This window comes from Mesorhizobium sp. M0340 (genome assembly GCF_040321535.1).
GTDB lineage: Bacteria > Pseudomonadota > Alphaproteobacteria > Rhizobiales > Rhizobiaceae > Mesorhizobium.
On sequence record NZ_JAMYRR010000007.1, the window covers coordinates 111,726 to 227,068 of the forward strand.

Genomic DNA, 115,343 nt, shown 5'->3' on the forward strand with positions numbered 1-115,343 from the left:
CACTTTTGTTCAAGAATCTCGCCACGCTGCGTACGGACGCTCGGCTTTTTGAGAATGTCGAAGAGCTGCGCTGGCGCGGCCCGACCAATGCGTTCGAGACGTGCGTAATCCAGCTAAATGATGCCCGGCTCCTCGCACGTGCGCTTAAAGCTCCCCGTAACTGACTTCGGACGCGAGGTCTGGAAGCGGCCTTTGGAAGGCCAGCGCCGATTCCCCAATCGCACAGGGGCACGGTAGGCGCGGCAACAGTCTTGAAGAACTCAGCCCAACGTTCCGGCGGGTGACAGGCGCTCACGTAGCATCTGAGTTGTCGATTCACGTTCAATGGCAAAGCGTGTCACACCTACGCACCTACGACCTAGATACAAGGCGGTCGCGTCCGGGTCGTGCCCCGCTGAGTGGTATAGCTCGGCGGTGACGAAGCCGCTCGGTCGCTCCGTGGGCGCGCCCTCAGTAGGAGGGAGCAGCATCTGAACCCTGCTTTGCCTTTCCCGTGATGGGAAGATACAAGACAACCTCATATATGCTCGATAGGCCTGTAAGGTGACGGCCATCTAAGACCGTCATTGGCGCCAAGCGAAGTTGCAGCAGATGCACAGTAAGGCGCTAGGTTTTGCGCTCGTCCAAACGTGACTGTTTGTTGGCGGCATCGGCCGATCCGCCCAGCGTGTCCGCGACCGTGGCACCTCGCGCCCCCATCGGTTGCTGCGCACCTGTGGTGGTGTCCTTGACTGTCTGATGCTCCATCTCAGCATTCAGCTCCGCACCTACAATCAGGATGATCACGGAAATCCAGGTCCACATCATCAAGCCGATGACCGCCCCCAGGGCTCCGTAGGTCGCGTTGTAGTTAGCGAAGTTCTCAAGATAAAAAGAGAAACCCACCGAGACTGCGATCCAAACCACAGCCGAGAGGAATGCCCCCCATGTGGCCCATCGCCACTTTGCCTTTTCGCGGCTAGGGCCGTAGCGGTAGATCAGCGTAATTCCGATTCCGACCATGATCAGCAAAACCGGCCACCGCAAGATCCGCACAAGGGTTTCCGTCCAGCCGCCGAGGTTCACCAGCGCAAGCATTGCGGGTACGATCCCGACCGAGATGATAAGGCCGATGCCAATGAGGATGGCGCCAAGGGTGAATCCCAAGGCCAGGAGATTCAGATGGATAAAGCCGCGCTTTTCAGTCTCCTCGTAAGCGATGTTCATTGCTTCAAACAGCGTCTTGATGCCGCTGTTGGCGCTCCACAGTGCGACCGCGAGACCGAAGATAAACCCAAAGCTGAGCGTGCTAGTGTTCTGAGCGGCCAATGAGTTAAGTTGCGATCTGATAAGATCCAAACCGCCCGAAGGCAGTATGCCGCCAAGGAATGAAATGTGCTCGGCGACCGTCTGAGGATCGGCGACGAAGCCGTAAATGGACACGAAGGCGGCAAGCGCTGGAAACAGAGCAAGAAGCAGGTAGAACGTGGCTCCGGCCGCGATCAACATGACGCGGTCCTCCATTACCTCAGCGAACACCCGCCACAGTACATCCCTCCAGCCGCGGCCGGAAATTTGCGATGGCCGTTCGGCATTGCGTCCGCGGCCCTCTTTGTCTGCTTGTCCAGCCCGTCGCTCCAGTTGTATTTGGTTTTCGTTGGAATCTTCGGCTTTGTTGTTCGACATCACTGCAGTCCGTCACATCTTCCTCGACGGCAACGTTTAGGCGCGCCAATAGATGCAGGTGCAGACCTGCGCTCGCAAATAATCATCCGCCAGCTGCAGAAATACCGGCCATCTAACAACGACACTGCCCCGACTCTGACTCACGACCGCTTCCGAGGGCCGGAGTAGGGCTGTCCGGTCTCGCCTCGAGGGGCTATCTGACCACATCGTTCCGGCCGGTATCAGCACCGGCTGGCGTCATGTCCGGCGGCCTGTTCCACAGCAGCGACTTTGAAATCGTGGTCGCGTTTCCAGAACGTCATGACGCATGACGCACGAAGTCACGATCGCCATGCTGCAGGACCCTGGTTCGGCTGGCAAAGCAGACGAAAGTGAAACACGCGCCGGCCATGGCGTGAAGGTCCTTCCGGTCTCAGGCGACAAGGACACGGGCAAACCTGACCCGCCCAGGTGAAGCTCTTGCGCGGCCGCTGGAACGAAACATCCCTCGATGAGGTCTGTTCGTTTCCGAATGGAAAATTTGACGATCAGGTCGATGCTTTCGCCGACGCTGCAAGCGAGCTCGCACTCGGATCGACCTTCACCCATGACAATATCTGACGGTCGAGATCACCGAAGCTGACTTTAATCAAAATGCTCTGGCAGGGCCTTCAACTGCTCGGTCGTCATTTGTGTGATAGCATGCACGGTGCCGTCTTCGTCCCGCATAAAATCGAGCTGAGTTGCATATAAGGCCACGCGCTTTGAGCCTATGCCGAGGAACCCACCAACATCGAAGACGACCTGCGCATGCTCGCCCGTTCCATGGATGTGGTCGACTGAACTGATTTCCTCATCGTCGCGACCGTAGATGGTGGCTCCCTCAACAACGTCTGCGCGCAGTTCAGAACTCGAAAGCCGTACGTGATTGGTGTGGTCCATTTTTGGAGGCTCCTCTCCGGTTGGACTGAGGTAACCCCCGACAGGGCCAACCGTTCCGAACCGTCGTTCACGAGTGTCGTTCGCGGATGGGCACCGAGCGGGGATATGGCAGGCGCCTTGGCTGTCGCCGATCCCCTAAACGAGCTGGCGTTGAGTTCGAGCATCCGGTTTGGGGTCGTCTGTCGTGGCGGTTCGACTTGCAAACACCGAAGTAGGTCGGCCTGCCTGCTTAACCGCCTGAAAAACGCGCCCGAGCCGCGGCGGCAACTGTGCGCTATTTTGACATTTCGACCTTGCGGTGTCGGATTATTTGCATGCGAACGAGTTTTGCGACACTATCCTCCCCCTTCTCCAACGTACCATTCTGGGAGGAATGCATGGCTCCCCATGAGCAACATGCCGTTGAAATCGTGAGGACGAAAGAGTGGTCGGTTCGCGTGACGGTCAACGGCGCTACGATCACGGTCCCTTTCACAGCTGAGAGCTACGCGCGCTCGTTTGCAGATGGTCAGGCGTTCCGCCTGGGCGTTCAGGTGGAGCTCAGGAAGCCGGCGTAGTCGCGCCGTTTTGTCGGTAACGTGTGGCTCCGACCAGCCCACTACATCCTACCGCGCGAGGTCAGATGAAAGACCCAGGCGGCGGCGGCCTGGCGGCCGCAATGGGGACCCCCAACTCGCAACCTGCATCGTGGCCCCGAACCGCTGAAGAAAGTCGCGGAGCCGGCCTTTTGATTACAGTGGCTTCGACTGCGGCCACAGCTGCGTGCTGTTTCGTCGCGTTCGTCAGGTACTCAGGAGTACGCTGGGACGAGCCTCGTTTCGCGTAATGGCAACGCCATAGTGAAACGCAGGCCGCCGGGATTGTAATGCATTTCGATTTTCGCATTGCATTGCACCGTAACGACCCTTTCCAGCAATGTCGTTCCAAAGCCTCGTCGACTCGGCGGCTGCACTATGGGACCATTCCGCTCCTGCCAATGGAGATGCAGGATCTGCTCACCTGCGGAATCCGCTATCCACCATTGCACATCAAGGCGGCCTTCCGGGCGCGACAAGGCGCCGAATTTTGCTGAGTTGGAGGCAAGTTCATGAAACGCCATGCCCACAGGTATCGCAAGGTCGGCGACGAGGGCCACATTGGGACCACGTAGTGATATTCGCGGCTCGCCATAGATCTCGTAGTGGCTCAGTTCCGTCTCAAGCAATCTCTGTAATGAGGCCGTCTGCCAATAGTCGTCTGTAAGCATTGAGTGCGTGTCGGCAAGGGACACGATTCTTGCGGAGAAATCACGCACGAAGCTGTCGACGCTATCGCTGGACCGGGCCGTCGCTCCCATCATCGCTCGCACATTGGCCAGGGTGTTTTTGACCCGGTGATGAAGCTCGAGGATCAACAGCTTTTGACGGTCAGCGACCTCCTGTTTTTGTTCTAGGTGGGACTTGACCTCGAGCTGGCGTGCACGCGCACGCAACGCCGACCTCACCGAATTGGCCAGACTTGAGGCCAGGAAAGGCCTTTCGAGAACGATGAGATACCGATCTAGAAACGCAAGACGCTTGTCGAATTCTGTTCCCCGCATGACCAGAAGAACCACTGGAAAATCGGACCACGCAGGTTGGTTGCGCAGCCAGGCGGCGAACTGGCTCCGGTCGGAATTGATGAGCGCCTCTTCGGCGACGACAAGGCAGTGTGCGCTGTCGAGAAACCCCAAAACCTCTTGCAGATTGGCACAGAGGCGTGTGCCGATCCCGTGTTTTGCTAAGATCGAGGCCGCTAGCTGAGCGTCTCGACCAACCGGGGCGAGCACGAGTACGACGGGTTCTTTCGGCGTCATGGCTTCTTGTCAGCGAGCAGGTCGCTTTGTTTGCCCTCAAAAAAGGGCACGCCTGTAAGTATTCCCCTGAATTGGTCGAGCGGCTCGCCGACAGCTATGCCCTGGCTGCTGACCATGAATTCACGGATCGTGTCCTCGTGAGGACCAACCCGCCTCTTCACCACCGAAATCGCTCGCCGGATGCGACCGCCACTTTCGAAAAACCTCAGCAACATCACTGCATCAGACAGATAGGTCATGTCGATTGGGGCCGCCGTCTGGCCGATCAGCCCGTGATTGGCGAGCAGCAGGATCGTCACGATGCCCTTCTGGTTGAGGTAGGTGAGAATTTCATGCATCTGCAGCACAAGATGCTGCTCTTGGGACATCGAATTCAGATATCCCGTGAGGCTGTCGATCACTACGATCCGGGCATCAAACCGCTCGACTGCGAACTGGATCTTTGATGACAATTCGCCGGGTGAAAGATCCGCCGGGTCGATTTGTTCGAGCAGGAGCATTGCGTCTTGCAGGAAGGGCTTGAGATCCATACCGAGACCAGTTGCACGCCCCAGGAAAATGCGGTCAGTTTCATCGAACAGCAGAACCAGGGCGCGCTCACCGCGCCCGAGCGCTGCATGACAGTAGGAGCAGGCTATGGTCGACTTCCCCACACCCGAAGGGCCGATCAAGAGCGTGCTTGTGCCCCGATCGAGGCCGCCGCCGAGCAGAGCGTCCACGCCATTTCCGCTTAAGGCCGGCGACCCGTGCTCGGCTTCAGGGTGCTCGGCGGCGACCAGTCGCGGAAAGACCGTGATCCCGCCCGGTCGGATAACGAAGTCGTGGTAACCGCCACGTATTTGCACCCCACGCATCTTTATCACCCGCAAGCGCCGCCGCTCGCCACCGTATATCGGAGTCAATTGCTCCATGCGGATGACGCCATGGCTGATCGAATGCAGGTTGAGGTCATCCTGCTCGGCCGTGAGGTCGTCGAGTAACAAGACCGTCGCATGGTTGAGCAGAAAGAAGCTTTTCAGCGCCAGGACCTGCCTACGGTAGCGTAGTGAGCCCTGCGAGAGCAGCCGGATTTCGGAAAGCGAATCGAATACGACGCGCTGTGGCTTAATACGGTCGATCTCAGCCAAGGCCGCCTGCACGGTCTCTCCGAGTTCCAGGTCAGAAGAATGCACGAGTGTCTGCAACTGGGAGGGATCAAGGCTGAGTTCTGGAGGAACGAGTTCCAGAATTTCTATCCCGTCCAGAGTCCAGCCGTGCCTGCTTGCCACGGATATGAGTTCGCGCTTGCTTTCAGATAGCGTAATATAGAGGCAGTTTTCGCCTTGCGAGGCCCCCTTGATAAGGAACTGAAGCCCGAGCGTGGTCTTGCCCGAACCCGGCCTTCCCTCAACGAGGTGTGACCGAAATTTGGCATAACCCCCGCGCAAAACATAGTCGAGGCCTTCTACCCCGGTCGCTAATGGTGAGGCGTCATCTTCGTTCACATTGCCCCTCATGTACGTCGCTGAACAGCGTAACGATTGTCAGTTTTGATGGTTCCAGAGGGCCGCAAGACGCTGGATAAGGGGACAAGAGCCTCACCTACAAACCGCTCACGACGTCATGTCAGCGAGAACAATTCTGCCGGAGCGCGCAAGGCGGCACAGGCGCTGCCGGCGATTGCTGGCGAGCGCGGGCTCGATATTCTGGCGGCGATCAATCTCGATGCGATCGCCGACGACCGTGACGGCAGCAAGGGTTGCGTCATCGCGCTTGGAACGCTCGGCAAGCTGCTTCCGACGGCCCACGAAGAGGCATGGCCATTGAGCCGCTTGCCGGGGCCGGCAATCGTCACCGGCTTCGGCCCTATCTGCCGACGAACCTTTCCGACAGGCCGGCAGCGGCGAGGTTGCGCACGATTGCCTTTGCACATCGCAGCCGGCGCAACCGCACGCTATGGCTCGGCGATCGGCTGTGCGGATTGTTTCGCCGGCATCTCGGATATGAGCTTCTTTGGCGAGGCTACCGCATCCGGTCTCGCGTGTCGCCCGCAATGAGCCGATGTGGCGCGACGGCATTCGCTGGCCGAAATCAGGCGGGCTGGCCAACATTCTTCCATCAGTATCGGCCCGTGGGGACGAGAGTACCATACCCGCTCGAGCGGCTTCACATCGGCTATGCTTTCGATGTCTTGCAGCAAGTCGTGAGCGATGTTTGTGCGGCGCTTCTTGCAAGGCAGGCCTAGCGCGCGGAAGCAGCAACTCGATACCTCGCCAAGACCAAATCTGGAAACCGAGCTTGCATGCCAGATCAGTCCCGAGGCATGCCGTCGCCGTGAAGAGAGTCTCAAGAACAGCTTCGCCAGCCCACCTCGAAAACCGGCTACCGCTATGACGAAGTGTTGGGAGGCTCGTCCGACTCCGGCAAACGATCGCGAATAGCTTGCTCCGTTTTGCTTGCCGTCTTTTTCACAACTTTTTCGACGCGGTCGACCAACGTCTCGGCGTCGCCGCTGGAACCCTGTCGGTCAGCCTCTTCCTTTACAGTCTCATATGCCTCGGCGGCGACCTGCTTGGCTTGCTCGACGCCTTCTTCAAAGACTTCCTCGGCACTGTCACGAAGCTTGTCGCGGTATGGGCCGAGTTGCGCGTCTTCCGCGGCTGTGTGAGGCAGCATCACGCCAATGGCGGTGCCCACGGCAAGGCCTACCGCGGCCATTGCCAGAGGTTCGCGCTGGAACAGGTCCTGCGCCGACTGCCGTACCCGCCCCGATATATCGGTGGCCGCCGAGCCGAACTGCCCGACCGTGCTTCCTAACCTTTCTTTCGCGCCGCTCGCAACGTCTGCCACAGCCTCAGTCGCACCGCCTGCCACGGACGCAACCGAACGGGCGGCATCGGAGAGCATGGAGCCGGCGGAACCTTCGCCCTCGGCACCGTACTCATCGCCGCGTGAGTCCTGCCAGGCCCCGCCCAAGCCCCTCTGGTCAGAGAAGTTTCGGGTGCCGTCAGGTTCCCTGCCGGTCGAATAGGCACCAAGTGCTGAACTGTCTCCCGACGTGCCCTTGCCTAGCATCAGCCAGGCCAGGCCCGCGCCGATCAATGTAAGCGGCAACGGATTGTCCCTGACCTGAGTCCTAAGATTGCTGAGCATTGCGGATCCCTCGCCGCTGAACATCCCGGTGAATTCGTCGATCAGCTGACCTGGTGTCATCTTGCTCCGGATCGAGTCTGCCGTGTCCGTTATCTTGGCACGGGCAATGTCGGCATCGCGTTCGAGTTCGGCTGCGGATTTGTCGGTCATCTTATCTGGTCCTTGATCACGCGTGCGTCGCGTTTAAGTTGGTCTTGTGTCCGGTCGGGGGTCAACTCTGAGGGAGCCATGCTTGCCTTGCCGGAGCGCAGGAGTATGACGCCCAGTACTGCCACCACGACGCCGACGAGCAGCGAGGACCATCCGGCTCCCAGGCCGGCGCTCGCCAAGGCAATCACCAGCGCTTGCAAAAGCACCATCAGGGCGGCAAGCAGACAAATGACGCCTCCCATTACCTCCACGGCGCCGGCGCCGGCCTTGCTTAACTTTTCTGACATTTCAGCCCGCAACAGCCTGCTTTCGGTTTGAAGCAGTGTCGTGACCTGCTGTGCCAGATCGCTGACAAGGGTTGTCAGGCTGCGAGCGTCCTGGTTGTCAGTCATGGGTTTCGCTCCAGGCTTGCATTGGCCCAGTCATCGCCCGACTGATCGGATCCTAACGGGGCTGGTTCAACTGGCTCTGCCGATCGCCATCCCGACTCATTCGAGCTAGGACCCGTCTCAGGCGCCCGGCCTGTTCCCGACTGGCCCGGTGCTCCGGTTTGGGCAGAGGGTGGCGAGCTCTTGATGAACCGCCCCAAAGCCAGGCCTGCCAATACCGAGCCGGCGATCAGCGCCCCCGAGTTTTCGCGGCCGAACGACTGAATTTCGCCAAGCACCTCGTCGAACGGTTTATCCTTCAGGGACGAGGAAAGCCGCTCGAGCCCGCCTGCGGCGTCAAGGGCGAATTTCGAAGCGGTCCGTTGATCATTGTTGGCAAGATGCTCGCTTGCCGCGCGCAATGCGCCGCTGAAGGCCTTGAGACTGGCGCTCATGTCGCGCTGCGTTCCCTCCGCCTTGTTGAACAATGCTTGCTTTGCTTCCGATGCGTAATCTCCGGCTTTCCTGGTGATCTCGTCACGCGCATCGTGGAGCGCTTCCGTCGCGGTCTGCTTTTCCCGTTGTAGTCTTTCCGAAAGCTCGCTTTTGGCTGTCTCGAAATCGGCCGTCTGACGGCCTTGATCGTCTTTGTCCTGCATGGTGTCTCCTAGTGGAATCCGAGGAAGGAGAGGATCGCAAGCACGACGACGACAAGGCCGATGAGATAAATAACACTGTTCATGGCGCAATCTCCTCCACTGCGCACCGAACTTGCATGTGCTTCCCGTGTTCCCCTCAGGCGTCATCTTTTTGTAAGCGAAGCCTAACCAGCCTCAAGACGGGATCTTGTCCTGTGCCGATGGGGGTGAGCGCGCGGTTGGAAATGATACGAGACCGGACTCCGGTGCGACTTACAGGTCGAGACGCACGTCCGCTCCGGCAGATATTCGCGCTGCAGGGGGCCGGAATTTTCCGCAGTGCTTTGACAGGGCATTATCGCAGTGGGACCTGCCTGCGACCTACCACTCGATTGCAGGCCGCGCGACCATCAGCCAGAAAATCCCGAGCACGGCAGCGAAGGCGGGGAAGCCGAAGCGAACCACAACCAGAAGAGCCGATGGTAGCGCGGCGGCAACGGCGCGCCTGCAGCGGCGGCTTGCGATGCCAGCTTGCGCATCTTATGGCACCGCTGGCGACAGCGGAAGCAGGTGCCTAAGTAAGCCAACCTCGCGTCCTATCCGGAGAGGATGATGGGACGCCACATTCCCGCATGAGGGGAAAAGTAAGGAGAACTGCGCAGCAACCTTTCATGCACAGCCCGGGATCCTTATTCCGCTGGCTCATAGGCGAGAGCCGTCCGCATTTCGGACCGCATTGACGAGCACCCAAAAACGAGCCCGAATCGGATTACAACATTTGGTTGGGCATTCACATGAACCGATTTCTCTTTGTAATTGCTGATGTTCTGTCCCGGCCGCCAGGCTTTTATCTGATCATCGTGGCCATGATAGCCTGCACTGCGATGGTCCCTTTCGGCCTAACAAGCGTAATCACCTATGCGCTTTCAGTAGCTGCGATTGTGATTACCGGCGTTGTTCTGATCCAGGGTTATCGCGACACTGCCGCCATCCATGCCAAGCTCGATGAAATTATCGTTGCATTGAAGGAAACGAGGAACAATGTCGTCGGGCTGGAGCACGCCGAGCCTGAGGAAATCAAGGCCCATTTGGCGCGGCTCGAAATGGAAGCGGCGGCGGCTGATCGAGAAACCAAGCACGGGGGAGTCTCTGACGCCTGAGAGCTATTCAAAAGCCATCATGGCAAGCTGAGTCCTGCACGAGGCGGTCGCTCAAGGTCCCGCCAGCGGCTGCCAAGCGCGACGAGATGCGCAGCAGCGGTAAGCTTATAAGCGGAGAATGGCTAATCTAACGTATGCGCACTGTGGTAGTCGGCAAGAAGTCTGGCCGTTGCAAACCGGGATGGACGCGAGCGGGCTCGCCGGACTTGCAGCTAGGGGGCAGCTCGAGGAATGTTTGTGCCCCGGTCGGAATCATTGCGGCCCATCGTATTCCGTGGGAGTGCATCTTTTCGCAGAGCTGGCGGAAGCACTTCCGAGCTATGGGCAGGTCTCCCGGCTTTGACCGCGTTATTTGGAAGAACACCGCCCTCGAGCGCTGCCGCATTCTCCAGGGAACGTCGACGCCGCGGAAGGCGTCGGCATAGCGATGCCGGCGAAGCCTGCCTGCGGTCCAGGTGCCGAGAGCGGTATGAGCTCACACCACGTCTCTAACAACCGCATCTAATTTCGTTAGGCCTACGCTCGAAGGCCTTTGCGTAAAAAGTCCCTGTTCGATTGCGGCCGCCTTGAAGGCATCGATCGCAGCTTGTTGGTTGCAATGACCGGCCAAGCATTCCCTGATCATTCGGACGGCTTCGAGCCGCCGCGGCTTGGCCACGTATGGCCATGGCTGTTCAAGCGCTTTCGCAGCGTCGGATATTGATGCAACCACCATTGGCTTGCAATTCAGGTAAATTGTAATCGGAATGAACGCCGGCATTTTCTCGCTCGCCAGGATTGAACGGGGCTAAACGCGAAGAGAAGGCGGAGGTTGCATGCCGCGATTTTAAGTCCCGCTACACGATGCAATTGAGACTGAACAGGCCTTCTCGGGGCAATGCTAAACTCAAAATAACGCCCGTTGGCGGGTCGCCGAATTCTGAAGCGAACAAATCGCCGACAGGCTCCATGGCGCGGTTTACGAACCATCGGCACGATGATCTCCGTGGGCAGGCCATAAATCGGAATCACGGCGGCTCTGAAACGTTCCACCGTGGTGCTGCCGGGCTGTCCGTTTCGGGCCTAGCTTCGAGGAGCTCGCCCTCGTGCTTTTGCCCCTCAAAATGCGAGATGCGAGACGTCGCCATCCAAGGGCGAGTGGGTCGACGTGTCGTCGGTGCAGAGCCGTTGAAGTACGCGTTGGCACAAAACCTAGGTCGGCGGGGTCAAGGCTGGTTTGAACGGCGCAACGTCCCTGACCCCCGCATCAGCGCCACCCTTAGCGCGGCTGAGTCGATTTAATGTTTCCTGCGAAATCTGAGTCAACGAGGCGTACGACTTGATTGATAAGCCTGCGTGCCGGCCACATCCGAAGCATTTTCCGTACGGGTGGTTTGACGGCGATACGACCCGCGATGACCTTCGTCCCTTGTCTCCAACCTCGATTGGTAGATGGACCTCAGATGATGAGCCTAAGTCTAGGCAATGGTCCGTACGCACCTCGCAAGCCCGACCCCAAGCCCCAGCTTGGTGAAACAGCCTTCGATCGGTCCCGCCGTGCTTCATGTGCGGTGGGCTTTTCATTCCACTAGACTAGCGGGAACAACCGAGCCCCCCGAAGGTTCGGTGCAGGCAGCAAGTTCACTCCTTATGGCTGCAGGATCGGTGAAGCCGGTCGAGGCCCGCGTCTTTCGTCCCTCCGAAGACGCGGGCCTTGCTACAGAGATTCCGCCACAGACCCGAACTTAAAAAGAGTTGCTGATCGCCGCGAGCTGATGTGCATCGTGTGACGGACTTCGAGCGCCGCACCTTTGCCACTCTGGTCAACCTGCGTCGAACCTGCCCGCCGCTGGAACCGAACCTCTACGCATCTTACATGACGCCCATCGATGAGTAACGGATGATCACCTCGTCCTGACGAAAGCGTCGCTCAAGGTCAGCACAGCGTGTTCGCCAGGGTTGCAGATCAATCTCCTCCGTCATCACCTCGAAGATGACGATTTCATCATTGCTGCACTCGCCGCCTTGCCGCCACAACCCTTCGCCAGGTGCCTGCAAAAAGGCTGTGACGCCGGCGAACGGCAGGGCCAGTTCTTCTTTGAGCCGGTCGAATTCCTGTTTGGGGAACGGTCTGCCGGAATGTCCGCGCGAGATAGCAGGATTTGAAAAAGATACATGATGAAACTCAATGATCACGAACGGTCGCCGTGCCTCTTCGTTCCTCATGCCTTGTTTTCGGCGTCGGCGCCGTGCGCTTGGTGTCACCGTGGGCCGTGTTCGGCCTGGGACCAATGTTCGCCGTCGCCATTTGCAAGATAGTTGTGCATGTCGGTTGCAGCGACCGCTGCGTGGCCGAATGCTACGGCAAGCTGATTGATCTCATTGACCACATCTCCGGCTGCATAAAGTCCGGTGACTGCGGTGCGCTGGCGCGAGTCTACGACGAGGTTGCCCGCTTTGTCACAGCATGCACCAAGGTCGACCGCAAGCCTCGAGCGGATGGTCGAGCCCATCGCAGGGTAGATGGTGTCAAACGACAGCGTTCCGCCGTCGATGAGTTCCACGACCGCCTCCCGGCCCGTGGCGCTAACGGTATTGGGTCTGCATACGCCGATCTCGATACCGGCCCTCTTGAGCTTGGTACGCTTGTCGGGGGAGGGCTCGGATGGATCGGTAATCAGCAAAGTGAGATCCTGAGTGAAGGTGCGCATGAACAAGGCCTTTTCCATTGCGTGTTCGGCCGGTCCGATGACGGCCACCCGTTTGTCGATGGCTTCATAGCCATCGCAGATAGGGCACAATCGCAAGACGCCAGCTTGGATCATGTCGGTAGCGCCAGGAAGATCCGGGAGGGTGTCAACAACGCCGGTTGCAATGAGCACCGAGCGGGCACGAATGGGAGATGAATCGCCCGCCAAAAACCCAGCCTTCGTTCTGCGAATGGATACGATCCTGTCGTGGACCAAGCTTGCGCCGTATCGAGTGGCCTGCAGTTCGAGGCGGTCAAGTAGGTCAGGGCCGGTGATGCCGTCTGGGAAGCCTGGGCAGTTGCGCGTTAAGGGAATCCATTTTGCACGGCTTTCATCTGCGTCGACAACAATTACCCGCCTTCGAAATCTTCCAAGGTAAGTCGCAGCCGCTAGGCCCGCTGGCCCGCCACCTACGATCAAGCAGTCGAAGCTTCCTTCATGCCGGCTCGTGTCCCAGTTGACCATTCAGAAATCCTGAAATCCCACGGCTGCATCGCGAGCGAACAGTCGAACGCCGTTGAAGAGAACGCGGAGCACGCCATTTGGTTACAAATGTGGAGCTCCCAATTCGCGGGACAGTTCAGCCATTGGGATAGTGCTTTGATGACCTGCCAAGGGAAGCCATCTTCAGCGCGGAATGGAGATGGAGACTGACAGAATAGCGTCGACGACGGGCTGGGGAGTAGGCGTCCGCGGCAGAAGCAGGATGGAGCAGGCGGGCTTTTTCCTCACTTGGGCTGGTCCACCTTGACCGGCCTTCAAAGACGGGCAGGTGCTGTAGCGGGTTCTTCAGTCAGCTCCAATATCCGCCAACAAGACTGCTGGGTAGCCAGTGTTCGTCCATCACCATTTTGCCGGACTTCCGCAGCCCGGGACCTGAGCGGAATTTACACCTTGCGGTCGATTCGCCGATGCTCGCCAAGCCTCGACAATTGTTCTATGCTCCTTGGCACGGCATAGTTCGTGGTTGCAACGCGGAAGGCTGTTGTCCTGTGGGGGGTCCAATGTTCGAAGTCGTCGGAGACTGGTGGAAAACGGGCTCGAGAAGCTGCTTCGCCCTAAACACCCTTGGCCTGATCGTTGCCGTATCGGTGCTGTTGTTACCTGGGCTGGAAAGCGCCAATGCACAGACGAACTGGACACTCGACCCGACCGCCTCCGTGCTCACCTACCAGTCGGTCAAGAAGAATACGATCGTCGAAACCAACAAGATCAGGAACATAGCCGGCACTCTTTCTTCGACGGGTGAGGCCAAGATCACTTTTGACCTTAACTCCGTCGACACTGGCGTCGACCTTCGCAATGTCCGCATGCGGTTCCTTTTCTTTGAGACATTCAAATATCCGTCCGCCGAACTGACAGCAAAAGTGGACCCTGCCGCATTTGCAGACCTGGCGACCAAGCGAAGGGTGAAGGCAGTGCTGCCATTTCGCCTCAACCTGCACGGCGTCGACAAGGACCTTGAGGCCAATGTCGTCGTAACCATGATCAGCGACAGCATGGTCTCCGTCGCTTCGGAGGCGCCTGTTGCCGTGCATGTCGAGGACTTCGGACTGCTGCCGAATGTCGACAAGCTGCAGCAAGCCGCCAATGTGACCAACATTGTTCCGACCGCTTCGGTATCGTTCGATTTCGTGTTCAACGCTGGCGACAGTAAGCTCGCGGCCGTGCAGACAGTCGCGGCAAGTACTGCCGACGTCGGGCCCGTCGCCACCGACGCCGCGAAAGCGAATTTCAGCGAAGAAGAGTGCCTTAACCGGTTCGCGGTGCTCTCCCGCACTGGGGCCATCTACTTTCGGTCGGCGAGCGCGCGGCTCGACAACCAAAGCCGCCCGCTGTTGGCGGAGGTGGTTGGCGTGGTCAGCAAGTGCCCAGGCCTGAAGGTAGAAGTTTCTGGCTATACCGATTCCGATGGTTCGCCTGCCTCCAACAAGCTGCTGTCGGAGCGCAGAGCCCAGGCCGTTGCCGATGCCATCGTCGCCGCGGGTATTGCACGAACGCAGATCACGGCAACCGGGTATGGCGAGGAGCGGCCTGTCGCGGCTAACGATACGCCGAAGAACAAGGCGCTCAATCGGCGGATCGAGTTTTCCGCCACCAAACTCGTCAACTGAGGAAGGACCTCTTGTTCCGGTGGGGCTTTCATCTGATTGCCTGTTTTGGCAGTGCCCCGCGCGCGATCGGGCTGGCGACGCTCTCGCTATTATTGACATTGACGGCGGCCAATGCGGAACGCCGTGTTGCTCTGGTCCTTGGCAACTCCCAGTACCAGCATGCGCCGGCGCTGACCAACCCGGTCCGGGACGCGCAGGCTGTTGCCAACCGCCTTTCGAAGTTGGATTTTGAAGTCGTCTCCGGTTTCGATCTGACCAAATTGCAGACCCAGACGACGATTGCGCAGTTCGCAAAGCAGGTTCGCGGCGCCGACATTGCGCTTTTCTTTTACGCTGGCCATGGTTTGCAGGTTTCGGGCAGCAACTATCTCCTTCCGGTTGATGCAGCATTGGAAGACGAGACTTCGCTGGATTTCGAGGCGGTGCCTGTCGAGTTCGTTTTGCGGCAAATGTCGCGCGAGACCAGCATAAGACTGATTTTCCTCGACGCCTGTCGCGACAATCCCCTGGCTGAAGTCTTGGCAAAGGCCGCAGGCGTCAAGGGAGCGAGAAGCGGGCTTGCCGAAATCCCGATCGAGAATGGCGGTGCGGGTACACTGGTCGCCTTTTCCACCAGTCCCAATCAGGTTGCCTATGACGGATCAAGCGAGCATTCGCCGTTCACGTCCGCGTTGCTTGCCCATATCGGGGCTTCGAACGTCTCCATCACCGACGCGATGAACATGGTCACCGCCGATGTCTTCAAAGCAACGGCCGGCAAGCAGCGCCCGTGGATCAATGTCTCGCTGACCACCGAGGTCGTTTTGCACAGGGTCGATCTCAACGCGCCGCTGATCGTCGGCGAAGCGACCGCTCCGCAACATGCGGAAGACGGTTCGGATGGGCGCAACGCCACCGCAAATTCGTCAGGCGACGATGAGGCACAGCTTGCGCTTAATGTCCTGCGGCAGAAAATTCCGAAACTGGCTTCGGACGATCCGATCTTTTTCGACCGACCTGTCGATTTTGGAGATCCAAAGATCGACGGCAAGAGTATCGCCGAGCTGATCATGGGCAAGCCTCTCTTTGCTCCCGTGGAAGGGCTCGATAAAGCGGTGTGGCAGGGCAAGCACTGCAATGGCTGCCACGAGTGGGATGAGGTTCGGCTGTGCGAACAGGCGAAGAATTTCGCCGCCAACGATGTGTCCGTGCTGCGTCTGCAACATCCGCTCGGGACGCGCTTCAAGGTGGCGCTAGCCAAGTGGGCGCAAGGCGGCTGCAAGTAAGATCTGGGCCTTCGGTTTGAAAATTCGTGGTCAAACGGGCGATGGGACCAATCTGCGCTTCCCGTTCTCACGGACCCAAATGTCCGCTGCTCCGGTTCTCGAAACCACCACCATATGACTCGCCAGAGCGAATTTCGAACAGCCTCTAAGGAGGCTTATTTCTATGTGGCGGATGTTGAACCGCGGGCTACGCTCGAGCGTCTGCGACCGAAAATGGCCGCGCGACACCCGCTCGCGGAACTGGAACGTCTCGCCATTGTTGGCCCCTCGAAGGCTGGTGCTCGAGCCATGCGGGAGAGCTACCGACTGTGGTTCGAAGCTGGGGAGCCTGCCGGCAGCGGCGCTCTGTAAATCGACGGATCGGCCTGAGAAGGCGCCTAGAAGAACCTTTACCGTCAACATTAAGGTGAGCGGGGCGGTCTCCATGTCTTCGCTGGGGATGGTGACCAAAGATGTGGGAAACATAGGGGATAGGTCCGACTTACGGGTCCGCACCTTAACCGAACTGATCGAGGACGTCGCCAGGGTACATAACAACGCTGTGCCCACAGGCCTTTGTGGAGCCTAGGGGGCACAAGGTCGTCATCGCGCGAGCCAGTTATCCGATCACCCGCTTAAAGAATTTCCACGGAATATTTCCGACCTCCCATTCCACAGGAAATCGTTTGTTGATCTCTCCTAAGTTCCGGGCAAGATGACCTTAGGGCACTGAGGGGTCGGCCATCTGTAGACCCATTTCGACAAAGGCAGATAGAATGGCAAAACGGTCCGCGAGTGCAACACGCGCCAGCCCTGCCAGAACTCCGGCATTGACGGCATGGGCGGCAGGAAACGGCGGTGAGGCGGGTGGTACTGCTGTGCGGCCGACGGATCGGCAAGCACCAACGCCATTGTCACGCCATCCGGCAGCCAAGGCAATCCAGGCGCCCGGGGTTGTAGGGGGCACTGCCGCTGCCTGGCCCAGCGCGGCACGATGGCGGGCGCTGCCCGGTTCGCTGACCCAGTTGCTGACGAGTGCGAGCAGTTGTTGATCGGTTTCATCGAGCAGCTCGCTCAAATGCCCAAGGCATTCATGAGCCCACCAGACCGCAGCCCGATCCGGCAGCAGGTAGGCACAAAAGGTGATTGCCTCTTCGGGAACGCGCCCTGCAAGGAGATCGCGGCAAAACTCGATCGAATGCTGTTCGGTTGGAAGGGTTCGCATGTCTCGGGCAGCGGCGGGACAAGCTAGGAAAAGATCTCGTGCCGTTTTGAATCGGAGCCCGTTGGCCATGACGCCACGCTTTCATCGAGAGCCTGTCAGCACTCAAGCCCGCAGCGCGGCGCTGGTCAAGTCTCTACTCGCAGCGGAGTGATAACGGCGATACAGTCGCGGCTCGGTGTTTCCCGCAGACAATTGCTTCGGAATTTGGTATGTTCACGCTTGATAATATCGGATGCTCAACAGGAGTAACCGCTATGCGGTGGGCCAGTTCACCTTTGGTGTTGGCGGTCATGGTTTTCTCAACGCATGTTTGCGCCGACCCTGTCCAGAAATCAGAAGACATCGTCAAGTTTTTTGCCGGCGCGGCCGATCTTGGCAGGTCGCGCGGAATTTGTGTCGGCACCGAGGAGCAGTGCAAGAGCAAGAGTAAGCCAAACGAGGGACCCGCCGGCAAATCCAGTCTCGACATGCTGATCAATTTCGGACTCGATTCGGCCGAACTTGACGCAACCGCGCGCGCCGAGCTCGCGGAGTTTGCCAAGGCCCTGAAGGACAACCGGCTTAGCAGTTTCCATTTCGTCGTCGAAGGCTACACTGACGCTTCCGGTCCGGCGAACTACAATGAGCGGCTCTCACAGCGACGAGCGCAATCTGTGACGTCCTTCCTGACATCAAGCGGCATTGAGGCGGCTCGGATTAATCCGATCGGCCTGGGCGAAGCGCATCCGCGCAGCCCCAACCCATACGATGCTGTCAATCGCCGTGTGGAAATGCGCATAAAGACCGAGTAGCGCATGCCGCCGAAAACTGTGCGGCAGTTTCGAGCCACAACGGCTTTGCCGCGAGCAGGGCAGTCGTTTGAACCCTTTCTTACGAACGGCTGCGATGGCTCAAAGCGCGTTCTGCACGGAGCTCAGCATCGCCATGATCACGTGTTTGTACTTTGCGAACTCGGGCGATGTCTGCCGGATTTCAGTGGTGGTCGTCGTCTGCTGGCTCGCGGTCGTTGCTGGGCTGAGCTTTCGACCCATCTTCCTTTCGGCCCAGTCCACGACATAGCTGGCGGTCTTGCCGGTGAGAAAGGGATTGGCCTGAATGACGGCTGATCCGAGCACGGCGCTCAGTTGCGCCGAACCCGACGCCGACAGCACCTGATGCGCCCCCTCCATGCCGAGGAAATGGCACAGATAGAGCCGGCCGGCTGTGATTTGGTGGCCGCGCGCCCGAAGATAGGCTTCGCCCTCTCGCGCCAGATTGCGAACCATCTCGCGCGAGATCGTGGCGTCGTAACGCAGGGCAAGCAGGTCGGCGGTCGACAGTGTGCGTGCAAGTTCGGGGCGGTATGTATTCATCATCCGGATCCAGGTCTTGGTGATGAACTGGCCGGCGCCGGTCGCTGAAGAATTCGGGTTCTTGGCACGGGCACTGCCGCCACTTTCGACATGGACGATGCGGTCGGTGAGCGTTTCCACGGCGGAAAGATCCGAAGCGACCGCAGTAACCGTACCCAGCGGGTCGATCGCCGCGCCATTCTGGTACAGTTCGAAATGCAGGTGCGGCCCGGTCGACAGTCCGGTGGTGCCGATATAGCCAATGATATCGCCTGCCTTCACCTTGGTGCCGACACCGCCCATGATTGCGAATTTCTGCATATGCGCATAGCGCGTCTCGCGCCCGCTTCCGTGCGAAATCTTGACCAGATTGCCATAGCCGCCCCCATCACCCTGGAAGCTGATTTCGCCATCGAAGGCGGCTGCGATCGGCGTGCCTACAGGCGCCGCCCAGTCGACGCCCTTATGGATGCGAACGGTGCCCAGAATTGGATGCTTGCGCGGCCCGAAGGTCGAGGTCAAGACCCCGTTGACCGGTGTGACCATGCCGTTGGTGACCGTCAGCGAGCGGACCTGATCGTCGCCTGTGACGCATGCAAACTGGCCATCGCCCTGCTGGAAGACGAAACAGTCGAGACTTTTTGTCGTGCCCTGAACACCAACATACAGCACGCGCCCGGCGCCTTCGTCCTTGCCGCGCGGCGTTTGAGAATAGATCAGCACAAGACGCTGGTCCTCGCTTGCAAAGGCGTCCAGATCCTGTCCTCTCGACAGATACATGATCGCTTCGCCGATCACGCCGGTTGGAACGCTGTTGCGTGCCGCAGTCGAGTAGATCGCGTCGAGCAGACGATACTGCCTTTTGTGGCCGCCTTCCGCCGGCGCGCCCGAGTAGTTGAAGAGATCTTCGCGTACCCAAGGGTCGACGCCGGAGACGAACACGCCCGCGGCATTGCGCGTCAGCGTGCCGACAAAGACGTTCTTGGCGTAGATCGACACCTGCATGAGGGACATCGTTGTCGTCTCGCGGTTGGGCCGGTATCCACGCATGGCCACGACATAGCCCGGTTCAAGGCCGTCCCGGCCGAAGAGGGCCTTCAGCGCCTCGCCTGCCTGCTTTGCGTCGTCGGCGGAGAAATGTGCATCGAGCGCAACGCTATCCAGACTGCGATCGTTGAGGATCTTCACGAACGTGTCTTCCGTCGCCTCGAACCGCTGATATTCGTTCGTGACAGTTGCGACGCTGGTGTTGTTTTCGATCTGGGTCTTGTGGAACGCGGGAAGAGCTGCATCGCCTGCGTCGATTGTTTCACCCCAGCCGGCCTCCGGGTCATCGGCTTCGGTCAGTTGATCGGCAGCAGGCGCGGGTTCATCGGCGCCAGGAGCTGGCTGAAGATCGTTCTGCAGATCGCTGGAGGCTGCGGGGGCGGTTTTTCGTTGTGCCTGGAAGAACGCAAAATCCTCCTGCGTCGACGGTATGGTCGTCATGAATTTCTCGCTGGCGCTAAGCATGACGTCGGACAAAATCTCGATCTGTGACGAAACCCCGGCCTGGTCGAGTTCGGCCGGACGCGGAACGACGCGGCCTTTCGTTGCGGCGCCGGAATCGGGTGCGAGCGTGATCCACATCGGGTCTCCCGCCAGGCCGATAATGGCAGGCACATAAACAGAGGCATCGGCCGGCACATCGTCGGCTCCTTCGACCGCATGCAGCTCCTCGTCTTCGTCGCCAAATGACCAGTAGTCCGCGGTGAGATAGAAGCCGGCTGCAATCGAACACAGGAAAACCGTGGCGAGGCCGGCAAGAAGCTTGCGCCAAAACGTGCGCCGGCGAAGGGCAGCGCGTGCTTGCTTCTTTTCCTTGAAGCTGGTGTCGATAGCGTGCGTCACGGACTGCTTCCGGTCAGGAAAAACGTCCACCGCACCTGTTCAAGCGTATCGACTTCGACAAATCGCGCGGCAATATGGCCGCGCTGCCAGCATTCGTCGATGCCGCGTATCGAGAAACGTCGCCGCTCAATGCACATTTCGGTCGATCCGGTCAGGATCGCGTGGCCGAAAACGTCGGTGGCGTAGAGGTAGATGTAGCGGTTCGTCAGTTCTTCGCGGATGACATTGACGCACTGATTTGCGCCGATGGTCCACCAGCCGTCGGTCTGGTCGGCATTGTCCACCTCCTGGCCGACAGCGAGGTTGACGACGTCGAGCGTCTGATTGCACACCGTGAATTCGGCGCGCGCTTCGTTGCACGAGAGCACGGCTAGCAACGCGGCGGCCGAAACGACCGCAAGCCTCATCCGGCTCATCGAGGCAAGCAAGGTTCGAAGCCGACCACGCTGCTTTACGGGCAGGTCGGAAGACGAGCGGGGCAAACGCGAGCTAAGCAGTTCCATCGGACGCCCATGCTAGCCGCCGAGTCGGAAATACTTGGCACTGGCCGAAAACTTGGAACCGTTGGCCTCAATTTCCTCGAGAATTTTGGGCAACAGCCGTGAGGCTGGCACTGGCGTGGAGATCGCAGCCGCCTGGATGTCCTGGGGCCCGGTGATCACCATGATGATCTGCGGCACGGCCTTGCCTGCAGCCCTGTCGGCGGCGCCGAGACCGATCGGGATGCTGAAGGTAGCCTTGTCCGAGTGAACGACCATGCGGTCATCGAGGTTGAACATCATGCCTTTGTGGTCGATCAGCAGCACGCTGGAAATGAGCCCGCCACGCGTTACCAGCGTACCGCTGATCGGCGTACCGTTCGGCACCGATGTTCGATCGAGAACAAGCTGCGGCTTCTCGCCAGCAGTCTGCCCCAGAAAACGCAGAAAGTTGGTGACTTCGCACTGGCTCGGCTCAATAAGGCGCACGTTGATGTCCGGCTCAACGTGGAACTTTGCCTGGAAATCAGCCAGCATCTGCTCGAATGGCTGGACCGCGGTTCCAAATCCTTCGATGGCAGCGGTCTTATCGGTGATCGAGGTCACGGCGGCGTAGAAACAGTCGCCGCCGCTGAAGTCCCGAACCCAAGACACACGTTGCGCTATCTCGTCGATTACTGGGGCAACTTCCGGCTTGGGCAGGTTCAGGGCGACCATGGCCTGATCTGGTTCTCTGGCCGCTGGCAGGTCGGCCTGCTGCTCCTTTGCCCTCGTCGTATCCGCCTGGCGTGCAGCCGGCTCGGGAACGGGCGCTGCTGGTGTCGTCTTCGCCGGCCGGCTCGCCTGGTGTTTGGGCGGTGGCAGGACGGCCTGCTGCTCCTTTGCGCTCGTCGCACCTGCCTGGCCTGCAGCCGGTTCTGGAGCCGGCACGGCCGGTTTCGCCCCCGCCTGTTGGCTTGCCTGCTGTTCAGGCTTTTGGCTCGGTGCGGCGTCTGGCTGCGCGGCGCGCGGCGCCGGAGCCTTTTCGACCAGCGGGAGGGCCGGAGCAATCTTGGCAGGCGGCGGGGGCGTATCGGGCTGAATTGATGGCGTTGCGGTTTCGGCCGGCACTTGCGCCGCGCTTGCCGACGGCCTCGACGTTTCCTGCGTTTGCGGGAGCATCTTAGGCGACGCTGCCGGCGGCTGCGTTCTGGCCGCGGCGGCCTCCGTCTGATTTTCAGTTGGCGCTAATGTAGCCTCCGTTTCCGGCTTTGGGGCTGGAACTGCCTGTGGCGGCTCAGGCGCGTGCGCATCATTGTCCGTCGCCAGCGGCTTTGACGCCTCTGCGTCAGGAATTGATGCATCCGGGAAAGGCGTTGTTGCTTGTGGTGCAAGTTGCGGTGGCTCTGGCGCGGAAAGCGAGGTTTTGACAGCGCTCGGTGCGGTGGGCGTTATAAAGCCGCTAAAATAGAGGCCGGCAACTGAGGCGAGAGCCAATGTCGCGAAGGCAGAGATGGCGATGCCTCGGCCTTTTGTAGATGTCCCGCGAACAGCACCAACGAGGGCTCGTGGCGGCGCAGCGACCGGTGAGGCCCGAGGTTCGGACAGCAGCGCTGGTCGGACATGCGGGACAAAGCGCTGCCCACCCGAGCCTGCCAAAGGCCCGCTATGGCCCAAGACATCGGATGGCGGGGACGAGGCCTTCGGGTCGGGCGCAAGGGTTTGCCCCGCTCGTGGCAAACCCGGCCTGTCGCGGTTTGGGATGAACGTCGGCGGCGTTGTCCCTTCGTCCTCGTCACGCGTCATCCTGGCAATTTCCGCCATGCTCACCGGGCGGTCTCGCGGATCCGGCTGCAGCATGGCTTCGACAATGTCACGAAAATCGTCATCGATGTCGGACAGGTCAGGCACGGTCCGACGCTTTTCGATGATCTCGAATTGGGATCCGCTCATGTCGATCGGCTTCCCGCGCAGGGCGGCAACCAACACCAGCCCCAGGCTGTAGATGTCGGACTGCTCGCTGACATCGCCGCTGTACAGCCCAAGCTGTTCGGGGGAAACGTAGTTGTACTTTCCCGCGAATTTTCCGCCGATCAGGGTCTCCCCGCCGACGGTCGCCGATCGCGCGATTCCGAAATCGATGATCTTGGCGCGATCGACCTGACCTCCGGGCAAGATGATGTTGTCCGGAGAGAGGTCGCGGTGTATTGCTCCTGCCTGATGCACGGCGCTCAGACCCGACGTGAGGCGATGGCAGAGCTTGCGCACCTGCTCAGTCGGCATAGGGCCACGTCGCATGATGTCGTATAGGGACTCGCCGTCGACGAATTCCATCGCAAGGTAGGGACGACCGATCCCTGGATCGATCGTGAAGACGTGATAACGCACGACCGCATCGTGCGAGAGGTGATTGAGGATCGACGCTTCCTTGCGGAACAAGGACAAGATCGTCGGGTCGCGGGCAAATTCGGGCAGGACGATCTTGATCGCGACATGGTCGCCAGTCTGAATGTTGTGGCCGCGGTAGACCTCGCCCATGCCGCCGAATGCGATCCGCTCGTCAAGTTCGTAGATGCCGCTGAGCTGCGTGCCGACGGCGGTGTTGGCCAGCTGCGGCGATATTCGCGTCTTGTCGTCGGCGCTCATCAGCCTCAACCCTCCGCTCTGGACAGATCTGGGTAGGGGGGGTGTCCGTTGCTTCTGCTTGCGAATTTTACCAGCACAATCGTGACATTGTCTGTCCCGCCTCGCTCCAGCACCGTTTTCAGCAGAGCCTCACAGGCCGCCTGAGGTGTTGCAGTCACAACCGCGGCGCCGATCTCGGCGTCGGTCAGATGCGCCGTCAGCCCATCGGTGCACAACACAAAGATGTCTCCCGGCATGATTTCCCCTTGCTGGAAATCGATGACGATTTCGTCGCTGACGCCTACCGCATGCGTGATGACATTGCGGCGCGGCCAGGTGAGCGCCTCGGCCGCGCTGATCATGCCACGGTCGAGAAGTTCCTGAACTTCGGTGTGGTCCTTCGAGATCTGCGAGATGGAGCCGTTGCGGATCAGATAGACCCGGCTGTCGCCCGCCCATAGGCAAGCAAATCGCCCATCCATCGCCAGCAGGGCGGCAACGGTGGAGCCGATCGTTATGCCGCGGGACTCGGAGATCCTGCGGATCTCGGCGTTGGCGCGGCTCAGCCTGTCCTCGAAGCGCGCACGAAGATCCGGGGCGGAACTGGCAATGCCGATCGTGGCCAGATGATCGACAATGCTGGCTGAAGCGACCTCTCCGGCTTCATGCCCACCCATACCGTCGGCCACCACCCACAGGCCGGTTCGTGGCTCGAGCAGATAGTTGTCTTCATTGTGCTCACGGACACAGCCATTGTGGCTTACGCCGAAGCTTTCAAAGGAAAGGGCGACATCGCTCAACTTGCCACCAAGCGCTTCTCGAAGCGCCCTCTGCAGCGCACTCTAAGGCGCTCGCTGGCGCCACTTTGCCACAGGCTCGAATATTAAAATATCGAAATCTAGCTTTGATCGCGTGGCCTTTGTGGCGGGTCACCCCGAAAAAGAGCTGAAGAGATGATTTGAGGGCGCGACAGCGCTCCGTTGCCTGGTCAACTGCGCATCCTGCGATCTCCCCGCCTGTCACAACGTGCCGGTGCCGAAGTGTTCCAGCTCTTATCCCACAACCAACCGGGCAGCCCGTCAGGTACGCCGGAATGACGCCGTGTGATCTCGCCGTGATCGGTGCTCGAGACGACCACCTGGATGCCGCTGCCAGGACCCGGCATCTTTCAGGATCCGAGCGAGCGACGTGCCACCCAGCGCAAATTGCCGACCCCGTCGTTAAAACAGGAGCGTCGGTATATTCAAAATATCGATCCTCACCCTAGCTTGGTTTCGCGATCTTACTTGCCTTCGGCGAGGTCAAATTCAAAACGCCTTCGGACAGCTGAAAGCAGAAAGTGCGGGAAGGAAGAAGGGGCTGGGTCCGGAGCCGGTCTGGATCGTATAGCTGACGTCGCGTCCGCCGATTACGAAGCGCGCCTCAACAGTGCCGTCTTTTCTGGTGATCGTCGCCTTGTCCAGCAACCGCTTCAGCGACCACGGCCCTTCGAAGCTGATAACGGATTCGCGGCCCGGCATTTCCGGCGTCAGCCTCAGACTGGCGGATGTCGAGGCCGCACCGGTCGGCCAGGACACAGTGCTTGGCGTGTTAGCCGCCTGGTTGCTCTGGACGATCTGGCCATCGACGTCGAGCACCGCAGCATCTGCATCTCCATTCAGCGAGAACGGAGTAAAGGTCAGGTTGACTGACGGCATTGACCCGCCCGACGGGAAAAATGCGCCGCGGATTTCCGCAGCCAGCTGAAAGTTTTTCAGCGTCGACTTCGACAGGTCGCGGCCAAAGCGTGCATCCTGTTTCCAGCTCCAGTCCTGGCCGCTCATGTCGATCAAGGAAGCAAGGTTTTGTGCGAAGAACCGGTCCATCAGGCCGCCCGGAGAGAACAATTTGGCGAAGTCCGCCATCGCAATATCCTCGGTACCATCGCCGGCGAAGGGGTAGCGGCCGTTGACCGCCTTCTCGCAGGGCTGCGTGACGGCCTGGTCGAGCATCTCATTCAGATTCGTCAAAGAAATTTCAGCCGTGTTGCCCTCAAATTCGTCTGCAGTTGCGTTGACCATTCTGCCGAGTTGCTTGGGCAGACGCGATGCATTGGCGCGAAGGGTGGCTATCTGCAGCTGCAGGTTGGCGTTGACACGTTCCGTCTGCGAAGGGACCTCGGTTGCCAGTCGCAGGCTCTGGTGGATGTCGCGAAAATTCTGGGTCAGCGCATCGATCGGTCGGTGTCCAAAAGGACCGCTTACCAGAGCCTGGAAGGACCTGAACTGCGCTTCGATGTTTGCCCCAGGGTTCTGGCTATGAAATTTCTCGGACCCCGTACCGGCACGGCTTTGCGATTTTGCGGAGCCAATTTGGATGCCGATGCGAGCCAGGCCCTTGGCCATGTCTGCGGCGTCCTGGGACTGGCGCAGGACGGTGCCGACCTGCACCCCAGTGCCCGAGTCGGCGCCGGAGACAGAGTCGCGCGCCAGGGTTGTTTCCTCGGCCATCGCGGTAAAAAGCTGTTCGATCGGCGAGCTTGGTGAGGCTACGGCGGAAAGCGCGACATAGTGCGGCTTGTCGTTCAGCATGGCCTTGAAGTTCAATCCATCGAGTACGCTGTTCCACGCGGCTGCGAACTCCTTGCCGTAGCCATCGAGAAGTTCGGGGCCGAGTTTGAGCAACGCCTGATCGATGCCGCCTTGCTCGCCGCCACCGCCCAGAACCCACTGGTCGTCGACGAGTGTCTGGGCAACGCGCGAAAGCTGTCCGAGAAAAAAGTTGTTGAATCCGGCTTGGGTGTAGAGACCGGGTATACGAAGCTTCGACAGATCGCCGCCATCGACGCGCTCGAACACAAGCTGCGCTTCCGGTCCAGCTTTTTGAGAGACGGCAAAATCGTCCAGCGCAGCCGCATACACCGCCGACTTGATCAATGCTGACGCGCGATCCGCAAGGCTCATGCGCCCGAGCGAACGCTGGGCGGCTTCCACAAGCGGCTGGTTGAGTTCGAAAACTGGATCATAGGCATCGTCCAACGCGAGCATGGCGCGTAGGTGCTTTTCGAGCTGCGCGCGTCCTTCCCGGTTGCTCTCGCCGGGATAACGGTTCTTTTCCCAATCCTGCTTCATCCAAGAGATGATCAGTGCGTCATCGACCTTGGGTGCCTTGCCGCCGAGCATCAGGTAGATCTTGAGCGGTTCGTAAAGCGTGGCAGGCTCAGCCATCGTCGCCTGGACCGTCCGCTCAGCCTGAACGAGCAGACGCGACCGCAACATTCGTTCCAGTGCTTGCCGATAGGCCGTTGTCGATGCAGAACTAAGCCTTTCCCGCTGGCTCAGGCCGAACGTTTCGTCGATCGGGATCGGTGAGTCACTGCTTTCGAAACCGGCCGGCATGTTGCGCAATTGGTCGAGTGGCCCGATGACGTTTTCAAGGTCGACATCCGCGACCGTCGTGCTTTTGAGCAGGGCGTCCGCTGTCTCGCGATATTGGCTCGTCGCCTGCGTCGTAGAGGCGATCAGCGAGCGGTTGGCCATGAAGCTCATCCCGAGCGCGCCAAGGGCCGCTGCAGTGATCAAGGCTATGATGCCAAAGCCGCCATACCTGAGGGCCGCTGCCCGCCTCTCGGTCGCTCGGTCATAGGAAACCCATCCGGATTCAGCGAAAATGACATCGGTCAGGAGATCGTGCAAAAAGAAGCTCTTGCCGGTCCCGGACAGGTGGGGGCGGGAATTGTTGCCGAAACTGCGGCCGATTGCGCCCAAGACCTGATCGATGGGCGTTCCCTCCTGCGTCCCCGACGAGAAGTAGATCCCACGCAAACTGACGTTCACCTGGCCGCGCACCGGATCGAACAGGCTGGTCACGAAATTGGCAATTCGCCCCTTGAGCGCGTAAAACTGGGCCGGAAAGCCAAAGATCGATATGCGCGAGACCGGATCAAGCTCTTCCTGCAGGCGGTCAGCCATCTCGTCCGCCAAGCGGTTCGCCAGCGCATCGAATTCGGCCGGAGCCTCACCGGCCATGTTCTTGTTGCGGTCTGTGGTCTGGAATGTCGCGCCCCAGACCTTGCGCCTGCGCGGCTCCTCGAAACTGCTGAAGTATTCCATGAAGCCGGAAACAAGATCGGCCTTGGTGAACAGCAGGTACACCGGAAACTGGATTTTAAGCGTCTGGTGGATCTCCCTCAGGCGACTGCGTATTTCAACGACTTGGGCATCTAGCTGCTGGTCATCGAGGCTGATGAGGTCGGCAAGGCTGATGGCCAGGATGACCCCGTTGATCGGTTGCCTTGTGCGGAATTTCTTGAGCAATGACAAAAACGCAAGCCAGCTCTTGCTGTCGCTTCCAGCACTGGAATCCTGCGTGGTGTAACGTCCTGCCGTGTCGATCAGCACAGCCCCTTCAGTGAACCACCAATCGCAGGAGCGGGTGCCGCCAACACCGGCCACCGGCTGGGCGTCTCCTGAACCGGCAAGCGGAAAATTCAGACCCGAATTGACCAGTGCCGTCGTCTTGCCGGCGCCCGGCGGGCCAATGACGATGTACCATGGAATATCGTAGAGGAAATTGCGCTTGCCGCTCGAGCGTTTGAGTGTTCCGATGGCTTCACTCATGCGCGCCTCGAGCACCGGTGAATCGTCATTGCCCTCGTCGCCGCGAGCAATGACGATCTCGAGCGCTTTTTGCGCCTTTCTCACCTGCCAGACGCGCACTCCGTAAACGAGGGCCGCGGTCGCTACGATCGTGCCGATGATTGTCGCGCGCAACCAAACAGGTCCCAGCGGCCGGATATCGGCGAAGCGGATCAAAGGTCCAGCAAACCAGATCGCTGCCGCGAAACCGGCCAACGCGGCCGTGCTGAATATCCGCGGCAGCCAACGCATCATTGGCGTTTCCCACCGGCGGTCTTCACAGCGTTTCCTCCTTGGGGATCATCACGTCGACACGGCGGTTCTTGGCGCGGCCCTCGGACGTCGCATTGTCGGCAATTGGCTCATCTGCGCCCTTGCCATCAGCGGTCACTCGCGCGGGATCGCTAAGTTTCGCGGCGATCATTGTTCCAACAGCCTTCGCGCGGGCGACCGAAAGGTCAAAGTTGGATTTGAACGCGCTCGATTTCCGTGGCTTCACGTTGTCCGTGTGGCCAACGATCCTGATTGGCCCCGGCTCGTGCTCAAGGGCTGCGGCAATCTGTTCGGCCAGTGACTGAGACTCAGGCTTCACTTCGGTCTTGCCCGGCTGAAACAACAATTGATTGTTGATCTCCACTACGATGAAGTCGCCTTTTGTGCCGATGGTCATCCCGCCGCGCTCGACTTGCGTGGACAGTGCCGAGCGGATGCGGTCGATCTGCTCGGTTACGGCAGGCGAGGCAACTGTCGCCGGTTCGGCAAGTGGGGGTACCACACTGGCGCGCTCGATCGTCACGGGTGTCGAGGGATTGAGCGCCAGCAACTGTCTGGCTGCAGCATCGCCTTCATCGGTCACGAACGCCCGCAACGTGAAGAACGCGGCCGTCAGCAGGGCTGATGCCGCGGCGGCAACGCCCCAGAGCGGCAGGCGGGTAGAAGACGGCACCATCGTCGCCGCCATGCTTTGCCAGCGGGGGGAGATGTCCTCTCCGGCGCGGGCCCTGAAGTAGCGAAGCGTCTCGTAGACGTCGCGCCGCACACGTTCGAGACTGATATCGTCGCGCGCCAGGCCCCGATACTGGCCCTCAAATCCCAGGGACAGGCAGACATGCATCAGCTCCAGCAGGTCTAAGTGTGGCTCCGGATTGGCCAGCACCTTGTTTAGCGCTTCGAAAAAGCCGGCGCCCGTGGCTTCGAGGTGAAAAAACCGCGACAACATACTGTGCTGTGCCCAGGTGTCCTTGCCGGTCCAGGGCAGGTTGCCAACAAGATCGTCGGCAGTTTCGCAAAGGGCGAACTTCGCGATCCGCGCATCCTCTTCGGCAACGCCCGACTTCTCCAGCGTCCGGTCGAACCTCTCGATCGCTTCGGCGATATGCTCGGCCAGTGGCGCCGCCTGTCTTTCAACCGGCACAAGCCTGAGATGCCCGAACAGGACAAGCAATGGTGCTGACGCCGCGAGGATCGGATTTGCCGTCGAATATTTGACCGTGTCGGCGGCTTCGAGCAGCACCTCCTGCTGAATGATCGGCCTTGACTCGGCTGCCCCGGCTTTGGCCGCTGCACCGGACGGCGCTCCCTGATAAAAAATGGTTCCGGATGTCCAGTCCGGCGGCATATGCCGACCTATGTCAGGATCGAAAACTGTCGATTCCTTGACGTCCAAGGGCCTGACCGGCTTGGCAATCGGTTCATTTGCGGCTGGTTTGGCATTCTGCCCGCGCCCTGGATTGGTGCGGATGACGGTCTTGCCGACCGGGCCGAAAGGATCGTCCTTCGAGCTCATTGCCGATGTGCCGCCGCGATGCAATGTCCGCGCTCGCGTTCGAGAGGCGCCAGATCTTTCCTGGCCGGATAGGGCAAGCAAGGGGCCGGCCAGCGAGCCCTTGGTCCGCAGCAGTCTTTGCTACAAGAAACGATGTCGCCGCAATATGACATCTGCCGCAGACCCCCAGGTCAATCAGGCTTACCCGCCTGGCGAACGGTCGTATGTGATCGTAATCTCAGATGTTGTCGATTGGAACATGATGCGGTGCGCCGATGCGCTTTTCTTCGTCAGCTAGAGCGGCGCAGTCTATTGGGCCGGTCTATTTGTGCTTGTCAGCTTTGGCATACGCCTCGCCGAAATAGGCCAAGAATATATCCAGCATGCCGTTTTCATGGGCTTCCTCCATGTTCCGCCATGTCGCGACAAAAGCGTCCCATGCTTGGGCCTTCTTGGAGGTGAACGATGTCGGTGGAAGCTTTTTGCCGATCGCTTCCGGCGACAGGTCGTCAAGCAGTCGCGACAGCGCAGCTTGCATGGCGGCATAAGTCGCAAATTCGTGCGTCTTGAGATCGCGGAACGCATCTTCGACGCTGTGCCTTGCATCGAGATAGCCGGATCTGCGCCGTGCAAACATGATTTCGAGGATGTCGTCGATCCCCGGCACGAACTTAAGCGGGTTGTTGTCGGCGGAGCTTATCATTGTCCGGTGCGTGCTCTTGGCCAGCGTTTTGGCGGCCGCACGTGCCTTCAGCAGCATGGCCAGTTGCTCGACCACCACCCGCAGGACCGAGCCAATTTCGGCCGCAACTTCATGCGGGTCCCGCGACTGCAGCAGTTCCGGGGAAATACCCGCTCCAATCGCGATTTCCCGCAGCACCTCGTCTCTCGTCGACGGGACCGACGCGGGCGGCGACGGTGCTCGTTGCCCAAGCCATCGCTGTGCCGAATTCAAGAAGGGCTCGCCTCCAGAGTCAAGCGGCCGATCGGCCGCGATAGGCATGTGTCGTTGTGTCGAACCTTCGTCGCCTTGCGGATGGGTCGGCGAGGCGCGCTCGTCAATCGATACCAAGATGACGTAGCGGCCGACCAGGAGCCTGTCGCCGTGCGCCAGCCGGTGTGGACCGGTGATGCGTTGGCTCGATCCGTTGATGAAAGTGCCATTGCGCGAGATGTCATGCAGCCAAAACGCGCCTGCCTCGTATCGAATTTGGCAATGCCGGCCGGAAATGAACTTGTCCGGGTCGGGTAAGATCCAGTCGCAATTTTCGCGTCCGATTTTGAAGGTGCGATCACGCGATCTGTAGCCGGGGGATACGCCAGCGGGCAGGACATCGACATTGCTGATCTGCAGACTGATTAACATGCACAATCGCCTGTGTGATCGCTGGCGGCCTTGTCGGCACGATACTCCATGTTTTTAACGTGGCTAATCCAATTTCGCATCACATTGGCGCAAGGCAGCGGGCGAACCCTCGATCTTGCTGCTTCGCCCAGCTATGCATGCCGCTTTGGCCCGCGCAACAACATGTGGTACGCTCAACACGGACCAGCAACCCAGTGAGAATTGTTTGGCTTTGAGTTCCTGAACCTGCCGTCGTTAGTATAGCAGGACAGTATAGCAGGACCTTCAAATCCAGTGGCGGCAGGGTCCAGGAGGGGCACGACCAATGCCGAATGAACGTGCCACGGTTGTGGAGACGCCGATTGGCGCCGAGCTGTTGACCTTCACGCACCTTGTCGGGCGCGATGAGATAAGCCGTTGTTTTGGCTACACCGTTGGGTTCGTAAGTACCGATCACGACATCAATCCGCTGAAGATGCTGGGTGGGGCCGTCTCGATCGAAGGTGAATCCGATCCAAAACGTTGGTTCAGCGGCCTAGTGTCCGAGTTTAGACTTACCCGGATCGAGGACCAACTGGCCTATTACGAAACGGTCGTCAGACCATGGCTCTGGTTTCTCGGAACTACGACCGACTGCCGCATTTTCCAAAACATGAGCGTCGTCGAAATCGTCGAAGAAGTATTTTCAAAATACAGCACCGCAAAATACGAGAAGCGCCTGCAAGGCTCTTATCCGCCGCGCGAATACTGCGTGCAGTATGACGAGACCGATCTCGATTTCGTGCAGCGACTCCTCGAGCACGAGGGCATCCTGTATTTCTTCGAGCATGGCGAGGGCAAGCACACGCTTGTGCTTGCCGATTCGATGAGCAAGCTGAAGCCGGCGCCGGGCTATGAAAAAGTGCCTTATCACTTTGAAGGGCAGGGCTCCCGGCGGGATGTCGAATATATCACGGAATGGATCCCGGGCAGTTCGGTGCGGCCGGGCGCCTATGTCCATACCGACTATGATTTCAAAAAGCCGGGCGCCGACCTGATGGCCAAATCGGCCCAGCCGTTCAGTCACAAGCTGGCTGCGGGTGAAAATTACCGTCAGCCCGGCGCGCATCTCGAAGTGGGCCGAGGCGACAGCCTGGCGGCAATCCGGCGCGAGGAAATCCAGGCGGTGCACCAGCGCATCGCCGCGGTTGGAACCGTGCGCGGCCTGTATTCAGGCTGCATTTTCAAACTGGACGGCTTTCCGCGCGAGGACCAGAACCAAGAGTATCTGGTGGTGAGCGCCGAATACAGACTGTTCGACCCCGGCTACAGAGCCCATGCGGATGTCGAGAGCGAGAACTTCAAGGTGATCCTTGGCGTGGCACCCACGGCATTGCCCTATCGTCCGCCACGGGTCACGACACGGCCGATCATGCGCGGCCCTCAGACGGCGACTGTGGTCGGTCCGTCCGGCGAGGAGATATTCACCGACAAATATGCGCGCGTGAAGGTCCAGTTCCATTGGGACCGGCTGGGCAAGAAGGACCAGAACAGTTCGTGCTTCGTGCGGGTTTCGCAGACCTGGGCCGGCAGCGGCTGGGGTTTTATCCAGATTCCGCGTATCGGCCAGGAGGTCATCGTCGACTTCATCGAAGGCGATCCTGATCTGCCGATCATAACCGGCAGGGTCTACAACGCCGCGCAGATGCCGCCTTATGGACTGCCCGGCAACGCCACGCAATCCGGCTGGAAATCCGATTCGTCGAAAGGTGGTGGCGGCTACAACGAACTGATGTTCGAGGACAAGGCAGGCTCCGAACTGGTCAACTTCCAGGCGCAGAAGGACCATCACCTTCTGATTAAGCACGACCGCAACAAGTTGGTGCAGCACGATCAGTCCGACCGCATCGACCACGACGCCAAGCACTCTGTCGGGCACAATCTCGACGAGGACGTAGGCAACAACAAAACTGTCAAGGTCGGCGTCGACCAGACAACTAACATCGGGTCGAACGACACCGAGACGGTTGGGGTGAATCGATCGCTGACAGTCGGATCGAACGAGAGGATCCACATCGGCGCGAACTCTACGGAAAACATTGACGCCAACCATTCGCAGACCGTAGCGATTGTCCAGACGATCACGGTTGGGGCGGCGCGCGTCGATACGGTCGGTGCCTCCGAGACACGAAGCGTCGGCGGACCGCAAACGAATACGATCGGTGCGACACGATCGGTTACTGTAGGCGCGGCGCAGAGCCACACGATTGGCTCGGCAGACAAATGGCAGATCGGCGCCGCGCAGACGGTTGACGTCGCCGCCGACCAGAGCTTTACTGTTGGCGGCGCCCATTCCTCGCAGGTCGGCAAGGCGCGGCTGGCCAAGATTGCAGCGGACGAGGGGATCGAGGTCGGCGGGGCCTACTCGCTAAAAGTCGCCAAGGCGAGCAGTGTCATTGTCGGCGAAGACGGCGTGATGAAGTTCGGCAAGAAGCTTTACGTCGAGGCGGCTGACGAGATCACGCTGAAATGCGGCGATGCCAGCATCATCCTCAAAAAGGACGGCACTATTAGCGTCAAGGGCAAGGACATAAGGCTCGACGGCAGCGGCGACATCGACGTGAAGGCCGACGGCAAGACCAAAATCAAAGGCAGCAGTGTTCACAACAATTGAGGGCCGAGCGATGGACGTTGTGGAGCGTGTTGATGGGGTGATAATTGGGTTGCTGATCGGCTTCGATGATGGCTCGCCGCTCGTCGTTTTCGTCGGCAATCCCAGCGACACGGCGCTCAAGGCCCGCAGCCTCGCCGCTCTCGACGCTTCCGCTGTCGGCTCGGAAGTGGCGCTGCTGTTCGAAGCGGGTGACCCCGCCCGGCCGCTTGTGGTCGGACGGATAGTTGATCCGCGTCCCAATCCGCATCCCGTCGAAGTGTTGCGCGACGGTGAGACGGTGATATTGAATGCTCGCGATCGCATTGAGTTCAGATGTGGCTTGGCGTCCATCATTTTGGAGAAGAACGGGCGCGTCTCCATTCGCGGCACACAGCTCAACAGCCACGCGACCGGTACGAACCGTATACGAGGGGCGGCCGTTCACCTGAATTAGGTCAAGCCGATGCAGCGCCTTGCGACGATCCCCGCCATCGTTGACCAGCACGCGGAGGACGCCGCTTTCCTCTGGTCACGGCGGCGCCGCGAGATCGATGGACCGCTACTGGGCGAAGTCGACATCGGCCGCATCGACCAGCGGCTGGACGCCAATCTTGAAGGCCTGTTCGCGTCGGGCGAGGCTGCGTGGGCGGCGGCGAAGGCGCGTTTCTCCGATTATTCTGAAGCCCCAGAGCTCTTTGTCATGGCGTGCCTGGCGCTCCATTGGGGACTGGAAAAGCCGCTTGCCGCAGTGATCGAGGCCGCCGCCGCACTCGGCGAAACCGGCATCAAGGGTATATCAGGCGCCATCGCCCGGACACCGCGCGAGAAACTCCGTCCTTTTGTCGCCAAGTGGGTCGATTCCAGGGAAACGATGCTAAAATGCATCGGGCTTTCGGCGCTCTGGCACCATCGCGCCGATGCCGGCCCGAGCCTCGGCGATTTAGTCGCAAATAGCCAGGCTGAGATCCGTATACGAGCATTGCGGTTGGCTGGCGCGTTGCGCCGCCGCGATCTGCTCCCGGCGGTAGCTGAGCGTCTCGCCGCCGATCAGCTGCCGGAACGGTTGGCGGCCTCGATCGCCGCTTGTCTCCTCGGCGCGGACCGTATGGCCCTGCCTGTTCTTGATGAATTGCTTGCCTCGCGTAGTGTTCCCCAAGGTGAGGTGATCGAAATCCGGCTACTCGCCTCGGCGGGAACTCCCGCAAAGGCCTGGCTTCAGAAATGTCTAAACGAACCTTCGTTGCGACTACCGGCTCTAGCCACCATAGGAATGCTTGGCGACAGATCAATCGTCCCCTGGCTGATCGAACGCATGCGCGAGCCCCAATCCGCTTATGCCGCGGGCCTCGCTTGGCGCGATCTGTTCGAGGTCGATTTCAATGATACCGACGTCTTCACAGTCGATACCTCGCCGCTTGGAAAGCCATTCGCCAAGATCGAGGACTCGCCGCTTCCAATGGCCGAACGCGCGAGTGCATGGTGGGACGATGGGCGGGGACCGGGCAAACACGTCGCATTCCGCTCCATGCGTCGGCTGCGGCTCGCGGCCATCCGAGCCTCTTTGGACAACCGTGACCTCCCATTGGCCGACTGGCGGCGCACGCAGCGCTTCCCCGCCTGGATGTAATTCAGCTGGACTTTACCTGGCTGACCAGCGCCGTGGCGCGCAATCCGGCTTCGGACGCAACTTCGCACATAGCTACCGGACCGGGCGCGTAGCCGGCGGTGAAACTGTCGGACGCCACGAGTAGCGCCAGCGCCCCACCGGCCGCTCCCACCTCGCCGACGGTCATCGCCGGATAGGCAATCGGCAAGATCTCACGCCGTGTACGATAGAAGCGAGATCTTGCTATATTTGCTTCCCACCCGCTATAGCGCTCCCCATTGCCATTGCTGACGACAAAGACGATGTCAGGTTCTTGCGGACCACTGTCGGTCCCATTCAAGGCACCCTGAAGCGCACCAAGCAGCGCCTTGCCCTGGCTGTATCGCTCCGTCAGAACACTATCGGCTTCCTGAGCAAAGCCGGCGCCGTGGATGGCGGCGAGACACGATGACTTCGAATCTGGTCTCGATTGCAAGCAAACAAAGGCTGCCGCCTCTCCGGGAACAAGCCCTTGAGAATTGTCAGAGCCCTTCAGCCGTCCCGCCTCGGCGAGCCGAGCGATATCCTTGTCGTTGACCAGACTGTCGACGCCGCCGAGCAAGACGCGCTCGACGCCCGGATGGGCAAGTATCTCCGGCATTTTCTGAAGCACGCCAATGCTTGCGGCGGCGCCGCCATCGAGCGCCCGCGATGCCTCATGGAATGGTCCGCCGCATGAGCGCACGACGGCATTCAGGAAGCCAGAAGGGTATTCTTCTTCGAAGGCCGCATGGTTCCTGAACTGCTCCGGTAGCACCAGGATCAGCACGGTCGTTCGCGGATCCGCCGCCGTCGATGCGAGCGCGTCCATGATGGCGCGCGCCGCCATGTTGACCAGCCAGTCCCAATCGGTGGTTTTCAGTGACCAGTGAGTGGGAATGCGCGAGACGATCTGCGATGCACCCATAGGCTCGGCCAGCAGGTACTCTTCATAGGCGGAGAGCCCGGCGCGGATCGCGGCGAGCGTTTGCCGCCGGTTCAGGCCGGCGGGCGTCACCGCGCCACCGCCGACGATATACAATGGCCGATTCATGGGAGCCACGCCGGGCGTTCGCTAATGGTTCCGTCAGTCCCGCGCAGCGCAAAATAGTCCTTACCCTTTCGTTTCGCCGCAATCAGCGCCGGCGTGACGTGCCCGAAGACAAGTTCGCGCAGCGCAGGCCGGTTGCGCCGCGTCGTCATAGCCACCCGCGCCTTCAGCGTGACCCTAAATATGTCGGGCTCGATGATGATCGTATCAACTTTGAAAACTTGGTCTTCGACGCGGTCATCGAAGATCAGGCGGATGGGCGCGACCACGCTTGGGAGCTTGAATTTCCACCGGCCGCCGGGAGTGAGTCCTATCAGAGTGACCTGATCGCCGCCGTTGAGATCGGGAAGTTGCTGGTCCGCCGGCGCCGCGAGATTGTAGCGCGGATCGCAATCCTTCGGTGGCAAGGGCCACTGGGAGTCGATCCAGGCCTGATCATAGGTCCCTGCCAACGGCAGGCGCGGCTGCCACCCGCGCCCGAGCGCCCCGAAACCGGCCGGCCGCGGCTTGTCCGAGGGACTCATGAATGGCTCGGCCGGGTAGGTTATGTTTGGCGCCTGCGTCTTGACTGCTGGATCAGCCGAGCGGGCAAGGGCGAAACCCACTCCCAGCGGATTGTGAGGATGGGTCTTCAGATCGGCGGTGGTGCCGCCGTAGGCGCGTTCATAGACGATAGGCATCCGTGTGAATGGATGTGGCGCGCTATAGCTGCCGGCATCGTACATGCGGTCGCCGACGATACTGAGTACCTTTTGCAATGGCCCGAACTTCAGTCCGGCTTGCATTTCTCGAACCGGCTTCCCGTTCGGCGCGTATGCGGTGCCGTTGACGATAACGTCCACGCCGGGCTTGCGCATAGCGATGTCAGCCTCGTAGCGCGTCGATGAAAGAGCAGGATCGCCGAAAAAGACGTCGCTGAGCGTCACCGGCAATTGTTCCTGGGCCGGTTCCAGGGCTGTCGTTTCCTCCGCGCCTTGGAAGCTCGCCGAAAAAATGCCCAGGAAAACCTCCTGACCTTCCGCATCAGGCAGTGTGTAAGACCCTACAGCGAAAGGGGTACGATTCTCCAACCAGACCGCAAAGCTCATCGGTCAGCACCAGGTTCTGTTCTCATCCATGCCGATCGGCCAGTACGGCATACAGGCGATCAGGCGCACCAATTCCTTCTTCCTAGCGTCGATCAACCATTGCAGAAGCAGGGTTTCGGGATAGATGACCTCTCCAGAGCTCTTGTTGGCGTCGCAGCAATCGAGCCAGTAATTGCGTACAATCCACACCACGTGGCCATGCGCGGCAGCGCCGGCGGCGCGCTTGTTGAACGCCTTGCGGATAGCCTCGTCGCGGTTCAATCCTTGCTGTTGTTGTGCTTTGACCGTGTCTGCCCACCAGGGCGCCGCGATCTCGTAGGCCATTTGGATGTCTTCCAAGTACCCGTCGAAAAGATCCTGATGCCGCCCCGAACTCTGGGCGAGCTTGCGCGCCGCGATTTTCGCATCCCGGGGCTCGATGTAGCCGGGCTGGCGCAGCAGGCGGCGAATGCCGCGGTCGGTTTCAAAATAGGTGATAAGCGGCATCAGGTGATCTCTTCGTCCTGGTCAAGCCCGATCGGCACAAAAACGAAGCCGTTGACCACTTCGGTCAGATCGGGGGCCTTGCTGGGGATGTCGTCGATCAGCAAGTCTATATGGCCGACATAGCGGGGGCTGTCGCCGAGGTCGTCGACACCCCACTTTTCCTCAGGCGACTTCTCGGCTTCCTCCACGAATTCGTGCTCGTTCTTTCGGTTCAGATTCTCCACCTCGAAATAGTGCGTGCGAAAGATATGCAGAAAGCGCGGGTGCCCGGAAATTCCAGTCGGCCAGATTAGTGAGATGGCATCAAAGCTTTCGACTGCAACGATGCCGCTCCACCAAGCATTGATTTCGGGCAGGAGCGCGCGCAGTTCGGCGATGTAGCGCTGCTGGATATCGTCGTAGCTCTTGGCGATCGCGATCATGGCGCACCTAGCTTTGTCGCATAGGCTTCCGCCTGGCTTCCCTGACTGCGAAAATGCGCTTCGCAGTGCGGCTTGACCCTGCTTGCCCGTTCGAAATACTTCTTGAAATCCGCAAGTTTCATATTGCATCCGCCAAGCGCCCAGGCCACGCACAGCGGCGGCTGATGGTCATGGGTCATATGGCCTTTACCGCGCGCCATATCCTTCCCATGGACAGGATCCTCGTATCGTACAATCGCCCCACCGCTCGGTCGCGTCGTGCGCCAGTGAGCGCGCTTTACCCGCGCGTCGTCCCGCTTGCATTCCCAGCATGGTTTGTTGCGGACCGCCTTCTTCTGGGCCGGGGAAGGATCCTTATCTGGTCTGTGGACCTTCGCGTCGTAAGGCTTGCTCGGACAGGGGCCGGGTGTGATACCCTTGCGTCTCAGCAGCGCCTTGAAGGTATTGATCGCTGTCTGGTCGATGCAATTGGGTATATCGCTTGCCGTATTCTGAGCCATCATGTCGCCGTGGCGATCGACCCCCTTGCCCTCCGCCTTGACCGTGAACGACCACAATTTGAAAACGCCCTTGCCTTTGATCTTGTGGGTGATGACGCCTGCACCGAGACCTTGGGTCGCCGGCTCGTTGCCGGTGCTGGTCGAAATCTCCGAAGAATTCTCGATCGCCGTCGGCTCGCCGTCGATTTTGACGCTTTTGGTACCCTTCGACAGGTCGGAAGAGGACAGCATATTGACATAGGGCACCGGAACCGGGCCCGCCGGCGGCGACGGCGGCGACAGACAGACATCGCCCGGCGCGATCCCCTTGCCATTGCTGCCCTTGTGGAAGAAGCCCATGTTCTCGGCGAAGACGGTAATGGCCATAATCAGCTTTCCTCGGCCGGCAGAGGCACGGTACGCATAACCGGCAGGGCGTTGTCGGCCAGATCATGAATGTCTTTGAAATGGCATTCGTGCACGTTCCAGCCGTCGCACCAGAAGACGATCTTGGGCTCCGCGTGGTTGGCCGGCGTCGGCTGAACCGCGTTGATCCGCTCGGTAACCATGGCACTCGTCCAGTAGTGCGCCACCGCGTCACCTGCGATCTCGGACACAGCATCGAACCATTCGTCTTCCATGCGGGGCGGGCGTCCGACGGCGGCGACTACGAATGGATATCTGCGCCCGACGCGATCCTCGCTCATCCGCCACGCGCCTGCGCAAGGCTGATCGCAGAAGATGCCAGCCGGCACCGTGAAGCGCCAGACATGCGGGTCAAGTTCGCCCTCGTCTGGTCGCGCTAGCAACTCCATCGACATCCAGCGGTCCCAGCGGTCGATGAAGGTCCGCGGCAAGTTCCACGCGACAAAGTCGCCCGTCGTCGGGATCTTGCCGAAAAATCCAGTGCTCATATCTGCGGCGGACATGAAAATTTCTTGAACATCTGCAGGTTATAGGGATTTTCGACGCTGGCGGCCTTGAGTTGGAAATCGGCGTACATGCCGTTCGTCCCCAGGCGCAGGCTGTAGACATCCGACAGCGCGGTGCCGGTGAAGCGACCGCTGCGCAACATTCTCAGCCACGCCCAGCTACCGGTCTCGTTGAGCAAGATTTCGGGCGAGCCATCGATCGGCTGGAAGGCAAGCGAGATGACCCCTGTGCCGTCCTTGCCGGGCCATGTCATCGGCTGCGGCCTCGTTGCATTGTTATAGTAGACGAGGTTCTGGCCATCGAGGTTGAGCGTCACGCGCGCAACATTGGGCGACAGGTCCTTCGGTTCGAGCGTGAAGCTCATCAGCGGGCCTGTACCGCCGGGAAAGAGATCATCGCGGATCCGTCTTGCCTGTTCGAACGCGGCCAGTGCCGAAGGATCGAGGCCGAAATCGGCGCGCCATTTCCATGGCTGCGCCGACGTGTCGACATAGCTGATCAGGTGGTCGTTTATGAAGTTGTCGATCAGCCCTGCCGGTCCGAACAGGCGGGCGAAGTCGCGAACATTGACGTCTACGGCGCTGTCAGGGCTGAAAGGATAGCGGTTGTTGAGTGCTGCCTGGCAGAACGGCAGGATGTCGGCTCGCCAGATCGCGTTGAGCTCCGAGGTGACCGCCTTCTGCGTGAGGCCGCTGGTATCGCCGGCAATGCCGCCCAACCAATCGTCGATTGGGTCGGGCAGGATCTGCGCCTGCCTGGCAACTGCTCCAGTCAGTTCTGCCAGGCCGCCCTGCTTCTTGATGGCGTCCTGAGGATCGGGATTGGCCGTTACCGTCTGCAGCACGTTGGACAGTGCGGTGAGCGCGACAATGGCGGCGTCGAGCGCCGGCGGCTGGCCCTCGACCTCGGCGATGGCACCCTTGAGCGGCTTGAAATGCTCGGCCACCAGACTGCCGGTAAGATCCACTTCGTCGGCGGAGCCCGCACGCGGCAAAAGCTTTGCTCCGGTTTTTACGATCTTGCCAAGCTTGCCCAGCTTGCCAAGCAGTTTCGAGCCACCTGCCGCCGCCTTGTCGTTTGCCGGCGCTTCATCGGATCGCGTAAGCTCGGTCTCCTGGACCACCGCGGTGACCAGGCGCTTCAGCGCGGAGTCGGCGCTTGAAAGATCCTTGAGGTTTTCACTGGCGACGTTTAGGTCGGTTAGTGGCGCAAGCCTCATGTCGCGCAGGAAGCTGTCCCATTGCGCGATATAGTCGTCGTAATAAAGTTTCAGAATATCCTCTGACAGCGCCGACACCGAGGTTTCGGAATTCTCCGAGCAACCGCCGGCGAACACCGCCCGGTCGAGTGCTGCCTGGGCGGCGACATCCTCGACCCGGTCGAGAATGGCGTCATGGAAGCCGGCATAGGTGAACGCTCCCGAAATGCCGACCCGAAGCGTCTTGTCGGAACGCCGCGCAAAGACTTTGGCGCCGTTTGGGCCGGCGAAGTTTGCAGGGATCCATTCCTTGAGCGCAGCCACCGCCGGGTCGGCCAGCAACTGCTTGTAGGCACGCGCCGGCAAGGAAATCGTGCAGACGGTTTTTAATGCCTCTGCAACCAGTGCCTGGTCCGGGGTGATATAACTGGCGTCAACCGCCATGCGACGGATCGCGGCAAGCTGGTGCTCTTCCGCGTCAGCTGTCGGGAAGGGGGCCGCGGCCGCGAATTCGGGCAGACTGTTTACCCACCAGGTCTGGGCGAAATCCGGATCCATCTGGGAGAGGCCGGTCATCATGCGATAGGTCTTCAGCGCGCCAAGCATGAAGTCCGGATCGCGGATCTGCCGCCACATCGTCGCCTCGAGCAGCGCCACCATGTGCGGCTCAAGAATATTGCGCAAAGCGTGATCGTAAGTGTCGGTCTGCGCTCGCACCAGTTCCGCCGAGGCTGATGGCCCCAGCAAATCCTGTGCTGCGCCAGGCGGTGGGGTGCGGGCATTTGCGACCTCATCCATGGCACCGAGGGTGACATCGATGGCAGGCTGTTCTACGGATGCCGGGTTTGCCGCGGCCGAGGTCAGTGGCGTCTGCAGCGCCTCGAACTGGCTTGCCTGGGCCGCGATCGCGTTGCGGTTGTCGTAATAGGACCAGGTGAACAGCCCGCTGACCAGCAGGGCGGCTGCGGCACATGCGGCAGCCGCGCCACGCCAGACCCAGGCGCGGCGGCGTTGCGCCAGCGGATCGAAGGTGCCGAGGCCGGCTTCCTTGAAGATGACTTCGGTAAGCAGATTCTTTAGGAAGAAGCTGCGTTTTTCGACACGCGGCGCGGGCAACGCCCGGCGCGGCGGAAGGCCGAAGGAGGCAGACAGCGCTGCGGTCAGCCGGTCGATCGGCGCCCCTTCCTGGGTCGCCGATGTCAGATAAAGGCCACGCAGCCAGGGGGCCTCCTCATACCGGCTTTCCCCGAACATCGCCTCGACCAGTACCTGGATCGGCTCGGAAAGGCTGGCGAGTTGGGCGGGAAACCTGAAGATTTCGGCGCGGGCGGCAAGCTTGTCCTCATCCTCCAGCCGGGGCACCAGCCGCCGCTCGAGCTCGGTTGCTAACGTCGCGATTTCCCGCTCGATGGTCCTTGCATCCACATGCGCGTCGAGTGCGAACGTGGTCCCCCAGACCTGCTCGCGCGCCGCCGTCGACAAACCGCCGAAGAAAGCCTCAAATCCCTTGATCAGGTCGGCTTTGGTCAGCATCAGATAGACCGGAAGGCGGATCTCGAGGCGATCGTTGAGCTCGGCCAGCCGACGCCGGATCTTGCGGCCATGCGCCTTGATGGCGTCGTCGCCCTCCGAAAGCACATCGATCGAAAGCGCGACGATCACACCGTTGAGCGCGCGACGGCCCCGGTGCTTCTTCAAAAGGTCGAGGAAGCCCAGCCACTCCACCGCGTCGACGTCGGGTTGGCTCTCCTGTTGGACATAGCGGCCTGCAGTGTCGATCAGAACCGCGCTCTCCGAAAAGAACCAGTCGCAATTGCGCGTGCCGCCGACCCCTTGCAGGTCGTCGGTCAGGTCGATCGGAAAGTTCAACCCCGACTGCCGCAAGGCTGTGGTCTTGCCGGTGGCCGGCGGCCCGACGATAACGTACCACGGCATCTCGCGCAGGAACTTGCGACCGCCCAGTTTGCGGCGCTTCAACTCGGCCATGACCTCGGCGAACTTGGCACCGACGGCAGCGACATTCTCTTCGCCGGGGCTGAGTGGCTTCTCCACCGCCGGCGCGGCGATTTCGGCGACGAACATCCGGTTGGCACGGATCGCCCGACGCTGGGCAACGATCAGCCAGATCAGCCAGAAGATGACCAGCAGCGCGATGATGACGATGCGCACATTGTCCGAGGCGAAAGGGTCGTAGGGTCCGACCCTGACGATCGGCCCGAATACCCAGATCACCAACGAAAGCAGCGTGATGCCAATCAGTGTCCACAGCCAGCGCGATGTCAGGACCGCCCAGAGGAAGCGCAGGATGAACATCTCACAGCCTCTTTTCGACCAGCACCTCAACGCGCCGGTTCAGGGCCCGGCCCTCGCGCGTGCCGTCGTCGGCCACTGGATCCGTGGCTGCCCTGCCCTCGGAATGGACGCGTTCCTGCGGCACTCCGTTTTGTACCAGCATGTCGGCAATGGTCTGGGCGCGAGCCTCAGACAGTCGCTGGTTGGTCGACAGCGGATTGGTTCTTTGCAGAGGAACCCCGTCCGTATGTCCGACCACAGTGATGTTGCCGATCAGGTCACGATTGGCAAGGATCACCTTGGCGATCGAGCCGATCAGCGGCTCGAATCCTTCCGTCAGTGTTGGCCGCGACGACTGGAACAGTTCGGGGTTGGATGCCTGGATGACCAGCTTGGCCAGCGAAACGCTCTCCGTGCCGCTGAGAGCCGATCTGAGATTGCCCGGCGCCCCGGCCTCAAATTCGGGCAGCAGTGCAAAATCCACAGTCTCCGGCGGCGGGACATCGACCGTTGGCGACACGCGGCTGATGTCGCCACGTGTCGGCGGCGGCAAGGCGCGGACCAGCGCTGAAAGCTCAACCGCCTGGCTGCTGAGTCCCATCGAGAGCCCGACATAAGTCGCGGTGGCGATAACCGTTGCGGCCAGGGCCATCACCCAGATCGGAACGATGAAGCGCTGCGGCTCATCGGATGCGATGACGCCCTTACAGTTTGGTGACAGCGGGGCATTCTCGGCGTCGGCATCGCGCAGGAAACGTGCCGCGGCCACACGAACGGCATTGAGCGAGCGATCGCCCGACCGGCCGGGCACGCGATACTTGCCGCGAAAACCGAGTGCCAGGCAGTCATACTGGAGTTCGAGCAATTCGCGATCTCGGTTCGGATGACGTTCCAGTTCGTCGAGCCGTGTAAAGAACTGCGTGCCGGCGTCGACATCGCCCCGCAACATGACCACAAGCGGCTGACGCGGCCACGCGCTGGCCCCGCCCCAGGGCGTGTTCAGTGCCAGATCGTCGAGCAAGGCCGCCACCACCCAGGCTGCCTGATCGGCCCGTTCCATCGACGACCCCGCCGCCATTGCCGTGTCGCGTGCCCGAACCAGTTCTTCGAGCAGCCTGGTGCGTAACACTTCCGGATTCTCCGGTGGCAGCGCGCTCTCAAGCTCCGGCGCAAACTCGAGCAGGGGCGCGAAGGCGTTGACAAGGCCGTTCGGGTGGGTGCGCGAGCGTTTTACCGGCCCGCCCGGCAAGGATGCCGCCATCGGCCGCGGCATCGGCGTGCCGGTCAGCCTGATGCGAGTGCGTTCGCGATCCTCCGACAGTCCGAAAGGATCATCCCGGCTCATGGTTTCACCTGTTCACCGAATAGCAGTCCACCTGCGGTTCGCTCGGCAGTACACCCGAAACGCCAATGACGAAGCCTGGGGCACCGAGCAGCGATGCCCAGTGCTCGCTTTTCTGGTCGAGCTCAAGGCACAGCCGATCGCCGTCGTAAGGAATCTCGCGCGGTTGCGAATGAAGCGGTTTCAGCGGGATGCCGGGCAGGCGGGACTTCCACAGGCCCTCGAACTCATCCGCGGAGCCCACGGTCGCCTGGTTGACGAATATCTTGCGTAGCGCGTCCTCCGACAGTTCCGAACCGACCCGGATGACGATCCGGCTGGCCACCAGCAGCTTCGGATTGTCGATGCGGATTTTCCAAACATTGGTCGAATGACGCATGACGGGCAGCGCGCGCGATTTCGGCTCGATGTAGCGCAGGCTCAGGATCAGTGAGCGCAATGCATCCGCCAGCGCCGAAAACGGTGGGCCGGGCGCCATGTGATCGTAAGCCGGCAGCTCGCCCAGTCGCCGCGCGCTCGAGCCGTAGGTCGCCATCGAACCGGCAAGCCCGGCCAGTTCCAGATAGAGTTCGGCCGGATGGAAAACATCCTGCGCCAGCATATGGGCCAGGCGCGGACGCGCCGCGTTGGCGAGGTTGAGCATCAACAGGTCTTCGACACTGCGCCCTGGCCCGCCCATGACCATCTTGCCATGCGCCTCGGCGATCTGGTCAAGGCCTGTGACGACCTCCAGAAGCAATTGCCGGTACCAGGCCACTGCACCAGTAACCAGGGCCGGTGGCAGGAATGTCTCGTCCAGCGAAACGCCGCCATCGGCGCGAACCCCCTTGATGTCGGCTATCGGCAGGGCGGTATAGCCGCCGACCGATTTGCCGGGTGCAAGCAACAGCGATTGCGGTCGGGCGATTTCGATTTCTTCGGGGTCTGAACCGCCCTGGACGGCATCGCGCACCGAAACGATCCGTCCATGATAGCGCGCACCGCTGGGTGGCGCATGCGCGGGATCGAAGCCAACGCCGCCGGCCGGCTCGAGCGGCAGGGCGACCAGCACTGGGCCGGCGCCTGTATCCGGGGTGACCGGCAGCGGACGCGGCGCGTCCATCAGATCCGGAATGGAGAAGGGGGTACCGTCAGGGAAAATGCCTCGTGCAGACAGGATCGAGATCTGGCCGGCATCGAGCAATGCCTTATCCAGGGTCAATTGCTGAAAGCCGAACGTGTGCAGCTGGCCGGCCTGCAACGCGCCGCGCACAGTCGCCTCGAAGAAACGGTCCTGCTGCTGGAAATGCTGGGTCCGCAGAAAAAGGCCCTCCGACCACAGCACCCTGTTTGCATCGCTCATCCGGCTACTCTCTGCATCGAGCTCCCCTTGCCTTGGCCGTCAGGCGGAAATGCCGCCGCTGCCGAGTGTGACATTGATCGCAAAGTTTGATCCGGGCGAAACCGATTTGGTCGTCCGCCAGTTTCGCCCGCCAGGCTCACGGATAAGTGCAACGAAGCCCAGGGCCGTCGCATCCGGTTCAACCGTAATGGTCTTGGTCGCGGTTTTTCCAGGCGCGACGGCAATCTGGTCGGATCCGATGAGATCACCTGCCAGTGCCGAGCCGGCATCCCCCTGCAAGGCAAAGTAGTCGGCGGAATTGAACTTACCGGTGCTGCGCAGCCGCATGGCCAGCACCGTCACTGGCCGGTCGCCGCCGCCTGGTCCAGGGTTCATGCCGGCCGCCCCTGTCAGCTTGACCGTGATGACCGACGGTTTTGGCGGCCCGGCGCTTTGACAGGCCGTAAGCAGCCCGGTCGCACCCAAGGCAACGATAAATTCGCGTCGATCGATCATGTGTTACTCCTCCTCATATGCATCCCGAAAATCAGCGCCGATTTCGCCGAGAAAGCTCTTTTCCGCGCTCTCGGCGATTTCACGATGGCGTTTCTGGTAAAGCTCCCACAGCTTGGCGCCGCGCCCGCCCGACAACAGCGTGCCGATCGCGGAACTCGATTTCAGCTCTTCTTCGATGGCTGCCGGCTCAAAACGGTCGACCATCCGCCGCAAGGCGGCCTGCACGCCGCGCCAGGCGCGTACGTGATGTTGTGCGAGGTCGCGAACCGCATCCGCGATAGCCGCTTCGCCGGCCAGAAATCCGGGGCTGCGTTCGGCGATAAGCGTCACGATAGCGTCGTCGACCGTCGGCAGAAACTTGAGTGGATTGACCTCGGAGGCTCCGACCATTGTCTGCGCAACGCGAGCATTTCCCTTTTCTTCGGCACGCTTGCGTAGCAGCTGCATCAATCCTTCCATCATAAGCCGATATTCGCGGCCGAACTTCTCCATCTCGGCGACGGCATCGCGCCCGGGAAAATCGGCTTCCGCGATCCCCATGCCGCGCAGGAATGCGGTGCGAAGCGCCATTTCGGCGTGCTGCCTCGCAGGCGGCTGGCGGGCGGGGCTGGCGGCTGGGCCTGCTCGCATTGGCGGAGGGGTATCTGCCGCCCGCATGGGCACGTCCCAGGGATTGGCCGCTTGCAGTGGTTGGGCGTCGCGCTCGCGCTGACCGGTCGAGCCCGCATCGCGTCCCGGGCTGGGCGCCGCGGCTGGCCCAAAACCGAAGTCGTCATTGAATTCCGGCAGCTTTGCCGTCGGGGGCTCCGTTGAGCCGTTGGGGAACGATCCCGAGTCGAGGCCCGATGGGTCTGTCTGGTTGGGCGCGCGGGCTGGTCCTGCGGTGCCTTTGGATACGGGTGTTGCGATCGGATCGAGGCTGAACGGGTCATCGAAAGCAGGCGAGCTGCGCTGTCTGGAATTGGCCCGTTCGAACGCACCCGGGATCGGCTGCTCGAACGGGTTCGGCAGCCCGGCTGGACGTGGCCGCTGCGGCTCTTCTTCCACGGTGGCTGAAAAGAAATCGTCACGGCCGATGCTGACCGGCGCCCGAGACGCCGGTGGGGAGCGCTCCGGATCTGGCCCTGCGGCTGCTGCTGCTGTGGCTTGGGCACTCGGCGTCTGCAGATCGACATATACGACGTAATCGCCCAGTCTCAGCCGCATGCCATTGCGAAGACGCGTCGACTTGCCGGCACCGAGCGGGCTGTCGGAGTCGTCTATGAACAATCCGCTGCTTGACGTATCAGTGACGAAATATCCGTCGCGCCCACCAGTGATCCTGCAATGGGCGCGCGAAACGAACATGTCGGGATCGTCGATCTGCCAGCCGGCGTCCGCGCTGCGGCCGATCACCAGTTCCCCCTCGTCAAGCCGGGTCTGCCGTACCGCCTGGGTGCGTGGCCCTTGCTCCAGCGTCAGCAGCAGACTCATGCCGCGACCTCCGCCCCTTCCTGCCGCCAGCCGACTAATGTCCGCAGCCGCATGTCGTCAGCATCGCCCCTTTCAGCGGGCCGCGCAAGCCACGCGGTCCGGGCGAGTTGGACGGTTCCAATACGCGGCGGCGGAACGGCATCGCGCGCCAGCACGATGCGCAGATCGACGTCGAGCGATTCGCCGACCATGTCGCTAACGGCCTGCTTGAACAATTTGAGGCGCTGACCGCCCGGCAGGAACGCCTTGAACTCCTCGTAGTCCAGCGGGCCGACGCGGAGCTCGATCCTGCTTTGACGGTTGAAGACACGCGGACCGATCGTTGCTCCCCGGCCGAGCGCTATGTAGGCTTTGCCTAGGCGTGTCTGGAGCGCGGCTGGTATGGTCATCCAGGCAGCGATGAACTCCCTGATCTGGACCGGCACCTTGAACGCCTCCGCCAGGAACAGCGTCAGCCGCTCGGGGCCGTCGACCTGATTGGCAAGCGAAGCTGCCTGGCGCAGCTTCACGGCGTCCAGTTCGGGATTGTGGGTGCCGGGAAGCCCTATCCCCGCCATGGCTTCGAGCATGGCGCGAACGCGCCCGCCTGCCGCGCGCTCGACCTGAACCGCCGGATGCGCATCCGCCCAAGCCCTGTAATACAGCGCGATCATCCGGTTCTGAAGAATGTTGACGAAGTCCATGAAGGTTGTGTCGCTGGTCTGCTGCGCATCGGCGCCTGTGAACCAGCGTTGCGACAGGCGATCGAGCACCCAGCGCGTCAAATGCAGGGGCATCGGACCTTCAGGTCCCATCAGACCAATGTTTGCGACCGTAACCCGGGCGGGCGCTTTGTCAGTCGCTTCGCGGAATTCTGCCAAGTCCTTGGCGGAAAAGCTGAGACGGACATGCTGCCCGAGCCGCGAGGGTTCGCGCTCCGGCGGGCCGGAATAGCCGAACAGCCCGCCTCTCCGTTCGAGTCGCCGCAACAGCTCGAAGAAGTCGAACGCATCCGACAGCTCTTCGTACCGGCCAGGCTTGTCTAGATCAGGTAGCGATTGCCGGGCGTCATCGGCCATGGCACATCCTCCTGCTTCTGCAGCAGCCATGTGCGGGTTCGCACAAAGCCGTTTATTCCGGCATGACGGGCAAACAGCCGTGCCAGCAAGGCCGAAAGCAGCAAGGTGCTTTGCCCCGCCAGGACCGATTGATCGACATGCAATGTCACCTCCGTGCCTCGTCCGAAGCACATCGGCCCATCGATCTGCAGCCGCTCGATGACCGACCGGGAGTCGATGCGCACGATCGAGTGCACATTGCGGGCGAGGCTCGGGTCTCCCCTGTCGGCGTAAAGCTCAAGCAGCGCATGCAGCGGCTCGACGCCGCGACCTTCCTTTGCAAGGCTTAGAAAGTTGAGCGCGAGCTGCGCTACAAGCCGCCAGGCGAGATTGTCGGCTCGCGATTCACCCGCCGCGCCCGCCGGCAGCGCTGCGGGGATGGCTGGGCGAGGCGGGCGCAATGCGCCGAGAAGCCGGATCGTTTCGACCGGATCGCCGGCTTCCAGCGTCAAGGTAGGGTTGTCATCAAGGATCGGCAGATCGCGGTTGGTGCAAAGCGCCACGATGTCGACGCGCTTCAGCGGGCGGTTCGGCGGAGTTTCCGCTGGGCGTGAAATCGCCAGGAAAACGTCATCGCCCGTGTATGAAGTGCGGGTGAGGCCATCGCGCCGTTCCTCCTCCGTCGGGCGGCGTGGGCGCCGTTCGGTGGAATAAACCCAGCCGCTGCCGCGGTTCTGTCCCAGGCTGAAGAGTTCCGGGATTGTGGCGTCGCTGCCCTCGCTGTCGGCGTCCTCGACGCGGATAACCCGATAGATTTCGAAGTCCCGCGCTCGCGTGCGGTCGGCATGCAGCACCTGCCGCGTTTTGCGCGGATCGAGCTCGACGACGTTGCACTCGCGTTCGAACAGATTGATGATCGGCGTTGCGAAAAGTTCAAAATCGGCCGCCATCAGATCGGCAAGTTCAGGCGCCGGACGCCTGAAGATGAAGATGATCTCGAGCTCGGCTGTGCATCTGCGCACGATGGGCTGCAACCCCGAAACCCGAGCATAGTGAAAGCGCTCCGGCATCATGAAATGTTCGCGCAGAAGACGATATCCTTCGAAGGTCGGACGTGTACGAGGCATCAGAGCCTCGTCGTCGCTGATGCCGACCATTTCGGGTGCCGGCAACGCCGATATTGGGTTGGTCTTGCCTTCCGGTCGTGCACCAACGGCTGAGCAGGCGCCGAAAATCGCATCGAAAAGCAGTGGTGCCTTGGTGCGCGCGGCAAAGTAGAGATCAAGCCGGTCGAGCGACAGTTCGTCGAGCTTGCCTTTTCCAGTACGGGCCAGCGTGATGCGAAGCGCCGCCTCGCCATCGACACCGCCGATCCGCGTGATGCCGGCTGCCGCCAAGGCGCTGCGATCCTGAAAATACCCGACCGAGGTGATGGCTATCGGCCACAGCGTGATGTCCTGGGCGGTGGTGAACGTGCAACGCGTCGACAGGCCAGGCTGGAGGCTGGAAACCAGCCGCGTGTTGCGCTTGACGACATGCCCCCCAATCATTGTCTGGACCTGCTGGCCGGGTCTGAGGACCACCATGGCCGTTGCCGGCGCCGGCGTGACAAGATCGGGATAGAGAACATCAAGGACGGCTCGCGAGAAGCGCGAGCGTTCCGCATCAACCTTGAGCCGGGTCCGCGCGGCCAAGAAGGCAACACCGTCAAGCAGCCGCTCGACATAGGGGTCCGGACAGGGGACCGTATCGAGTGAAAGGTTGCGTGCCACCGCCGGATGCATGTCGGCAAATTCTGCCGCGAGCGCACGGATATGGGTCAGTTCCTCCTCGTAATATTCTACGAAGACCCGATCCATCTCAGGCTTCCCTAAATTCGGTCCGAGCCAAGCCGTTATCGAGGTTGATCGTGGTGCGCAGGCGCATGCGTTCGGGCGTCGGCGTCATGATCAACACCGCATCTATTTCGATCTTCAGGCCCACGGTTTTGTCGCCAAGAGTTACCGTAACCTTTGTTGCACTGTCCTTGAGACGCGGCTCGAAGGTGGCAAGCACCGAGCGGATCTCGCGCGCCAGGGCCTCGCGATCGAAGTCGCGGGAGGAACGGCCCGAGAAGGAAGGCACGCCGTAATTGACGACGCTGCGACGCACCTCCGGAAAATCGGCGAGCGACGGCGGGTTGTCCGCAGCCTGCTCGGTTTCAAGGTCGGAAAGCAGCGGAATGGCCTCGAAGCGTTCGGTGTTGAACAAAGCCTCGACATCGCGCCGCACAGCCTCCTTGAGCACACGAGCCGACACCACCACGCCGCGGCTTTCGATTTCAGCGCGGTGCTGGCTCTGAAAGGCCAGGCGATGCAGACGCCGCTTCTGGTCGGCCGTCAACTCCGTGTCGGCGTCGATGAGCCGCGCACTAGCCGCAACTAGATTGTCCAGCCGCTCCGCGCCAAGCTCGTCCTGCAGTGCCTGGCGCAGTCCGTCTATCTCGGAGGTCACGCCCGGCAGATCGTTTACGAGGCGGTCCCACAGAGAGGGCTGGACCGCTTCGCGCTTTGCTCGCGAACTGCCGCTACCCAGCGACTTGTCCGCGCCGGGCCGCCGCGCCTCACTTGCCGACATAGACATCCATTTCGATTTCGTCGTTGTCGTCGTAGACGAACTTTATCTTCTTGTATGCGAAGCTGACCTCTTCCTCGATCAGGTCTTCCTCATCCTCGGCCTGCGACATGTCGTATTCCATGATCGAGGCGTCGGTGAGTGTGACGACCAGGTAATCCTTGGTCTCACCATCAATGGTCCGCCGTGCCGAAAACACGACTTCGTCCAGCGCCTTGTTCTCGAACAGCGCCTTTTTCAGGTAGGGCGAAGACTTGTCATAGTGCTTGGTGAACTTGATCATACCCAAAGACACACGACCGCGGCGCGAGAGCGAATTTGGATCATAGGGTGCGATCATCTTGTAATCGACGCCATGGATCTCGATTTCGTCCTCATGGCCATCTCGAGTGCTTGGACCCTTGATGTCCGGAACCTTTAGAAAGCCATCAATCTTCGTATTTGTGGGCATTGTCTTTCTCCACCGCTTTCAAAAACCAAGATGTTGTTGCTGCAAATCAAGTCTTCACCGACGGAAGTTCCGAAACCAGTCGGAGCGAGGCATTGATACCCTCCAGCTGATAATGCGGGCGCAGATAGAAGCGGGCGTTGTAGTAGCCGGGGCGCCCCTCCACGCTGTCCACCTGAACCTCGGCGGCGGCGAGCGGGCGCTTGGCGCGCGCCTTGTCGTCGGCAAAGGCCGGGTTGGCCAGCACATACCGGTTGATCCATTCGGTCAGCCAGATCTGCATATCGGAGCGCTCCTTGAACGAACCGACCTTGTCGCGCGCGATCGCCTTGAGGTAGTGGGCGAAGCGCGAGACCGGGAAAAGGTAGGGCAGGTTGGCGCTCAGCCGCTCGTTGGCCTGCGCATCGGGGTCGACCAGCCGTCCCGCCCTTGTCTCGTCGTCCTGCAGCGAATGGGCGCCAATAAAGGCGGCGAGATCGGTGTTCTTCCGGTGCAGGATGGGCATCAGGCCGAGCTTGGCCAGCTCCGCCTCGCGCCGGTCGTCGATGGCGACCTCCGTCGGACACTTCATCGCTATCGAGCCATCATCGGTCGGGAAGCTGTGCACTGGCAGGTTGAGGACCGTGCCGCCATTTTCGACGCCGCGGATCTGCGTGCCCCAGCCATAGAGCTTGTGGCTGCGGTTTATGTTCACGCCCATCGGGAAGGCGGCGTTCATCCAAACATATTTGTTATGATCGCCATGTACCTCCTCCTCGAAGGTGAAGCCCTTCACCGGAACGGTATCGGTGCCATACGGCAGCCGTGCCAAAACGCGAGGCATGGTCAGGCCGATGTAGCGTGCATCCTCGCTCTCGCGCAGCGACTGCCACGAGGCATAGGCGGGGTTGGAGACGATCTGCTGCAGGTCCTGCGGGTTCGGCAATTCCTGCCAGCTGTCCATGCGGAACAGGCGCGGCGAGGCAGCTGCGATAAAGGGTGTGTGCGCTGAGGCGCAGATGCCGGAGATGTTGCGCAGCAGACCGACGTCGCGCGGGTGGTTGGAGAATTCGTAGGCACCAATCACACAGCCGATCGGCTCGCCGCCAAGCATCGAATACTCGTCCGTGTAGACTTTCTTGAAGATCGGGCTCTGATCCCACATCTGGCCCTCATAATCCTCAAGCGTGTCGGCCAGCTGCTCCTTGGAAATGTTCATCACCCGGATCTTCAGCTTCTGATCGGTCTCGGTATTGTTGACGAGATACCACAGGCCACGCCATGTGCCCTCCATTTCGCGCACTTCCGGCGCGTGCAGGATCTCGTTGACTTGTTCCGACAGCATCTTGTCGATCCCGGCGATCAGCGACTTGATCGACTTGATAGCATTCGACGAGATGGTCGTGGTATCGGAACGCGTCTGCGCTGCAAGTGCGAGATTGCGCACCAATTGCTGCAGCTTTTCGCTGTCGTCCTTCTTGACCTTGAAATCCTTCTCGAGGAGCCCGCTGAATTCTCCGAGATCGATGGTTTCCGCCTCGGCGACGGCGGCGGTTTTTTGCTGTTCGGCCATGGTCATTCCCCTGCCTTGTCGTCCGCCAGCGCCTGGCTGGCGATCTTGCCAAGAAGCGGTTCGTTGTTCAGCAGTTGCGCAATGCGCTTTTCGGCATCCACACGCCCGTCCATGAAGCCGAGAAGTTCCTCGAGCTGGCGGCGCATCTTGAGGATTTCGGCCAACTGTGGGACCTGCTCGGCAATCTTGTCCGGCGCGAAATCGCCCATCTTGGTGAAGGTAAGGTCGAGCGCCAGCTCCTCGTCCCGCTCGGCGCCTTCGGCCTGAGGCAGCGTATTCTTCACGCGGGCTTTCACGCGTGGTCCAAGTGCCTCCATGAACCGCGGGAAACGGTTCGCATCGGTCTCGACAAAGGAGCGGTCCAGTACCGACTTCGACGCTTCCTTGGTCTGCGAAGCGCCTGAAAGGTCCGCCATGACGGCCATGACGAACGGCAGCTCGATTGTCGTTGGACTGCCATAGGTTTCCACGTCGTAGGCGATCTGCACCCGCGGCGCGCGATTTCGTTCGATGACCTTGGCTTTGCTTTCGGCTGGCATTGCTTGCTACCTTTCATCCTTCTGAGCCGTCTTCTTGGCATCGGGAACGCCGGCAAGCAGCCGGAACTCCTTCAGTCCCGACGGGGCGAGATCTTCCATCAGTTCAACAAAATCCATATGCACCATCCGGCGCACACGGCGGGCGAGGTGGGGAATCGGGCTCGACGGTTCGGTCCGGTCATAAAAGGCGACGACGAGGTCCAGGCATTTCACCACGTCGTCGCGCGAAGTAATCCGGTCGGGAAGTCCGGTGCTCGAGTCAGCGTAGTTAGCCACACTTGCCATAGTATCGGCTCCATGACCGTTTCGGGCAGGCATTACCGGTTCTGCCGGCGAAGCGGACGGCTTTACTGCGCCATTCGCCATCGCGCCGGCAGCCGAGTTGCGCTCGAGGGTTGTCAGCAAACGCTGCAGGAACCGTTTTAATTCCGGAATGGTGGTCCCGCCGCTGCCTTCAAGGCGAGCGTTGAGGGCTGTCTCGACGGCTCCCAGTGCCGCAACCGCCGCGCGCGCATCGGTAATGAGCGACTGCATTTCCTCGTTGGCTTGATCCGCCTGTGCCGCGCACCCGGCACGGACACGGTTCAACAATTGTCCATGCGCACTGACAAGCGCTGCTTTTTCGGCCGCGTTCAATCCTGACGCTGCTTCTTGTAGCATGAGGCGGTCGTCGAGCGCAGCTTGTTCCAAATCGCGTCCGCTGATCGGTCCGATCGAGCGTGGCGCAAACAAAGTCATTTGCCGCAGGTTGGCCAACAGCCCGTCCTGACCATTTTGAAGGTCCAGCAGTGCATTGATGCGGCGCAAGGCGGCTTCGCGAGGCGACGTGTTGGGCCGCAGCGCCGGGTGCATGGTTTCCCAATGCTGGTCGAATGTCCGCCCAATAAGCGTCAGACCCTGGGCCAACCCGACCAGTCCATGCTCGTTGGCCAGCGCGCGTGTGACAATTACAATCAGGCGCAGGTCGCGGCCACGCGCGCGCAATTCCTCGGCCTTGGTGATTACTGCTGGCCAGTCGACAGGAATGGTGCTTTGCGAGACCGGCTTGTTGTTGCCGTCATGGACAACCTTGACCTGAGGCTCTGTCAGGCGCTCCAGTTCGTGAAACGCCGGATCGTTACGCAAATCCTCTCCCGACGGATTTTCACCGTCGAGCGGAGCAAGCCAGAGTGCGACGTCGATCACACCGATCCCCCAGTCACCGGCCCTGAGGCCGAACCTGCCGCTACGTTATCACACGGTTGCGCTTTTCCACAATTCAGCGAGTACGGAAAAAATTAACAAAAGCTAATGCAGCCTTGTCTTGATTGTTGAATCCGCCGGCGTGTTTGCCGGGCCGTGGATCGGGAATGCGTCTCACCTGGGCTGTCAGGCTCGTGGTTGTTTGCGGCCGCGATGCGGCATCTTCGACGAATGATGGGAGCCCGCATAACGGGGCATCGAAACCTTTGTTCATCCCGCACTTTGTCAAGCGGCTGCTTATGTGGCAGGTTATCGACTTGCAGAGTGCAGGAGCACGTTCGATGGAACAGCGCCGGTCATCGCAGAGCTTCAAGCGCAAGGAACTGGTCGGCAAGCTCAACCCTCTAGGGTTGCGCGCCTTCAAGGCAGCGGCTGACAGTGCCAAGCTGCGCGGCAATCCTTACGTCGAACTCGTCCACTTCATCGAGCAGCTGGTGCTCTCCGACCGCTCGGATGTGCAAATGATGATTGCCGATGCAGGACTGGATGCGAGCCGACTTACGGCCGATATGACGCGCGCGGTGGACAAGCTGCCCTATGGCGCAACCTCGATCGAAGAGTTTTCCGACCATATCTTCCACGCCATCCAGGAGGCCTGGAATCTGGCAACACTGGAATTCGGCGTGGAGGAGGTCCGCAGCGCACATGTTCTGCTTGCTTGCCTGAAGACACCGGTGCTGGAAGGCCTGCTGTCGAAGATCAGCGGCGAGTTCGACAAGATCGACGCCGACGCCGTCGTGACGCGCTTCGCCGATGTCACGGAGGGCTCACTCGAAGCCGGCGCTGCGCCAACGGTCACCGCGACAGAGGCCCCGCGGCGGACTCCGGGCGGGGATTCGGCATTGGCCAAATACGCCACCGACCTGACCCAGCGCGCCCGCGATGGAAAGATCGACCCGGTCGTCGGTCGCGATCCTGAGATCAGGCAGATTGTCGACATATTGATGCGACGCCGGCAGAACAATCCGATCCTGACCGGCGAGGCGGGCGTCGGCAAGACTGCAGTCGTGGAGGGTTTTGCTCTGCGCATCGCCAAAGGCGATGTACCGCCCCCACTGCAGGGAGTGAGCGTGCGCATGCTCGACGTCGGATTGATGCAGGCAGGCGCTAGCGTAAAGGGTGAATTCGAAAAACGGCTGAAGGCCGTAATCGACGAAGTTCAATCCTCTGAATCGCCGGTCATCCTCTTCATTGATGAAGCCCACACCCTGATCGGCGCCGGTGGTGCTGCCGGAACCGGCGACGCTGCCAATCTGCTCAAGCCGGCGCTGGCACGCGGCGAGCTTCGCACAATAGCGGCCACGACCTGGGCGGAATACAAGCAGCACATCGAGAAAGACCCGGCACTGACCCGCCGCTTCCAGGTGGTAAAGATTGACGAGCCTTCGGAATCGGTGGCCATCCTCATGTTGCGCGGCGTGGCCGGCGTCCTCGAACAGCACCACAAGGTTCAGATATTGGATGAGGCGATCGACGCGGCGGTCGGCCTGTCACATCGCTACATCCCGGCGCGGCAGCTGCCGGACAAGGCGGTCAGCCTTCTCGACACCGCCTGCGCCCGTGTTGCGGTATCGCAGCACGCCACGCCAGCCGAGGTCGAGGACATCATGCGCCGCCGCCAGGCGCTGGAGGTCGAGCGCGGCATTATCGGCCGCGAGGCTGCAATCGGCATCGAAGTGGCCGAGCGGCAGGCACGGGTCGAGGCTGGGCTTGCCGAGACCGAACGCACGCTCGCAGCCGCGCAGCAGCGCTGGGAGCGCGAAAAGGCGCTGGTGGCCGAGATACTCGAATTGCGTGCAAGGCTGCGCGGCGACGGCGTGCCGCTCGATGCCGTGGAAGGGCACGAGGCCGCCACGGAGACCAAGAGCGGGGAGGTGCCTGAGACCGAACTGTCCAATGCCGAGGCGAAGGTTCCGGCGGCAGGTGGTCCTGCGCCTCCCGATCCGGCTGCCGATCTCGCTCGGCTGCGCGAACTGATGAGCGAACTGGCCGAGGCGCAAGGCGAAACACCGCTGATCCTGCCATCGGTCGACCGCAACGCCGTGGCGGCCGTGGTTCAGGACTGGACGGGCATCCCGACGGGCCGGATGCTGTCGAGTCAGACGGAGAAGGCGCTGCGGCTCGCGGTCACTCTGTCCGAGCGCGTTGTCGGACAGGATCATGCGATGGAGATGATCGCCAAGCGCGTGCAGACCAGCCGCGCCGGTCTCGGCGCTCCGGAAAAGCCAGTGGGTGTATTCCTGCTTTGCGGCCCCTCGGGCGTCGGCAAGACCGAAACCGCTTTGGCACTGGCCGAAACGCTCTACGGCGGAGAGCAGAACCTGATCTCGATCAACATGTCCGAATTCCAGGAGGCGCATACGGTCTCTACCTTGAAGGGCGCGCCCCCCGGCTATGTCGGCTACGGCAAGGGCGGAATTCTCACCGAGGCGGTGCGGCGCAAGCCATATTCGGTGATCCTTCTCGACGAAGTCGAGAAGGCGCATCCGGACGTGCACGAAATCTTCTTCCAGGTGTTTGATAAAGGGATGATGGACGACAGTGAAGGCAGACGGATCGATTTCAAGAACACGCTGATCCTTCTCACGTCGAATGTCGGCTCCGAAGTCATCATGGACCGCACAAGGAATGGCGCGGTACGGGCAGGGCTCGATGAACTGGACACCGCATTACGCAGCCCGTTGCTGAAGGTCTTCCCAGCGGCCTTTCTCGGCCGGGTGGTGACCATCCCTTACTTTCCGCTTTCCGATTCGATGATCGAAGCGATCACACGTCATCAATTTGCTAAGATTGCTCGCCGGCTGCGTGCAACCAACGACGCGGAATTGGTAATCGGCGACGGTGTCATGGATCTGGTCAAGACCCGCTGCACGGAAATTGAATCGGGCGGCAGGATGATCGACGCAATTCTGACCAACACGCTCCTCCCGGAGTTGAGCCGCGGTGTGCTGAACCGGTCGCTCGCTGGTGAAAAGATGACAAAGGTCACTGTTGGCGCCTCAGGCCAAGGGTTTACCTATTCCTTCGAATAGGAGCGCGAATATTATGGCGGCTCCTTTCCTCGGCTGTGGCGAGCGTTGCCAATGTTACCATCAATGCGGCTGCCTGAATGTCATTTCCCGACCCATGCCCCCGACTGAATGTCTTCATTCCGCTCATGATCAGGAGTGCAGGTCAATCACGTCCGACAAAACGCAAAAAACCGCTGTCAATACCAACTTCTTGCGATGGATTTGCGCGGCGGGGATAGGCAGGCTTCGGGGCAAAGGAGTGCCCGCCATGACCGTCCTCGCTTACAGCCTCGCCGCCGACGCACAGGGAACGTGGAGAATCGTCTTTGTGCCTGACGATCTGCATCTCTATGTGGAATTCAGCCGGCCGAACGCTGGGTCAAATCCGGTGCACTGGTAGAGCGTGGATGATTTCCTTGCGTGGCGCCCTACAGGTGCGCTCCACAAGGATGCGCTCGATCGCTTGGTTGCGCTCATTTGCCAGTCGATGAGCGGCCCCTAAACGAAAAAGCGACGGAGTGATGCATTCGACAGTGTCAGGCCTAGCCGTTCCAATGTTGCAGCTCCACGCACGCACCAGCTAAAGGCTTGGCTTCTTTCTGAGGAGGCGCGCTTGGATCAGGACAATCAGGATGTGGCAAGTTTTCACACGGAGAGGGCTGGTCGCGAACGCCGCCATAGTGTTTCACGAGTTTTGCGAAACCGTAGGCGAAGGCGAAAACAAGCGCGAGGACAACCGCTATTCGGACGGCCATGGGGGATTGTATCAGGATGATCCCGCCCAGGAAGGGCGCGGATCACTTCCCTCGCGTTTCCTTCGCGAGATCGCCCGTTTCACGAAGCCCTGTCGCTGATCTCGTCAACCAACCGGTTCGTCGCCGAGCGTGCATTTCATAGCTCAAAATCAGACCGAGAGAGCGTACCGCTAGGAGCGAACAAAAGCCCGCCGCACCTTTCGGCACGGCGGGCTCTGTTGGGACGATTCCAAGGCTACGCGGCTACCGCGTGCGAACTGCGTTGAGGGCGATTCCATGGGTGTCTTGTTTCAGGGCAAGATTTTTGGCAAGTTCTTCGCGTTTTGGGAGGGGGCAACAACCATGAAATCATTTTGCGTGGGCAGCGTGTCCGTTGCAGCAATGGCGATTTGTATCACCTCATTCGTTTCAACCACCGTCCACGCCGGTTCGATCGCTTACGAAACTGGGTATCAGAAAGCCGCGTATTTGAATTGTTCTCAAACAGTTTACAACGAAGACGCTTTCGGAAAATTTATGGCCCAAGACGATAAATATATAAATACCCGCGATTATAAGCGTGGCTTTGCCGCGTTGGAAGCCGCCTGAAAAGTGATCACCGCAGCAAAGTGTGCTTCGATGCCGCTCGCGCCAGCAGTTCGTGGACGGACCGCTGACTGGCGTCGCCCGTCCGGACCGACAAGCCTCACCCGCAGTTTCTGCTCATCTTCTTCCATCACAAGGTGTCCACCTATTTTGGTGGACACCTCATGCATCAGAGCACTCAACAGGTGCAGGGAAATTCGCCCTTACGTTCAACGAACTGAGACGCCTCGCTCTACTGACCCCATCATGCGGCGGGCTAACGTCGACCGCGAAGAGAAGCGCGTGACCCGCGGGGCGACATGGTCCGGCCGATTATCAGGAGGAGCTTGACCTCGATGACCCCAATCAGAGAAGCCTGCTAGACGAGATCAGGTGGGAGCGGCGGGACAGCTCCGTGACAAACAGAGTCGGGGCTCCTCATTGAAGAGCCGCAGCTTCGGTCTGTTCTTGTCATGCGCCTTTTTTGCCCTGAGCATTTGAGACGTCGCGTCGGAGCCTTTCCGGGCCACTGGGCCGTATACGCGCTAGCGCGCTCAGCTTTAGCTCCGACTCCAGCCCTGGAAAGCCAGCCAGCGTATAGGCCGCGGCCATCGAGCCAAACCGCTTTTTGAACACACGGTATATGGGCAGAGCGGAGTCCGCATTAATCAGCGACAATGTGAGGTGCCCGTGAGCGGCGCGCAGCCGCCGAAATCCGTCTAGAAGCTCTTCGTTCGAGTACTTTCGCAGAGCTCCCCGCCGATCCGGTACGTAGCCGACCGCCGCATAGACCGCCTTCAAGCTGCCGAAAAGCCGGACATAGCACTGTCCTGACGCAGTATACGGACAAGCATTGATCACGGTGAGGCTGAGTCGTTTCTTCTCTTTCAATAGCCGCTTCAGATTCTTGAGCATTTCGGGCTTTGTATAGGTGTATCCGCGCTTTCCCCTTGCGAGTTGCGCCCTCCTGAATATTTGAACCGCTACAATGGGCTCCATGACCCGTATTCGGACCCATTTATCGGGAGTGTTTGGCTTTGATTGGCTGCTCATACTGTGCGACGTTCGGTTGTAGACATAGTAGCCTATCATCAACTCGCTTTTGAGAAGGGATGCGACGCGCCCGGTCGTCCACAGATGCCCGTATGTGGAGGGCACTCCTTCCTTGTTCAGACGAACCGATATGCCGGCCATGCTCTGCCCTTCAGCAACAAACATATTGAAGATGCGCCTCACAAGCTCGATTTCGTTTGGCGGGCCGGGCACAAGGAGAACGCGGTCGCCAGCGAGCCCTTTCTGTTCTCCAGGGCCGAGAAGGCATCTGGGCTCGCCATCTTTATCCAGCAACAGTCGCCTGACGCCGTAGGGCACAGGTCCGCCCTGGCTGAATCCGAGACGAGCCTGCTGCAGGTGCGCTCTGGAGACCTTTGAGGATAGCTCGCGGCTGTATTCGCTTGCCATCACCCGTTTCATATTCTTGAGGATCGCAGACACCATGCTGCCGTCGTTCTCGAATTGTTCGCCGCAATATTCCACCGCGACGCCTGCATCACGACAGAGAAACTCGTAATGAGCGGACTGGTCCGTATCCGGAAAGCGGCCCCAGCGGCTGACGTCAAGGACGAGGATTGCCGAGAAAGTCTTTTGGCCAGTCACGACATCGGCCAGTAACTGCTTCAGTCCGTCGCGACCTCTTATGCTCAGGCCGCTTTTCCCAGCGTCTTCGTAGGTTTGGACGATAGTGTATCCGCGCCGCGCCGCGTACTCCGTAATGGCCATCGCCTGGTTCTCCAGCGAATAGCGTTGATGTTCAGTCGACATGCGAAGGTACTGTGCCGCACGAATAGGGCGCGCTGTCTGCAACTCGAAAGCCATGGGTTCTCCTTGGGCTTGAACAAGCCCAGAGACACCAAATGTCTTTCAGAACTCTGTCGCATTCGGTAAAACCCTATTCGGCGGCCACGAAATTGGGCGCCCAGATCTCCTAGCAAATGGATGATTGGACAGCGCAAGTTAGCGACCTAGTGTCTTGCGGTCGCAATCCGGATTGCCGGCCGGTCCCCAGCCTTGAATGCAGGTAGGCAAGTAGCTTTGCCGGCGCCAGCGGCCTGACAAAACTTTCGTCGATTCCTGACTTCAGGAGCGCGTAATGCTGGGTCTCGGCACCGGGCGCGATCAAAGCGACCACGGGGGGTGCGGGCATCCTGCGTGAGCCGGCTACAGCTCTGCACCATGTCGTTGTCCGGCCGGCAGTCCAGCACCAGTGCGTGGACCGGCGTTTCAGTAGTCATGTGGAGGATTTCATCGACGTTGCTCGCCAGCGCACTGGTAAAGCCGTCCACCGCAAGGATATGGCTGAGGATCAGATAGAATTCTGCGTCATGTGAGCATATCACGATCAATGGCTTCATGGCAGGCAGAGAAGCCGATGGTTTGCGGTCACTAGAAAAGGCGGAGCGAGGAAATTGAAGTACGAATGGGCGGACAATCCTCACCTGTTTATACCAGTAACAGCCTGCGTCGTTGTATTGGCGCTGAGCTTCGCAGCTATGTTCATCTCACTCGCAAGCATAATTCTGCGAACAGGTTTCTATGGTTCAATTGATGAACACAACCTTCCTTGAAGCGAGTGAACGGGAAACCGGGATCCCAGGCTTCATGCTCAATTTTGGTCACCGCTTCCAGATGGCGCGTCGTACAATAGCATATGGCGCTATCGTCTTTATCGGCACCTTCGGTGTGATGGCGCTTATTTTGATTGTTTTCGGTCACCCATCCTAACCGGAAGTTCAAACTGACCCACTACCCGCCGCCGTGGTGCTTGTCGGCACCTCCACCGGCTTTTTCGAGTTCCAGACCTTCTCGCATCCTATTGCCGGAATTGCCTAGCGTCGCTCCCTGCTTGGAGACCCCTCCGGTCGCTCTTGACGTGAGCTGATCCTGAGCGGCATTGCGTCGTCGTTGCGGGTGAGCATCGCTGCCGAAACCGGACATCCGGCCTTTCATTACTTTGAAACAAATCCTGCTGGCAGGCGTTCCAGCATAGCGGGCGGGTTTCCGGAGGACCCAATGCCCGACGAATACAATGACATCGTCAGCCCTCAAGACCACGACGCATTGCCACTTCGGGAGGAGGAGTATTTCGTCGTCTGCCCGGCGTGCGGCCAGGCGTTCGACATCAGGTGTATGGCAGAGGCGCTTCATCACAACTAGCTGGGCCATCAGCCCTACGACCTCGACTCGTAGTCGGCGGTTTTCGAGGACCGAACGTCGAGCCTGATCGAGACCAATATCAAGCGTAAGTTCTCGCTCATCTGCCGGCGTTGCCGACTGGTCAGCTTACAACGATCCCCGTCGCGAGGGCGTAGCTTTGCCGGCACGCTGTGTCGTGACAGACACCTTGCAGGCTTTCAGCGACGACTTTATTGCCGTTTGTTGTCGATGTGGTCGTGGCACCGTCACCGACCGGTTGTTAACCCAGGGGAGGGCGCTTACTCCACCGCAACCATGTCGTCCAGTTCCGTCGCGACGCACCGAAGCAGACTTTTTGCGGGCATCGGTGGCGGGACGAACATGTGATCTCCATAATGGATACGAGCCGGCGCGCCCATCGCGTCTGACCGGCGACCAACCGCTCGCTGCAGAGAAAGTTCCCGTCGAGCGGGATGCCCCGCGCCGACACCGGCTGTTGTCTCGCCGGAGCGTTAACCCGTTGAAGTCCGGCGGTGCTTCCTCAGCCGAGTGATCGCCGACTTGTCGACCGTGATAACCCCGCCGCAGTCAATGCGCACAGTGAGTTTGTTCCCTCCGCAATCGATGCGGGTGACGTCCCCAACAAGAACCACTCGGTCGCCGGCGCGGACTTTGGGTGGCGGATCAATCGTATAAGGATGGTCATACGAAGGAATGCTCACCCTGGCGCGCCCGCTGGGGAGAATCGCGATGACGATACCTGCTAGCGCAACCTCATCGCCGACCTCAAATTCACGGGGCATGTTAACGTGCAGCATGGTGTTCCTCCCGATGCTTTCCTAATTCACGCTTTGCTAAAATTAATGCCCGGCCAACCAGGTTGGTTGCTTGCAATCGACTTCGTACGGTTCCGCACAATTCCAGCTGGGGTATGCACTCCCAGTTGGCCTCGGATCGGCCTTGTGTGCGTCAATTCTACAGAAATGGTTTTAACATTTCAGCGATGACCTTGGCGCGCCCGCCCAACCACGTGTTAGCGAAGCGACGGACTTCCTCTCGGTCCGGCGATAGCCATAAAATGGCTGGTTCGCGTTCAGGCACGTGGCTCCGGCAAGTTCGAGGAAACGCCGACGCCAGAAACAGGTATCGCCTGCTGTTCCCAAAGTGACGGCTCCCTCGGAGCGGAAGTTGAACACCGGCCCACCGTTAGGTCCGGCTTCCAACGTCATAAAAGTCGCTCGAGGGCTTTACCTGCAACGCTGGTTATTGGAGCCGGCTCGTCAATGCGGGTGTCGTGCGCCTAAGCGCAAGTCAAATTCGTTTTCAGGCTCGGGATATCAAGGCCAGCGGCGCTATCATCCGGTAATATTCAGCCAGGCCATATGTTGTTTGCTATCGTTGCACATGGGAGGCTCCGATCGGGGGACATTTCAATCACAATGGCAACCGGACAGACGCTGGAAGCGCCGAGCCTGAAAGGCTAGAACGATGACACAAGCTTTGCCCTTCTTCGCGCCAGGCTTCGAGCTTTTTGGCGAGCGATCCTGAGCTCGGGCAGCGTTGGCTGCCACCAGCCTCGTTGCCGTTCCGCTAACCCGGCAGCACGCCGAGCGGGCCATGTTCTAATCAATTCAGCCAACGTGGCCGGACGCCATCTGCCCCAGACATGGTCGACCTTCGCCTCGATTAAATGCGGATAGAACGCTGCTAACTCCGAGGCGTCGACGAGTTCACCCGAAATCTCGGTGAAGACGACGATGCCGTATTGCTCCGTCGCCACGGTAAGGCCAAGCCGGGGTAAATCGTCAGCAGGCAATGGATAGCGACGTCGCCTGCGTTCGGCATACTGCAATCTAGCGGCTTTATATTCCTCAGAGTCTTTGGACGCTTCCCGTCGCCGTTTCCTCTCGTCCGGTTCTGCGCGGCCTGCGGCCCTTTCGATGCTTGGCCAATGGCGCCTCAACTCCTCGTATGAGCGGAAAGGCACCCTCCAGGCCCGCAGTTCGTCGTCCCAGCTTGCCCATGGAACGGCTCGCAGTTCCTCGAGGACCGTCCGCGAATATGGCGTGCGGATGCGCAGGTCGTCCGCGATTTCCAGATACCGGCTCGACAGGGGATCGAAGGCGAAAGCATCCCGTCCCTTGCTGTCATCATGTGCTCCTCGTAGATCCGCCTCTTGCGCAAGCCAGCGCTGGATCCGCCGCGCTGCATTCTTTCCCGGCACGAACCAGCTTTTGCGCTCGTCACTCCACCTGGCGCGCGGGAATGTCTGTCGAAACCGCTCAACCGCCGCGCGATCGTACGGAAAGCGCGCTTCGGCACCAGGAGCTGTCTGCGGTGCAGCAGGGACGTCGGATTTTTCCATCAGATTGCGAAGCACAACACTGCTCCCAAAGAACGCGGTGCAGGTCATTTGGGTCCGAAAGCACTGCAACGTACGGTCAGAGCTGCAAGGGGAAGCCAGGAGGCGATCGGTGAAACTGCTCAACGCCCTGGCGTGGCGAAACCTTCGCCGCGCCGAACCGTTTACTCTGCTCCAGGAGAGGTCCACTCATGCCCAGACGAGATGCAAAAAACCCAACGGCCAGACGGCCAACGAGCCCTCGTTCGCGTCCCCTGAAAGGCGAGGAGACGGAAGTGGACCACATCGTTGAAACGCAAAGTGTGTCGCCAGCCCAGGCGAGAGAGCTTGTACGGCGCCACGGAAACGATTGGCGTAAGATCGATGAAGCCGCCAAGTCCTATAAGGACGACAGCTAAGCACTTCCAAGCCGGGCGAAGGGAGCTTTGTCACGGCAACCGGCGGAGTTGCAAAATCGAGCGGATCGGCTTGGGTGACGAATGATCACCATCGCAACCTTCAACGCAAAACGGCGTGGCAGCGAGGTTCATGTTGCTCTTCTTGAGCAGACGCGCGGCCCTCTACACGTAGGACCTGAAAGTAGGCAGATGGTTCCGCCGGAGCAAACCTCATACGCAGGCCAGGCGCAAGTTCGGGCCGGTGGCACAATTTCGCGCTTCCACCAGTGAAGGATCGCCGTCGCTCACTTGCCAACGGGTCTCGGCACCGACGCGCCAGAAATGGAGTTCGAGGCGATTTTTGCCCAGGCGCAAGTCGTTCAAGGTGAGTTCGTCTATCCAGTCGGGCAGCCTGGGATCGATGTACAGCTTACCATTTGGAGCGTCGGGCTGAAAGCCGATGATTGCCTGCAGAAGCGAAAAACAGGATCCGGCCGCCCATGCCTGCGGAACGTTCGCTCCCTTATATTGCACGGGGAAAGTCGTGGGCGTTCGCGGCAACCCGGCGAACAGCTCTGGCATTCGATGTTGCATGAAGTAGGTTGCGGCGCTGCTCACGTCGCGAGAAAGGCGACATGCCTCCGCAAAAAAGCCATAGCGCCGGAAGCCGAGCGCGATCAGGCCGTTGTCATGCGGCCAGACGGAGCCGCGTTGATAGGAATGTGGATTGTAGGCTGGGTGATCGGCTGAAAGTGTCCGTATTCCCCAACCGCTCCACATATCCGGCCTCATCAGCCGATGCACCACCCTGGCGGCTCGGTCGGGTGGGACAATTCCCGACCAAAGACAGTGACCGGGGTTGGAAGCGACGCTCAGCACCGGCTTCTTGTCGCCATCCAACGCGAATGCATAGAAGCCGGATGCCTCGTCCCAGAAGACCTGGTTGAATCGGTCGAACAAGCTCTTAGCTTTGAGGCGAAGCTGCCCGGCACGATCGCCATCGCCTCTGGCATCGAAGATTTCAGCCATGCGCTGCCAAGCATCATAGACATAGCCTTGCAATTCGCACAGCGCCTTGGGTCCCTTCACCAGGGTGCCATCGGGATAAACCAAAGCGTCACCGGCGTCTTTCCAGCTCTGGTTCTCGTACCCCGCAGCCGAGCGGGTTTCGTATTCCTGGAAACCGTCGCCGTCACGGTCCCCATACTGGTCAATCCAATCCAGGCACTTCTCGGCCGTTGCGATGTGTCGTTCGAGCAGGCCCGCGTCGCCGGTGCAACGCCAAGTGTTGTGGAGCACGATAAGATACAGAGGCGTAGCATCGGCCGTGCCGTAATAGGGCGTATGGGGGATCAAATTGAAATAGGCGAGTTCGCCGGTGCGAAGCTCATGCATTATCTTTCCCGGTTCCGCATCGCGGTAGTCGTCGCGTTCGGTGGCCTGAAATCGCCCCAAAACGTCCAAGGCGCCGCGCGAAAAATCCGGGTAGACCAAGGCATTCTGCAGAGAGACTATCAGGCTGTCGCGACCGAACAGGCTTATGAACCAGGGCAGTCCGGCGGCTGGCACGTATTCCAGTTCGTCCGTTCCTTCGATCGGCAGCCGCAGCGCGGCCATGTCTTCGACCGCCTGATGGTAGAAGCGGTGAAATTCGCCATTGGAACAGTTGAACTTCAAGGCGCTGCGTTGCCATCCGGCGAGGCGTTTTGCAGTTTTCGACTCGAGGCATTTGTCAATGCAGACTCGGGGCGCGCGATAGATTGTCTCGCCATTGCCAAAGTCATAGAGAAGGCAAGCATGCCATTTCGCGCCCGGTTCGAGCTTGATATCGAAGCTGATCCGGCCATTGGCATAGACGGGCTTTGAGCCCATCCGGCGGACCTTGACAATGACGTCTCGCTTGAAGTCTCGATTCACGTAGGAGGTACGAAGGCTCGCCGCTCTGGACAGCCATTCCGTGGTAATACGTCCGCGGCGGACGATCGCGTCGGCCTTGACTTCGAAAAGATCGGCAAAGTCGCTGCGCATGGCAACTTCCAAATTGAAGCGCACTGACATTTGCCCGTGGTTTACGAGTTCAAAATCCTCATGCAGCCCCCCATCCAAGGCGCGGCCGATTACCAGCCCCAGGCTGCCTGCTGGCACATGGTTCGTTTCCGTCGCGAACCCCTGATTGACCAGATAGATCTTGGCGGCGAAGTAGGCGATGTTTCCGGAATTGAGGAGGTCCCATGCCTGCCCATTGGCAAAGATCTGCCAGCTGGATATCAGGCGTGTGTCAGACGCATATAAGCCGTTATAAGTGGGCCAGGCGATCTGGCCATCCGGTTCGGTGACAAGGAAGCTGCGTCCCTGGTTAATCGCCAGACGCGGCGGTCCGACTGTGATCTCCAGCGTCATTGGTTCAACCGTCACCCGACCGATTTGCATCCATCGGAACAGATTGAACAGCCAATGTCGGCCGCCGCCGCCATCTTCGGCCACGAGAACTCACGTCTGCCTTGAACGCCTGCCCCCAGATTGTCCCGAAATCATGTACCAGGCAGGCGAACAAAGACCCGGTCATCGACGAGCTCGAACAATCTGACCTTCGAGCACATACCCGCGAACAGAGGCGGACAAACCCGCCCCCTCCAGCAGAACTGTCAAGCCTGCTCTGGCGAGCACATCCTCCAGCCGACCCACAACGAGGCGCGGCAGGCCTCACCTCATTCATCACCAGCAGCTGGGTGAAACTGTGAGCCCCCCCTCCAACGCGCGAGCCGGAGAAAGATGGACACGTTCTGGCGAGGCCCGGCGACACTGCAATTTGGTCGCTGCGACGGCACGCGTCCATCCGGAGTTGTCCTCGACCGTCTTTCATCAAAATAGTCGCCGGCTTCAGGTGCTTGCGGGCGCCAACCTGCGACGTGCCTTCAGATCAAACTGGTGTATTCTCGGCGACTGTCAACGAGGAGAACGGCATTTGGACGCATTGGTGATGATACATAGACGCCTCTGAGCATCTGAAGCAGTGCAGGCCGTGGCCAGGCCAAAATGGCTTTGACTGGCATGGTGTTGCCACACTGGCGATCTGGGCTATGACGCTGTTCATCCAGCTCGCCGAGCACCGCGATACTCAGGCTCTGCACGCCAAGATGGACGAATTGCTTCGCGCAGTCGTCGATGCCGACAACGAGACGGCGAAGATTGACAAGCAAAAACCAAAAGAAATTGAGGCGCAACGACAGCAAAACAGCAATGAAAATGAGCCCAGCCAAGCGACTCACTATATTCCCGGCCGGATCCCCCCTGTCCAGAACTCTTATTGTGTTTGGTTCGATCATAGTTGCCACAAGCCTGTTGTGGCCCTGGTTGTCGCGGGTCGGTCTGGGCAAATTGCCCGGTGACGTCGTGATCCAACGTGAGAACTTCACGTTTTATGCTCCGATCGGCACCGGGATTCTTATCAGCATCGTGCTTTCGTTTGTTCTGTGGCTGCTCAACCGGTAGCGAGGACGGCGAGCCCGCGTCGCCGGAGGAAAAGAACGACGCGGGCCGATCGAAGCTATCCGATCCGGCAGCAAAAAATATAAGGGAAAGAGTTTGCTGCCAGGGCAGACCTTTCCCTGCGCGCCGGTGTTCCATTGCATGAGTAAAAAAGCCCGCCGCACAGTTTCATGCGGCGGGGCCGATCAAGCGCTATTGCACCGGGCGGGGGCTCGGGGTCGGGCACGCCCTGTGCGCGCGGATCACAGGGATTTTAGATGCAGGGGCTGCAATACGTCCACCAACCAACGGTTGGACAACACGACGCTTGATTCCGAGAACAGTTGTGTGCGTCAAGTTCTGCAAAATGGCGTGGCATTGCGGTGACGTCGGCGTGTCCGCCGCGCAGCCCCCGTGTTTAGCGGAGCGGCGGACACATGACGGTGCTCAGGCGGCCAAGGCCCTCAGGCTCTCCTTCTTGTGCTCGCGCAGATGATCCATGTTGAGGTAGCGGGTCGCCTCGAGCCAGTTCTCGTGGATCTCGACCGCCAATGCCCGAACCAGCCGCAGGCAGCTCCGCGGGTTGGGGAAGATGCGAACGACCAGGGTGCGCCGCTTGATCTCCTGGTTCAGCCGCTCCAGCATGTTCGTCGACTTCATGTGCTTGTGGTGGGCAAGCGGCAGCCGATAGAAGCTCAGCGTCTCCTCGATGTTGTCTTCCACCCAGTTGACCAGCTTCGGGTATTTGGCCTGCCATTTGGCGATCCACTGCGCCAGGTCGCGTTTGACCTCGGCAAGGTCGCGCCGGTCGTAGAACCATCTGAGCTCCATCAGGCAATCGTCGTCGACCTTGCGCGGCACGTAGTCGAGCGCGTTTCTGAGAAAGTGCACGTAGCAGCGCTGCCAGACCGCCTCGGGCAGCACTTCGCGGATTGCCGCCCTGAGCCCCGGATGGTCGTCGGAGACGACGAACTCGACGCCGGCGAGCCCGCGATTCTTGAGCCCCGTCACGAACTCGCGCCAGCTCGAATGGCTCTCCCGGTTGGCCAGCTCCACGCCCAGAACCTGGCGCCGGCCCTCCCAATCCACGCCGATCGCCACCAGCACCGCCTGGCTGGCGATCACGCCCGCCTCGCGAGCCCGCTCGTAGCGCGCGTCCAAGATGAGATACGGATAGCTTTCCTCGAGCCGCTGCGTGAAGAACGCCTTGAGCGCCTCATCCAGCCGCATCGTCGCCTCGCTCACCGTCGAGGCCGAGAAAGAGTGGCCGCACAATTCCTCCGTCACCGCCTTCACCTTGCGGGTCGAAACGCCTTGTACGTACATCTCGACCAGCGCCGACACCAAGGCCTTCTCCGAACGCTGATAGCGCTCAAACAACTCCGTCGAGAACCGGCCCGTCCGATCCTGCGGAACGCGAAGTTCCAGCACCCCAACCCGCGTCACCAGCTTGCGCTCGTAATACCCGGACCGGTAACTCACCCGCTCCGCCGTCCGCTCGCCTTTCTCGGCCCCGATCGCCTCCGTCATCTCGGCTTCCAGAGCCTCCTGCACGACAGTCTGCAATACCTGGCGAAAGCCGTCCTCATCCGACAGCAGCAACGCTTTCAACTCGCCCCTGCTCAGTTTAACTTCTCGATTGGTCATGGCACTTCCCCTTCCACGGGAATCGGTGATTGCAACGTCACCACCGTGCCATGGCCGCTCGCCCTTCAGAGCAAGCGCCGTTCTCTCTCCAAAACTTTTTGCAGAACCTTCAGGACACTATCCTCAATCAAGATGAGAATGCTGGCGGGTTGGAACGCAGGGAGGGCGTAGCCCGACTGGAGTTTCAACCCGCCAGCGCCGCCGCCTTTTCGGGCTTCAGCGCGCGCGTGGATTTTCTGCATTTAGCTGCAGCGAAGGTCCCGGTGGTGCGGTGGAAGCGCACCCGGGGCATCTTGGACTTATTATCCAGGACTGCTGCATTGCCACAGCAATGGTCAAACCTGCTAGGGTCCGGACCCATAAAGGGTTCCACTGACGGTGGTTTTATGATTCACGGTCTCCAAAGGGAGGCCACCGATGAATCGCGATTATTTCTGGCTGACCGAGGAGCAGTTTTCGCGGCTGCAGGCGCTGCTGCCAACCGACACGCGCGGCAAGCGCTGGCGGTCCTCCGGCTGAGGTCCTGATCGACTCTTCGGCCGTGAAGGCGCATCGCTGCGCTTCTGCCGGCAAAGGGGGGAGCAAAATCAGGCGATTGGCCGGTCGCGCGGTGGGCGAACCACGAAGATCCACGCCCTGACCGATGGCCTGTGCCGCCCGATCGCTTTCCTCTTGACCGGTGGCCAGGTCGCCGATTGCAGCGCCGGAGATTTGCTTCTGGAGCAGATGCCCGAGAGCCCGATCCTGCACGCCGACAAGGGCTATGACACCAATGCCATTCGCCACAAGGTCGAGGCTAAAGGGGCGATGCCGAACATTCCGTCGAAAGCCAACCGGCGCTGGAAGAACTGCTTCTCCCCTTCCTCTACCGTGATCGCAACGCCATGTTTGGACGGCTCAAGGATTTCCGCCGCATTGCCACCAGCTACGATCGATCGGCCACTAACTTCCTCGCTGCCGTCTGCCTCGCCGCTACGGTCGGTTACTGACTGTGACAGTTGTCCTCGACAAACAGAAGCGAACTTGCGCCCTGAAGCAGGGTGATCGCTTCAGAAACGGTGCGAAGGAGTATGTCACTCGCCGGCTCGATGTCGTGGATGAGGCCGGCGGCCTCACCAATCATGATCGCGGCTATCGTGGGATCGCCGCTTGCCCACGCTTCGCGGTAGGCAGCGGACTGCGCGTCAATGTCGGCGAGGAGATGGGCCTCATTGCCGTGCCAGGCTTCCGTAAAAGCATTCTTCCGAACGCGCAGTGAAAACCGCGATGGCCAATCCAGGCGGCGCGCTAGGTCCATCACCGAGGTTCGAACCGTGTCGTCTCCGGTCGCGGCAAGGGCAGCCTGGTGCAGATTTGGATGAACGAGAGCCTCCAACGAGGCCCAGAAACGTGATCCCATCACGACGCCATCAGCGCCAAGCATCAGCGCCGCTGCGAGCCCACGACCATCGGCGATGCCACCGGCCGCGCAGATGAGCGTGTCCGGCGCCCGTCGCAGTACCAAGTTCGCGACCTCCGGAACAAATGTGAATGTCGCTCGCTTCTCACCGTGACCGCCGGCTTCCGCGCCTTGGGCGACGACGATGTCGGCTCCGGCATCAAGAGCGCGGCGCGCGTCGTCGAGGCTCTGGACCTGGCAGATCAAGGGGACCCCGGCGGCCCGTATCGCCGGCGAAAAAGGCGCCGGGTCGCCAAAGGATAGGAAAATCGCACTTGGTCGCCGCTCCAGGGCCTTATCCAGTAGGCGCGGGTTCCTGGCGAGTGACCAAGTTACGAAGCCGCAGCCGACAGGTCGGTTGCCAGATCGCTCGAACTCTCGCGTCAGCCAATCAGCGTCGCCATAGCCGCCGCCGATAAGCCCAAGCCCTCCGGCTGTATGACCGCACCTGCGGGTTCCCCGCCCGATGCGAATGCCAACGGCGCGCTGATGATCGGATGCTGCAGTTTAAGCCGATCAGTGAGACGGGTTACGATGCGCATCATGAGTCCAACAGATTGCCTTGAGTATCGCAGGTTCGGTTGATCCTATCGAGCCCCGCTCAGCGCCCCGCGATTAACGGCAACCAGAGCCGCCAGTCGACCAACGGTTATGAGTCCGGACCTTAGTACTACAGTTGCGGATGCCGATGCCGTTTGTAGTGACAGATGGTGGCCGCAGCCTGATGTCGTCGTCGCCATAGCGACCAGGCGATGATGAAGGGCTTTTGTGTCGGTGGGAAGATGAGGATCCGGGCGAGGAGAGAGCGGATCTCGGGGACGCTCGGGACGAGCGCAGCCATCCGGATCAGGCGGCGATTGGCTCCTTTGGACTCGTTTCGTTCGGTTTGCTCCATGCGCTGCGGCGAAGATCAGCCGATAGCTTCGAGAGGAATGCCAGGGCGGCCATGCACAGGCTCATGTGGCGATGCCATCCGTGCCAGGACCGAGCCTCGCAATGATCAAGTCCGAGATCATCCTTGGCGCGCTCAAAGCACTCCTCGATCGCCCAGCGCAGGCCGGCCACTGCCGCCAATTCGGCCAAGGAGGAACCGGGCGGGGCGAAGACCAGGTAGTAGGCTTTTTCTCCGGATGTCGATCGCTTGCGGCGGACGAGAAGCCAATGCTCGAAGCCGCCTTTTGACGTCCAAGGGCGGCGGATGCGTGCCCAGTCGTAGAGCCGAGGGCCTTTGGCGCCTTCACCTGCCGCATGACAGGCCCAGTCGTCGGGCTCGAACTCGCTGGCCAGTTCCTCGGGCGAGGTTTCCTCAAACAGACGATCCCCTCCCCGGCGCATGAAGTGAGCGCCTCGAACCGCCAAGACATAGGGCTGCTCGCGAGCTTCCAGCATCCGGCGAAGGCTGCTGTCCGCCCCGTAGACAGCGTCGCCCAGAACGTAAGCGCACGGGACGCCGGCATCGAGCGCCGCCTCGACCATGGCGCGCGCCATCTTTGGCTTGGTCGCAAACTCGACCATCTCCGGGATCGACGCTCTGGCACATCGCGCCCGATCCCTTGTCCAGCTCTCCGGCAGATAAAGGCGACGATCGACCAGCGCTTGGCCGTAGCGGCTCGCGTAAGCCAAGAACACGCCGACCTGGCTGTTCTCGATCCGCCCCGCCGTTCCCGAGTACTGACGCGCGACACCGGCGGAACGATCGCCCTTCTTCACAAATCCCGTCTCGTCGACGATCAGGACGCCATCCTCAGCGACTGCATCCGATAGGGCCGCTCCGCTCCGGATTGCTCAGCCATCAGCCAGCCTGTCTTGCGCTCAATGCCGGAAAGAAGGCCGTCAAGGAAATCTGCGCCCGTTTCCCGCAACTCACGACGAGGAAGCACCCGCCCAACCCGCGCCTTCAGCGCTGTGAGCGGCCAACAAGCATCCGGCCCGTGGGGCCGACTCGTCTCCCGGTCGTGTGAGCAGAAGAACATCGCGAAGTGCGGCTTCATCCTCGACGCCGCGAGCCTGCTCGCCGTACCGCGGCCGCCGAAAGCCCTAGGCGCTGTCACCAGGCGCCAGCCCACCTCTCTAGCTGGCGGACCATCGCATCGAGCGCGCCGATGGCCGCACCTGCAGTGATTGCAATGTCCTCAATGCGCCGCAACTGTTTGGGTCGGCGGCAGCCCTGCGCAACCAGGCCGGCACCGCCGTCGTCGGCGCGGCTTCCGTGGCACCGGGAAGAGTGCCGTGGTGGCGCAGGAGGGTTTTGGCTCAGAATCATGGAACACGATGAATCATCGCGGCGCTTTTTGTAGAGCGAACGATAAGTCTTGCACGACCAGCCATTTATCCCTCGCGAGATCAATGCCGCGGGCAATTAGCAGGCGAACTCCGTCCGGACTGAGTACCTGTTTCAAGGCGGGCAAAAGAAGTTGTGTAGTCATGTCACGAAATGCTTGGTCCGCTTCTCTGCCGGCCGATGGTCCATGAAATCCCCTCCCCACCCATGACACCAGACACCTCCTTGCCAATAGACCGATCAAGCACTGGCCTCCATGGTACCAGCGTGAACTCGCGCGCCTTCTCGACTATGACGTACTTGCCGCTGGCAAGGTCGATCGAGCGGCGCAATCGACCCTCTATTCGATCACCAGGCTGCGCTTCGGAATACGAGAGTCCGAGTTCGTCAGACAGTTGACCGGCAACACGGTTCAGCTCACGTTGACGCAGCATCGAAAGCATGTTGGCGCGATAGACGATCCGGTCCTGCTCTTCCCGAGCAAGACCTTGCGCAATCAGCCACTGCCGTCGGCGGCCTTGCGCCTCTCGGACATCGCGGCCGAAACCAGAGCTGTGCAAGGCCTCCGGTGTGTCGGAAACCAGCTCTCGATCGAGCCAGGTGGCGCCGTCGAACCTGACTTGTCTCTCCAGCGGCATCGATGAGAGCTTGTGAACCGTGACAGGCTCGGCCCTCGCTCGCTTACGCTCGTAGTCAGACACACGGTCGAGATGATCCGGTGCGACGATCCAGGTGCCGTCCGGCTCGCGCTCGACACGACCGGTCGCCCGGCGGATCGCCTCCAGTCGCCGCACGTGCGTTTCGGCAAAGCGTTCGGTGGCCGACGGGTCATGCTTGAGATGGATATCGATGCTGTAGCGCGCGTCATTGGCCGTGGCGATCTCGGCAATTGTGCGGTCGACTTGCCTTGGCCCGGTGTCCCTCGGCGTGACCCGCACTATGCAGCCCTCTGGCGTCGGTTGGGTGGCCTCGCCTTTGCCGATATCAACATAGTGGCTTTTGCCGTCCACGCCGTCGACGACGAGGTAATGGCGGTCAGTGATTTCGTCGGCCAGGCCGCGCGCAACGATGCGGCCAACGACAGGCTGCTGCTCTGCAGATCGATCATGGACAACATAGTCGGCGGCACTGCGGGCGAGCCCCTTGCCGGTCAGTTCGCGGTGCATGGTCTTGATGATGTCGCCCCGCTCGCCGATGCGGCGCAGCGTCGCTTCAAGCTCGCCATCAAGGCGCCAGCGGCCCGAGCCGACTTCCTCAGCCAGACCCATTCGCTCGAGCTTGCGCAGGCGGCCCTGGTGCAGCGTCTGGCGAAACGTGTCTCGGCTGGCCGGTGAGACATGCCCCTCATGGTCGCGCATGCGGAGCAGCTGCCGATCGATGCTGGTGAAGCGTTCCCGCTCCCTTTCCTGGCGCAGGCGTTGCTCGATCTCGCGGTCCGTTCTCGGGCCAAGGTCGAGGCTGACCAGCTCGGCCGCCTGTTCACGGATTCCAGACGAGATGTAGTCTCGCGCGATGACAAGATTTTCGCCGCGGTCGTCCTTGCCGCGGACGATAATATGGGTATGCGGATGACCAGTGTTGAAATGATCGACAGCGACCCAGTCGAGCTTGGTGCCGAGGTCTCCTTCCATCTGCGCCATGAGGCGCCGCGTGAGCGGCTTGAGGTCGTCATACTCGATGCCGTCTTCAGGTGCGACGATGAAGCGGAACTGATGCCGGTCGCCATCGGCACGATCGATGAACGCCTTGCCATCGACGCGGTCGCTGTCGGCGCTATAGAGCTCGCCAGGCTCGCCTTCTCGGGTGACGCCGTCGCGCTGGAGGTAGCGAAGGTGTGCACGTGCCCCGTCAACACCCTTGCCGGCCAGCTTGACGATACGCGCCTTGACGACGGCGCGCCGCTGCCGAAACGCCGCGTGGCGATCGCTCGCTCTGAGAACGGCGGCAGCAGCCCCGCCGCGCCCCGCCCGGCTTCCGATGAAGCGGCCACGGCGACCGCTGCCGCCGCCGGCTCGGTTGATCGCGGCGCGAATCTGGCCGGCGAAACGCTTGCCTGCCTTCGAGCCGCGCGATCCGATTTTGCCCAGGCTCGGCTTGAACTCTTCATCCTGCATTGAGCCTCCTAGTAATCTTTAACAAAATCACATGTTTGTCGGCAGCAGCTCTCCTGACGCTGAAGGCAGCCTCCGTGAAAAACGATGTGCAGACAAAGACTTCGCCGGCTCCAGGAGGCGATGCCTTTATCTTGCCTTCAGCGGACCTGCCTCCCTGCCTTCCTGCCCCGACCCACGGTACCCCTGCCCTCACCTGCGATCCGGCCGGCCTGACCTTGCTCGCTCCGATCCGAGCGGCACCACAATTTGGCCATTCGGATCGGTCGCGGAAACACCGTTTCGCAGGAAAAACAGCGACTGCCCGGACGGGATTTCCGGCGCTTTTCCGGAACGGGATTTGCCGGTGAACGCGTCCATGTCGGCGGCCGAGATCCCCGCCGCCTTGAGCTCTTCCAGATACGAAACCGTCTCGCTGGGCAGCGGTCGCCCACGCTGCAAATGCTGTTCGTAGCGGTCCGGCCCAGCGTTATAGGCGGCAAACAGGCCGGGAAAGCCGAAGCGGTCATACATGGCGCGCAGATAGGCAGTGCCTGCCAGAATGTTGTCGCGAGGGTCGTGCGGATCGGCTCCCAGGCCAAGCTCTGCGCGCACCTCCTCGTAGGTGCCGGGCATCACCTGCATGAGGCCAATGGCGCCGGCGCTCGATGTGATCGGCCGTCCGTCCACCATTGTCTGCCCCCGGCTTTCGGCATCCATGACGGCATAAATCCAGGGCTGTGGAATGCTGAATCGCCGGCTTGCTTCGGCCACCAAGGGCTGCCATCGTTGGAGCTGCGGACCACGGGAGATGGCGGCCGGCTGAGCGTCGGTCGCGGCGGAGCAGGCGCATGGCGCTATCGCGACCATGCCCAGCATCAGGAGGGTTACTCGGTCCATAGCGGCACGAGCCTCCCGGCAATATTTTCGGCCGGCACCGGCCCGAAATAGCGGCTGTCGAAGGAGCGGTTTCTATCGTTGCCGAGCAGGAAAACCTCGTCGGCGGCGAGCTTGCGGCAGCCATTCCACCAGGGCAGCGGACGGTGCTGCCTGTCGGTTGCCAGCCGGCGCGCGACAATCTCGCCGCCGATGATGATGGCGTCGCCGAAGGCGCAGACATGCTCGCCAGGCAGCGCGGCAAGGCGCTTGACCAGCGGCACGTTGCTGGGCAGGAAGAAGCGTTCGGCGGCGAGATCGGCGACCGGTTTTGGCGGGCGGACGAGCACCAGATCGCCACGAGCCGGTGATCCGGACGCGACGCGATAGAGGCCGACCGGCGCACTGGCCGAGGCGTTCCAGACCAGCCAGGGCGATGGGTTGTCGAAAGCGGCGAAGCCGATCAGGCCGAGGCCTATTGTGGCCACGGCGATCGTCTTGCGCGCCCGAATACGCCGCAGATGGCTGCCGATCAGACGGATAGTGGGACGCCGGCTCATGAGCGGCCTCCCGCACCGGCCGAGCCGGAATCGTGCCCGCCATCCTCGGGCCTGGTCTCCTGCGCGCGTCCCTTCGACCAGTCGTCGAGCTCGTCGATGTGATAGCGGACATAGCGGCCGTGCTTGCGGAATTGCGGGCCGCCGCCTTTGAGCCGCATCTTCTCCAGCGTGCGCTGGGACAGCCCGATATAGAAAGCGGCCTGCGCGGTGTTGAGAAACGGACTGCCCTTCTTCGCGCGGGCCGCGCGTTCGTTTTCGTCGTCCATGATGGTCCTCGTTTCGTTACGGACAAGCGAAGGCGAGGATCGGCGAGCGAGATCGTTTCGGGGACGGGCGAAGAGTGGGGGGCGAGTTTTCGCCGCCCCCTCTTGAGAAGAGCCCCGCGCCGGGTGCGGGGGGGGGCTCGAGGCTGGCGGTTCAGTCGACGGGGTTCCAGATGATGGCGTATGTGTCGTCGTCATCCTGGCCGGCGGCGCGGCCGAGATTGGCGTAGAGCTTGCGCGGGCCGAACTCCGGGGCGGCAATCGACAGGCTCACATAGTCCTTGCCGGAGGTCTCGCCGGTGCGGATCCAGCCGGCCCCTACTTCGACCCCTTGCGTCAGCACCCGAAAGTCGGGATGGGTGTCGGCGCTCTTTGCCTGATTGGGCACGATGTCGATGTCGGCGCGGACGCTGAGCGTCCTGAGCTGGCCCTTGTAGCCGCCGTTTTCCTGTTTGGTAACGTATCCGATCGCGGTCATTTTCAGTCTCCTTTTGGTGCTCGCCGGGGACCATTCCCCTGCGATGGCGGACCGTGATGGGCGCCTCCGGACCGCCGGAACCGGGACGGCCGCAGCGATAGCGGAGGACCCGAGCGGACAGCTTTTTTGAAGCGAAGCGGCGCGAGGAAGCCGCCGCAGGCGGCGGGGAAAAAAGCTGCTGGCGAGGGTTTCGGGCGGGCCGGATCCGCCCATAGGTCGTCAAGCCAGCCGCAGGGGAATGGTCCCTGAGACGCATGGAGACAGGTGGCGCGATCCGGTGACACAAACGAGCAGGCGCCATTACAGGGCGCTGGCTGCGGGGGCTCTGTCGCCAACCGGATCGGACAATTGGCCCATGCGCGGAGCGCCTCGGCAAGCAACCCGGCGTGGTGCAGGGCTGCCGAAATGGGGGCGAGTTGGCGTCGGGATTTCTCGCGCAAGGCACTGGCTCGACAAGACGACCAATCGGCAGCCGGCGCGGCCCGGAGCGGCGCGCGCGACCTGAGCGGCGGCACTCGAGAGAACCGCCGCTTGAGGCTGATCGGTTCATTCGCGCACGAACAGCGGCTGCATTTGTGCCCACTGATCGGCGGTGCGGAAGCCGCCGCGGCTGGTGTAGCTTTCGGCCGGGAATTCCATCCAGCGCGGCAGCCAGGTCTCGACCTTCTGGCGGCCATTCTCGCCCGCCAGGAAGTCGCGGATGATCTTCTTTTGCGTCTTGACCTTCTCGGCGACATTGCCATCCGCGACCAGCTTGCCGCCGACGTCGGCCAGCATCGAATTGGCGATTTCCTTATCGCGCAAGAGGTCGAAGAAGGCATCGTCCGGTTGCCACCATGTGCCCATATCGACGTTCAGATGGTTGCCGAGCGCCTCGATGACGGCGCTGCCGGCTGCAAGCGTCTCGGCCATGACAAGGGTGAGAACGCGCATGACATCGCCGTCGCAGAGCGCCAAGAGGCGCGCGAACACGCCGGCGATAGCAAAGGCGTCGCCATCGCCGCCGGCGACCACGCCATCCTCATCCGGTGATCCGAGCAGGGCCAACACTTCGCGCCGTTTTTTGCCGAATGCAGCTTCAGCCTTGCAGCCGGCAAGGCTGGCAGTCACCGTCTCGTTGGCCGCGCGCTGTGGCTCACGGCGCACCAGCCACAAGCCGGAACCGGTGATGGCGTGCGCCACCACGAGTCGCAGCGCCACGGCGGGATGGTCGAGCATGGCCGCGCGCACGGCCGCATGGCGATGCAGATCGACATAGTTCTGCATCGGGCCGGTGAGTTCGGGGCGCGGCGGCTTGGCGGCTGTTTCTTCTTGCTCACCGCCCTCGCGGGCGCGGCGGGCTTCCTTGCGTGACAGCCAGCCCTCGTGACACTCGACCTCGCCGCGATGCGAGACAGTGATGACGACCTTGCCGCCCTTCTTCTTCGGGGTCTTCTCGTGGTCCCATGGGTGGAAATACTGGCCCGGCTCCAGCAGCACCACCTCACTCCAGCCGTCGTTGAGATAGGTGTCGCGTCTGGCGGCAATCGCTTCGTTCTGCTTTTGCCAGAACAGGTCGGCATCGGCGAAATAGCTGTCCTCGCCGAACAGGTCCGAGGTGATCAGGCCGGGATATTCGTCGATGGCAAACAGCGCCACCTTGGTGGGAATCGACTGGCCGCCGAACAGCCATTGCTTCAATTGAAAGCCACGCGGCGCGTATTGATCGGGATCGGCACAGAGTGCCAGCCAGTCCTTCTGCTGCGCCTTGGACGCCATGGTGAGATGGCGCACCGTCTCGGCGTCGATCTCCTCGCGGCGATAGGCTTCGCGGATTTTGGGCAAGAGGTCGCCAAGCGCCAGAATGCGTTTGACCTTCAGGTCAGTGATGCCGAAGGTCGCAGCGATGTCTGGAACGGTGCGGCCTTGCCTGACGAGCCGCGAAAACGTCTCCCATTGCGATACTTCGTCAGGATCAAGGCGGGCGAGGTTTTCGATCAGCGAGGCTTCCAGCGCATCGGCGTCGTCACCGTCCTCCATGATGGCGCAGGGCAAGGGATCGCCTTCGCCGCGCTCGTCGGCAATCGATTTCGCGGCGAAATAGCGCCGCCTGCCGGCGACGATCTCGAAGGCTTCCGGCTGGCCGTTGGGCCGCACAAGGAGAGGCACCAGCACGCCGCGCGCACCCACGGATGGCAGGATATCGGAAATGTCGGGCGCGCGTTTTCCATGGCGCATGTTGAGCGCGGAAATGTTGAGCCGATCCAAGGGGATGTGGGCAAGCTGCATGGTTACTCTCCTTCGCTTTGGTTGAGGTTGTCCCGCCGCAGAGGCCGAAGGCCGGCGCGGCGGGACGGTTTTTGCGCCTATCGGCGCTGCTGTTCCGCCGTGTCGGACGGAAGCTCGGAACGGGGCTTTGAAAGGGCGTCTGCTGCCTGCCGCAGAAGTCGCTCGGCCTCGGTGATGTGGCGGCAAATACGGGCGGCTTCGGCATAGACGGAGAGCGGAAAGCGCGCCTGGAAATGCAGGTCGCGCTCTATGCCGAGGCCAAGCGGACCTTTTACGGATGCAAGCTCGGCCAGACTGACGCTGCCGAGTTCGGGGAAGCCGAAGCCGAGATCGCAAAGGCCGAACAGCGTGTCGCCATCGGCGTCGAGTTCGGTCAGAAGCCACGTGGCGGCACCTGTCGGATTAAACAGTTTCACAACGGGAAAATGGTCCGTTTCGGCGTCGGCGGCGCCATTGGCGAGCAGTCGTGCGCGCAGTGGATCGGTGATCAGGATCATGGAAAGACTCCTTGTCAGAACAGGTCGAGTTGATTTCTGCTGGCTTCATCGAAGAGGCCGATATCGATCGGCTTTTGCGCCGCGCGCGGACACATCGGCGCGTTCATCAGGAGGGTGAGCCGATCGCGCGTGGTGATCGGCCGGACACCGGGAATGAGCATCTGCTCGCCTTGCGGCGTCGGCTCGCTCGCGGTCAGTTGAGGATCGCGCATCGTCATGCCGCAATCCCTTCCTGCGCCTCGCCTTCGGCATCGGCCTGAAGGCCAAACAGGAAATCGGCGGCCTTGGAGGCAAGACTGGCGGCACGGAAGATCGCGCGGTTGTCCTCGCGCAGCACCTTCAGCCATGAGCCGATGTAATCGGCATGACGCACGGTCGGCTCGATACCGAGATTGCTGCAGACGAAGGCGGCAGTGATTTCGGCGACCAATTCTTCACGCGCGTAAGCCTTGGAGCCGAACGAGCCGGAGAGGTCGCGAGCAAGCCGCGTTGGGTGGCCGGTCCAGTGGCCAAGCTCGTGAAAGCAGGTCCGGTAATAGTCGATCTGCTGATGGAACGCCGGCTGCGGCGGCACCTGAATGTGGTCGCTGCCCAGCATGTAGAAAGCGCGATCGCCGCCGACCCTGAAATCCGCACCGCTAGCGCGAATGAGCGTCTCGGCCTGCGGCACGATCTCGCACTGAGGCAGCGGCTCGGTGGCGGCATAGAGGTCTTCCGGAAGATTATCGCACTGCGCGACATTGAAGACGGTGAAGCGCTTCAAAAACGGCACGGCCTGTGGTTCATCGCCCTCGTGGCGTGCGCGCTCCTTCTCGTCCTTGGGGACAAAGCGGTCGGCATGCACGATGGTCGTGCCGCGCTCGCCCTTCCTGACATTGCCGCCAAGGACGAGCGCCTGCCGGAAGGTGAGCCAGTTCTGGCTGGGATAGCTGCGCTCGATGACCGCGCCCCACAGGATGAGGATATTGATGCCGGAATAGATGCGCCCAGAGGATGCATTGCTCGGCAGGCCAAGGCCTGCCTTTGCGCTGCCCCATGGCTTGACCCATGGCACGGTGCCGCGCTCCAGCTCCGCAATGATGCGGTCCGTGATCTCCTGATAAAGGCTGGCGCCGGGGCGCCCGCCCTTGCCTGCGCCAGCCTCTGTGCTGGCGGAACGCTTGCTGTTTGCATGCATCGTCTCATCCTCCGCTCGCCAATCGCCGCGCCTTTCCCCGGAAGCGGGGTGGGCGGCGAGTCGCGACCGGAAAGGCCCGCCGTAGGAGGCGGACCGCATCCGAAGGACCGGAACGAAGAGGAGGACCCTGAGCGGCAGCGAAGGGTTGCGGGCTGCCGCGGCGGGCCTAGAAGGGAGTGCCGCCCACCCCGCGCCACCGGGAAAGGCCAACAGCAAACCCCGCCGCCCGCAAGGGCGGCGGCCGTCTCAGCCCGAAGGGCGGCCCACGCCAAGGGGCGAAGCCGAATGGCCGAGACCGCCTGAGCTTGCCGAAGAAAAGCGGGCTCGGTTCACGAGCACCTGGTGCGCGTCGTCAGGCGCGCGGGCGCCCGCCAGGACGGCAGGCTGGACAGATTTTTCGCACGGATCATCGTCAAGCGCCGCAGTTACGTCGAGAAACTCGACGACATCACCGCCGTGGCGCGGCTTCATCCGAACAAAACCAGCGCTCGCCTTTCAACAGGTTGAGGCGCGTATCCCAGTAATATTCCTGTCTGGGATCATGATAGACGCGCTCGCCCGTTTTGTGGCTTATATTGGCTTTGATGTTGCGCTGACAGCGGCAGGGTCGATTCGAAGGCAAGAAAGCCAGCCAGGAGTTGTCTTGATAGCGATGATTGCCTACGCCCCCTCCCTCCGAAGAGAGAATGCGACGTTTGCGTGATATCCTTCACCGTCTTTAACAGCGCTTCATGGGTGCGTTGGAGAGGCCGGTAATGGTTGCTGGTGGGTGATAGAAGCGGCTGGACGATGCTCTTGTGCAGCCGTTCCGCCTCCGCCAGAAAGCGCTCGATTTCAGCCTGTGAAAGCTGCTTGGAAAGTTTGGTCCGAGCCATTGCGATCTCCGTTGAGGAATCGCCCCACCTAGGATTATCATCCCAATTGTATACTTGACGTACCAATGATCGATTCGATAAAGCAGCCGGGCAGGCCGGTACTGAAAACGAGATTACGCCGTTGATGGTCGAAGCGAGCATTTCCGTTCGTCTGGGTGCCCTCACACCGCCACGGGAGACGTTGTCGACCAAAGGATGGGCGCCAAGATTTACTCATCTATGGCAGTGGTGGGAGCAGCTTCCGTAGAGCCTTAGTATTGGCTATCAGGGTTTCGACATGGTGGTTGATGTCATGCGCTTTGACGGGCTTGTTCCTGCCCTTGTTTTCGGCGGCGCGGAAATTGAACACAACAACTTGGCCTGTTGTCTTTTCCTTGCTCCAGATTCCGTGAACCCAGTTGTTGCGCGTGCCCGACATGCCGCTGATTTTCTCAATTGCCTTTGAGATGGCGTCTCGATCGGAAGACGTATCCCACTCGGGGATCATCGCTAGGAGGAACTTAACTCGGGCTTCAAAAGTTGGAATACGATAGTAGCCGAAATGCGCCATGTTGGTCGACATGTTACAGATTGAACACATGGCATGCATGAGTGTGGTTTCAGCGTTCGCCCAAGCGACGACCATATCGCCCAATGCGGTTGCGATGTCCGAATCACTACTTAGGTTGTTGAGATCGTTGTAGGTAGCCATGTCAGAATCCCCCAAAGACAAAGACCAGGACAAGGGCGACGAGATTTTGCGACGCCTGTTGAAAACCCCTCCCGATCATAAGACCGGGAAGGGCAAGCAGCCTGTAGCGCCAGATGGCTCTAAGGACAGTGAGGGAGTGCCAGCAGGTTATTCGGCTCCACGCCGTCAGGCTCCGTCTTAAGATACTTCCGTCCGTTCGAACGCTGGCGTACGACAATCCACACGGACTCTCCTGTCGGCGCTACCGTCCAGTATTGCTCATTTTCGTTTTCGACGTTGTTTATCATCGTATCGATGTCTCGATACCAGCCGCCAGCGGCAGGGCCGCCGAGGCCCTGAAGACGACGGTCTTTGTCGGCGTTATCAGGCTTGTGACAATTTACTCGGAAAGTTCCGGCCATGTAGGCCTCCTGTGATTTGCGCCACAGGAGGGCTTGACGTGAATCGCGTAACGCGCAACTTAATGGACGTGATCACAAACAAGCCCTCCAACGGCTTGGTTTCAACTTAAAGGCGACCGTGGTTCAGACGGTCGCCTTTTACGTTCTGGCGAAACTTTGATTCGCACAAGATCGTCAATCTCGTTTTGTTCTCTTTTTTCTACGTATCCACAGGAGTCGTCGCGCCTTCTGCTTAGGCGTGACCGGCTTCACCAATCCGCCGATAGATAAGGCGCTAGTCGCGGGCCATGCGAAGCAAATCCTCGGCGCGTTCTGCATCTGAGACTTTCAGAGCCATGCGGCGATGGCAGCGGAAATCAAACTCGGCAAGGTAGCGATGCAAATGCGCCTCGCCGCAATGCTGGTAGACGCCGATCATGCCGCGCTTGAAGACTGAGAACACGTTCTCAATGGTGTTCGAATGGATGGCGATCCCGTCCTCGTAGCGGACATATTCGCCGTCCGAATGCTTCGTGGTCTTGTGGGTAGCGACTCGCCGCCAGTCTCTGTGTAGAGGTTCGACGCATCGGTGTAGAGGATGGTATCTCGCGACACGTTGCGCACCAGCACGTCACGGACGGTTGCCTTGGTGGCGTCGTTCAAATGGAACATGCGAGCCTTGCCGCCGCGCTCGACCAAGCCGACGACGATGCGCTTTTCGCGACCGCCGCCCTCGCCTTTCTTGGTGAAAGGACGACCCTTACGTTGGGCTGATACGCGAGGCGTCTCGCGCTTTCCGATGTAGGTTTCGTCGGCCTCAACAGTCTTGCCGTTGCCGCCGATAGGACCAGCAGAAGCAACACCCTCTTGCATGGCTTCGCGGATGCGGTGCGCCATAAACCAAGCGGTCTTGTAGGTGACGCCAAGCATACGATGCAACTGATGGCACTCATGCCTTTCTTGGACGAAGCGTAGAGATGCGAAGCCAGCACCCATCTATGCAGGCCGATCTTGGAACGCTCAAAGACGGTGCCGACCGTGACCGTGAAAGGCAAACGGCATTCGTTGCATTTGTAGACGCCGGGGCGCGTGGACTTGCCCGCCAGCTTCGTGATGCGCTCGGGGTTGGCGTTGCCACAATGCGGGCAGAACGGGCCATGAGGCCAATGGATAGTCTCCAGATGCTCGCGGGCCTTGTCAGCGTCGTGGTAAATTTCGTTGGTCAGGTCGAAAATTGGCGGTAGCTCCTTGCATTCATTGAAAATTCGGCTTGGTACGTCAAGTATATAATTAGGATTATGATCCTATATCGACATGGCTTGGTAAAGACCCACCCGCAGCGGAATGGCAGCTTGCCGAAGAAAAGCACGCTCGGTTCACGGTACCGGCGCGAGCCGTTAAACGCGCAGGCGCCCGTTAGCCCGCAGGCTGGACAGAATCTCGCACGGATCAGCGTCAAGCGCCGCAGTTAAGTCGAGAAACTCGATGACGTCGAGACGCCGCTCTCCACCCTCGTACTTGGCCACGAAGGATTGGGGACGATCAAGCTTCTCGGCCACCTGCGCCTGAGTCAGGCCTTTGGCCTTGCGCAGGGCAACCAACTCGGCCAGAAACCGCTGGTGGCGGGGCGATCGAAGAGACTTGGGCATGTAGGCGAACCGGTCGGGTAAAGACCGGATCAGCGACTAATCCCGGTTTCGGATTATCCCATTTTGGGATATGCTGCGTGCGCTCAACATGCGAGGTTCGCAGGCATGAATCGACCAATGGGAACAGATGAAAGTCGAAGCTCAACGTTGAGCGATGAAGTCCCCTGGTCGGAGAACCTCACGAGCTACGACAGGGAGCATTTCACGATCTACCTGCGGATCCTGGATGCCTGCGCCGACAATGCCAGCGAAGAGGAGATGGCTGATCTCATTCTCGGCATCGACCCGGCCCTTGAACCGGTCCGCGCCCGCAAGGCTCTTCGCAGCCATATCGACCGGGCGAACTGGATGGTGACGACTGGCTACAAAGAACTGTTCGCCGGCTGACGCACAGCACGGACTGTCATGCTCTTCAAACAAGGACGTTCAGATACCCGCCATTCATGAGCGCACGGCCGCGAGAGACAGCGCGGCGGGAGCGGTCACAACTGGTTGGCGTGCTGTTTGACTGCCATTTCTAGTGCTTGGCTCAGAGGCACCGCCTTCGAGAACAGGAAGCCCTGAGCGGTCCTGCAGCCAAGCTTGTGCAGGGTTTGCCGATCCGCCTCTGTTTCGACGCCCTCGGCCATGACCTCGATCCCGAGCATGTTACCGAGATCGATGACCGATTTGACAAGCAGTCGGTCCTCTCGGGACTTGGCCAAGCCGCGAATGAAGCCCTGGTCTATTTTCACCTTGCGTATCCGACTGTCCTTGAGCGATGCCAACGTGGAAAAGCCGGTGCCGAAGTCATCGAGCGCAATGGAAATGCCGGCATGTGAAAGCCGTCCGAGCTTTTCATCCACTCTGTCCGGGTCCACCGGGGATTCTTCGGTGATCTCGATCTCGAACATCGTTGCAGGCAGACCTCTTGCCGCCAGACCATCCAGAACCATGTCGTCGATATCGCCGGCTTCCAGTTCGCGCGGTGAAACATTCATCGCCACACGGAGATCACGACAGTCAGCTTTCACCAAGCCGTCGATAAAAGCACAACAATCGGCGAATACGGTTTGCGTCAGCAGCTGAAGCATACCGGTTTCGCGTGCAGCTGTGATGATTTCGGGTGGAGAGATGGCACCATGAGTCGGATGGGACCACCTCAGCAAGGCTTCAAAACCGACCACGGCCTCGGTGTCGAGTTTCACGATCGGCTGGAACCAAGGTTGCAAGCTTCTCGTCTTTATCGCCGAATGAAGGTCCCGTTCGACGGACTGGCGGCGTTGCAGTTCCCTGTCGAGTTCGGCATCGAACAGGCAAAATTCGTTCCTGCCACGACGCTTGGCCGTATAAAGGGCGATATCCGCCCGCAACAACATTTCCGTCAGGCCCGGCGTCTGCGCCAAGTATATTCCTATCGATGCCCCGACACGGACGGACGCGACCTCGATATAGGGGCGGGCAATTTTGGCTATGATATCGGAGGCGAGATCACTGGCAGAAACCGAAACCCTCGTTGAGGGAAAAAACAGCACGAATTCATCGCCGCCGATACGAGCGAGCGTTGAGCCTTCCGGTGCTTCCTCCTCTATGCGGCGCGCGATCCTGAGAAGCAGTTCATCACCGGTCCTGTGACCGTAGGTATCGTTGACGGATTTGAACCCGTCCAGATCAATCAGCATTGCCACGAAGGGGCCATCCGCGGTCTCGAACCGTCCGATAGCGTCTTCGAGGCCACGCCTGTTGAGAAGGGCCGTCAGGTGGTCCTGCCTGGAACTGGCCTTCATCTCCGCCGCAAGCCGCTCAGCCTCATGCCTCAGGCGGCTCGCTTCGCGGAACCGTGCTTGCCCAACACACGAAGCTCGAACCAAGCCGCCCATGAAGAGCAGAATGGTAAAAGCCAGAATGTAGTCTTCAAAATTGCCTTTCGCCAAAAGGCATCCCACCGTGATGAGGAGCGGAGGTGTTATGAAGTTGATCGCCGCCGCGGCATACGAACTGCCGTATGTAACCGCACCAGCTGAAATGCCCGCCAGAATGACCAGATGCAGCGGTGCTTGAGGTGTCGTGTATCCAACAGTCAGGACGGCCAGGAAGGACCAGGCAAACCCTGCCAGAAGAGCAAGGATGCCAAACCAGCGAAGCCGCGGCAAAACCCCCACGAAATTGTCATGGCGCCTTTTTTCCTTTAGCTGATAACGCGCGAGTGCAAGGCGGGCGGCATTTATCGCATTGACGACCAGGAACCAGATTGCAGCGGCAAAGCCGCTGCCAGAAAGGGCGTGCACCGCCCAAATCAGGCCTGACAGGATAGCGCTTATCGGCATCGACACGAAGAGGCCGGCCCTCAGGTCAGCAAGCTGATCCTGACGGATTTTGGCCTCCAGCGTGTCTTCATTCTTCGGGGCCATGGACGGACCGGCTTGCTCCCATCGTTGTTCGCGACGACAAGCTTACGCAAGCCCACTGAAGGACGGGTTAACTATCCAGCAGGGGTAGCCAGTGCGCTCACCATGGCTTCGGCGCGCACGTCTGCTCTTGGCCTTGCCGTCTGACCATCGAGCTCTTCCCGCACGCGTGCCTTGATCCGAATCATCCCAGGATCGGCAACGTCACCATGGAAGCAGCCCTGCCAACGGCATCAACGCGCCCGGCGAGACAAAAGGAAGCCGGGCCGAGATAGCGTTCCAGAGCGGCAGCGCTGCCTGCGATTCACCGCCTGAGCATGGCCGAAATGCCATGGCGGATAAATGGAAGATATTGGGCAAAGCGAAGCCCTGCATGTCTTGCAAGCCGTGCCGCCGGGTGCTCGCCTGAGTAGAGAGCGACAAGCGCATTCGTAGCATGATAAAGCGGTGCCGCCGACAGACGCAGCCGGCTTTCGTATCTGCCGAGCATGTCGGGATCAGCAATGTCGCGGCGCTCGCGACATGCCGCCAGGATTCTATCGGCGAGTTGCTTCTGGCCACTGAGGCCGATGTTGAAGCCATGCGCGGTCACCGGGTGCATGCCGAGGGCAGCATCGCCGATCAGTGCCGCACTCGGAGCCCAGAACTTGTGCGCCCAGGTCGTGACCAGCGGATAGGCATGGCGGGTGCTTGCCAAGGTCATCTCTCCGAGGCGTCCTCGACACCGGCTCGTCGATTCCATGAGGAACAAATCGTCGTCGAGAGCAAGCAGTCTGTCGGCCTCGCTTGAGCGCAAAGTGAGAAGCAGCGACGACACGCCTTCCATGAGCGGCAACATCGCTATCGTCTGATGGTGATCGAACCATTCGACCGCGATCTGGTGATGGGCGCGCTCGTGCCTCACCCGGCAAATCAGCATGGAGTTGCCAAGCCGATTGATGTCGGCGCCAATGCCGAGCAGGTCGCGCGTCGCGGACAAACGCGAATCCGCTGCAACGAGCAGCCGAGCGGCCAATTGCCTGCCATCAGAGAGCGTTATGACTGCTTCTTTGTGGCTGGTTGTTGCATTGACGACCGAGCGGCCGCACAGCAGCTGGGCATGATCCTGGAAGTGGACAAGCTTGAACAGGGCGTCGCGGATCCGACAATTTGGGACCAGAATTCCGAGTGGTTCCCCAGATCCGCTGGGAGAATCGAAGCTCAGGGCGAAAGGGCTCGATCCGTTGAGCACGCGCGCGCCTTGTAGCGGTGATTTGTCCGAAGCGGGGATGGCATCCCAGGCGCCGAGCTCGCGAAGGATTCCAACCGATGCGTGGGTCAGCGCGATCTCGCGACCGTCGAAGCCCGGATTCGCCAGGCTTTCGAGCGACTGCCGTTCAACCACTGCCACCTCGAGTCGGCTCTGGGCAAGCGATGCGGCGAAGGAAAGTCCGACCGGCCCGGCTCCGACGACAATAACGTCGAATCTATCGACAGAGCCGGCCATCAGCGTGCCGCCATTGCGTCGGCTATCTGCGACGAAGGGCACTGGAACGCATCGCAATCGATCCACGGTTTGCGGCTCATCTCCCCAAGCGTCTCCACGCGACCTAACCGTCCGTTAGACATCCGTTCTCCGTTCAAAAATGCTCAATGAAACCATGCCGATGAAGAGATAACCCTGATGTGGATCAAGCAGGCTCGATAAACGCGGCAACGGCAGGTTCACGGTCGACTGGTCGATCGCCACGCCATGGTCTGGTCAGGACATCATGGAATAGCCGGCTTCCCGTTCGGTGCGGCCCTTTCCTGGCCGAAAGTTCGGCAACGTATTCTGGCTGATCCGTTCGGACCCGTCGCGCGCCGAAATCGGCATGACGCGAAGCAACCGCGGAAAATATTCGAGCGAGTCGTCGCAGGGCAGGCTGGGTCAACTGCGTGGCTCGTCGCGGTCGATCAGGATCCGCTCGGCGGCGCCATCGAGATCTTCATATTGGCCGCTCCTCAAGGCCCACAGGAACCCCGCCAGCCCAAGCGCTCCGAGGAACAGGGCCACAGGTATGAGGTAGGCGAGCGTCGTCATGAGGATTGTGCCAGTGCGCCAATGTCGGAGCGCCTGTCATGTCGGGCATCTTGCACCGATGCATGTGACACGAAACCTTGCAGGCGTAGCGCATTGCCGATGACCAGGAGGGAGGAGGCGGACATTGCGACCGCAGCGATCAGTGGCGTAACGTGCCCCAGAATGGCGACCGGCACGGCGATGCCATTGTAAACGATCGCGATGGCGATGTTCTGCCGGATCAGCCGTCCGGCCTTCCGCGAAATGTCTAAAGCAAGTGGGACCGCCAGAAGACTTTTACGCAGGAACACGAAATCCGCGGCGTTGCGACCGATATCCGCCGCCGTGGCCGGAGCGATCGAAACGTGTGCGGCGCCCAATGCAGGCGTGTCGTTGAGCCCATCGCCGACCATCAGCACCTTGTGGCCAGTTCGCGTCAATGCTTCGATGTGTTCGACCTTCCCGGAGGGAAGCAACGCGGGAACGAAGCGGTCGACGCCCAGTGCTTCCGCGACTTCGCCGCAGGCAGCTTCTGTGTCGCCCGACAGCATCTCCACCGACACGCCGGCGCCGTTCAGTTGCTCGATGGCCGCCTTGGCATCGGCACGCAGCTCATCCTCGAAATCGAAAGTCGCGACAATGACCCCGTCCTTCGTCAGAACGGTTCCGCCATAGCCTTGTTTGCCTTCGCCGCCGGTCCGGGCTTTCCACTCACCCCATCCGCGGCGACCCAGTCGCCAGGTACTGCCCTCGGCGATGGCTTCGATGCCGAAGCCCGGATGCTCGCTGACGGACGCGAGCTTCGGCTGGCCGGCAAAGGCTGCATGGCCAGCGATTGCCTTCGAAAAGGGATGGCGGGAATGCGCTGCCATCTCGGCCGCCATGGCGAGCATAATCGGATCGATGGACGGCGCATTGATCAGCCTTGGCAGTCCGAGCGTAAGCGTGCCGGTTTTGTCGAACAATGCCGTGTCGATCCCCGCCAGGCGCTCCATGGCGGAGCCGTCCCTGACCATGACGCCGCTTTCGAACAGCCGGCGCGCAGCGACCACCTGTACGATCGGCACGGAGAGACCGAGCGCGCACGGGCATGTGATGATCAAAACGGCGATGGCGATGGTTATCGCCCGGTGCCAGTCGCCGGTCGCCGCCATCCAGCCGAGGAACGTCACAAAGGCGGTGAGGTGGACCACGGGGGCATAGAGCGCGGAGACGCGATCGGCGATCCTGCGGTGGCGGGCGCGGCCGCCCTCTGCCGCTTCCATCAGCCGAACCATTTCGGCCAGGAATGAATCCTTCGCGGCGGCCGTCGCCTCGATGGTCAGCGGACCGGTGAGATTGAGCGTACCGGCCTGGACCTGCGCCCCCGGGCCCACCGTTCTGGGCGTGCTTTCCCCGGAAATCAGGGAACAGTCGAGATCCGACGCCCCGCCAATGATCCTGCCGTCGATGGGCACCCTCTCGCCGGCCGCGATCAAGAGCTCCATTCCTGGTTCGATCTCGCCAACCGGCAAGTAGTCGCGCGAACCATCCTCGCGCAGCACCATGGCGCCGCGCGCCGCCAGCCGAGCCAGTCCGTTCACGGCCGTCCGTGCCCGTTCCCGCATCACGTGATCCAGCGTGCGGCCGATCAGCAGAAAGAACAGCAGCGACACCGACGCGTCGAAATAAGCATGGTCGCCATGGTTGATCGTCTCGTGGAGGCTCATGGCGTAAGCGAGCGATACCCCGACCGCGATCGGCACGTCCATGTTCATGCGGCTGTGGCGCAGCGCATTCCAGGCCGAGCGAAAATAGATGCCGCCGGCGAAAGCGAGCGCAGGAATGGCAATCAAGGCCGAGACCCAATGGAACAGGTCGCGGGTCGCGCCTTGCGCGCCGGACCAGACGGAGACTGATAGCAGCATGATGTTGCCCGCCGCAAAGCCGGCGACCGCGACGGCGCGGATCAGTTCCGAGAGCATCTTGTCCTTCCCGTCAGGCTCGGGATCGAACAGGTGCGCGCCATAGCCCAGCCGTCCAAGTGTGGCGACGAATGGCGGAACCTCCTCGCCGCGCCACCGGACCGAAACACGTTTCGTCGAAAGATTGACACGAGCGCCTTCGACGCGATCCAGCTTGCCGATCGCCGTCTCGATCGTCTGGATGCAGGCGGCACAATGCACAGCCGGCACCGTGAGGTCGGTCTGGCGAAGATTTTCGCCAATCGAGCGGCTCGCTAGTCTGATTTCCTGGCCAGAAGGCAGGACCAGTGTGACCTTTTCCAGGTCCAATGCGATTTCGGCGCCTGGCGCGCAGCAGCTCATTGCAGCGCCCCGTGGGAAATCATGATCCGGCGAACGTCGCGATAGGGTTCCGCAAGGCTCGCATCGGCGTCGATTTCGACGATCCAGAGGCCATCGTTGGGCATGTGGTGCGCGGCGAATATCTGACCGGAAGCAGCCTCAAGAGTGACGGATTTGTCCTCGGCCTCGTAGGCGGGATGACGGAACAGCACCTTGACGCCATGCAAGGCAACCGGCTTGCCGACAGCATCGGTGAGGCTGTAGCGGACCTCACCGCCTGCGATGGTCAGTTTGCCAGTCCAGCCGAGGGCCGCCTGAGCTCGCCCTTGCTCGGCCTTTTCGTTGAATTGCTGGCTCGCCACATAGGTGTTTTCGACGACAAGGCCGGTCCAGCTCGTGTTGGCGAGCGTCGCCATCGTCAGATTGACCGCTATGACCACGCCGAAGAAGCCAAGGATGGTGAACAGCATATGCCTGCCGGTGAATTCGCGGGATTGTCGCGAGGTGTCGGTCATCTGGCGATCTCCGGTGCGTTGAAAGTGGCCGTGTATTCGTCCGACTCGAACGTTGCCTTATTTTCGACCCGGAATTTGAAGCTTTGCGCTGCACCCCGAACCTGATCTGCCGGCTGACGCACGAAAACCTTGAGCATCTTCAGCCGGTCGGGTTCGACCGGGATGGCAAAGGAGCGATCCGCCGGCAGGTCGATGCCGACAACGCTCATTTCGGCTCCATGCAGGCCCTGCATCGTGACAATGATCGTTCTTGGTTCGGGGATCATGTTGAGCAGCTTGACGGTGTAGCCATTGCGGATCGAACGGTCGGACAGCGTCACGAACTGCGGGTTGCGATCGTGCAGGACATTCAATTCGAGCCGTGCGCGGGTCAGCAGCGAATAGAGCAGCGCGAGACCGACCGCCGACCAGGCGCCCATGTAGATGAAGGTGCGCGGGCGAAAGATCTTGCGGATATGGAAACGGGCCACATTGTCGGAGAACAGGCCGTCAGCGTTCCTGACCAGTGACGGGTTGACTGAACCGGAGCCGCCTGGGGTCGCCAGCATCATATTGGCGTTGTAGTCGGCCAGCGTCGCATAGGAAATCAGTCCGCGCTCCCTGCCGAGCTTGTCCATGATACCGTCACAGGTATCGATGCAGAGCGCGCAGGTGATGCATTCAAGCTGCTGGCCATCACGAATGTCGATCCCCATCGGGCACACCGCGACACAGGCATTGCAGTCGACGCAGTCGCCGACGGGCTGCCCGGCGGCAAGGACCCTCTTGGCGTGACGCGAGCGCGGTTCGCCGCGCCAGTCATTATAGGTGACGGTGAGGGAATTCTCGTCGAGCATGGCCGCCTGGATGCGCGGCCATGGGCACATGTAGGTGCAGACCTGCTCGCGCATCAGCCCGCCGAACGTATAGGTCGTCGCCGTCAGCACGGACACGGTGATGTAGGCGACGGGGGCGGCGGTGCCGGTGAAGAGTTCCCCAAGCAGCGTGGGGGCATCGGCGAAATAGAAGATCCAGGCGCCGCCGGTCAGCACCCCTATGACCAGCCAAATGGCGTGTTTCGATGTTCGCACCACGAGTTTGCGCGCAGTCCAGGGACCGGCATCGAGCTTGATGCGCGCGTTGCGGTCGCCCTCGATGGCTCGCTCGACGACCAGAAACAGATCGACCCACACGGTCTGCGGGCACGTATAGCCGCACCAGGCCCGGCCGACGGTGGATGTGATCAGGAAAAGGCCGATACCGGCCATGACCAGCAGGCCGGCGACGTAGTAGAATTCCTGCGGCCATATCTCGATGAAGAAGAAGTAGAAGCGGCGGTTGGCAAGATCGACCAGCACGGCCTGGTCCGTGGCAAATGGCCCGCGATCCCACCGCAGCCAGGGCGTCAGGTTGTAGATCCCCAGCGTGATTGCCATCACCGACCACTTGAAGCGGCGGAAACTGCCAGAGGCCCGGTTCGGGAAGATCTTCTTGCGTGCGGCATAGAGCGGCTGACGGGTCTTGGCCGAGTTGACCGCATCGGCTTCGAGCCGTTCTATTTGCGTGTTATCGAGCACGAAAGCTCCAGTCATCAGCGACGATTTCGCCGGAAGCCCGACCCATCGGTTTCTGGATGATGCCGAGGCCCGGCTCGCGCCGGGCCTCGTCGCTTGGCGGTGGGGGGGAGGACGAGAATAGGCTTGCGCACCTATTCTCCGCCACCAAGCGAATGGACATAGACCGCGAGTTCCTTGGCCTTGATCTCGCCGAGACGGCCGATCCAGGCCGGCATGACGCCGTGCTTCGGCGCGCGGACCTGCGCGGCGATGGCTGTTTCGCCAGACCCGTATAGCCAGATCGCGTCGGTCAGGTCGGGTGCGCCGAGCTCCCTGTTGCCCTTTGCATTCTCACCATGACAGGCCGCACAATTCTCGGCGAAGATATTGGCGCCGGGTTCGATCAGGCTTGTGTCCTGAACAGGATCGGAGAGGCTTGCGACATAGGCGCCGACCTGCTTGATCTGATCCGTCGTGATGATGTCCCCAAAAGCAGGCATTTCCGACAGGCGCGTATCCGGGTCTGATGCGAAGCGGATGCCGTGCGCAATCGTCTGCTGGATCTGTTCGGCGTTGCCACCCCACAGCCAATCGTCGTCGTTTAGGTTGGGAAAACCCTTGGACCCTTGAGCGCCCGAGCCATGGCACTGCACGCAATTGACCTTGAACGCGGCGCCACCCGCGGCGACGGCGAATTCGCGTAGCGTATCGTCGGCAGTAATCTCGGAGACGGTCTTCGCCTGAATGGCAGCGACATATTTACCCTTGGCCACTTCGGCCGCCGCCAGTTCATTCTTGACGTCTTTGCGGCTCGAATACGCCAGCACACCCCTGGTCGCGGAAGTCAGCATCGGCCATGCCGGATAGACGACGGTGTAGCCGATCGCCCAGGCAATGGTGATGTAGAAGGTGATGACCCACCAGCGCGGAAGCGGGTTGTTGAGTTCCTTGATGCCGTCCCACTCATGGCCGGTCGTCGAGATGCCCGAAACCTCATCGATATGCTCGCTGCCCATGATCAGTCGCCCTTGAGAGGAATGTGAGCGGCTCTCTCGGCTTGCCTGCGGCTGCCGGGACGAAGTGCAAAGGCAACGCATCCGAGGAAGAAAAGCGCCATGGCAAGCAGGCCCCAGCTGTCGGCAAACTCCCGCATGAAATTGTAGGTCATCGCCATTCTCCTCAGCGGTAGCCCGCGGCTTCGTCATAGGTCCTGAAATCGACCAGCGTGCCGAGCATCTGGAGATAGGCGACCAGCGCATCCATTTCGGTGACCTGCTGCGGATCGCCGTCGAAGTCCCCAACCTTGGCTTTCGGATAGCGTCTCTCCAGGCCCGATGTGTCGGCATTCGCATCGGCCTGCGCCATGAGATCGGCATTGGCATGAGCGATCATGTCGTCTGAATAGGGCACACCGACACGGCGGTTGGCGATCAGATGCGTCGAGAAATCCTTCACCTCGATTGGCATGTCCTTCAGGAACGCGTAGCTCGGCATGATCGATTCCGGCACCACGGAGCGTGGTTCGGTGAGATGCTGGACATGCCATGCGTTGGAGTAGCGGTCGCCGACCCGGGCGAGATCCGGCCCCGTGCGCTTCGAGCCCCACTGGAACGGGTGGTCGTACATCGACTCGGCCGCCAGGCTATAGTGGCCGTAGCGCTCGACTTCGTCGCGGAATGGCCTGATCATCTGGCTGTGGCAGAGGTAGCAGCCCTCGCGCACATAGATGTTGCGCCCGGCGAGCTCGAGCGGCGAATAGGGCCGCATGCCTTCGACCTTCTCGATGGTGTTGTCGAGATAGAAGAGCGGTGCGATCTCGACGATGCCGCCGACCGTTACGACCAGCAGGGACCCGAGGAGAAGAAGTGTGGCGTTCTTCTCGATGACCGCGTGTCTGTCCATCAGGCCCATTTTCTGGCTCCTGATCGCACAGGCTGGAGGGCGGGGATGGAGCGCGGCATCGGATCCTCCTCGCGCTGGTAGCCGAGGATGGTCATGGCGATGTTCCAGGCCATGATGAGGGCGCCCGACAGATACATCGCGCCGCCGATGGCACGCATGATGTAGTAGGGATGCATGGCGGCGACGGTTTCGGCGAAGGAGTAGACCAGGAAGCCCTGCTCGTTGTATTCGCGCCACATCAGGCCCTGCATGACGCCGGAGACCCACATCACCGCGGCGTAAACGACGATCCCAAGCGTCGCCAGCCAGAAGTGCCAGTTGACGAGCCGCAGCGAATAAAGCCGGTCGCGGTTCCATAACTTCGGGACCATGAAATAAATCGCGCCGAACGAGATCATGCCAACCCATCCGAGCGCGCCCGAATGGACGTGACCGATGGTCCAGTCGGTGTAGTGCGAGAGCGAGTTGACGGCCTTGATTGACATCATCGGGCCTTCGAAGGTGGACATCCCGTAGAAGGCGATGGCCATCACCATCATACGGATGATCGGGTCGGTGCGCAGCTTGTCCCAGGCGCCCGAGAGCGTCATCAGGCCGTTTATCATGCCGCCCCACGAGGGCATCCAGAGCATGATCGAGAACACCATGCCGAGCGTCTGGGCCCAGTCCGGCAGGGCGGTGTAGTGGAGGTGGTGCGGACCGGCCCAGATGTAGAGAAAGATCAAAGCCCAGAAGTGGATGATCGACAGCCGGTAGGAATAGACCGGTCGGTTGGCCTGCTTGGGCACGAAATAATACATCATCCCGAGGAAGCCGGCGGTGAGGAAGAAGCCGACGGCATTGTGGCCGTACCACCATTGCGTCAGGGCGTCCTGTACGCCGGAGAAGGCTGAATAGCTCTTGGAGCCCAGGAAGGAGACCGGCATCGACAGGTTGTTGATCACATGCAGCATCGCAATGGTCACGATGAAGGCAAGGTAGAACCAGTTGGCGACATAGATGTGCGGTTCCTTGCGCTTTAGAATCGTGCCGAGGAACAGGATGAGATAGGCGACCCAGACAATGGTCAGCCACAGGTCCACATACCATTCGGGCTCGGCGTATTCGCGGCTCTCGGTGATACCGAGCAGGTAGCCGGTTGCCGCCATGACGATGAACAACTGATAGCCCCAGAACACGAACCAGGCGAGATCGCCGCCGAACAGACGCGCGCGGCAGGTGCGCTGCACCACATAGAGAGACGTGCAGATCAGCGCGTTGCCGCCGAAGGCAAAAACCACGCCGGAAGTATGCAAAGGCCGCAGTCGGCCGAAATTGAACCAGGGCTGGATGTTGAGATCCGGGTAGGCGAGCTGCAGCGCAATGACGACGCCGACCAGCATGCCGACGACGCCCCAGAATACGGTGGCGATGGCACCGTAGCGGATCGGCCCATCCATGTAAGCGGCGGGGTCGATCGGAACTGCCGGCTTGAACTCCGTGTTGCGCAACAGAATCGCAGTGAAGCCAGCCACGGCGAAGAACAAAACCCACATATGCCGGCGAAAAGGTTCATCTACGCCGAAGCCGGCAGCCACCAGGGCCGCAAACGCAAACAGGCTTAGAAGGACGATCTCTGTGCCGAATTTCATCGCAAGCCCCGATTTCCAATTCCGGCGGGCGCCAAACCGCAGTGCCTTATTGCGCAGCCGTGGCCTGCTCGCCCTGATCCATGTCAGAGCCGCACGATTTTGCTTCGAGCAGCATCGAGTTCGGTGCGATCAGAGTGTGGCGATCGAATGTGGAAGCGCAGCACCGGCCGCCACGCTTATGGACAGGCCCGGCGTCCCCGGTCTGGCCGGGTATGGAGGCGATCGCGGGCGTGTGGGGAAGCGCGCCTTCTGTGACGCTGGAAAGTAGGCCGATGCCTTGCCGAACGTCGATCGTTTCAATGCCTTGGGACAGCCAGCGCCAGCGTTACGCTGCCTTCGTGACATTCATGGTTCGGGGAGACGGCGATTTTCCCCTGCGTATGAGCGTATTGACTTCGGCCGAGTGCAATCCTGCCTGGAACAGCCGGTTGCACGTCGAGCACCTCGAGGATGGATGCTTCGCCGACGAGTTGGCCGAAACACACCTGGCTCAGGCGATCGGATGGAGAGCGGGCTGTCGCTATGCGGCTTCTTCTAAGCCCAACGCGAGCATGCCCTGCCCCGAACGAAATAAGTGACGTAGGCCATGCAGCTTCGGTGTCATTCAAACGGCGGTTGCGCCTCGGCCGCCGCAGCGCCGTTCCAGCCGGCTCATGCTGTCCACGGTGACACGACGGTTGTTCTCGATCCGAATCACGCCGTCCATTCTCAGGCTGGTCAGCTGACGGCTCACGGTCTCGTTTGTAATTCCAAGGAAATCAGAGATGTCGGCACGCGTCATCGGCAGCTCGAAGCACGCCGACCTAGCCGCCGGGTCAACACTGGAATCGATGTTCCGGGCGATCATGAGGAGAAAGCTCGCCACCTTCTCCGGTGCGGTCTTGCGCCCCAGAGTCACCATCCATTCGCGTGCCTCGTCGAGTTCGTTCAGCGCCTGCTTGAACAGGCGATGCACAAATTCCGGTGATTCCTTCATCAACCGTTCGATGGCCGCTCTCGGAAACGAGCATAGCGAGACAGCTGTTGCCGCTTCCGCATTGATCGCGCTTTTCATCTTGAAGGGCCGTCCCAGAAAATCCGGCGCGAACTGGAGACCGACGATCTGCTGGCGGCCGTCCGAAAGGCTCTTCGTCAGCTTCACCACGCCTGAAAGCACGTTTGAATAACAGTCGACCGCCTCGGCGTCGCCGATCAGTTCGACCCCCGGCTCGATATTGTGCCGCGACGACGTCTTGGCGAGCTGAGCCAAATGGTCTGGTTCGAGCGCACCACAGACACCGCGGTGCCGTGCCTCGCAAGACAGGCAAAGAACGGGAATGCCGGAACTGTGAGTGTCCTGCCGTAATGTCATTCGATCGCTCTACCGGTCCAGTGCGGGCAGGATAGCAATCGACGGTAGAAAAATCCTTGCGGCAGTTTGTCCGTGCTGAACGCTGATCGAAATCAGGGCTTAGGCTCATCCAAGCATCCACAGTTCCGGCGACGCAAACACGGTGGACCACGACATGCGACTGGAGCTAGCTGCCAGACTTGGCGAGAACGTCCCGCGCTATACCAGTTATCCGACAGCGCCGCATTTTCATACAGGCATTGATGCTGCAATTTGTCGTGGCTGGCTGCAGGCGCTCAACGATGGCGATGAGATCTCGCTCTATCTGCACATCCCGTATTGCGACAAGCTTTGCTGGTTCTGCGCTTGCCACACCAAGCAGACACGCCACTACGAACCAGTGACCACATATCTGCGCTCACTGCATGCCGAGATCGCAACCGTCTCCAGTCTCGTCGCAGGCAAGGGCCGCGTGCGTGCCGTCCATTTCGGCGGCGGTTCGCCAACGATGCTCAAACCGGAGGATCTGGTGGCGCTGGGAACCGCCCTGCGCAACAGTTTCACCTTTCTTCCCGGCGCCAAGATCGGCGTCGAAATCGAACCCAATGATATGGACGATGCCCGCCTCGACGCACTCGCCGAAATCGGCATGACCCGTGCGAGCCTCGGCGTCCAGGATTTTGACCCGAAGGTGCAAAAGGCAATTAACCGCGAGCAGAGCTTTTTGCAGACGAAAGCGGTAGTCGACGGCGTTCGTTCGCGCGGCGTCGAATCGGTCAATCTGGACTTGCTCTACGGCTTGCCGCACCAGACCAGGGAGAGTGTCTCCTCCACCGTCGCGCAGGCATTAACCCTGGAACCAGATCGGATAGCGCTTTTTGGCTACGCCCATGTACCGTGGTTCAAGAGACATCAGACGATGATCGACGAGGCATGGCTGCCGGGTCCGGCAGAGCGGTTTGCTCAATCGCAACTTGCGGCGCGGGCGATCGTGGACCAGGGATACGAAGCAATCGGGCTCGACCATTTCGCCAAACCGGGCGATGCCCTCGCGCTTGCCGCCCGCGCCGGAACACTGCACCGGAACTTTCAGGGCTATACCGAGGATCGCTGCGAGACCTTGATCGCCCTTGGCCCGTCATCCATCAGCCAGTTTCGCCAGGGCTATGCACAGAACATGCCTTCGACCGCCGAGTATGGGCGCATGGTCGAGAACGGTGGGCTGGCTGCGGTCCGTGGCATTGCGCTTTCCGACGACGACCGTGTTCGCGGCTGGATCATCGAGCGATTGATGTGTGACTTCGCCTTCTCGGCGATTGAGCTGGTGGAGCGCTTTGGCGAAGCCGGCCAAAGACTTCTCCTCAAGGCGAGTTCCACGGCCCTCCAAGATCCTGCGCGGTTGCTTGAACTTGATGGTGACCGCTTCGTCGTGCCTGCGGAAAGCCGGCCCTTTGTCAGGAGCATCGCGGCAAAGTTCGACAAATATTTCGAAAGTGGAACGGCCAGGCACTCAGCGGCAGTCTGAGCACCGCAGAGGAACGGTCATGGTTCTCAGTCGATCGTGAACCGATTGCGCTACATTTTTCACTGTTGATCGGCGACCGTCGTGTCGAGACAGGATTCGGAGCGGACCAGACGCGTCTTGGTATAGCGACGATATCGTCCGGTCGTGCCTTCCGGCGCCGTATTCCATTTCGCAGTCCCTGAAGCGCCACGTCGAGTCCGGCCTCTTTTCTGTATCGGAAGCAGTCGACAATCGTCCTGGCCAGATCATGGTTGTCGGCCGACAGCTCCCTTCGGCCTTGCAACAAGAATCCGCAAGGACCGTGCCAGCTGCAGCAGGCGCCGCCGCATCGCACCACCACACTATCCACCCGTGGCTCGCGCTAACCTTTGATTGGTTCGCGCCAGGCCGACGCCCGTCGAAACCGAGCCTCGGCAACATTCCGAGTCGTAAGCGGCTGGCCACGCTCTTGGTGCCGGTGGCAGAAAGTCCGCAAGCACCCCGGCAGCGCCGTCAAGCGTGGGACAACCCGTCCACCCGAATATCCGCCGGCGCAGTTTCAGTGAAAAGCGGGCCTAGGCTAGACGGCTCTCTTGTTACCCCAGAGCATAACGTGCAGCTGCGGCAGCACACGGGCTTCGAACCACCTGTCGCGGGTCACGGCATCAACCAGCCACTCCATGCGCTTCAATATTCCGTCAAGGTCGACAGGAGCGTCTTCATTTGCGGGGCGTGGCGGCGTGTGATTGCCGGGTTGCAGATAGATCGGAAGTCGCGGAAATCTCGCAGCGGCGTCTTTCGCGTAGGCGTAGTCCCTTTCGTCGAAAACAATGAGCTTGAGCACGACTTGCGGCCTGCCTTGTGCCGCCTGGAGGCACGCCTCGAAAGCGGCCCAATCGGTCGTCATTTGGCTTGACGGCGGCTTTGGGCTGAGGACTAGCACGTCAAGGTCGGCAAACCAGTCCCTGGCCACCGAACCTTGGGTTTCCAGCGCAAAACGGTAACCTTCACCATGGCCTCGCTCGATGAGCGCGCCGAGCGGCTGGATGGCCGGATTGCCGCCTGACAGCGATACCATCAGCGGGCGGCCACCGGAAAGCGCAAGCACGTTTTGCCACACCGCGGCAATGGACATCATCTCCCATTCATGGCGGAATTGATTGTCCACCGCATGCAGGCTGTCGCACCAGGAACAGCGATAGTCACACCCGCCGGTTCTGACGAAGACCGTCGGCAAACCGATGAGCACGCCCTCGCCCTGGATCGTCGGCCCGAAAATCTCACTCACGCGGATTGCGGGATGCGTATCGGTCATGGCCGGTATTCCGCCCAGGTTTTCGGCGTTTCGCTCACCCGCACGGCCGAGGTTTCGGGCAGGCGTGCCTTGCACCATTCATAAAAATGTCTGGCCAGATATTCCGCCGTGACTTGCTCATGTCCCAGCACGTCGTTGAGATGTCGGTGGTCGAAGCTCTCGTCGATGTACCGTTTGAATGGCGCCAAATCGTGATAGTCGCGCACGAAGCCGTTCTCGTTCAGTCCATTCGCTGAAAGCTCCACTTCAACGATGTAGTTATGCCCGTGCAGGCGCGCGCATTGGTGATCGGGTGGCAACGAGGTGAGCTGATGCGAGGCTGAGAAGTGGAATTCCTTGGTGATGCGGAACATTACGCGGTCCTCCTTCGCAGCGCATCGAGCCAGAAGTCGGAGTCCTCGTAGTCGGTGGGGTCCGGCTGCCCAGAGAGATGAAACGCCTCGCGCCGCTCGACACAGGTCCCGCACCTCCCGCAGTGACGCTCGGCGCCCTTGTAGCAGGACCAGGTCTGCGCAAATGGCGTGCCGTATGCTGCTCCATTCCTAACAATGTCCGCCTTCGTGAGATTCACATAGGGTGCATAAATGCGAATCTTCGCGTAGCCGTCGAGCGCGTGGTCCTGCATCATCTGGAAAGCGTCGATGAAGGCCGGACGGCAGTCGGGATAAATGAAATGATCCCCACCATGCACGGCCGTCGCCACCGCGTCAGCGTCGTGCGCTGCGGCGAAGCCGAAGGCAATGGCCAACATGATGGCGTTCCGGTTCGGCACCACCGTGACCTTCATCGTGTCTTCGGCGTAGTGCCCGTCGGGCACGTCCACATTATCGGTCAGCGCGGAGCCGGAAACGCCGCCGCCGATCTCGTGGATGTCGATGATGCGGTGCGGGACGCTCAGTCGCTCCGCACAAAGGGCGGCGAAGCCCAATTCCTTCCTATGCCGTTGGCCGTAATCGAAAGATAAGAGGCCGGCGAGTTCGTGCTCCGCTGCCACCTTGTGAGCAAGGGTGACGGAGTCCAATCCGCCGGAGCAGACGACGAGAGTCTTCATTGTTGGGTCCTTGTTTTAACCGGGTAGGCTGCGACCGGAGATTTCTCTGCGCTCCCAGTACTTCAGGAAATCCATTTTGTGAAGTGAACGGGGGACGAGTTTCATGCGCTGACGTGCCGCTGTGTGCAAGGCGCCCTCGCGGTGAGCCTGCAAGGAACACGGACTAGCGAAACGTCACGCTTCAGCGGAATGCTCAAAGGCGAGCGCACCGGAATATGCTCTGCAGGAGGTCCGGACCTTCGTAAACAAAGTTCTCGACGATCAAGCGCCCGGCGGTCCCGAGTTTCGAGGGACGCCACCGCGAGGGTTTCAGGTACAAGACGGCCCGAGGATGGGCTTGCCGCAAGAGAACGGACTTACCAGTGGGATGTTCAGCGACGCCGATGCAGATGTCTGGAATGATCACGACATCAATTGTCGCGGCAACTTTGGCTGGCCTGCTCCTCGGGTTCCGTAGATCCAGCGCATTCCGCTTCAGGATCGGTTCGAACCGGAGCACGCCCTCGGTCAATGGACTGACCGGCAAACCCTGAATGATCGGTCGTGAGCCGACATCTGTGAACAAGCGGTGTGGTCGATTGCTATCACCCATGTGTTGCGCGCAGGTACCTTATGGCAGTGGATGAACTGGATTTGATGGTTTTACGGCTGGCGGTCGAAAGCGTCCGCTCGCTCTCCTTAAGCTTCGCTGAAAAGGCCGCCGAGGTAGCCACCAGGAGCCGCGGCATCCTGCTTTTCGACGTGCGGGTCGACGGTGACGCGGAGGTCCAGCGGGTCGCAGCCATCCGATATCAGGGCGACCAGATCGGCGTGCTGGCGTTGGACAGACAGGGTCTTGTTACCCACCAGTGCATCGTCAACGGTACGTTCTCACATTTCACTACGCCCTTGGAGAACTGGCACAGCATGCCCCTGTCGATGCAGGCCAAGATCGATGCCAACGGCCATGCCAGTCTCTTCCTAGGGGCCTTGCGAAATGCCGGACATTTGCTGGGCAGCTAGCATTTGGCTAGAATGCATCTGTGAATTTTTGCATGCGCATCGCTGCCGCTGCGGTCGCGGCAAAGCGATCGCCGCGATGATGGCGATCAACGCGCGGGCGTTGCATCGATGCGCGATCGTTTAGACAGAGGTCTCCGCCTGGCATCGAGCAACATGCACGGAGGTACGCAAAGCGCAAATGCATCAAGTATTTGAAGGGACGAGCCCCTCGCGCAAATGGAGCTTGCGCTGCCGTTGACGTCCCATCGTGCCGCCGAACTCGGGGGCGTGACGATCGACCACGATGGCCTATTTTTTTGCAAAGCCGAATGTCCCGGTTCCGAAGCCAAGGAAAAAACTCCGACCACAGCGAAGAATAGTAACAACACGGGCGACGCAAGCCGCCTTGCCCTCTAGCAGGGGAGGTGCTTGCGGTGCTCTCACCGACACGAGATCGCAAATGGCACATGGGTGAGCACCAGAACTGGCGACACCCATGGTGATCGGCTTGACTCGCTGGAGGAAGCACAAGGCCTCAGCGGGCAGAGGCGCAAGCGACGGTCGGACACTGGCTGGCTGCTCGGGATCTGATCGAGGCGTAGTCGGACAAGGAAGCGTAGTGCCCTACCTCGATGTTCCTAGAAGCGCGCCGGCAGCCTGGCGGGGGGGCTTGGGGTTAGACTGCCGGCGCACGCCACTCATGAAGAGCGGCCCCTTTTTGCTGTTCCGACACCCATAGTCAACCCGGCAGCGTCTGGATGCCCGCTGTGCTCTTTTCAGAGCGGCGCGCGATGCCGGCCATGTCGGCCGATCCTGCCTAGTCTAGGATGGGGGGCCACTCTCGTCGGCCGAGTTGATGCTCCAGCCAGTATCGCCTTGCCGACCAGCATGAGTTCGCTGTTAGCAATCCATCGTCGCGAGCCGATGCTATCGTGCACGTGTCGCAGCACTCCGGGCGGCTATATCGCCTAAGACAGCATGACGAAGCGTTCCAACTTCCTGTTCGGCGAGCCCGTGTGCAGTTCCATCGGACAGTGGACGAGAATTCTCTTGGCGGTACTGCGCCAGAAGGCATTCGCGTCCAACGGAATCAAGCGACGACTATCAGCCGCAAACTTCACATCACAAGAGCGGTCTTCCACCCATTGCAGATTATCCGACTGATCAGGCGGCGTCCGATATGTCCGCCTCTGCCTCAAGAATTCCCACAGGTATGGACAGCGATCTTGCTATCCGATCCCGATAGCCCTTGTTGTACCTCACACCCCGCTCGATGTTTTGGATTTCCTCAGCGGCAAGCCCGCACGCCACCGCGAGGTCCTCGATTGAATACCCAAGGTGCTCACGATAAGCGCGGATGATGTGGGTCCCCTGCGACATAGCCGTCAAGACTGGCTCGGGAATGCGCGAATCCTTCATAAACATCTCCAAGAAGATGGGAGCGCCTGACAAATCGGGAGATTTCCTCCCCGACCCTGGCGCACACCCAGCAAATCAAAAAAATGGACGTCCATTCGGCCGGACCGGCCTCATCCATGGAATGGGCCACTTGAAATTGGCAGCCGGGTCGGAATATGGCGGCTCACCTGCTTCTGATCAAGTTCTAAGAACCTGCCCACCCTGAGATGGCCTGATCGGCTGTAGCGCATTCGACCTGCGATCCTACACGACTCACTCTCGCCGATGGCTTTCTTGAACAGCAACTCGAACTCCCCCTGACGCCTCCAGTGGCTATTCGCGGCACCGTCCACCCAGCCTCGCGGACGCTGATACCTTCGACCAATTTCCACCGCCGATGCAGCGAAAGACGCGCTTGTGCTTGAATCACACATCGATCACCGCTGTTAACGAAATTTTTTAAGCCGCCGATGCTTGTTCGGAGACCGAAAGGATGGGGCGCCCGAGGAAACAGCCGAAAGGGCCGCGCGCTTTTGTGCTGACGTCGGCTTGAGCAAGCTCGATCCGGCTGCCCTGTGCAATCGCCCGACCGGCCGAAAAAAGGATGGCGATTGTCATGATGCGGCGACGGCGAGTTTCCCGAAATTGCAGCAAACAATGGTCATCTGGTTCATCCGGGCTTCGGATCCAGACAGGGGGTAGCGCTTTCGATGGACGAGCATCGCCTACAAAGGTTCGCAATCATTCGACCGTGACCGATTTTGCGAGATTGCGCGGCTGGTCTACATCTGTGCCCATGAAGAGCGCCGTGTGGTAGGCAAGAAGCTGTATCGGCAGCGAGAAGATCATCGGCGCGATAATCTCGTCGACAGCGGGCAGCACGAGCGTGTGCATAGTGTCGAGTGTCGATGCGGCTGCCCCTTTTTCATCGGTGATGAGGATAATCCGCCCTCCACGGGCAGCCACTTCCTGCATGTTGGAGACGGTCTTGTCGAAAAAGCGATCATGGGGCGCGATGACGATCACTGGCATGTTGTCGTCTATCAATGCGATCGGACCGTGCTTCAATTCACCCGCCGCATAGCCCTCGGCATGGATGTAGGAAATCTCCTTGAGCTTCAGCGCACCTTCCATCGCTAGCGGGAAACTGGTGCCACGGCCGAGATACAGGACGTCACGACACTTTGACAGTTCGCGCGACAGGAACTCGATCTCCGGCTGGATGCTGTTGAGTACCTGGCCCATGACGCGCGGCACTTCGGCGAGGCTCCTGACGAGCGCCTGCAGCTCGTCTTCGGTTACGGTCCCGCGGGCTCTGGCGGCGCCGATGGCGAGTGCGGCTAGAACGGCAAGCTGGCAGGTAAACGCCTTGGTGGAGGCGACGCCGATTTCCGGTCCGGCAAGGATCGGGAAGACCGCATCGGCCTCCCGAGCGATGGTCGATTCGCAGGCATTGACGATAGCGCCAATTTTCAGCCCACGCTCCTTGCAGTACCTCAACGATGCGAGCGTATCGGCGGTTTCGCCGGACTGCGAAATGAAAAGAGCCGCCGACTGCGGCGACAACGGGATCTCGCGGTAACGGAATTCGGACGCAACGTCGATTTCAACCGTCAGGCGCGCGTAGCGCTCGAACCAGTATTTTCCGATCAGTCCGGCGAGATAGGCGGTCCCGCAGGCCGAGATCGCCAAGCTCGGGATCCTGGCGAAATCGATGCCAGAAACCATGTCGGCGCGATTCTCTATGATGTTGCTATAGTGACGGAGAGCATGGGCGATGACTTCGGGCTGCTCGCAGATTTCCTTCTCCATGAAGTGGCGATGATTGCCCTTGCTGGCCAGATCGGCCGCGGCCGTGGAGGTATGGCGCGGACGCTCGACGGGGTGGCCGTCGAAATCGAAGATATGGGCGCCCGAATTGCCGACAACGGCCCAGTCGCCCTCGATGAGATAGGTAATTTCATTGGTGAAGGGAGCGAGCGCGATCGCGTCGGAGCCCAGGAACATCTCGCCGTCGCCGTGACCGATCGCCAGCGGTGGTCCGTTGCGCGCCGCCATGATGGTCGACGGATCATCTTCGAAGAGGACGGCAATCGCGTAGGCGCCCCTGAGGCGTTTCAGCATGGCACGCATCGCCTCTTGCCGCCTCATGCCCTCCCGGCGGTGTCTTGCCAAGAGATGCGCGACGACCTCGGTGTCGGTGTCGGTCTGGAACTCGGCGCCAGCCGCCGCCAATTCGTCCTTCAGCTCGGTGAAATTCTCGATGATCCCGTTATGGACGACGGCGACACCGTCGGTAAAGTGCGGGTGCGCATTGCGTTCCGTCGAGGCCCCATGGGTTGCCCAACGCGTATGGCCGATGCCGATGTTGCCGCTCAGCGGCTCTTCCTTCAGTCTCCTCTCTAGATTGACGAGCTTGCCCTCGGCGCGCCGGCGGTGCAAGGCACCTTCGGTGATCGTCGCAACGCCGGCGGAATCATAGCCGCGATATTCCAAACGCTTCAATGCGTCGACCAACCGATCCGACACCGGCTGTTGCCCAACGATGCCAACAATCCCGCACATGTTCGTCTTCCCATTGTTGCCGGCAGCTTCAGCCCACGCGAGACGGATACCCATCCGGCCGCTTTCATTGGGGATCTTGTAGTAGTATTCGGTAATATTGGTACAATTGATTGTAGGGATAACTATCATCCAGCCCATGGATGAGCCCCTGATCTAAACTTCTCGTTGCGCCTGACGCCTTCATGACCGAACGCAAGCCCACACCCCGCGGCACGAAGGAACAATCGGCCATGCGCGACCATCCCGGCTACGCACCTGACACGAAGCGCCGCCGCTCGTGATCACGCGGTGATCGGCATGATCACAAGCACTGTAGTTAGGCAGCATCAGCGACGCATGATCGGCATCATCATCATCGGCAGCGTCGGCGCCGTCGGCATGATTCACGTGTTCGTCACGTTGATCATAATCATCGTCGCCGCCGATCCAGTTTCTGATTGCCTGTCGCTGTTGACGCGGCTTTCGCCGGTAGAGCTTAGCCCGCGATGGCCTATCAATACGCTGTTAGTCGGCATGGCCGAAACCGAGAGTCAGGCGGCGCACGCCACAGAGCACGTTCAGCGACCGTTTCACTCAGCGCCGGCTTTCTTGGGGTTCGTAACGGTCAACAGGATTCTCGGGGCATGAATGCACTATCACGAAAGCGTTGGTTCTCAGTGCTTCGTCCGTCTTACTCAAACCCGATTCCCGCAGCGGAAGACCTAGCCGCCTTGATGCACGGCGATAAGCTTTTGACGGCCTGAAGCGACGTTGTGGTCGCCGTTGCGGTGCTTTTCCACGCGCCTCGTCAGGCGCCGGGATTGCTCCGTCGTGATGGCAGGCGGGGGTTTGCAGGTTGCGGTCGACGGGTTCGTTTCGGGGCGTCTGCCCCCATCGTTATGTCGCGAGTTGGGGGATGCGATCGAGGAGGATGCGCAGGATGCGCTGGTCGGGGCACGATGTCGGCAGGTGCAGGCGGATTTGCGATTTCATCTCGACCACCCGCGCAGCGATTTTGATGAGGCGCAATCGCAGCGTGTCGAATTGGGCGACGGCAAAGCTGGAACGCTTCGGCATCGCGGCGCGCAGGCTCCACATCATCCAGTAGGCGCCGGCATGCAGAAGCCGGAACTGGTTGGCTGTGGCTCTGGTGCAGGATGTGCGGTCGGCGGCGAGATGCGTCTTCCACGATTTGATGTGGTTCTCGGCCGCTCCGCGCCGGCAGTAAAGGTCCGCGTAGAGCGCCTTGGCCTTGCCACCGGCCAGATTGGTGACGATGAAGCGGGTGTCAGTACCTTGGGCACTGACCTCGACGCGGGCGATGATGCGCTCGACGCGGCTCCAGCTGGCGGCGCCGTCAAAGAACTCCTTGAACCTGCGGACCTTGCCTGTCTTGGCCGACGCTTCGAAGCGCGCCGTCGTGCTGGCCTCCAGATCCGCGACATGCTTGCGCAGGGTCGTGGTGGGCGCGAGGCCAAAGATGAAGTCGACGTCGTTGGCGCGGCACCAGTCGATGACCTGCGGGTTGCAATAATGGCTATCGCCGCGGAGCAGGATTCGAATGTTCGGCCAGTTGATCCGGATCGCCCGCACCAGACGGCGCAGGTGGGGGCGGATCTCAGCCCCACTCGGCCGCTTGGCCGGTCGCAGGATCGCGCTGACGAACCGTCCCGCACCATCGAACACGACGATCGGCTGGAAGCCGTACTCGTCATGGTGGGCATTGAACAGGCGAAGCTGTTGGCCTCCGTGCACAGCGTCGAAGGTATCGTCAATGTCGAGTACGATCCGCTTCGGCACCTGCCGGAACGAGGCGCAATAGAGATCGACCATCGCCCGTCCCATCGCGACCAGCTCCCGCACGCCGGGTAGGTTCTCCAGCCGGCACAGCGTCGATTGCGACGCCAGATCCCGACCCGACGGCAGCGCATCCTGGGCCATCTTGAAGACCGGATCGCGGCGCAGCCGGTTGGCGTCGAAAGCCGATCATGTCCGCCAGGCTGTAGACGACCTGGTCCGGGCAGCGCGGATCGTCGATGCAACGCGCCAGACGCTCGGCCACCCGCAACCGCTTTTCCACCTCGGCCAAGGCCAGAACGCCGCTGTTGGACGACAGCATGCCGCCGTCGAAACGGGCGACGACGGACTTGCCGCCGACTGATGACAAACCGCTCAGCGGCAGCGCAAGATCGTTCATGGTAGGTGTGGTCTCCGGCATGGTTCGGATCGGCTTAAGCAACCAAATCCTACGTCATTTCAACGGCTTGCGCCACATCCACCAACCCCCATGAATTTGGTTAGGTTGATGCGGCGTGCCGCCGCCGTGAGGCCGCGCTCGCTCAGCAGCGCGTCGAGAACGACGAGAAGATTCAGATCGAGCCCTTGAAACGCATGTCTTAGCTATCCATAGCGTGGATGCATTTGATTGGAACAAACGATTTTACCAATTTTCCGGAATGTCGCATGGACTTGGCAGGACCTAACGTGCGCCGATCACTGCCTCTATCGCGTGGCGAGTCCCTTGAGAAGAGCCCGAAAGAGGAAATCTGTCGCGTGCGGTGGAGATTGTACTGGGAATGAGAGGCAGCGCTCCGATCATGTCGAACTCTCCGACGAATGGTGGACCGGTACAATAGTTGATCGCAATGGTCCGGAGCTATGAAACATCTCGATTACATATGAGGTGCCGAGTGAATACGCTGACAGCACCCACCGTCGCAGCGTTTAGCTGACGTTTGACGACGGTTCCTATCCATTTACACGCAGATTCTTGATGTGCTGGCGCAAAAGCGGGAGGCCGGCGACTTTTCTTCCTCATCGGGCTGACGCCGCAGAAGCCGGAACTCGTCCGGTTGCTATGGGCATTGGGCTTGGTCGGTCGCACAGGCTCTATGAGGGGCAATTTTGGCAACGCGACGCGACTCGGGTCTTGAACGACGCCGAAAACGCAAGCTGGAAAGGAACAAGATGGCAGATCAACTCGCCAACGAAATAATCGCCATGATCAAGAAGCGCGCCGCGTCGGAGGGCGGCATAGCGCCTGCCACGGGCGGCGAGATAACGGCTGCCACGGGACTGACTTCGCTCGGTATCGATTCACTGGGATTGGCGGACGTTCTCTGGGACCTGGAGCAGGCCTACGGCATCGAGATCGAGATGAATACGGCCGAGGCATGGTCGGATCTCCAGAATGTTGGGGACATGGTGGAAGCCGTGCGCAGCTTGCTCGCTAAGGGGGTGTGAATGGACAGGCGCGTCGTGATTACTGGGATTGGCGGGATTTGCGGGCTTGGGACCAACGCCGCCGCCATTTGGAGAGAGATGCGAGAAGGCCGCTCCGCCATCGGCCCAATCGTCAACTCCGAGCTCCATGAATTGAGGGTCAGGATCGGTGCCGAGATCAAGGCGCTGCCGGAGCATGACATCGACGGCAAGCAACTCATCTCCATGGACCGCTTCAGCCTGCTCGCTGTGCTTGCGGCGCGCGAAGCCATGCGTCAGGCCGGACTTTCCTCCAAAGAGGGAAATAGCTATCGCTTCGGTGCGACGGTGGGCGTTGGCGGCTGCGGGTGGGATGCGATCGAGCAAACCTACCGCGCCATCCTTCTGGGCGGTAAGCGTGCCGCTCTCTTGACTGTACCCAAGGCGATGCCGGGTGCCGCTGCCGGCCAGGTCAGCATGAGTCTCGGCCTGCGCGGGCCGGTCTTCGGCGTCACGTCCGCCTGTTCCTCGGCAAACCATGCGATTGCCTGCGCGGTGGACCAGATCAGGCTCGGCCGGGCCGACGTGATGCTTGCCGGCGGCAGCGAAGCGCCGCTCATATGGGGTGTGCTGAAGGCATGGGAAGCGATCCGCGTGCTTTCGCCCGATACTTGCCGGCCATTCTCGGCCGATCGCCAGGGCCTGTCGCTTGGTGAAGGCGCCGGCATGGCGGTGCTGGAAAGCTACGAGCATGCCCTGGCTCGGGGCGCCACCATCCTTGCCGAAATTGCCGGTGCCGGCCTTTCCGCCGACGCGTCCGACATCGTCGCGCCGACTGTCGAGGGGCCGGAGGCAGCAATGCGGGCCTGCCTTGCCGATGCCAGGCTGGACGCCGAGGATGTCGACTATCTCAACGCGCACGGCACCGGCACCAAGGCCAACGACCAGCTCGAGACGGCGGCGATCAAGCGCGTCTTCGGTCAGCACGCCTTCTCAATGTCCATTTCTTCTACCAAGTCCATGCACGCGCATTGCCTCGGCGCGTCCGGCGCGCTCGAGTTGATCGCCTGCGTGATGGCTATCCGCGAGAGCGTCGTGCCGCCGACTGCCAATTATCGTGAGCTGGACCCCGATTGCGATCTCGACGTCACGCCCAATGTGGCACGCGAGCGCAAGGTGCGCGTGGCACTGAGCAACTCCTTCGCCTTTGGCGGCACGAACGCGGTTCTGGCGTTCAGGCAGGTGTAGAAGCCATGAGAGATGCCTCCGGCAACATTATCTCTCGCATCCAGATGCTTGCCGGATAATGAAGGGCGGGTCATTGACCGCCTCGGCGAATGCGGGAAGTGGCAGCGGAAGCTCGACGATCCGGGGGTATCGTCTTTGCGAAATTCTTAACTGTTGAAGCGGCTTGGACGTACCGCCGCCCCGTAAAAGGTAAGCGAGGCCCTGCGGGCTCGGCTTGAGGGTCTGAAGCTGTACATATGTCTGGAAGCCGCAGGGTCGGCTCTGCGCCCGTTATAGTCGCCTGAGTGCTGCCGGCAAGAAGCCACCGGTGGTCATGGCCGAGATCGTGCATGAGATGGCCCCTTCTTGTGGACCATCGGGCGAGAGGTTCACCATCATAGCGGTCTCGAACCAACGTGCGGCACAGCGCCGGGGGCGGAGCCACGGTGGGGAACTCCCGTCGGTGGTTATGTGGCCGAGCCAGTCCGCGCGGCGCCCTCTCGGATAGGGTTAGAAGGGTTCAGCTAGCTAGGCGCGTGTCACGTTTTGTATAAGCCACAATAGCAGTGAAAATGGAGATTGATGCCTGCGCGTTTTCGAATAAGGCAATCACCAAGCTGTCACCCGAATTACATCAGGAACTGTCTATAGCCGCCGCCCATCAGGTAGCGGCCACGTTGGATGGCGCGACGCACCTGATCGCGAAGATGGCTACCTGGATGAGACCAATCTTCTTCGACACGGCGTCTCCCGAACAGGGCAATGGCGATCTCCTGATGAGATGCTCCCGCAAGCGAGCCGTCCAAAGCCTGGAGCACGATACGCAGACGCGCTCCGCGGGGTTCCGGCGGAAAGCAAGCAGCTGCCAGGCGGCCGCAACCATTGATGTCGTTCAGGAACTGAAGGGCAGCGACATGGAACTTCAGGTGCTGCGGCTGCACGATCGCGTCGACATATAGCCGCAACGGGCGGAGAACGGATGCACCGGAAAGGGCGATCTGCAGACTCCGGCAGTCCTCCCTCAGCAGCACGTGCTGCACGCCGGCAGGTGTCAGCAGGATGTCCTTGCAGCATGAGAGCGAAGGGAGATCAAGCGGTTCAAAATCGTGGTCGAGCCCAACCGGCTCCGCGGCCGCTCGTAGAATACGGGCGCAGTCGCGCGGATCCCAAAAGACCCTTGCCGACGTAGCGTCCGACTGTGGCGCGTCCGCGAAAAAGGAGGCTCCATTGTCTTAGGAAAGATGATCCTGTCGTCAACTCGATTATCTTCATGTCGGCCTGGGCTCCGACAATGCAGGCGGACGGTGCCATTTTGGCGTGGTCGCGCTGAAATTGTGGATTGCGCCGAAGAAACTCCCAGGCCCAGGCAGTGCGTGGCAATCGTCTGGCGTAGTGGTAAGCTTCGTGACGACGCCAGTCCGGCCAGCATACAAGACCGACCGTCGCTTCCTTGGGCAGACCAGCATCCTTCACGGCTCAGGTGTCCACAATGGCGCTATGCCGACGGGCCTAGAACCGGTTGCCACAGTACCGGTCCGCTCAGACGTCCCCTGCTGCGGATGCGCAAAAGGCTCGCGCGGGAAATCTCGAGAAACCCGGCCACCGCCTCCGTTTTGCCGACGGACTTGGGTTGTCCGATGCGCGACAATGGCCACGTCGCGAGGCGAAGGATCCGTTCCATGCGCGTGTCCGTCACCGTTACTATCCGGGTCAGATCCTTGGCCAAGCCGAACTCGATCATGCCCGCGAAGAGCTCGTAGGTTGCCTGGGCCAGTCCGCCCGCTGCCTTGGGCGCCGACGGAGGGAGATCGAGCGCGAAACGACTGCTCTCCCATATGTCGGAGGTCGAGGGCACGACGTCAGCACCCAGCAGCACCGGGAACGTGTCGCGCAACATTGTGGGTCCGGTGCTGGGCAAAAGACGCACGCAACCGCGAATTCGCCAGTCGGATCCCTTGAGGAGCAGATAGACAGGCTTCAGACCATCAAACGGGTCTGTTTCCATCTGGTCTTCGGTATCAACTTCCCAATCGAGCCTTTCCTTGAACACCCGAAACCTGAGCCCGTGCATCTCTTTGAGCTCGCTTGCGAACTCGTCG

General features: G+C 60.7%; 98 protein-coding genes and 6 pseudogenes (2 of these 104 cut by a window edge). 25 read left to right on the plus strand and 79 right to left on the minus strand.

Annotated elements, in window-relative coordinates:
* A protein-coding gene (locus NKI79_RS12965; RefSeq protein WP_352479191.1) for a 5'-3' exonuclease crosses the window boundary here: on the plus strand, positions 1-164 show its 3' end. 661 nt of this gene lie to the left of the window's left edge; the window shows 164 of its 825 coding nt (coding positions 662-825); its start codon lies off the left edge, out of view; it ends in the stop codon at positions 162-164.
* Between the two features lie 442 nt (positions 165-606).
* On the opposite strand, the gene NKI79_RS12970 is transcribed toward NKI79_RS12965, so the two are convergent.
* Both NKI79_RS12970 and NKI79_RS12975 read right to left on the minus strand, forming a co-directional pair.
* Entirely contained in the window at positions 607-1,665 is a 1,059-nt protein-coding gene (locus NKI79_RS12970) for a YihY/virulence factor BrkB family protein (protein WP_352779254.1), read from the minus strand.
* A gap of 624 nt (positions 1,666-2,289) precedes the next feature.
* Positions 2,290-2,586, minus strand: a complete 297-nt coding sequence (locus tag NKI79_RS12975) for a PRC-barrel domain containing protein (RefSeq protein ID WP_352479193.1) — start codon at positions 2,584-2,586, stop codon at positions 2,290-2,292.
* A gap of 377 nt (positions 2,587-2,963) precedes the next feature.
* Here NKI79_RS12975 and NKI79_RS12980 point away from each other — a divergent pair, with 377 nt between their 5' ends.
* The gene (locus tag NKI79_RS12980; protein WP_352479194.1) at positions 2,964-3,143 is read left to right on the plus strand and encodes a hypothetical protein; all 180 of its coding nucleotides are present in this window, start codon (positions 2,964-2,966) and stop codon (positions 3,141-3,143) included.
* Between the two features lie 233 nt (positions 3,144-3,376).
* Here the strand turns inward: NKI79_RS12980 and NKI79_RS12985 are convergent, their stop codons facing one another.
* Both NKI79_RS12985 and NKI79_RS12990 read right to left on the minus strand, forming a co-directional pair.
* Complete coding sequence (locus NKI79_RS12985; protein ID WP_352801984.1) at positions 3,377-4,420, minus strand: sensor histidine kinase; 1,044 nt, start codon at positions 4,418-4,420, stop codon at positions 3,377-3,379.
* Positions 4,417-5,916, minus strand: coding sequence for an ATPase domain-containing protein (locus NKI79_RS12990; RefSeq protein ID WP_352801986.1), 1,500 nt, complete (start codon positions 5,914-5,916; stop codon positions 4,417-4,419). The genes NKI79_RS12985 and NKI79_RS12990 overlap by 4 nt, the downstream gene beginning before the upstream one ends.
* 33 nt (positions 5,917-5,949) lie before the next feature.
* On the opposite strand from NKI79_RS12990, the gene NKI79_RS12995 reads away from it, so the two are divergent.
* A complete protein-coding gene (locus tag NKI79_RS12995) occupies positions 5,950-6,456 on the plus strand; it encodes a hypothetical protein (protein ID WP_352479195.1) in 507 nt (168 codons plus the stop codon).
* A gap of 331 nt (positions 6,457-6,787) precedes the next feature.
* On the opposite strand, the gene NKI79_RS13000 is transcribed toward NKI79_RS12995, so the two are convergent.
* From NKI79_RS13000 to NKI79_RS13015, 4 genes and pseudogenes are all read right to left on the minus strand, one after another.
* Positions 6,788-7,702 (minus strand): hypothetical protein, encoded by a 915-nt coding sequence (locus NKI79_RS13000; protein ID WP_352801988.1) that lies wholly within the window; start codon positions 7,700-7,702, stop codon positions 6,788-6,790.
* A complete protein-coding gene (locus NKI79_RS13005; RefSeq protein ID WP_352801989.1) occupies positions 7,699-8,094 on the minus strand; it encodes a phage holin family protein in 396 nt (131 codons plus the stop codon). The genes NKI79_RS13000 and NKI79_RS13005 overlap by 4 nt, the downstream gene beginning before the upstream one ends.
* Positions 8,091-8,819: a WXG100 family type VII secretion target gene (locus NKI79_RS13010; RefSeq protein WP_352801990.1), complete on the minus strand. Its 729-nt coding sequence runs from the start codon at positions 8,817-8,819 to the stop codon at positions 8,091-8,093. The genes NKI79_RS13005 and NKI79_RS13010 overlap by 4 nt, the downstream gene beginning before the upstream one ends.
* A gap of 270 nt (positions 8,820-9,089) precedes the next feature.
* Positions 9,090-9,250 (minus strand): annotated as a pseudogene (locus tag NKI79_RS13015) (DUF2269 family protein); the annotation flags it as partial.
* Positions 9,251-9,502: 252 nt separating this feature from the next.
* Here NKI79_RS13015 and NKI79_RS13020 point away from each other — a divergent pair.
* A complete protein-coding gene (locus NKI79_RS13020) occupies positions 9,503-9,868 on the plus strand; it encodes a low affinity iron permease family protein (RefSeq protein ID WP_352801992.1) in 366 nt (121 codons plus the stop codon).
* 475 nt (positions 9,869-10,343) lie between these two features.
* Here the strand turns inward: NKI79_RS13020 and NKI79_RS13025 are convergent, their stop codons facing one another.
* The 3 genes from NKI79_RS13025 to NKI79_RS13035 form a co-directional block, all read right to left on the minus strand.
* Positions 10,344-10,628 (minus strand): DUF982 domain-containing protein, encoded by a 285-nt coding sequence (locus NKI79_RS13025; RefSeq protein WP_352648130.1) that lies wholly within the window; start codon positions 10,626-10,628, stop codon positions 10,344-10,346.
* Between the two features lie 1,091 nt (positions 10,629-11,719).
* Entirely contained in the window at positions 11,720-12,073 is a 354-nt protein-coding gene (locus NKI79_RS13030) for a hypothetical protein (protein ID WP_352801993.1), read from the minus strand.
* Between the two features lie 35 nt (positions 12,074-12,108).
* Entirely contained in the window at positions 12,109-13,062 is a 954-nt protein-coding gene (locus tag NKI79_RS13035; protein ID WP_352801994.1) for an NAD(P)/FAD-dependent oxidoreductase, read from the minus strand.
* A 539-nt stretch (positions 13,063-13,601) separates the two neighbouring features.
* Here NKI79_RS13035 and NKI79_RS13040 point away from each other — a divergent pair.
* Both NKI79_RS13040 and NKI79_RS13045 read left to right on the plus strand, forming a co-directional pair.
* Entirely contained in the window at positions 13,602-14,711 is a 1,110-nt protein-coding gene (locus tag NKI79_RS13040; protein WP_352801995.1) for an OmpA family protein, read from the plus strand.
* Between the two features lie 11 nt (positions 14,712-14,722).
* Complete coding sequence (locus tag NKI79_RS13045) at positions 14,723-15,976, plus strand: caspase family protein (RefSeq protein WP_352479438.1); 1,254 nt, start codon at positions 14,723-14,725, stop codon at positions 15,974-15,976.
* A gap of 700 nt (positions 15,977-16,676) precedes the next feature.
* Here the strand turns inward: NKI79_RS13045 and NKI79_RS13050 are convergent.
* A complete protein-coding gene (locus NKI79_RS13050) occupies positions 16,677-17,180 on the minus strand; it encodes a DUF6931 family protein (protein WP_352801996.1) in 504 nt (167 codons plus the stop codon).
* 254 nt (positions 17,181-17,434) lie between these two features.
* Here NKI79_RS13050 and NKI79_RS13055 point away from each other — a divergent pair, with 254 nt between their 5' ends.
* Positions 17,435-17,971, plus strand: a complete 537-nt coding sequence (locus NKI79_RS13055) for an OmpA family protein (RefSeq protein WP_352802104.1) — start codon at positions 17,435-17,437, stop codon at positions 17,969-17,971.
* A 99-nt stretch (positions 17,972-18,070) separates the two neighbouring features.
* On the opposite strand, the gene NKI79_RS13060 is transcribed toward NKI79_RS13055, so the two are convergent.
* From NKI79_RS13060 to tagH (NKI79_RS13090), 7 genes are all read right to left on the minus strand, one after another.
* Complete coding sequence (locus NKI79_RS13060) at positions 18,071-20,401, minus strand: M23 family metallopeptidase (RefSeq protein ID WP_352479436.1); 2,331 nt, start codon at positions 20,399-20,401, stop codon at positions 18,071-18,073.
* Positions 20,398-20,808, minus strand: coding sequence for a DUF1036 domain-containing protein (locus NKI79_RS13065; RefSeq protein WP_292653962.1), 411 nt, complete (start codon positions 20,806-20,808; stop codon positions 20,398-20,400). The genes NKI79_RS13060 and NKI79_RS13065 overlap by 4 nt, the downstream gene beginning before the upstream one ends.
* Before the next feature lie 108 nt (positions 20,809-20,916).
* A complete protein-coding gene (locus NKI79_RS13070) occupies positions 20,917-23,505 on the minus strand; it encodes a serine/threonine-protein kinase (RefSeq protein ID WP_352801997.1) in 2,589 nt (862 codons plus the stop codon).
* A 5-nt stretch (positions 23,506-23,510) separates the two neighbouring features.
* Positions 23,511-24,284 (minus strand): PP2C family protein-serine/threonine phosphatase, encoded by a 774-nt coding sequence (locus NKI79_RS13075; protein WP_352778447.1) that lies wholly within the window; start codon positions 24,282-24,284, stop codon positions 23,511-23,513.
* A gap of 507 nt (positions 24,285-24,791) precedes the next feature.
* The gene (gene tssM, locus NKI79_RS13080) at positions 24,792-28,355 is read right to left on the minus strand and encodes a type VI secretion system membrane subunit TssM (RefSeq protein WP_352801998.1); all 3,564 of its coding nucleotides are present in this window, start codon (positions 28,353-28,355) and stop codon (positions 24,792-24,794) included.
* 22 nt (positions 28,356-28,377) lie between these two features.
* Positions 28,378-29,886: a type VI secretion system protein TssL, long form gene (gene tssL, locus NKI79_RS13085; RefSeq protein WP_502909815.1), complete on the minus strand. Its 1,509-nt coding sequence runs from the start codon at positions 29,884-29,886 to the stop codon at positions 28,378-28,380.
* Between the two features lie 301 nt (positions 29,887-30,187).
* A complete protein-coding gene (gene tagH, locus NKI79_RS13090; protein ID WP_352802002.1) occupies positions 30,188-31,231 on the minus strand; it encodes a type VI secretion system-associated FHA domain protein TagH in 1,044 nt (347 codons plus the stop codon).
* 304 nt (positions 31,232-31,535) lie between these two features.
* On the opposite strand from tagH (NKI79_RS13090), the gene NKI79_RS13095 reads away from it, so the two are divergent.
* Genes NKI79_RS13095 through NKI79_RS13105 form a run of 3 tightly spaced genes read left to right on the plus strand, consistent with a single transcriptional unit; the run spans position 31,536 to position 35,469 of the window.
* On the plus strand, positions 31,536-33,863 hold the full coding sequence (locus NKI79_RS13095) for a type VI secretion system Vgr family protein (RefSeq protein WP_352778441.1): 2,328 nt from the start codon (positions 31,536-31,538) through the stop codon (positions 33,861-33,863).
* Between the two features lie 10 nt (positions 33,864-33,873).
* Entirely contained in the window at positions 33,874-34,296 is a 423-nt protein-coding gene (locus tag NKI79_RS13100; protein WP_352479429.1) for a DUF6484 domain-containing protein, read from the plus strand.
* Between the two features lie 9 nt (positions 34,297-34,305).
* A complete protein-coding gene (locus NKI79_RS13105; RefSeq protein ID WP_352802003.1) occupies positions 34,306-35,469 on the plus strand; it encodes a hypothetical protein in 1,164 nt (387 codons plus the stop codon).
* Between the two features lies 1 nt (position 35,470).
* Here the strand turns inward: NKI79_RS13105 and NKI79_RS13110 are convergent, their stop codons facing one another.
* The 18 genes from NKI79_RS13110 to tssA are packed head-to-tail and all read right to left on the minus strand — an operon-like array spanning position 35,471 to position 55,441.
* The gene (locus NKI79_RS13110; RefSeq protein ID WP_352648170.1) at positions 35,471-36,520 is read right to left on the minus strand and encodes a hypothetical protein; all 1,050 of its coding nucleotides are present in this window, start codon (positions 36,518-36,520) and stop codon (positions 35,471-35,473) included.
* Positions 36,517-37,605 carry a DUF2169 family type VI secretion system accessory protein gene (locus tag NKI79_RS13115; protein ID WP_352479425.1) on the minus strand — a complete coding sequence of 363 codons (1,089 nt, stop codon included), beginning with the start codon at positions 37,603-37,605 and terminating at the stop codon, positions 36,517-36,519. Before NKI79_RS13115 ends, NKI79_RS13110 begins: the two co-directional genes overlap by 4 nt.
* 3 nt (positions 37,606-37,608) lie before the next feature.
* Positions 37,609-38,091, minus strand: coding sequence for a hypothetical protein (locus NKI79_RS13120; protein ID WP_352802005.1), 483 nt, complete (start codon positions 38,089-38,091; stop codon positions 37,609-37,611).
* A complete protein-coding gene (locus NKI79_RS13125; protein WP_352479423.1) occupies positions 38,091-38,513 on the minus strand; it encodes a hypothetical protein in 423 nt (140 codons plus the stop codon). Before NKI79_RS13125 ends, NKI79_RS13120 begins: the two co-directional genes overlap by 1 nt.
* The gene (locus tag NKI79_RS13130; protein ID WP_352479422.1) at positions 38,510-39,379 is read right to left on the minus strand and encodes a DUF4150 domain-containing protein; all 870 of its coding nucleotides are present in this window, start codon (positions 39,377-39,379) and stop codon (positions 38,510-38,512) included. Before NKI79_RS13130 ends, NKI79_RS13125 begins: the two co-directional genes overlap by 4 nt.
* Positions 39,380-39,381: 2 nt before the next feature.
* Positions 39,382-39,921: a type VI secretion system-associated protein TagF gene (gene tagF, locus NKI79_RS13135; RefSeq protein WP_352479421.1), complete on the minus strand. Its 540-nt coding sequence runs from the start codon at positions 39,919-39,921 to the stop codon at positions 39,382-39,384.
* Complete coding sequence (gene tssM, locus NKI79_RS13140) at positions 39,903-43,436, minus strand: type VI secretion system membrane subunit TssM (RefSeq protein ID WP_352802007.1); 3,534 nt, start codon at positions 43,434-43,436, stop codon at positions 39,903-39,905. Before tssM (NKI79_RS13140) ends, tagF begins: the two co-directional genes overlap by 19 nt.
* 1 nt (position 43,437) lies before the next feature.
* Positions 43,438-44,760 carry a type IVB secretion system protein IcmH/DotU gene (gene icmH / locus NKI79_RS13145; protein WP_352802009.1) on the minus strand — a complete coding sequence of 441 codons (1,323 nt, stop codon included), beginning with the start codon at positions 44,758-44,760 and terminating at the stop codon, positions 43,438-43,440.
* Between the two features lie 4 nt (positions 44,761-44,764).
* Entirely contained in the window at positions 44,765-46,099 is a 1,335-nt protein-coding gene (gene tssK, locus NKI79_RS13150; protein WP_023720336.1) for a type VI secretion system baseplate subunit TssK, read from the minus strand.
* 39 nt (positions 46,100-46,138) lie between these two features.
* A complete protein-coding gene (tssJ, locus tag NKI79_RS13155; RefSeq protein ID WP_352648180.1) occupies positions 46,139-46,594 on the minus strand; it encodes a type VI secretion system lipoprotein TssJ in 456 nt (151 codons plus the stop codon).
* 3 nt (positions 46,595-46,597) lie between these two features.
* Complete coding sequence (tagH, locus tag NKI79_RS13160; RefSeq protein WP_352802011.1) at positions 46,598-48,067, minus strand: type VI secretion system-associated FHA domain protein TagH; 1,470 nt, start codon at positions 48,065-48,067, stop codon at positions 46,598-46,600.
* Positions 48,064-49,125 carry a type VI secretion system baseplate subunit TssG gene (tssG, locus tag NKI79_RS13165; protein ID WP_352802013.1) on the minus strand — a complete coding sequence of 354 codons (1,062 nt, stop codon included), beginning with the start codon at positions 49,123-49,125 and terminating at the stop codon, positions 48,064-48,066. The genes tagH (NKI79_RS13160) and tssG overlap by 4 nt, the downstream gene beginning before the upstream one ends.
* Positions 49,089-50,963, minus strand: a complete 1,875-nt coding sequence (gene tssF, locus NKI79_RS13170) for a type VI secretion system baseplate subunit TssF (protein ID WP_352802015.1) — start codon at positions 50,961-50,963, stop codon at positions 49,089-49,091. The genes tssG and tssF overlap by 37 nt, the downstream gene beginning before the upstream one ends.
* A gap of 1 nt (position 50,964) precedes the next feature.
* Positions 50,965-51,720 (minus strand): type VI secretion system baseplate subunit TssE, encoded by a 756-nt coding sequence (gene tssE, locus NKI79_RS13175; protein WP_352508053.1) that lies wholly within the window; start codon positions 51,718-51,720, stop codon positions 50,965-50,967.
* The gene (locus NKI79_RS13180) at positions 51,707-52,168 is read right to left on the minus strand and encodes an Hcp family type VI secretion system effector (protein WP_023678576.1); all 462 of its coding nucleotides are present in this window, start codon (positions 52,166-52,168) and stop codon (positions 51,707-51,709) included. Before NKI79_RS13180 ends, tssE begins: the two co-directional genes overlap by 14 nt.
* 46 nt (positions 52,169-52,214) lie before the next feature.
* Positions 52,215-53,717 (minus strand): type VI secretion system contractile sheath large subunit, encoded by a 1,503-nt coding sequence (gene tssC, locus NKI79_RS13185; protein WP_023720342.1) that lies wholly within the window; start codon positions 53,715-53,717, stop codon positions 52,215-52,217.
* A 2-nt stretch (positions 53,718-53,719) separates the two neighbouring features.
* Positions 53,720-54,256: a type VI secretion system contractile sheath small subunit gene (tssB, locus tag NKI79_RS13190; protein ID WP_352479410.1), complete on the minus strand. Its 537-nt coding sequence runs from the start codon at positions 54,254-54,256 to the stop codon at positions 53,720-53,722.
* 6 nt (positions 54,257-54,262) lie between these two features.
* The gene (tssA, locus tag NKI79_RS13195) at positions 54,263-55,441 is read right to left on the minus strand and encodes a type VI secretion system protein TssA (protein ID WP_352802017.1); all 1,179 of its coding nucleotides are present in this window, start codon (positions 55,439-55,441) and stop codon (positions 54,263-54,265) included.
* Between the two features lie 338 nt (positions 55,442-55,779).
* Between tssA and tssH the strand changes: the two genes are divergently transcribed.
* The 3 genes from tssH to NKI79_RS13210 all read left to right on the plus strand — a co-directional run bounded on the left by tssH (position 55,780) and on the right by NKI79_RS13210 (position 59,852).
* Positions 55,780-58,530, plus strand: a complete 2,751-nt coding sequence (gene tssH, locus NKI79_RS13200) for a type VI secretion system ATPase TssH (protein WP_352752061.1) — start codon at positions 55,780-55,782, stop codon at positions 58,528-58,530.
* 247 nt (positions 58,531-58,777) lie between these two features.
* Positions 58,778-58,909, plus strand: coding sequence for a hypothetical protein (locus tag NKI79_RS13205; RefSeq protein WP_352802019.1), 132 nt, complete (start codon positions 58,778-58,780; stop codon positions 58,907-58,909).
* A gap of 631 nt (positions 58,910-59,540) precedes the next feature.
* Positions 59,541-59,852 (plus strand): hypothetical protein, encoded by a 312-nt coding sequence (locus tag NKI79_RS13210; protein ID WP_352802021.1) that lies wholly within the window; start codon positions 59,541-59,543, stop codon positions 59,850-59,852.
* A 447-nt stretch (positions 59,853-60,299) separates the two neighbouring features.
* On the opposite strand, the gene NKI79_RS13215 is transcribed toward NKI79_RS13210, so the two are convergent.
* Positions 60,300-61,703 carry a recombinase family protein gene (locus NKI79_RS13215; protein WP_352802030.1) on the minus strand — a complete coding sequence of 468 codons (1,404 nt, stop codon included), beginning with the start codon at positions 61,701-61,703 and terminating at the stop codon, positions 60,300-60,302.
* Between the two features lie 729 nt (positions 61,704-62,432).
* On the opposite strand from NKI79_RS13215, the gene NKI79_RS13220 reads away from it, so the two are divergent.
* Together NKI79_RS13220 and NKI79_RS13225 are read left to right on the plus strand one after the other, a co-directional pair.
* On the plus strand, positions 62,433-62,609 hold the full coding sequence (locus NKI79_RS13220) for a hypothetical protein (protein WP_352802031.1): 177 nt from the start codon (positions 62,433-62,435) through the stop codon (positions 62,607-62,609).
* 288 nt (positions 62,610-62,897) lie between these two features.
* Positions 62,898-63,041, plus strand: coding sequence for a hypothetical protein (locus tag NKI79_RS13225; RefSeq protein ID WP_352802033.1), 144 nt, complete (start codon positions 62,898-62,900; stop codon positions 63,039-63,041).
* A 491-nt stretch (positions 63,042-63,532) separates the two neighbouring features.
* Here NKI79_RS13225 and NKI79_RS13230 read toward each other — a convergent pair whose 3' ends face one another.
* From NKI79_RS13230 to NKI79_RS13240, 3 genes are all read right to left on the minus strand, one after another.
* Entirely contained in the window at positions 63,533-63,838 is a 306-nt protein-coding gene (locus tag NKI79_RS13230; protein ID WP_352802035.1) for a hypothetical protein, read from the minus strand.
* A 662-nt stretch (positions 63,839-64,500) separates the two neighbouring features.
* Positions 64,501-65,385: a hypothetical protein gene (locus NKI79_RS13235; RefSeq protein ID WP_352802106.1), complete on the minus strand. Its 885-nt coding sequence runs from the start codon at positions 65,383-65,385 to the stop codon at positions 64,501-64,503.
* A gap of 605 nt (positions 65,386-65,990) precedes the next feature.
* Positions 65,991-68,243: an amylo-alpha-1,6-glucosidase gene (locus tag NKI79_RS13240; RefSeq protein ID WP_352802037.1), complete on the minus strand. Its 2,253-nt coding sequence runs from the start codon at positions 68,241-68,243 to the stop codon at positions 65,991-65,993.
* Between the two features lie 596 nt (positions 68,244-68,839).
* Here NKI79_RS13240 and NKI79_RS13245 point away from each other — a divergent pair.
* Positions 68,840-69,148 carry a low affinity iron permease family protein gene (locus NKI79_RS13245; protein WP_502909816.1) on the plus strand — a complete coding sequence of 103 codons (309 nt, stop codon included), beginning with the start codon at positions 68,840-68,842 and terminating at the stop codon, positions 69,146-69,148.
* Positions 69,069-69,251, plus strand: coding sequence for a DUF2905 domain-containing protein (locus tag NKI79_RS13250; protein WP_352802038.1), 183 nt, complete (start codon positions 69,069-69,071; stop codon positions 69,249-69,251). Before NKI79_RS13245 ends, NKI79_RS13250 begins: the two co-directional genes overlap by 80 nt.
* A gap of 423 nt (positions 69,252-69,674) precedes the next feature.
* On the opposite strand, the gene NKI79_RS13255 is transcribed toward NKI79_RS13250, so the two are convergent.
* Complete coding sequence (locus tag NKI79_RS13255) at positions 69,675-70,874, minus strand: IS256 family transposase (RefSeq protein WP_023718475.1); 1,200 nt, start codon at positions 70,872-70,874, stop codon at positions 69,675-69,677.
* A gap of 493 nt (positions 70,875-71,367) precedes the next feature.
* Between NKI79_RS13255 and NKI79_RS13260 the strand changes: the two are divergent.
* A pseudogene (locus NKI79_RS13260) lies at positions 71,368-71,863 on the plus strand (IS5 family transposase); the annotation flags it as partial.
* Here NKI79_RS13260 and NKI79_RS13265 read toward each other — a convergent pair.
* The 11 genes and pseudogenes from NKI79_RS13265 to NKI79_RS13320 form a co-directional block, all read right to left on the minus strand.
* Entirely contained in the window at positions 71,857-72,786 is a 930-nt protein-coding gene (locus tag NKI79_RS13265) for an NAD(P)H-dependent flavin oxidoreductase (RefSeq protein WP_352572101.1), read from the minus strand. The pseudogene NKI79_RS13260 and the gene NKI79_RS13265 sit on opposite strands and share 7 nt — an antisense overlap.
* A 372-nt stretch (positions 72,787-73,158) precedes the next feature.
* Positions 73,159-74,285 (minus strand): annotated as a pseudogene (locus NKI79_RS13270) (IS701 family transposase).
* Positions 74,286-74,739: 454 nt separating this feature from the next.
* Positions 74,740-76,707, minus strand: coding sequence for a relaxase/mobilization nuclease RlxS (rlxS, locus tag NKI79_RS13280; protein ID WP_352802040.1), 1,968 nt, complete (start codon positions 76,705-76,707; stop codon positions 74,740-74,742).
* Between the two features lie 189 nt (positions 76,708-76,896).
* The gene (locus NKI79_RS13285) at positions 76,897-77,583 is read right to left on the minus strand and encodes a lytic transglycosylase domain-containing protein (RefSeq protein ID WP_352610897.1); all 687 of its coding nucleotides are present in this window, start codon (positions 77,581-77,583) and stop codon (positions 76,897-76,899) included.
* Complete coding sequence (gene lepB / locus NKI79_RS13290) at positions 77,571-78,119, minus strand: signal peptidase I (protein WP_352802042.1); 549 nt, start codon at positions 78,117-78,119, stop codon at positions 77,571-77,573. Before lepB ends, NKI79_RS13285 begins: the two co-directional genes overlap by 13 nt.
* On the minus strand, positions 78,116-78,385 hold the full coding sequence (locus NKI79_RS13295) for a helix-turn-helix transcriptional regulator (protein ID WP_352468501.1): 270 nt from the start codon (positions 78,383-78,385) through the stop codon (positions 78,116-78,118). Before NKI79_RS13295 ends, lepB begins: the two co-directional genes overlap by 4 nt.
* 151 nt (positions 78,386-78,536) lie before the next feature.
* Positions 78,537-78,860, minus strand: a complete 324-nt coding sequence (locus tag NKI79_RS13300) for a DUF736 domain-containing protein (protein ID WP_352474126.1) — start codon at positions 78,858-78,860, stop codon at positions 78,537-78,539.
* Positions 78,861-79,406: 546 nt separating this feature from the next.
* A complete protein-coding gene (locus NKI79_RS13305) occupies positions 79,407-81,128 on the minus strand; it encodes a ParB/RepB/Spo0J family partition protein (protein WP_352802044.1) in 1,722 nt (573 codons plus the stop codon).
* A gap of 77 nt (positions 81,129-81,205) precedes the next feature.
* Positions 81,206-81,625: a DUF2958 domain-containing protein gene (locus NKI79_RS13310; protein WP_352480252.1), complete on the minus strand. Its 420-nt coding sequence runs from the start codon at positions 81,623-81,625 to the stop codon at positions 81,206-81,208.
* A 14-nt stretch (positions 81,626-81,639) separates the two neighbouring features.
* Entirely contained in the window at positions 81,640-81,843 is a 204-nt protein-coding gene (locus tag NKI79_RS13315; protein ID WP_352480253.1) for a hypothetical protein, read from the minus strand.
* Entirely contained in the window at positions 81,840-82,802 is a 963-nt protein-coding gene (locus NKI79_RS13320) for an ArdC family protein (RefSeq protein ID WP_352802046.1), read from the minus strand. Before NKI79_RS13320 ends, NKI79_RS13315 begins: the two co-directional genes overlap by 4 nt.
* A 342-nt stretch (positions 82,803-83,144) precedes the next feature.
* Between NKI79_RS13320 and NKI79_RS13325 the strand changes: the two genes are divergently transcribed.
* The gene (locus NKI79_RS13325; protein WP_352802048.1) at positions 83,145-83,309 is read left to right on the plus strand and encodes a hypothetical protein; all 165 of its coding nucleotides are present in this window, start codon (positions 83,145-83,147) and stop codon (positions 83,307-83,309) included.
* Positions 83,310-83,341: 32 nt separating this feature from the next.
* On the opposite strand, the gene NKI79_RS13330 is transcribed toward NKI79_RS13325, so the two are convergent.
* The 5 genes and pseudogenes from NKI79_RS13330 to NKI79_RS13350 form a co-directional block, all read right to left on the minus strand.
* Positions 83,342-83,677, minus strand: coding sequence for a hypothetical protein (locus NKI79_RS13330; protein ID WP_352480256.1), 336 nt, complete (start codon positions 83,675-83,677; stop codon positions 83,342-83,344).
* Between the two features lie 217 nt (positions 83,678-83,894).
* A complete protein-coding gene (locus tag NKI79_RS13335; protein WP_352480257.1) occupies positions 83,895-84,368 on the minus strand; it encodes a hypothetical protein in 474 nt (157 codons plus the stop codon).
* Positions 84,369-84,487: 119 nt separating this feature from the next.
* Entirely contained in the window at positions 84,488-84,769 is a 282-nt protein-coding gene (locus NKI79_RS13340; RefSeq protein ID WP_352649467.1) for a DUF3892 domain-containing protein, read from the minus strand.
* A 274-nt stretch (positions 84,770-85,043) separates the two neighbouring features.
* Positions 85,044-85,983 (minus strand): annotated as a pseudogene (locus tag NKI79_RS13345) (IS1595 family transposase).
* A gap of 162 nt (positions 85,984-86,145) precedes the next feature.
* Positions 86,146-86,397 (minus strand): helix-turn-helix domain-containing protein, encoded by a 252-nt coding sequence (locus NKI79_RS13350; RefSeq protein WP_352480259.1) that lies wholly within the window; start codon positions 86,395-86,397, stop codon positions 86,146-86,148.
* Between the two features lie 105 nt (positions 86,398-86,502).
* Between NKI79_RS13350 and NKI79_RS13355 the strand changes: the two genes are divergently transcribed.
* Positions 86,503-86,784, plus strand: a complete 282-nt coding sequence (locus NKI79_RS13355; protein WP_352480260.1) for a DNA -binding domain-containing protein — start codon at positions 86,503-86,505, stop codon at positions 86,782-86,784.
* A 95-nt stretch (positions 86,785-86,879) separates the two neighbouring features.
* On the opposite strand, the gene NKI79_RS13360 is transcribed toward NKI79_RS13355, so the two are convergent.
* From NKI79_RS13360 to NKI79_RS13410, 11 genes are all read right to left on the minus strand, one after another.
* Positions 86,880-88,787 carry a putative bifunctional diguanylate cyclase/phosphodiesterase gene (locus NKI79_RS13360; RefSeq protein ID WP_352802050.1) on the minus strand — a complete coding sequence of 636 codons (1,908 nt, stop codon included), beginning with the start codon at positions 88,785-88,787 and terminating at the stop codon, positions 86,880-86,882.
* Positions 88,788-89,088: 301 nt separating this feature from the next.
* The gene (gene ubiM / locus NKI79_RS13365) at positions 89,089-90,270 is read right to left on the minus strand and encodes a 5-demethoxyubiquinol-8 5-hydroxylase UbiM (protein WP_352649488.1); all 1,182 of its coding nucleotides are present in this window, start codon (positions 90,268-90,270) and stop codon (positions 89,089-89,091) included.
* A gap of 423 nt (positions 90,271-90,693) precedes the next feature.
* Complete coding sequence (ccoS, locus tag NKI79_RS13370; protein ID WP_023679633.1) at positions 90,694-90,846, minus strand: cbb3-type cytochrome oxidase assembly protein CcoS; 153 nt, start codon at positions 90,844-90,846, stop codon at positions 90,694-90,696.
* A complete protein-coding gene (locus tag NKI79_RS13375) occupies positions 90,843-93,131 on the minus strand; it encodes a cation-translocating P-type ATPase (protein WP_352802052.1) in 2,289 nt (762 codons plus the stop codon). Before NKI79_RS13375 ends, ccoS begins: the two co-directional genes overlap by 4 nt.
* On the minus strand, positions 93,128-93,625 hold the full coding sequence (locus NKI79_RS13380; protein WP_352649463.1) for a FixH family protein: 498 nt from the start codon (positions 93,623-93,625) through the stop codon (positions 93,128-93,130). Before NKI79_RS13380 ends, NKI79_RS13375 begins: the two co-directional genes overlap by 4 nt.
* Positions 93,622-95,196, minus strand: coding sequence for a cytochrome c oxidase accessory protein CcoG (gene ccoG / locus NKI79_RS13385; protein ID WP_502904660.1), 1,575 nt, complete (start codon positions 95,194-95,196; stop codon positions 93,622-93,624). Before ccoG ends, NKI79_RS13380 begins: the two co-directional genes overlap by 4 nt.
* A 116-nt stretch (positions 95,197-95,312) precedes the next feature.
* The gene (gene ccoP / locus NKI79_RS13390; protein ID WP_352480265.1) at positions 95,313-96,176 is read right to left on the minus strand and encodes a cytochrome-c oxidase, cbb3-type subunit III; all 864 of its coding nucleotides are present in this window, start codon (positions 96,174-96,176) and stop codon (positions 95,313-95,315) included.
* 2 nt (positions 96,177-96,178) lie between these two features.
* Entirely contained in the window at positions 96,179-96,328 is a 150-nt protein-coding gene (locus NKI79_RS13395; RefSeq protein ID WP_352480266.1) for a cbb3-type cytochrome c oxidase subunit 3, read from the minus strand.
* An 11-nt stretch (positions 96,329-96,339) separates the two neighbouring features.
* Complete coding sequence (gene ccoO / locus NKI79_RS13400; RefSeq protein WP_352649462.1) at positions 96,340-97,071, minus strand: cytochrome-c oxidase, cbb3-type subunit II; 732 nt, start codon at positions 97,069-97,071, stop codon at positions 96,340-96,342.
* Positions 97,062-98,693: a cytochrome-c oxidase, cbb3-type subunit I gene (gene ccoN, locus NKI79_RS13405; RefSeq protein WP_352502732.1), complete on the minus strand. Its 1,632-nt coding sequence runs from the start codon at positions 98,691-98,693 to the stop codon at positions 97,062-97,064. The genes ccoO and ccoN overlap by 10 nt, the downstream gene beginning before the upstream one ends.
* Before the next feature lie 604 nt (positions 98,694-99,297).
* A complete protein-coding gene (locus NKI79_RS13410; protein WP_352516160.1) occupies positions 99,298-100,044 on the minus strand; it encodes a Crp/Fnr family transcriptional regulator in 747 nt (248 codons plus the stop codon).
* A 154-nt stretch (positions 100,045-100,198) separates the two neighbouring features.
* On the opposite strand from NKI79_RS13410, the gene hemN reads away from it, so the two are divergent.
* Complete coding sequence (gene hemN / locus NKI79_RS13415) at positions 100,199-101,548, plus strand: oxygen-independent coproporphyrinogen III oxidase (RefSeq protein ID WP_352802055.1); 1,350 nt, start codon at positions 100,199-100,201, stop codon at positions 101,546-101,548.
* 559 nt (positions 101,549-102,107) lie between these two features.
* Here hemN and queE read toward each other — a convergent pair.
* Genes queE through queC form a run of 3 tightly spaced genes read right to left on the minus strand, consistent with a single transcriptional unit; the run spans position 102,108 to position 103,893 of the window.
* Entirely contained in the window at positions 102,108-102,842 is a 735-nt protein-coding gene (gene queE, locus NKI79_RS13420; protein ID WP_352468486.1) for a 7-carboxy-7-deazaguanine synthase QueE, read from the minus strand.
* Positions 102,839-103,195 carry a 6-carboxytetrahydropterin synthase QueD gene (queD, locus tag NKI79_RS13425; RefSeq protein WP_023679623.1) on the minus strand — a complete coding sequence of 119 codons (357 nt, stop codon included), beginning with the start codon at positions 103,193-103,195 and terminating at the stop codon, positions 102,839-102,841. Before queD ends, queE begins: the two co-directional genes overlap by 4 nt.
* Entirely contained in the window at positions 103,195-103,893 is a 699-nt protein-coding gene (gene queC, locus NKI79_RS13430; RefSeq protein WP_352802057.1) for a 7-cyano-7-deazaguanine synthase QueC, read from the minus strand. Before queC ends, queD begins: the two co-directional genes overlap by 1 nt.
* Positions 103,894-104,505: 612 nt before the next feature.
* On the opposite strand from queC, the gene NKI79_RS13435 reads away from it, so the two are divergent.
* A complete protein-coding gene (locus NKI79_RS13435) occupies positions 104,506-104,895 on the plus strand; it encodes a hypothetical protein (protein ID WP_023679620.1) in 390 nt (129 codons plus the stop codon).
* Between the two features lie 1,143 nt (positions 104,896-106,038).
* Here the strand turns inward: NKI79_RS13435 and NKI79_RS13440 are convergent.
* Positions 106,039-106,293, minus strand: coding sequence for a helix-turn-helix domain-containing protein (locus NKI79_RS13440; RefSeq protein WP_031212627.1), 255 nt, complete (start codon positions 106,291-106,293; stop codon positions 106,039-106,041).
* A gap of 720 nt (positions 106,294-107,013) precedes the next feature.
* A complete protein-coding gene (gene glmS / locus NKI79_RS13445) occupies positions 107,014-108,837 on the minus strand; it encodes a glutamine--fructose-6-phosphate transaminase (isomerizing) (RefSeq protein ID WP_352802059.1) in 1,824 nt (607 codons plus the stop codon).
* A 336-nt stretch (positions 108,838-109,173) separates the two neighbouring features.
* Here glmS and NKI79_RS13450 point away from each other — a divergent pair, with 336 nt between their 5' ends.
* Positions 109,174-109,464: a hypothetical protein gene (locus NKI79_RS13450; protein WP_352622710.1), complete on the plus strand. Its 291-nt coding sequence runs from the start codon at positions 109,174-109,176 to the stop codon at positions 109,462-109,464.
* Between the two features lie 249 nt (positions 109,465-109,713).
* Here NKI79_RS13450 and NKI79_RS13455 read toward each other — a convergent pair.
* A pseudogene (locus NKI79_RS13455) lies at positions 109,714-111,013 on the minus strand (IS1380 family transposase).
* A gap of 770 nt (positions 111,014-111,783) precedes the next feature.
* Here NKI79_RS13455 and NKI79_RS13460 point away from each other — a divergent pair.
* Both NKI79_RS13460 and NKI79_RS13465 read left to right on the plus strand, forming a co-directional pair.
* Positions 111,784-112,059: an acyl carrier protein gene (locus NKI79_RS13460; protein ID WP_023679611.1), complete on the plus strand. Its 276-nt coding sequence runs from the start codon at positions 111,784-111,786 to the stop codon at positions 112,057-112,059.
* Positions 112,060-113,265 carry a beta-ketoacyl-[acyl-carrier-protein] synthase family protein gene (locus NKI79_RS13465; RefSeq protein ID WP_352802060.1) on the plus strand — a complete coding sequence of 402 codons (1,206 nt, stop codon included), beginning with the start codon at positions 112,060-112,062 and terminating at the stop codon, positions 113,263-113,265.
* Here NKI79_RS13465 and NKI79_RS13470 read toward each other — a convergent pair.
* The 4 genes and pseudogenes from NKI79_RS13470 to NKI79_RS13485 form a co-directional block, all read right to left on the minus strand.
* Positions 113,252-113,410: pseudogene (locus NKI79_RS13470) on the minus strand (LysR family transcriptional regulator); the annotation flags it as partial. The gene NKI79_RS13465 and the pseudogene NKI79_RS13470 overlap by 14 nt on opposite strands.
* Before the next feature lie 463 nt (positions 113,411-113,873).
* Positions 113,874-114,284, minus strand: a complete 411-nt coding sequence (locus NKI79_RS13475) for a DNA -binding domain-containing protein (RefSeq protein ID WP_084643024.1) — start codon at positions 114,282-114,284, stop codon at positions 113,874-113,876.
* A 58-nt stretch (positions 114,285-114,342) separates the two neighbouring features.
* The gene (locus NKI79_RS13480) at positions 114,343-114,717 is read right to left on the minus strand and encodes a transcriptional regulator domain-containing protein (protein WP_352484151.1); all 375 of its coding nucleotides are present in this window, start codon (positions 114,715-114,717) and stop codon (positions 114,343-114,345) included.
* 22 nt (positions 114,718-114,739) lie between these two features.
* Positions 114,740-115,343, minus strand: the 3' portion of a protein-coding gene (locus tag NKI79_RS13485; RefSeq protein WP_352496585.1) for an acyl-homoserine-lactone synthase. 29 nt of this gene lie beyond the right edge of the window; only the last 604 of its 633 coding nucleotides appear in the window; its start codon lies off the right edge, out of view — the gene reads right to left on this strand; the stop codon is at positions 114,740-114,742.

Bases quoted from the DNA above. Each gene is read 5' to 3' on its own strand.
- NKI79_RS12970 (WP_352779254.1), bottom strand. From the start codon at position 1,665: ATGTCGAACAACAAAGCCGAAGATTCCAACGAAAACCAAATACAACTG.
- NKI79_RS12975 (WP_352479193.1), bottom strand. From the start codon at position 2,586: ATGGACCACACCAATCACGTACGGCTTTCGAGTTCTGAACTGCGCGCA.
- NKI79_RS12980 (WP_352479194.1), top strand. From the start codon at position 2,964: ATGGCTCCCCATGAGCAACATGCCGTTGAAATCGTGAGGACGAAAGAG.
- NKI79_RS12985 (WP_352801984.1), bottom strand. From the start codon at position 4,420: ATGACGCCGAAAGAACCCGTCGTACTCGTGCTCGCCCCGGTTGGTCGA.
- NKI79_RS12990 (WP_352801986.1), bottom strand. From the start codon at position 5,916: ATGAGGGGCAATGTGAACGAAGATGACGCCTCACCATTAGCGACCGGG.
- NKI79_RS13000 (WP_352801988.1), bottom strand. From the start codon at position 7,702: ATGACCGACAAATCCGCAGCCGAACTCGAACGCGATGCCGACATTGCC.
- NKI79_RS13005 (WP_352801989.1), bottom strand. From the start codon at position 8,094: ATGACTGACAACCAGGACGCTCGCAGCCTGACAACCCTTGTCAGCGAT.
- NKI79_RS13020 (WP_352801992.1), top strand. From the start codon at position 9,503: ATGAACCGATTTCTCTTTGTAATTGCTGATGTTCTGTCCCGGCCGCCA.
- NKI79_RS13025 (WP_352648130.1), bottom strand. From the start codon at position 10,628: ATGCCGGCGTTCATTCCGATTACAATTTACCTGAATTGCAAGCCAATG.
- NKI79_RS13030 (WP_352801993.1), bottom strand. From the start codon at position 12,073: ATGAGGAACGAAGAGGCACGGCGACCGTTCGTGATCATTGAGTTTCAT.
- NKI79_RS13035 (WP_352801994.1), bottom strand. From the start codon at position 13,062: ATGGTCAACTGGGACACGAGCCGGCATGAAGGAAGCTTCGACTGCTTG.
- NKI79_RS13040 (WP_352801995.1), top strand. From the start codon at position 13,602: ATGTTCGAAGTCGTCGGAGACTGGTGGAAAACGGGCTCGAGAAGCTGC.
- NKI79_RS13050 (WP_352801996.1), bottom strand. From the start codon at position 17,180: ATGCGAACCCTTCCAACCGAACAGCATTCGATCGAGTTTTGCCGCGAT.
- NKI79_RS13055 (WP_352802104.1), top strand. From the start codon at position 17,435: ATGCGGTGGGCCAGTTCACCTTTGGTGTTGGCGGTCATGGTTTTCTCA.
- NKI79_RS13065 (WP_292653962.1), bottom strand. From the start codon at position 20,808: ATGAGGCTTGCGGTCGTTTCGGCCGCCGCGTTGCTAGCCGTGCTCTCG.
- NKI79_RS13070 (WP_352801997.1), bottom strand. From the start codon at position 23,505: ATGAGCGCCGACGACAAGACGCGAATATCGCCGCAGCTGGCCAACACC.
- tssM (WP_352801998.1), bottom strand. From the start codon at position 28,355: ATGATGCGTTGGCTGCCGCGGATATTCAGCACGGCCGCGTTGGCCGGT.
- tssL (WP_502909815.1), bottom strand. From the start codon at position 29,886: ATGAGCTCGAAGGACGATCCTTTCGGCCCGGTCGGCAAGACCGTCATC.
- tagH (WP_352802002.1), bottom strand. From the start codon at position 31,231: ATGTTAATCAGTCTGCAGATCAGCAATGTCGATGTCCTGCCCGCTGGC.
- NKI79_RS13095 (WP_352778441.1), top strand. From the start codon at position 31,536: ATGCCGAATGAACGTGCCACGGTTGTGGAGACGCCGATTGGCGCCGAG.
- NKI79_RS13100 (WP_352479429.1), top strand. From the start codon at position 33,874: ATGGACGTTGTGGAGCGTGTTGATGGGGTGATAATTGGGTTGCTGATC.
- NKI79_RS13105 (WP_352802003.1), top strand. From the start codon at position 34,306: ATGCAGCGCCTTGCGACGATCCCCGCCATCGTTGACCAGCACGCGGAG.
- NKI79_RS13110 (WP_352648170.1), bottom strand. From the start codon at position 36,520: ATGAATCGGCCATTGTATATCGTCGGCGGTGGCGCGGTGACGCCCGCC.
- NKI79_RS13115 (WP_352479425.1), bottom strand. From the start codon at position 37,605: ATGAGCTTTGCGGTCTGGTTGGAGAATCGTACCCCTTTCGCTGTAGGG.
- NKI79_RS13120 (WP_352802005.1), bottom strand. From the start codon at position 38,091: ATGCCGCTTATCACCTATTTTGAAACCGACCGCGGCATTCGCCGCCTG.
- NKI79_RS13125 (WP_352479423.1), bottom strand. From the start codon at position 38,513: ATGATCGCGATCGCCAAGAGCTACGACGATATCCAGCAGCGCTACATC.
- NKI79_RS13130 (WP_352479422.1), bottom strand. From the start codon at position 39,379: ATGGCCATTACCGTCTTCGCCGAGAACATGGGCTTCTTCCACAAGGGC.
- tagF (WP_352479421.1), bottom strand. From the start codon at position 39,921: ATGTCCGCCGCAGATATGAGCACTGGATTTTTCGGCAAGATCCCGACG.
- tssM (WP_352802007.1), bottom strand. From the start codon at position 43,436: ATGTTCATCCTGCGCTTCCTCTGGGCGGTCCTGACATCGCGCTGGCTG.
- icmH (WP_352802009.1), bottom strand. From the start codon at position 44,760: ATGAGCCGGGATGATCCTTTCGGACTGTCGGAGGATCGCGAACGCACT.
- tssK (WP_023720336.1), bottom strand. From the start codon at position 46,099: ATGAGCGATGCAAACAGGGTGCTGTGGTCGGAGGGCCTTTTTCTGCGG.
- tssJ (WP_352648180.1), bottom strand. From the start codon at position 46,594: ATGATCGATCGACGCGAATTTATCGTTGCCTTGGGTGCGACCGGGCTG.
- tagH (WP_352802011.1), bottom strand. From the start codon at position 48,067: ATGAGTCTGCTGCTGACGCTGGAGCAAGGGCCACGCACCCAGGCGGTA.
- tssG (WP_352802013.1), bottom strand. From the start codon at position 49,125: ATGGCCGATGACGCCCGGCAATCGCTACCTGATCTAGACAAGCCTGGC.
- tssF (WP_352802015.1), bottom strand. From the start codon at position 50,963: ATGGATCGGGTCTTCGTAGAATATTACGAGGAGGAACTGACCCATATC.
- tssE (WP_352508053.1), bottom strand. From the start codon at position 51,720: ATGTCGGCAAGTGAGGCGCGGCGGCCCGGCGCGGACAAGTCGCTGGGT.
- NKI79_RS13180 (WP_023678576.1), bottom strand. From the start codon at position 52,168: ATGCCCACAAATACGAAGATTGATGGCTTTCTAAAGGTTCCGGACATC.
- tssC (WP_023720342.1), bottom strand. From the start codon at position 53,717: ATGGCCGAACAGCAAAAAACCGCCGCCGTCGCCGAGGCGGAAACCATC.
- tssB (WP_352479410.1), bottom strand. From the start codon at position 54,256: ATGCCAGCCGAAAGCAAAGCCAAGGTCATCGAACGAAATCGCGCGCCG.
- tssH (WP_352752061.1), top strand. From the start codon at position 55,780: ATGGAACAGCGCCGGTCATCGCAGAGCTTCAAGCGCAAGGAACTGGTC.
- NKI79_RS13205 (WP_352802019.1), top strand. From the start codon at position 58,778: ATGACCGTCCTCGCTTACAGCCTCGCCGCCGACGCACAGGGAACGTGG.
- NKI79_RS13210 (WP_352802021.1), top strand. From the start codon at position 59,541: ATGGGTGTCTTGTTTCAGGGCAAGATTTTTGGCAAGTTCTTCGCGTTT.
- NKI79_RS13215 (WP_352802030.1), bottom strand. From the start codon at position 61,703: ATGGCTTTCGAGTTGCAGACAGCGCGCCCTATTCGTGCGGCACAGTAC.
- NKI79_RS13220 (WP_352802031.1), top strand. From the start codon at position 62,433: ATGAACACAACCTTCCTTGAAGCGAGTGAACGGGAAACCGGGATCCCA.
- NKI79_RS13225 (WP_352802033.1), top strand. From the start codon at position 62,898: ATGCCCGACGAATACAATGACATCGTCAGCCCTCAAGACCACGACGCA.
- NKI79_RS13230 (WP_352802035.1), bottom strand. From the start codon at position 63,838: ATGCTGCACGTTAACATGCCCCGTGAATTTGAGGTCGGCGATGAGGTT.
- NKI79_RS13235 (WP_352802106.1), bottom strand. From the start codon at position 65,385: ATGGAAAAATCCGACGTCCCTGCTGCACCGCAGACAGCTCCTGGTGCC.
- NKI79_RS13245 (WP_502909816.1), top strand. From the start codon at position 68,840: ATGACGCTGTTCATCCAGCTCGCCGAGCACCGCGATACTCAGGCTCTG.
- NKI79_RS13255 (WP_023718475.1), bottom strand. From the start codon at position 70,874: ATGACCAATCGAGAAGTTAAACTGAGCAGGGGCGAGTTGAAAGCGTTG.
- rlxS (WP_352802040.1), bottom strand. From the start codon at position 76,707: ATGCAGGATGAAGAGTTCAAGCCGAGCCTGGGCAAAATCGGATCGCGC.
- NKI79_RS13285 (WP_352610897.1), bottom strand. From the start codon at position 77,583: ATGGACCGAGTAACCCTCCTGATGCTGGGCATGGTCGCGATAGCGCCA.
- lepB (WP_352802042.1), bottom strand. From the start codon at position 78,119: ATGAGCCGGCGTCCCACTATCCGTCTGATCGGCAGCCATCTGCGGCGT.
- NKI79_RS13295 (WP_352468501.1), bottom strand. From the start codon at position 78,385: ATGGACGACGAAAACGAACGCGCGGCCCGCGCGAAGAAGGGCAGTCCG.
- NKI79_RS13300 (WP_352474126.1), bottom strand. From the start codon at position 78,860: ATGACCGCGATCGGATACGTTACCAAACAGGAAAACGGCGGCTACAAG.
- NKI79_RS13305 (WP_352802044.1), bottom strand. From the start codon at position 81,128: ATGCAGCTTGCCCACATCCCCTTGGATCGGCTCAACATTTCCGCGCTC.
- NKI79_RS13310 (WP_352480252.1), bottom strand. From the start codon at position 81,625: ATGATCCTGATCACCGATCCACTGCGCGCACGACTGCTCGCCAATGGC.
- NKI79_RS13315 (WP_352480253.1), bottom strand. From the start codon at position 81,843: ATGACGATGCGCGATCCTCAACTGACCGCGAGCGAGCCGACGCCGCAA.
- NKI79_RS13320 (WP_352802046.1), bottom strand. From the start codon at position 82,802: ATGCATGCAAACAGCAAGCGTTCCGCCAGCACAGAGGCTGGCGCAGGC.
- NKI79_RS13330 (WP_352480256.1), bottom strand. From the start codon at position 83,677: ATGGCTCGGACCAAACTTTCCAAGCAGCTTTCACAGGCTGAAATCGAG.
- NKI79_RS13335 (WP_352480257.1), bottom strand. From the start codon at position 84,368: ATGGCTACCTACAACGATCTCAACAACCTAAGTAGTGATTCGGACATC.
- NKI79_RS13340 (WP_352649467.1), bottom strand. From the start codon at position 84,769: ATGGCCGGAACTTTCCGAGTAAATTGTCACAAGCCTGATAACGCCGAC.
- NKI79_RS13350 (WP_352480259.1), bottom strand. From the start codon at position 86,397: ATGCCCAAGTCTCTTCGATCGCCCCGCCACCAGCGGTTTCTGGCCGAG.
- NKI79_RS13355 (WP_352480260.1), top strand. From the start codon at position 86,503: ATGAATCGACCAATGGGAACAGATGAAAGTCGAAGCTCAACGTTGAGC.
- NKI79_RS13360 (WP_352802050.1), bottom strand. From the start codon at position 88,787: ATGGCCCCGAAGAATGAAGACACGCTGGAGGCCAAAATCCGTCAGGAT.
- ubiM (WP_352649488.1), bottom strand. From the start codon at position 90,270: ATGGCCGGCTCTGTCGATAGATTCGACGTTATTGTCGTCGGAGCCGGG.
- ccoS (WP_023679633.1), bottom strand. From the start codon at position 90,846: ATGACGACGCTCGCCTACCTCATACCTGTGGCCCTGTTCCTCGGAGCG.
- NKI79_RS13375 (WP_352802052.1), bottom strand. From the start codon at position 93,131: ATGAGCTGCTGCGCGCCAGGCGCCGAAATCGCATTGGACCTGGAAAAG.
- NKI79_RS13380 (WP_352649463.1), bottom strand. From the start codon at position 93,625: ATGACCGACACCTCGCGACAATCCCGCGAATTCACCGGCAGGCATATG.
- ccoG (WP_502904660.1), bottom strand. From the start codon at position 95,196: ATGACTGGAGCTTTCGTGCTCGATAACACGCAAATAGAACGGCTCGAA.
- ccoP (WP_352480265.1), bottom strand. From the start codon at position 96,176: ATGGGCAGCGAGCATATCGATGAGGTTTCGGGCATCTCGACGACCGGC.
- NKI79_RS13395 (WP_352480266.1), bottom strand. From the start codon at position 96,328: ATGACCTACAATTTCATGCGGGAGTTTGCCGACAGCTGGGGCCTGCTT.
- ccoO (WP_352649462.1), bottom strand. From the start codon at position 97,071: ATGGGCCTGATGGACAGACACGCGGTCATCGAGAAGAACGCCACACTT.
- ccoN (WP_352502732.1), bottom strand. From the start codon at position 98,693: ATGAAATTCGGCACAGAGATCGTCCTTCTAAGCCTGTTTGCGTTTGCG.
- NKI79_RS13410 (WP_352516160.1), bottom strand. From the start codon at position 100,044: ATGACATTACGGCAGGACACTCACAGTTCCGGCATTCCCGTTCTTTGC.
- hemN (WP_352802055.1), top strand. From the start codon at position 100,199: ATGCGACTGGAGCTAGCTGCCAGACTTGGCGAGAACGTCCCGCGCTAT.
- queE (WP_352468486.1), bottom strand. From the start codon at position 102,842: ATGACCGATACGCATCCCGCAATCCGCGTGAGTGAGATTTTCGGGCCG.
- queD (WP_023679623.1), bottom strand. From the start codon at position 103,195: ATGTTCCGCATCACCAAGGAATTCCACTTCTCAGCCTCGCATCAGCTC.
- queC (WP_352802057.1), bottom strand. From the start codon at position 103,893: ATGAAGACTCTCGTCGTCTGCTCCGGCGGATTGGACTCCGTCACCCTT.
- NKI79_RS13435 (WP_023679620.1), top strand. From the start codon at position 104,506: ATGGCAGTGGATGAACTGGATTTGATGGTTTTACGGCTGGCGGTCGAA.
- NKI79_RS13440 (WP_031212627.1), bottom strand. From the start codon at position 106,293: ATGAAGGATTCGCGCATTCCCGAGCCAGTCTTGACGGCTATGTCGCAG.
- glmS (WP_352802059.1), bottom strand. From the start codon at position 108,837: ATGTGCGGGATTGTTGGCATCGTTGGGCAACAGCCGGTGTCGGATCGG.
- NKI79_RS13450 (WP_352622710.1), top strand. From the start codon at position 109,174: ATGATCGGCATCATCATCATCGGCAGCGTCGGCGCCGTCGGCATGATT.
- NKI79_RS13460 (WP_023679611.1), top strand. From the start codon at position 111,784: ATGGCAGATCAACTCGCCAACGAAATAATCGCCATGATCAAGAAGCGC.
- NKI79_RS13465 (WP_352802060.1), top strand. From the start codon at position 112,060: ATGGACAGGCGCGTCGTGATTACTGGGATTGGCGGGATTTGCGGGCTT.